Source organism: Steroidobacter gossypii (assembly GCF_016801985.1).
Lineage (GTDB): Bacteria > Pseudomonadota > Gammaproteobacteria > Steroidobacterales > Steroidobacteraceae > Steroidobacter > Steroidobacter gossypii.
In genome coordinates this window covers 288,358-403,700 of the sequence record NZ_JAEVLS010000002.1, presented here as the reverse complement: position 1 = coordinate 403,700, position 115,343 = coordinate 288,358, and the positions used below count along the sequence as shown (strand labels likewise).

The 115,343-nt window shown below is 62.0% G+C and carries 88 protein-coding genes (2 of these 88 only partly in view); 31 read left to right on the top strand and 57 right to left on the bottom strand.

Features of this window, described 5'->3' with window-relative positions:
* Both JM946_RS09070 and JM946_RS09065 read right to left on the bottom strand, forming a co-directional pair.
* Positions 1-7, bottom strand: the beginning of a protein-coding gene (locus JM946_RS09070; protein ID WP_203167873.1) for an alkene reductase. 1,094 nt of this gene lie to the left of the window's left edge; 7 of the gene's 1,101 nt are visible here — the first part of the coding sequence; its start codon is at positions 5-7; the stop codon falls past the left edge of the window.
* 22 nt (positions 8-29) lie between these two features.
* On the bottom strand, positions 30-1,208 hold the full coding sequence (locus JM946_RS09065; RefSeq protein WP_203166969.1) for an alkene reductase: 1,179 nt from the start codon (positions 1,206-1,208) through the stop codon (positions 30-32).
* A gap of 104 nt (positions 1,209-1,312) precedes the next feature.
* Between JM946_RS09065 and JM946_RS09060 the strand changes: the two genes are divergently transcribed.
* Positions 1,313-2,206, top strand: coding sequence for a LysR family transcriptional regulator (locus JM946_RS09060; protein ID WP_203166968.1), 894 nt, complete (start codon positions 1,313-1,315; stop codon positions 2,204-2,206).
* A 74-nt stretch (positions 2,207-2,280) separates the two neighbouring features.
* Here the strand turns inward: JM946_RS09060 and JM946_RS09055 are convergent, their stop codons facing one another.
* The 5 genes from JM946_RS09055 to JM946_RS09035 all read right to left on the bottom strand — a co-directional run bounded on the left by JM946_RS09055 (position 2,281) and on the right by JM946_RS09035 (position 7,055).
* Positions 2,281-3,873 (bottom strand): GMC family oxidoreductase, encoded by a 1,593-nt coding sequence (locus tag JM946_RS09055; RefSeq protein ID WP_203166967.1) that lies wholly within the window; start codon positions 3,871-3,873, stop codon positions 2,281-2,283.
* A gap of 117 nt (positions 3,874-3,990) precedes the next feature.
* Positions 3,991-4,785: an alpha/beta fold hydrolase gene (locus JM946_RS09050; protein ID WP_203166966.1), complete on the bottom strand. Its 795-nt coding sequence runs from the start codon at positions 4,783-4,785 to the stop codon at positions 3,991-3,993.
* A gap of 114 nt (positions 4,786-4,899) precedes the next feature.
* Entirely contained in the window at positions 4,900-5,838 is a 939-nt protein-coding gene (locus tag JM946_RS09045; RefSeq protein ID WP_203166965.1) for an AraC family transcriptional regulator, read from the bottom strand.
* A 108-nt stretch (positions 5,839-5,946) separates the two neighbouring features.
* Positions 5,947-6,729, bottom strand: coding sequence for an SDR family oxidoreductase (locus JM946_RS09040; RefSeq protein WP_203166964.1), 783 nt, complete (start codon positions 6,727-6,729; stop codon positions 5,947-5,949).
* On the bottom strand, positions 6,726-7,055 hold the full coding sequence (locus JM946_RS09035) for a nuclear transport factor 2-like protein (protein ID WP_203166963.1): 330 nt from the start codon (positions 7,053-7,055) through the stop codon (positions 6,726-6,728). Before JM946_RS09035 ends, JM946_RS09040 begins: the two co-directional genes overlap by 4 nt.
* 96 nt (positions 7,056-7,151) lie before the next feature.
* Between JM946_RS09035 and JM946_RS09030 the strand changes: the two genes are divergently transcribed.
* Positions 7,152-8,069, top strand: coding sequence for a LysR family transcriptional regulator (locus JM946_RS09030; protein WP_203166962.1), 918 nt, complete (start codon positions 7,152-7,154; stop codon positions 8,067-8,069).
* Positions 8,070-8,230: 161 nt separating this feature from the next.
* Here JM946_RS09030 and JM946_RS09025 read toward each other — a convergent pair whose 3' ends face one another.
* From JM946_RS09025 to JM946_RS09010, 4 genes are all read right to left on the bottom strand, one after another.
* Entirely contained in the window at positions 8,231-8,626 is a 396-nt protein-coding gene (locus tag JM946_RS09025; protein WP_218042707.1) for a hypothetical protein, read from the bottom strand.
* 310 nt (positions 8,627-8,936) lie between these two features.
* A complete protein-coding gene (locus tag JM946_RS09020) occupies positions 8,937-9,659 on the bottom strand; it encodes a response regulator transcription factor (protein ID WP_203166960.1) in 723 nt (240 codons plus the stop codon).
* Between the two features lie 90 nt (positions 9,660-9,749).
* Complete coding sequence (locus JM946_RS09015; RefSeq protein ID WP_203166959.1) at positions 9,750-10,790, bottom strand: FecR family protein; 1,041 nt, start codon at positions 10,788-10,790, stop codon at positions 9,750-9,752.
* Between the two features lies 1 nt (position 10,791).
* A complete protein-coding gene (locus JM946_RS09010; protein WP_230979576.1) occupies positions 10,792-11,283 on the bottom strand; it encodes an RNA polymerase sigma factor in 492 nt (163 codons plus the stop codon).
* Between the two features lie 144 nt (positions 11,284-11,427).
* Between JM946_RS09010 and JM946_RS09005 the strand changes: the two genes are divergently transcribed.
* Positions 11,428-13,806: a TonB-dependent siderophore receptor gene (locus JM946_RS09005; RefSeq protein ID WP_203166957.1), complete on the top strand. Its 2,379-nt coding sequence runs from the start codon at positions 11,428-11,430 to the stop codon at positions 13,804-13,806.
* A gap of 141 nt (positions 13,807-13,947) precedes the next feature.
* Here JM946_RS09005 and JM946_RS09000 read toward each other — a convergent pair whose 3' ends face one another.
* Both JM946_RS09000 and JM946_RS08995 read right to left on the bottom strand, forming a co-directional pair.
* The gene (locus JM946_RS09000) at positions 13,948-14,553 is read right to left on the bottom strand and encodes a hypothetical protein (RefSeq protein ID WP_203166956.1); all 606 of its coding nucleotides are present in this window, start codon (positions 14,551-14,553) and stop codon (positions 13,948-13,950) included.
* A 138-nt stretch (positions 14,554-14,691) separates the two neighbouring features.
* Positions 14,692-15,129: a MarR family winged helix-turn-helix transcriptional regulator gene (locus JM946_RS08995; protein ID WP_203166955.1), complete on the bottom strand. Its 438-nt coding sequence runs from the start codon at positions 15,127-15,129 to the stop codon at positions 14,692-14,694.
* Between the two features lie 286 nt (positions 15,130-15,415).
* Here JM946_RS08995 and JM946_RS08990 point away from each other — a divergent pair, with 286 nt between their 5' ends.
* The 3 genes from JM946_RS08990 (at position 15,416) to JM946_RS08980 (ending at position 18,690) form a co-directional block, all read left to right on the top strand.
* Positions 15,416-16,474, top strand: coding sequence for an SDR family NAD(P)-dependent oxidoreductase (locus tag JM946_RS08990; RefSeq protein ID WP_203166954.1), 1,059 nt, complete (start codon positions 15,416-15,418; stop codon positions 16,472-16,474).
* Between the two features lie 34 nt (positions 16,475-16,508).
* Positions 16,509-16,859 carry a nuclear transport factor 2 family protein gene (locus JM946_RS08985; protein WP_203166953.1) on the top strand — a complete coding sequence of 117 codons (351 nt, stop codon included), beginning with the start codon at positions 16,509-16,511 and terminating at the stop codon, positions 16,857-16,859.
* A gap of 202 nt (positions 16,860-17,061) precedes the next feature.
* Positions 17,062-18,690 (top strand): methyl-accepting chemotaxis protein, encoded by a 1,629-nt coding sequence (locus tag JM946_RS08980; RefSeq protein ID WP_203166952.1) that lies wholly within the window; start codon positions 17,062-17,064, stop codon positions 18,688-18,690.
* Positions 18,691-18,890: 200 nt separating this feature from the next.
* Here the strand turns inward: JM946_RS08980 and JM946_RS08975 are convergent, their stop codons facing one another.
* The 7 genes from JM946_RS08975 to JM946_RS08945 all read right to left on the bottom strand — a co-directional run bounded on the left by JM946_RS08975 (position 18,891) and on the right by JM946_RS08945 (position 27,723).
* Positions 18,891-21,566, bottom strand: coding sequence for a TonB-dependent receptor (locus tag JM946_RS08975; RefSeq protein ID WP_203166951.1), 2,676 nt, complete (start codon positions 21,564-21,566; stop codon positions 18,891-18,893).
* A gap of 282 nt (positions 21,567-21,848) precedes the next feature.
* Positions 21,849-22,193 carry a VOC family protein gene (locus JM946_RS31220; protein WP_203166950.1) on the bottom strand — a complete coding sequence of 115 codons (345 nt, stop codon included), beginning with the start codon at positions 22,191-22,193 and terminating at the stop codon, positions 21,849-21,851.
* Between the two features lie 148 nt (positions 22,194-22,341).
* Complete coding sequence (locus JM946_RS08965; protein ID WP_203166949.1) at positions 22,342-23,604, bottom strand: hypothetical protein; 1,263 nt, start codon at positions 23,602-23,604, stop codon at positions 22,342-22,344.
* Positions 23,605-23,615: 11 nt separating this feature from the next.
* Positions 23,616-24,971 (bottom strand): DUF1552 domain-containing protein, encoded by a 1,356-nt coding sequence (locus JM946_RS08960; RefSeq protein WP_203166948.1) that lies wholly within the window; start codon positions 24,969-24,971, stop codon positions 23,616-23,618.
* A 4-nt stretch (positions 24,972-24,975) separates the two neighbouring features.
* Positions 24,976-26,652, bottom strand: coding sequence for a DUF1592 domain-containing protein (locus JM946_RS08955; protein ID WP_203166947.1), 1,677 nt, complete (start codon positions 26,650-26,652; stop codon positions 24,976-24,978).
* Between the two features lie 250 nt (positions 26,653-26,902).
* On the bottom strand, positions 26,903-27,376 hold the full coding sequence (locus tag JM946_RS08950; protein WP_203166946.1) for a c-type cytochrome: 474 nt from the start codon (positions 27,374-27,376) through the stop codon (positions 26,903-26,905).
* 50 nt (positions 27,377-27,426) lie between these two features.
* Positions 27,427-27,723 carry a high-potential iron-sulfur protein gene (locus tag JM946_RS08945; RefSeq protein ID WP_203166945.1) on the bottom strand — a complete coding sequence of 99 codons (297 nt, stop codon included), beginning with the start codon at positions 27,721-27,723 and terminating at the stop codon, positions 27,427-27,429.
* Between the two features lie 272 nt (positions 27,724-27,995).
* On the opposite strand from JM946_RS08945, the gene JM946_RS30950 reads away from it, so the two are divergent.
* A complete protein-coding gene (locus tag JM946_RS30950) occupies positions 27,996-28,796 on the top strand; it encodes a TetR/AcrR family transcriptional regulator (RefSeq protein WP_203166944.1) in 801 nt (266 codons plus the stop codon).
* On the opposite strand, the gene JM946_RS08935 is transcribed toward JM946_RS30950, so the two are convergent.
* The 7 genes from JM946_RS08935 to JM946_RS08905 all read right to left on the bottom strand — a co-directional run bounded on the left by JM946_RS08935 (position 28,762) and on the right by JM946_RS08905 (position 48,192).
* On the bottom strand, positions 28,762-29,412 hold the full coding sequence (locus tag JM946_RS08935; protein WP_203166943.1) for a TetR/AcrR family transcriptional regulator: 651 nt from the start codon (positions 29,410-29,412) through the stop codon (positions 28,762-28,764). The two genes, JM946_RS30950 and JM946_RS08935, sit on opposite strands and share 35 nt — an antisense overlap.
* A 90-nt stretch (positions 29,413-29,502) precedes the next feature.
* Positions 29,503-30,936 (bottom strand): carboxylesterase/lipase family protein, encoded by a 1,434-nt coding sequence (locus JM946_RS08930; protein ID WP_218042706.1) that lies wholly within the window; start codon positions 30,934-30,936, stop codon positions 29,503-29,505.
* 309 nt (positions 30,937-31,245) lie between these two features.
* Complete coding sequence (locus tag JM946_RS08925) at positions 31,246-35,037, bottom strand: ATP-binding protein (protein ID WP_203166941.1); 3,792 nt, start codon at positions 35,035-35,037, stop codon at positions 31,246-31,248.
* A gap of 213 nt (positions 35,038-35,250) precedes the next feature.
* Positions 35,251-36,117: a DUF5953 family protein gene (locus JM946_RS08920; protein ID WP_203166940.1), complete on the bottom strand. Its 867-nt coding sequence runs from the start codon at positions 36,115-36,117 to the stop codon at positions 35,251-35,253.
* A 9-nt stretch (positions 36,118-36,126) separates the two neighbouring features.
* Positions 36,127-39,438 (bottom strand): transglutaminase-like domain-containing protein, encoded by a 3,312-nt coding sequence (locus tag JM946_RS08915; RefSeq protein ID WP_218042705.1) that lies wholly within the window; start codon positions 39,436-39,438, stop codon positions 36,127-36,129.
* Positions 39,439-39,463: 25 nt separating this feature from the next.
* Positions 39,464-47,092 carry a carboxypeptidase regulatory-like domain-containing protein gene (locus JM946_RS08910; protein ID WP_203166938.1) on the bottom strand — a complete coding sequence of 2,543 codons (7,629 nt, stop codon included), beginning with the start codon at positions 47,090-47,092 and terminating at the stop codon, positions 39,464-39,466.
* Between the two features lie 200 nt (positions 47,093-47,292).
* Entirely contained in the window at positions 47,293-48,192 is a 900-nt protein-coding gene (locus tag JM946_RS08905) for a LysR family transcriptional regulator (protein ID WP_203166937.1), read from the bottom strand.
* 94 nt (positions 48,193-48,286) lie between these two features.
* Here JM946_RS08905 and JM946_RS08900 point away from each other — a divergent pair, with 94 nt between their 5' ends.
* The gene (locus JM946_RS08900) at positions 48,287-49,162 is read left to right on the top strand and encodes an aldo/keto reductase family oxidoreductase (protein ID WP_203166936.1); all 876 of its coding nucleotides are present in this window, start codon (positions 48,287-48,289) and stop codon (positions 49,160-49,162) included.
* 961 nt (positions 49,163-50,123) lie between these two features.
* Here JM946_RS08900 and JM946_RS08895 read toward each other — a convergent pair.
* From JM946_RS08895 to JM946_RS08880, 4 genes are all read right to left on the bottom strand, one after another.
* A complete protein-coding gene (locus JM946_RS08895; protein ID WP_203166935.1) occupies positions 50,124-51,002 on the bottom strand; it encodes a nucleotidyl transferase AbiEii/AbiGii toxin family protein in 879 nt (292 codons plus the stop codon).
* Entirely contained in the window at positions 50,999-51,604 is a 606-nt protein-coding gene (locus JM946_RS08890; RefSeq protein ID WP_203166934.1) for a type IV toxin-antitoxin system AbiEi family antitoxin domain-containing protein, read from the bottom strand. Before JM946_RS08890 ends, JM946_RS08895 begins: the two co-directional genes overlap by 4 nt.
* Positions 51,605-51,816: 212 nt before the next feature.
* Positions 51,817-52,389 (bottom strand): hypothetical protein, encoded by a 573-nt coding sequence (locus JM946_RS08885; protein ID WP_203166933.1) that lies wholly within the window; start codon positions 52,387-52,389, stop codon positions 51,817-51,819.
* A 79-nt stretch (positions 52,390-52,468) separates the two neighbouring features.
* Positions 52,469-53,359: a LysR family transcriptional regulator gene (locus JM946_RS08880; protein ID WP_203166932.1), complete on the bottom strand. Its 891-nt coding sequence runs from the start codon at positions 53,357-53,359 to the stop codon at positions 52,469-52,471.
* Positions 53,360-53,491: 132 nt separating this feature from the next.
* Between JM946_RS08880 and JM946_RS08875 the strand changes: the two genes are divergently transcribed.
* Entirely contained in the window at positions 53,492-54,478 is a 987-nt protein-coding gene (locus JM946_RS08875; RefSeq protein WP_203166931.1) for a nuclear transport factor 2 family protein, read from the top strand.
* A gap of 105 nt (positions 54,479-54,583) precedes the next feature.
* On the opposite strand, the gene arsN2 is transcribed toward JM946_RS08875, so the two are convergent.
* A complete protein-coding gene (gene arsN2 / locus JM946_RS08870; protein ID WP_203166930.1) occupies positions 54,584-55,075 on the bottom strand; it encodes an arsenic resistance N-acetyltransferase ArsN2 in 492 nt (163 codons plus the stop codon).
* A 340-nt stretch (positions 55,076-55,415) separates the two neighbouring features.
* Here arsN2 and JM946_RS08865 point away from each other — a divergent pair, with 340 nt between their 5' ends.
* The 5 genes from JM946_RS08865 (at position 55,416) to JM946_RS08845 (ending at position 64,654) form a co-directional block, all read left to right on the top strand.
* Positions 55,416-56,000 (top strand): RNA polymerase sigma factor, encoded by a 585-nt coding sequence (locus JM946_RS08865; RefSeq protein WP_203166929.1) that lies wholly within the window; start codon positions 55,416-55,418, stop codon positions 55,998-56,000.
* On the top strand, positions 55,975-57,018 hold the full coding sequence (locus JM946_RS08860) for a FecR family protein (protein WP_203166928.1): 1,044 nt from the start codon (positions 55,975-55,977) through the stop codon (positions 57,016-57,018). Before JM946_RS08865 ends, JM946_RS08860 begins: the two co-directional genes overlap by 26 nt.
* An 83-nt stretch (positions 57,019-57,101) precedes the next feature.
* On the top strand, positions 57,102-59,591 hold the full coding sequence (locus JM946_RS08855) for a TonB-dependent receptor domain-containing protein (protein ID WP_203166927.1): 2,490 nt from the start codon (positions 57,102-57,104) through the stop codon (positions 59,589-59,591).
* Between the two features lie 65 nt (positions 59,592-59,656).
* Positions 59,657-61,564, top strand: a complete 1,908-nt coding sequence (locus JM946_RS08850; protein ID WP_203166926.1) for a rhamnogalacturonan lyase family protein — start codon at positions 59,657-59,659, stop codon at positions 61,562-61,564.
* Positions 61,565-61,579: 15 nt separating this feature from the next.
* Complete coding sequence (locus JM946_RS08845) at positions 61,580-64,654, top strand: glycoside hydrolase family 2 protein (protein ID WP_203166925.1); 3,075 nt, start codon at positions 61,580-61,582, stop codon at positions 64,652-64,654.
* A gap of 105 nt (positions 64,655-64,759) precedes the next feature.
* On the opposite strand, the gene JM946_RS08840 is transcribed toward JM946_RS08845, so the two are convergent.
* From JM946_RS08840 to JM946_RS08825, 4 genes are all read right to left on the bottom strand, one after another.
* On the bottom strand, positions 64,760-65,626 hold the full coding sequence (locus JM946_RS08840) for an alpha/beta fold hydrolase (RefSeq protein ID WP_203166924.1): 867 nt from the start codon (positions 65,624-65,626) through the stop codon (positions 64,760-64,762).
* A 164-nt stretch (positions 65,627-65,790) separates the two neighbouring features.
* Positions 65,791-66,261 carry an SET domain-containing protein gene (locus JM946_RS08835; RefSeq protein WP_203166923.1) on the bottom strand — a complete coding sequence of 157 codons (471 nt, stop codon included), beginning with the start codon at positions 66,259-66,261 and terminating at the stop codon, positions 65,791-65,793.
* A gap of 155 nt (positions 66,262-66,416) precedes the next feature.
* The gene (locus JM946_RS08830) at positions 66,417-66,890 is read right to left on the bottom strand and encodes a DUF2490 domain-containing protein (RefSeq protein WP_218042704.1); all 474 of its coding nucleotides are present in this window, start codon (positions 66,888-66,890) and stop codon (positions 66,417-66,419) included.
* Positions 66,891-67,185: 295 nt separating this feature from the next.
* Positions 67,186-67,806: a hypothetical protein gene (locus tag JM946_RS08825; protein ID WP_203166921.1), complete on the bottom strand. Its 621-nt coding sequence runs from the start codon at positions 67,804-67,806 to the stop codon at positions 67,186-67,188.
* Positions 67,807-68,121: 315 nt separating this feature from the next.
* Here JM946_RS08825 and JM946_RS08820 point away from each other — a divergent pair, with 315 nt between their 5' ends.
* On the top strand, positions 68,122-68,550 hold the full coding sequence (locus JM946_RS08820; protein WP_218042703.1) for a GNAT family N-acetyltransferase: 429 nt from the start codon (positions 68,122-68,124) through the stop codon (positions 68,548-68,550).
* Between the two features lie 77 nt (positions 68,551-68,627).
* On the opposite strand, the gene JM946_RS08815 is transcribed toward JM946_RS08820, so the two are convergent.
* Together JM946_RS08815 and JM946_RS08810 are read right to left on the bottom strand one after the other, a co-directional pair.
* Positions 68,628-69,080: an SRPBCC family protein gene (locus JM946_RS08815; protein WP_203166919.1), complete on the bottom strand. Its 453-nt coding sequence runs from the start codon at positions 69,078-69,080 to the stop codon at positions 68,628-68,630.
* A 538-nt stretch (positions 69,081-69,618) separates the two neighbouring features.
* Complete coding sequence (locus JM946_RS08810; protein ID WP_203166918.1) at positions 69,619-70,452, bottom strand: oxidoreductase; 834 nt, start codon at positions 70,450-70,452, stop codon at positions 69,619-69,621.
* A gap of 152 nt (positions 70,453-70,604) precedes the next feature.
* On the opposite strand from JM946_RS08810, the gene JM946_RS08805 reads away from it, so the two are divergent.
* Positions 70,605-71,516 carry an AraC family transcriptional regulator gene (locus JM946_RS08805; RefSeq protein WP_218042702.1) on the top strand — a complete coding sequence of 304 codons (912 nt, stop codon included), beginning with the start codon at positions 70,605-70,607 and terminating at the stop codon, positions 71,514-71,516.
* Positions 71,517-71,525: 9 nt separating this feature from the next.
* On the opposite strand, the gene JM946_RS08800 is transcribed toward JM946_RS08805, so the two are convergent.
* Positions 71,526-72,437: an AraC family transcriptional regulator gene (locus JM946_RS08800; protein WP_407700510.1), complete on the bottom strand. Its 912-nt coding sequence runs from the start codon at positions 72,435-72,437 to the stop codon at positions 71,526-71,528.
* A 76-nt stretch (positions 72,438-72,513) separates the two neighbouring features.
* On the opposite strand from JM946_RS08800, the gene JM946_RS08795 reads away from it, so the two are divergent.
* Positions 72,514-73,005 carry a hypothetical protein gene (locus tag JM946_RS08795; protein ID WP_203166915.1) on the top strand — a complete coding sequence of 164 codons (492 nt, stop codon included), beginning with the start codon at positions 72,514-72,516 and terminating at the stop codon, positions 73,003-73,005.
* A gap of 9 nt (positions 73,006-73,014) precedes the next feature.
* On the opposite strand, the gene JM946_RS29955 is transcribed toward JM946_RS08795, so the two are convergent.
* The 12 genes from JM946_RS29955 to JM946_RS08740 all read right to left on the bottom strand — a co-directional run bounded on the left by JM946_RS29955 (position 73,015) and on the right by JM946_RS08740 (position 87,873).
* A complete protein-coding gene (locus tag JM946_RS29955; protein WP_218042700.1) occupies positions 73,015-73,206 on the bottom strand; it encodes a hypothetical protein in 192 nt (63 codons plus the stop codon).
* Positions 73,207-73,220: 14 nt separating this feature from the next.
* Positions 73,221-76,166: a TonB-dependent receptor gene (locus JM946_RS08790; RefSeq protein WP_218042698.1), complete on the bottom strand. Its 2,946-nt coding sequence runs from the start codon at positions 76,164-76,166 to the stop codon at positions 73,221-73,223.
* 158 nt (positions 76,167-76,324) lie between these two features.
* Positions 76,325-77,509 carry an AGE family epimerase/isomerase gene (locus tag JM946_RS08785; RefSeq protein WP_203166913.1) on the bottom strand — a complete coding sequence of 395 codons (1,185 nt, stop codon included), beginning with the start codon at positions 77,507-77,509 and terminating at the stop codon, positions 76,325-76,327.
* Positions 77,494-78,396, bottom strand: a complete 903-nt coding sequence (locus JM946_RS08780; RefSeq protein ID WP_203166912.1) for an ROK family protein — start codon at positions 78,394-78,396, stop codon at positions 77,494-77,496. The genes JM946_RS08785 and JM946_RS08780 overlap by 16 nt, the downstream gene beginning before the upstream one ends.
* A 114-nt stretch (positions 78,397-78,510) precedes the next feature.
* Positions 78,511-79,737, bottom strand: coding sequence for an ROK family transcriptional regulator (locus JM946_RS08775; RefSeq protein ID WP_203166911.1), 1,227 nt, complete (start codon positions 79,735-79,737; stop codon positions 78,511-78,513).
* Between the two features lie 11 nt (positions 79,738-79,748).
* Positions 79,749-81,110: a Kelch repeat-containing protein gene (locus JM946_RS30250; protein ID WP_203166910.1), complete on the bottom strand. Its 1,362-nt coding sequence runs from the start codon at positions 81,108-81,110 to the stop codon at positions 79,749-79,751.
* Positions 81,111-81,270: 160 nt separating this feature from the next.
* On the bottom strand, positions 81,271-82,413 hold the full coding sequence (locus JM946_RS08765) for a PQQ-dependent sugar dehydrogenase (protein WP_203166909.1): 1,143 nt from the start codon (positions 82,411-82,413) through the stop codon (positions 81,271-81,273).
* A gap of 111 nt (positions 82,414-82,524) precedes the next feature.
* Positions 82,525-83,286: a 3-keto-disaccharide hydrolase gene (locus JM946_RS08760; protein ID WP_407700531.1), complete on the bottom strand. Its 762-nt coding sequence runs from the start codon at positions 83,284-83,286 to the stop codon at positions 82,525-82,527.
* A gap of 25 nt (positions 83,287-83,311) precedes the next feature.
* On the bottom strand, positions 83,312-83,617 hold the full coding sequence (locus JM946_RS08755; protein WP_203166907.1) for a hypothetical protein: 306 nt from the start codon (positions 83,615-83,617) through the stop codon (positions 83,312-83,314).
* Entirely contained in the window at positions 83,614-84,801 is a 1,188-nt protein-coding gene (locus tag JM946_RS08750) for a molybdopterin-dependent oxidoreductase (protein ID WP_203166906.1), read from the bottom strand. Before JM946_RS08750 ends, JM946_RS08755 begins: the two co-directional genes overlap by 4 nt.
* A gap of 17 nt (positions 84,802-84,818) precedes the next feature.
* Positions 84,819-86,822 (bottom strand): TPM domain-containing protein, encoded by a 2,004-nt coding sequence (locus JM946_RS08745; RefSeq protein ID WP_203166905.1) that lies wholly within the window; start codon positions 86,820-86,822, stop codon positions 84,819-84,821.
* A gap of 154 nt (positions 86,823-86,976) precedes the next feature.
* Complete coding sequence (locus JM946_RS08740; protein ID WP_218042696.1) at positions 86,977-87,873, bottom strand: YihY/virulence factor BrkB family protein; 897 nt, start codon at positions 87,871-87,873, stop codon at positions 86,977-86,979.
* A gap of 330 nt (positions 87,874-88,203) precedes the next feature.
* Here JM946_RS08740 and JM946_RS08735 point away from each other — a divergent pair, with 330 nt between their 5' ends.
* Both JM946_RS08735 and JM946_RS08730 read left to right on the top strand, forming a co-directional pair.
* The gene (locus JM946_RS08735; protein ID WP_203166903.1) at positions 88,204-88,812 is read left to right on the top strand and encodes a hypothetical protein; all 609 of its coding nucleotides are present in this window, start codon (positions 88,204-88,206) and stop codon (positions 88,810-88,812) included.
* A 10-nt stretch (positions 88,813-88,822) separates the two neighbouring features.
* The gene (locus tag JM946_RS08730) at positions 88,823-91,498 is read left to right on the top strand and encodes a hypothetical protein (RefSeq protein ID WP_203166902.1); all 2,676 of its coding nucleotides are present in this window, start codon (positions 88,823-88,825) and stop codon (positions 91,496-91,498) included.
* 37 nt (positions 91,499-91,535) lie between these two features.
* On the opposite strand, the gene JM946_RS08725 is transcribed toward JM946_RS08730, so the two are convergent.
* A complete protein-coding gene (locus JM946_RS08725) occupies positions 91,536-95,453 on the bottom strand; it encodes an ATP-binding protein (RefSeq protein ID WP_203166901.1) in 3,918 nt (1,305 codons plus the stop codon).
* A gap of 147 nt (positions 95,454-95,600) precedes the next feature.
* On the opposite strand from JM946_RS08725, the gene JM946_RS08720 reads away from it, so the two are divergent.
* The 5 genes from JM946_RS08720 to JM946_RS08700 are packed head-to-tail and all read left to right on the top strand — an operon-like array spanning position 95,601 to position 101,247.
* The gene (locus JM946_RS08720) at positions 95,601-96,284 is read left to right on the top strand and encodes a CerR family C-terminal domain-containing protein (RefSeq protein WP_203166900.1); all 684 of its coding nucleotides are present in this window, start codon (positions 95,601-95,603) and stop codon (positions 96,282-96,284) included.
* On the top strand, positions 96,281-97,282 hold the full coding sequence (hlyD, locus tag JM946_RS08715; RefSeq protein ID WP_203166899.1) for a secretion protein HlyD: 1,002 nt from the start codon (positions 96,281-96,283) through the stop codon (positions 97,280-97,282). The genes JM946_RS08720 and hlyD overlap by 4 nt, the downstream gene beginning before the upstream one ends.
* 1 nt (position 97,283) lies before the next feature.
* Complete coding sequence (locus JM946_RS08710) at positions 97,284-99,014, top strand: ATP-binding cassette domain-containing protein (protein ID WP_203166898.1); 1,731 nt, start codon at positions 97,284-97,286, stop codon at positions 99,012-99,014.
* Complete coding sequence (locus JM946_RS08705; RefSeq protein WP_203166897.1) at positions 99,011-100,144, top strand: ABC transporter permease; 1,134 nt, start codon at positions 99,011-99,013, stop codon at positions 100,142-100,144. The genes JM946_RS08710 and JM946_RS08705 overlap by 4 nt, the downstream gene beginning before the upstream one ends.
* Complete coding sequence (locus JM946_RS08700; RefSeq protein ID WP_203166896.1) at positions 100,144-101,247, top strand: ABC transporter permease; 1,104 nt, start codon at positions 100,144-100,146, stop codon at positions 101,245-101,247. The genes JM946_RS08705 and JM946_RS08700 overlap by 1 nt, the downstream gene beginning before the upstream one ends.
* 33 nt (positions 101,248-101,280) lie before the next feature.
* Here the strand turns inward: JM946_RS08700 and JM946_RS08695 are convergent, their stop codons facing one another.
* The gene (locus JM946_RS08695) at positions 101,281-101,823 is read right to left on the bottom strand and encodes a hypothetical protein (RefSeq protein WP_203166895.1); all 543 of its coding nucleotides are present in this window, start codon (positions 101,821-101,823) and stop codon (positions 101,281-101,283) included.
* 140 nt (positions 101,824-101,963) lie between these two features.
* On the opposite strand from JM946_RS08695, the gene JM946_RS08690 reads away from it, so the two are divergent.
* The 3 genes from JM946_RS08690 to JM946_RS08680 all read left to right on the top strand — a co-directional run bounded on the left by JM946_RS08690 (position 101,964) and on the right by JM946_RS08680 (position 107,290).
* Complete coding sequence (locus JM946_RS08690; RefSeq protein WP_203166894.1) at positions 101,964-103,577, top strand: pectate lyase; 1,614 nt, start codon at positions 101,964-101,966, stop codon at positions 103,575-103,577.
* Positions 103,578-103,781: 204 nt separating this feature from the next.
* Positions 103,782-104,297, top strand: a complete 516-nt coding sequence (locus tag JM946_RS08685) for a hypothetical protein (RefSeq protein WP_203166893.1) — start codon at positions 103,782-103,784, stop codon at positions 104,295-104,297.
* Between the two features lie 23 nt (positions 104,298-104,320).
* Entirely contained in the window at positions 104,321-107,290 is a 2,970-nt protein-coding gene (locus tag JM946_RS08680; RefSeq protein WP_203166892.1) for a TonB-dependent receptor domain-containing protein, read from the top strand.
* Between the two features lie 75 nt (positions 107,291-107,365).
* On the opposite strand, the gene JM946_RS08675 is transcribed toward JM946_RS08680, so the two are convergent.
* A complete protein-coding gene (locus JM946_RS08675; RefSeq protein ID WP_203166891.1) occupies positions 107,366-108,856 on the bottom strand; it encodes an amidohydrolase family protein in 1,491 nt (496 codons plus the stop codon).
* Between the two features lie 104 nt (positions 108,857-108,960).
* Here JM946_RS08675 and JM946_RS08670 point away from each other — a divergent pair, with 104 nt between their 5' ends.
* Together JM946_RS08670 and JM946_RS08665 are read left to right on the top strand one after the other, a co-directional pair.
* Positions 108,961-109,656, top strand: coding sequence for a LamG domain-containing protein (locus JM946_RS08670; protein WP_203166890.1), 696 nt, complete (start codon positions 108,961-108,963; stop codon positions 109,654-109,656).
* Between the two features lie 46 nt (positions 109,657-109,702).
* Complete coding sequence (locus tag JM946_RS08665; protein ID WP_203166889.1) at positions 109,703-111,157, top strand: serine/threonine protein kinase; 1,455 nt, start codon at positions 109,703-109,705, stop codon at positions 111,155-111,157.
* On the opposite strand, the gene JM946_RS08660 is transcribed toward JM946_RS08665, so the two are convergent.
* Positions 111,104-112,099, bottom strand: coding sequence for a DMT family transporter (locus JM946_RS08660; RefSeq protein WP_218042694.1), 996 nt, complete (start codon positions 112,097-112,099; stop codon positions 111,104-111,106). The two genes, JM946_RS08665 and JM946_RS08660, sit on opposite strands and share 54 nt — an antisense overlap.
* A gap of 55 nt (positions 112,100-112,154) precedes the next feature.
* Positions 112,155-112,898, bottom strand: coding sequence for an AraC family transcriptional regulator (locus JM946_RS08655; RefSeq protein ID WP_203166887.1), 744 nt, complete (start codon positions 112,896-112,898; stop codon positions 112,155-112,157).
* A gap of 320 nt (positions 112,899-113,218) precedes the next feature.
* Here JM946_RS08655 and JM946_RS08650 point away from each other — a divergent pair, with 320 nt between their 5' ends.
* Both JM946_RS08650 and JM946_RS08645 read left to right on the top strand, forming a co-directional pair.
* Complete coding sequence (locus JM946_RS08650; RefSeq protein WP_203166884.1) at positions 113,219-114,175, top strand: pectate lyase; 957 nt, start codon at positions 113,219-113,221, stop codon at positions 114,173-114,175.
* A gap of 146 nt (positions 114,176-114,321) precedes the next feature.
* Complete coding sequence (locus JM946_RS08645) at positions 114,322-115,059, top strand: DUF4197 domain-containing protein (RefSeq protein ID WP_203166882.1); 738 nt, start codon at positions 114,322-114,324, stop codon at positions 115,057-115,059.
* Here JM946_RS08645 and mltB read toward each other — a convergent pair.
* Positions 115,056-115,343 carry the 3' end of a lytic murein transglycosylase B gene (gene mltB / locus JM946_RS08640; protein ID WP_203166881.1) on the bottom strand. The gene runs 786 nt beyond the window's last position, so 288 of the gene's 1,074 nt are visible here — the last part of the coding sequence; its start codon lies beyond the right edge, outside the window; it ends in the stop codon at positions 115,056-115,058. The two genes, JM946_RS08645 and mltB, sit on opposite strands and share 4 nt — an antisense overlap.

Below are 115,343 nucleotides of genomic sequence, written 5' to 3'. Positions count from 1 at the left end.
TGCTCATGGCAATAAGATCTCCTGTGTGGTTACGTGGAAGGATCTGGTATCTCGCTCGAAAACAGTGCCGCTGACTCGGCGCCTGCCCGCTGAGACTTTTCCGAGGCCAGGAAGGGATAGTCGATGTAGCCGCGAGCGCCGCCACCATAGAACGTCGATCGGTCGTAGCTGTTGAACTCGGCACCGTGACGCAAGCGCTCGGGTAGATCGGGGTTGGCGATGAAGAGCCGGCCGAATGCCACTGCATCGGCGCCTCCGCTGGCAATGACCGCTCTGGCGGTGTCGCCGCGATAACCGCCGGCTGTGATGAGCTGCCCGCCGTAGCTCGACTTCAGCTTGGCCGTTAGCTCCGGCGCATTGGGATCGAACGCCTTGCTATTGCTGCTCCAGATCGCGCGAGGTTCGACCAGATGCAGATACGCGAGGCGACGCTGGCCGAGCTGGTCTGCGATGTGCTCCCAAAGTGCCCACCCGTCCGTATCGAAGATTCCGTAGGCACTGCCAAAGGGTGACAAGCGAACGCCGACTCGCCCGGGCCCCACCGCCGCAGACACCGCGTCGATGACTTCGAGCAGCAGTCGACTACGATTCTGGACGGAGCCTCCATAAGCGTCGCGACGCTGGTTGGCGCCGTTCTGCAGGAACTGATCCAGAAGATAGCCATTGGCCCCGTGCACCTCGACCGCGTCGAAACCGGCTGCGGTGGCATGGTTCGCTGCTCGGACGAAATCGGAAGCGATCTGTTGTATCTCTTCGAGAGTCAATTCTCGCGGAACCTCGGCCATCACCAAGTCGCCAGTGGCCGCGGTCACTTTGGCTGGCGCCGCAATCGCCGAGGGCGCAACTGGCAAGGCAGCTTTCGGCTGAAGTGAGGAATGCGAGACTCGCCCGGTGTGCCAGATCTGGTTCGCGATCAACCCTCCTTTGGCATGGACCGCGTCAGTAACCAAGCGCCATCCTGCGATCTGCTCGCACGAGTAGATTCCGGGCGCGCCACGATAACCGCGTGCTTGGGGTGAAATGTCGGTCGCTTCGGTGATGATCAGCCCGCCCTCGCTCGCACGCTGGCCGTAGTACTCCGCGTTGAGCGCCGTTGGCACGTCCCCGGGCTTTCGTGATCGAAGCCGCGTCAATGGAGCCATGACGACACGGTGCTTGAGGCTCAGGACACCGAGTTGCAGAGGCTGGAAAAGAGGATCGAGGTTCACGAGCTGGCGCACTAATTTCCGGGATGCGCTACTCTATGAATTAACGCTCCCTGTTATTAGCCGTCGCAAGCGTGAAAGTTTTTAACGAGTTTCGTTAGCAGCTCATGGATATTGGCGATCTCGAAATATTTGTAGCTGCCCTGGCCGCGGGCAGCCTGTCGGGCGCGGCTCGGCGTCTGAAACTCACCCCCATGTCTGTCACCCGACGCATCGGGGCCCTGGAGCAAGAAGTGGGTGCACGCCTGATCCACCGGTCCACGCGCTCCATCTCTCTGACTCCGGAGGGCGAAGCCTTATTGCCTTTCGCGATGGAGATCGTCGAGGCGCAGGAGGCCGCCAAGGCAGCGGTGATACCCTCTGCAAGCGGTGCTGCCGGCCTGCTCCGCATCAGCGCGCCGATCACACTCGGACGAAAGGTGATCGTACCGTTGCTCCCTCAACTCCTGGAGGAGAACCCTGCGTTGCGCATCGATCTGGGGCTCAGTGACGCCATGGTAGACATCATCTCCTCCGGAATCGATGTCGCCATTCGCATCGCGCCACTGAAGGACTCTGGACTGATCGCGCGTCATCTGATCGACAATCCCAAGCATCTATACGCCACCCCTGGCTACCTGGCCGTTCGTGGCACGCCGAGAACGATAGAAGATCTCGAATCCCACGAATGTCTTGCCTTTTCCGAAACGACGCACTGGCACTTCCAGGTCGACGGCGAGGAGCGCTCAGTCCGCATCGCAAGTCGATTTACGTCCAGCGGCGTAGATGGATTCTTGGGTGCGTGCGTGAGTGGGGTCGGAATCGCGCGCCTTTCGTGTTGGGACGTGCGCGACGAACTGCAATCCGGAGCTCTGGTACGCATCGATCTGGAACGCACCATTCCGCAGGATCTTTCAGTGTGGGCGGTGTATCCCACGCGACGGCAGATCTTGCCGAAGCTGCAGGTTTTTCTTGCCAAACTGCAGGCCAGCCTGAAGGAGTGGCGCGCTTCGGCGCCGTGACTCCAACAGCGACGCGTGTCGAGATGCTCGTAACAGAGGAGACGCCGAGTACCCCGTCGATACCGAGCATCCCATCAAATGCCGTGCGCCTGCTTGATGATCTCGGCGGCACGCTCGCCGATCACCACGCACGGCGCCATCGTGTTTCCACTCGGCACGTTCGGCATGATCGAAGCATCCGCGATCCGCAATCGGTCCACGCCATAGACCTGCAATCGACCGTTCACCACGGACATGGAGTCGTGCCCCATCTTCGCCGTACAGGCCTGGTGCCAGAACGTCACTGCCGAATCGCGAATATAGCTTTCCATCTCGGCCGCACTTAGATCGCCCGGCATGGCTTCGCGCTTCAGCAAGTGGCTGAATGCCGGTGCACGCGCCATCTCTCTGGCGATCTCGATCGTCGCCATCGCGCTTCGCACATCGTCAGGATGCGAAAGGGTGTTGGCTTCGATGCGAACGGGGTGGTGAGCGTCCGACCCGGTGAGATGTAGTGACCCTCGACTCTTTGGATGCGCGAGCCCCGCAAAGACCATCCAGCCGTGTTCCGGCACACCGCGATGCGCGGTTTCCGGCGTCGCCACCGGAAACTCGAGTTGGCAGTGGAATACATCGGGGGTGTCGAGGCTTGGATCGGTCTTCCAGTAGAGCGTCGCCTCGGATCCACCGTTGCCCACTGCGAGCGGTTGCTTCGACTCGAAAATACAACCGAAGGAGACGTGATCCTGATGATTGCGCCCAACACCAGGCAGGTGCTGGATGACGGGAATGCCGTGCGGACGCAGCTCCGTTTCCGGACCGATGCCGGATTGCATCAACACCTTGGGTGTATTGATCGCGCCCATCGACAGGATCACTTCGCGATCCGCCATGATCTGCGTGCGGTGAGAGCCTTGCATGACTTCCACGCCGACCACCGTAGTGCCGTTGAAGACCAGCCGGGTCACTTGCGTGTGCACTAGAACAGTGAGGTTCGGCTGGTCCATGCGCGGCAGGATGTAGGAACGGAACATCGATGAGCGCAGCCCGGCTTTGACGATCAGATCGTTGAGTGCGACACCGCCGCGGCCCTCCATCATCGAACCGTTGGGACTATCGAACGCAGGTATGCCGAGGGATTCGGCTGCTTGAACCATGGCCATTGCCACGGGTTGCGGGCTGCGAGCAGTGTCGACGTGCACTGGACCGCCGACGCCGCGACGAATGGCATCGGGTGCGCCCTGCCAATCCTCGATTCGGCGATAGATCTCGAGTACCGAACGATAACCCCATGCTTCGTCGTCAGCCTCTTGCGCGAAGTGGTCCCAATCGTTCTGGTGACCGCGCGCCCATACCATGACGTTGATGCTGGAACTGCCTCCAAGCACCTTGCCCATGTTGAGCGGGATGGCACGTTGATTCAGATGTGCATTCGGCTGTGCCACGAACTGCCAGTCGCGCTCGGATCCCAGATTGAGCGGCCACTGCCCTGGCGTGAGTACCTCGGGGACGTCGTCCGTGCCGCCGGCCTCGATCAGCAGGACGCTGACACTGGGATTCTCCGCTAGCCGGCCCGCCAGAGCGCAGCCCGCAGAGCCCGCGCCGCAGACGATGAAATCGTACCGGTCTGCCAACTGCGAGTTGCCCAGCGTGGGTCGAATACCTGAGATATTGGAAATCGTCGACATGGTGATTACCTGGAGTGCCGTTCTTCCATCGAGAGAAAGCATGCTGCCGTAGCCAAGCGCGATGGTCCTGAACGAGCGGGACGCCCGTTGAACCATCGAGCCGCCGACAGCGCCTCGTTACTTTTGCTTCGATTTCAGTGCGGACTCTTTCGCGGCACGATCGATCGTGCCGGCGACCACCTTTGGCTGCGTCATGAAGACTGCATGGCTGGCAGACACCTTGGTGATGTTCGCTCCGATGCGCTCTGCCATGTGGATCAGCATCGCTTGATCGAATGCCTTGTCCTCGGTTGCGATCACCGCCCAGCTGGGCTTGGTCCGCCACGCTGCGCTCTTGAGCTTGGTCTCGAAGACCGACATATTGATCGGGACCTGCGAATCCCGCAGGAACGCCGCATCCGCATCGCTCACGTCGTGGGCAAAGCCGGCTTTGAACTTCTCCAGGCTCAGATATCCGAAGCCGTTCTTGTGCGTTTCGATGACGAATTCGGGCGTCGGCGCGAATCCCTGGTACTGCTGCGCCGTGGACTCGCCGGCATCCGGCGCGAGCGCCGAAACGTAAACCAGGCCTACCACGTTCTGGTGCGTGCCCGCTTCGGTGATCACAGTTCCTCCCCATGAATGTCCGACCAGAATGGTCGGGCCGTTCTGACGATCGAGGGCGGCTTGCGTAGCGGCAACGTCATCCGCGAGCGAAGTCAGCGGGTTCTGCACGATCGTGACGCGATATCCGCGCTTGGTGAGCTCGTCATAGACGCCGCGCCAGCCGGAGCCATCCGCAAAAGCGCCGTGTACCAGGACGACGTTCTTTGCGGGATTCCCACCGGACGCAGCCGCGGGCGATTGCGCGTGAGCTGTGGTGTTGAGCGCAGCCGCTGCGACGACGGTCGCGAGGACCAGTGTGTTCTTCATGACGCTTCTCCGCCGGGAGGTTGTTACGGAGAAGCGATGGTCGCGAACTCGAGGCTCGCCTATCCTGAACGAACAGGCCGTCGGTTGAACGATCGGGCCGTGAGTCGAACCTTCCTAGCGCCGATGCATGCGTTGCCAGGCGCCGGGACTCAGGCCCGCGGCACGCTGAAATACACGGGTGAAGTGACTCTGGTCCGCGAAACCGCATTCGAGTGCGATGTCCGCCAACATACGGTGAGAGCTCTTCAGCAAGCGCTTCGCCTTTTCAATCCGCAACTGGAGCAACCACCCATGCGGCGACATGCCGGTGGATTCCCGGAATGCACGTGTGAAATGGCGAATCGACAACTCGCATGCCTTCGCTAAATCAGCAAGCGTGATGCCACCGGTGAGATTCGCAGCGAGCAGTTCCTTCGCGCGTCGCTCTTGCCAATGCGCCAGCGCGCCGCTCTTCGCGTCCGACCTGGCACGCATGCCGCCGTAGGTATGCGCTACGTGAGTTGCCAGGGCCATGGCGAGATGGTCGACGAACAGCTCGCTCGCTTGGACAGGCGCTGCCAATGCCGGCCGAATGGAGAGCAACAGGTGGCGCGCAATGGGATCTTGCAATGCCTTCCCCGGCTCATGGCGAAGTTCGTCGATCACGGGCGCGTTCGCATCTTCGGCAAGCGCGTCAAGCGACTTGCGCGGGATATACAGGTCCACCGCATGGAACGGATCCCGACGATCGATCGCGAGATTCGCTCTGAGGTCGAAGATGGCCACCGCGCCTGCGTCGAATTCGCGAGGACGGATCAAGCGACCATCCGCGTACAGATCGAAATCCGGGCAAGGCTGAAGTTGTAGAGCGATCAGGAAGGCATCGTCGCGAACCGGTTCGGTCGTACCGACATCCTCGTGGCCCGAAGCGAGTTCGAGAAACGCCAGGCCCGACTTGCAAGCGGTGCTGGTTTGCAAGACGGGCGCGCGCTTCAGATTCAGGGAGTCGGTGATTGCGCGCGGTCCAGTGGACTCACGTTGTTCGAATTGAACGCTGTGACTGTAACCGCGCATGACATGCTTCCCTTTGGACCCAACACGACCGCAGTGACCCCGCTCGACGGTGACATTCTGTACCGAAGCCGCACGGCGAACCAGCAACTTTTGGCGGTGCTCGGCCGCTCAGACAGTCGGCACGGTCCCGCCGTCGATGACGTATTCCACCCCCGATATGGAGGCCGCTCGAGGCGAGACCAGAAACGCAATGAGGTCTGCGACTTCGTGTGGCTGCGCAGGCCGTCCTAACGGGATGCCGCCCAATCCCTTCATGATGATCTGCTTGCCGCCTTCGTAGTCCGTACCCGCTTCGGCGGCGAGGCGCTCGGCCAGCGCAACTGCGGCTTCGGTCTCGATCCAGCCCGGGGAGACACGCACGACGCGGATGCCTTTGGGCGTGACTTCTTTCGAGAGCGCCTTGCTGTATGTCGACAAGGCGGCCTTGGCAGCCGCGTACGCGGTCGTCGCGTCCGGCAATGGCAACACCCGCTGGATCGAGGTGACATGGATGACCACCCCGGATCGCTGCGCGATCATCGAAGGCAGCAGAGCGCGGTCGAGACGGACAGCGGACATGAGGTTCTGGTCGAGCTCCTTCGACCACTCCGAATCATCGAGCGCTGCGAACCCACCCGCTGGCGCCGATGAACCGCCAACCACGTTGATGAGGATGTCGATGCCGCCGAGATGCTGACGCACTGAATCCGCAGCGACATGAGCGCCTTCCGCTGTCGAAAGATCCGCGGCGACATAGCGCACGTTCTCGACCGGGCGACTCGGCAGCGAGCGCGCGGCAGCTACGACTCGTACGTCCGCTTCCACCAGTGCCCGGACCACCGCCGCACCAACGCCGCGGGCCCCGCCAGTGACCAGGGCCCGCATGCCCGCGAGTTGCAAGTCAAAGCTCATGGCTTGATCTCCAACGACGAGATCTTGCCGCGCTCGAGCGTGAAGGCGTACTGGAGATCAACGGGACTGCCCGGGAAATCGCCCGTCACTCTGCTTGTCACAATGTACTTGCGATCCTTTTGCTCCAGCGCAAAGGGTTCGGCGAGGTACGAAAACTGTGCGGACGCTGCAGTCTTCCAGGCTTCGATGGCGGCAAGACCTGCGTGCGTCCGCCCCTCGTCGAAAACCGTCGCGTCGGCGGTGAAACAGCGCGCCACGGCCTGACCGTCGCGTCGGTCGGCTTCGAAATACGCCTCGATAGGCTCAGGAAGGCTCAAGTCTTTCATCGCGGTCTCCTCGAGTTGGAGGCGCCAAGATGGCTTACCTCGACCGCTAAGAAAATCGCCTATTATCTACCCAGGCTATGAAGAGATCAGTGCACAATGCGTGGATCCGAATTTGCCGAGCTGAAAGCATTCGTCGCGGTGGTCGACCGGGCGAGCTTCGCCCGCGCCGCCGATCATCTGGGTGTATCGCGCTCGGCGCTGAGCCAGATCATTCGTCAGCTCGAATCTCGTCTCGGGGTTCGCCTGCTCAATCGAACGACTCGCAGCGTCGCACCCACGGAGTCGGGACGGCGTCTTCATGCGCGCATTGCGCCGATGCTCCGCGAAATGGATGACGCCGTCGCGCAGGCGGTCGGTGCAACGAGCCGACCCGCTGGAACTCTGCGGATCAACACGCTGAGCATGGCGGCGAAGAAGATCATCGCGCCGCGGCTCGGGCGCTTTCATCAGATGCATCCTGACGTGGTGCTCGACATCGTGATCGACGATGGCCTGAGCGATATCGTGGCCGGCGGCTTCGACGCCGGCATTCGCGTGGGTGAGCGCCTGCAGAAAGACATGATCGCCGTCCGACTCACGGCAGATATCAAACTCCTTGCAGTGGCGTCGCCTGAGTACCTCGCCCGTGCTGGTGAGCCCAAAAGCCCGGCCGATTTGCACCGTCACGCGTGCATCAACTGGCGCTTTCCGGGCAGCGGCACCATTGCTCGATGGGCGTTTCGGAAGAAGAGCAAAAGCATCGAAGCGGTCGTTGCAGGCCCGGTGATCTCCAACCACCAGGACATTGTCGTGCCAGCCGCCCTGCAGGGACTGGGCATTCTCTACGCGTATAACGACGACGGCATCGCAGACGCGTTGGAAGACGGTCGGCTGAAGCGCGTCCTTACTGATTGGGCACTCACGATGCCGGGCCTGTATCTCTACTACTCGAACCGCCGTCACGTTCAGCCTGCCCTGCGCGCCTTCATCGACTGCCTTCTCGATCGGGATGGAGGCAAGGCTCGAAGTGTTTGATCTCCGGCGAAGCGGTGCTCGAGTCTGAGGCGTTTGCGACGGTGCCTAGTGGGGAGGCTGCGACGTACGGCCATCACGCGCTGGCCATTGGGGCTGCTGAATTCCTCTGAACTTCATTGCAGCATGGGAAACTCCCGGCGCTCCTGCGTCCCGGCTTCGATCTACGCAATGTCGAATGTATTGCCCGACCTGTTGTTTGCGCCACAATAGGGGCAGACGATCGCGGTATTGAGCAGGAAGCGCCCACAGTCGGGGCACTCGATCAGCTCCTTCGTCAGGTCCACTTTCCCATCGGCTTCACCGTCCAGAAGGTCCGTGCTTTCCACGTACTTCCTGAGATTCAATTCCGAGAGCTCAACCCGATCCTTCAGCAGTCGCCACAACGCCAGGGTGACGAGCTTCAATTGTTCGTGTCTCTTCTCCAATTCCAGAAGACGCGCCTCCACAGAGCCTACTTGACTGCGCAGCGAATCGGACTGCGCTTCGCGGCTCGCGACACCGGATCGCAGCCTCTTGATGTCATCGTCCTGAAACAGATTCCAGATCAGATCGAGCATGGCGCCTTCCCTTCGATAGTGCCGTGGTTCCGTGGTCGTCGGCAGCGACAGCGGCAGCACGATCTTCCTGCGCGCACATCGGCGCAAGTGAGGGATGGACTCTATTCAGCCATGCTCACCGGTCGCGGAGTTGTAGGCTAGGCTACCACCGTTGAGTCGAGTAGCAACAACATGCATTCTTCAGCCCGATTATTTTCTGTAAAATAAATAACTTACACCATTTAACCTGGGAAAAAACTCAGATAGAGGACAAATCGGGTCTCGTTGGCTGCAACGAAAGATGTCTTCGCACACTCGGCGGCTAAAGCATTCAACTCGAAGCTGATTCAGCGGCGTGAACTCGAGGGCTGCGAACCCCTCGGATATTTGCACCGTTGAGTACACCGTCACGTTGCCAATCGCGCTGCGCGTTTGCGGTCCACTCTCCGCTGATCCCCAGCGCATCTGCAAAGCGCACCAGTTCGGCAAACGTGCGTGCTTCCATCTTCTGCATGATTCGACCACGATGGATTTGAACTGTGATCAGGCTGATTCCCATCCTCGAAGCCACTTGTTTATTCAGCAAGCCGGCCGTGAGCAGCGGGAAGACCTCGCGTTCGCGCGCAGTGAGCAAACGATACCGGCGCACCAACTCGGCGAGGCGTGCCCGCTCGGCTCGACGAAAGCGATCCACCTCGATGGCATCGTGTACCGCGCGAGCCAGACCTGCGGGATCCACAGGTGTAGTGAGGTAGTCGACGGCGCCCGCTTTGATTGCCCGCACTGAGTGCCCGATGTCCACCCGGTCGGAGACGAAGATGATCGCAGGTCCAATGTTCGCGAGACGCTGCTGGAGGTCTGCTCCGCTCATATCGGGCAATTGCATCCCGAGGATCAGGCAGGCTGGCAAGCCCGATTCTGGCTTGCGGAGGTATTCCCCTGCCGATCCCAGCACAATGGGGCTGAGCCCGCCCCGGGTGGCCGCCGCTTCAATCATCTCCCGGATCGCGGGATCCCCGACCAGCACGTAGACGACGAAATTTTCCGAGCTCATGGCTGTCTTTTCTCACGAGATAGCATTGAAGCCCGCGTGCGGACCCCTCTCTGCTTTGACGATCGGTCAGCTGCAAACCAAACAGGCGCTTTATCTGTGCGGTGATGCGGAGTCGTCCGAAGTCACGACGTATCCGCCGGATCCATCGCCGACGACGCGTACGCCCGGCTTGCTCGCGAGCAGCGCGACGAACGAGCTCACATCGTCGGTGCGAAAAATTCCTGACACCTCCTGCTTGCGCAACGTGTCGCTTTGAATATGGACTTGCGCAGCGTTGTAGCGATTGAACTCCTCCGCGATCTCACCCAACGGACGACGCCTGAAGACGAGTTGCCGCCGCGTCCAGGCCGTGGCGTCGTCTAGCTTTATGCCCTTCTCGACAGCACCCAGTCCCGTGCTGTCGACGGTGATGCGCTCACCCGCAGACAAGAGGTGAGGCGCTGCGGCCGCGGCGGAAGTAACAGCGACGCGTCCCTCCACCACTGTCACGACCGTGCGGTTGTCTCGGCGGTCCACTTCGAACTGGGTGCCGACTGCACGCGCAACGGTGTCGTCGATGCGCACGTCGAACGGACGTTGCGCATCGTGTGCGACCTCGAAGAGCGCCTCACCTCTCACGAGATCGATGACGCGCCGATCCGGGCGCAGGCGAACTTCGATCCGTGACGCGGTGTTGAGGGTGATTCGCGATCCATCATCGAGCATCACCGAGCGCTGCTCACCGATCTTCGTTTCGAAGCTCTCGGCGCGGGACAGCGCGAACCAGCTCACGCAGACAGCCAGTAAAACAGTGGCGGCCAAGCCGAAAGCGGCGACGCGAACCGGCCGGCGAGTCGGTTCTGGTCGCGACGATCGAGGCGGCCATAGCGGCACGACGGTGTCCTCGCCGGCCGTCTTTGCGGCGCGAATCAGCGCCTCCGCGGCGTCCTCGGGCCAACGCACCTGCCCTCTCGAGAAGGCCCTGTGTATTTGAGCGAGGCGCAGCATCTCCTCGATGTGCTTTGGCGACTCCGCTACCCAAGCGGCGAATGCCCGCTTCTCGCCCGCGGAGGGCTCGTCATCCTGCATGACACGCCACCACCGTGCCGCTTGCTCCGGGACCGTCAACATCTCTTCGTTCACTTCCGTCATCTCAACCCTCGATGGCCATGCGCAGGCGCGCGTAGCCGTTCTCCAGGTGTCGCTGCACCGTTCTCATGCTGATGCCGAGGTCATTCGCGATCTCCTGGCAGGAGCGCTGGTCCCTCAACCGCAGCAACAGCACCGCTCGCATCGTGGGAGAGCACGCCGCCAGCGTTTGCTCGATGCGTTGCTGAGTCAGCCCGGCATCGAGCTCCAGCTCCGGTAACTGCTCATCGATGAGATCCTTCGCTTCGACAACGCCCAAAGCTGCGTTCCTCGCCTGCCGATTGCCCCATTCCAGTGCAACGTGGCTGGCCACCTGCAACAGATAGGCGAGCGGCTTGCGAACGTCGCTCAGATCGCGAGAACGCAACAAACGCAAGTACGTCTCCTGCGCCAGGTCTTGCACATCGACCGATGAGCGCACGCGCCGTTTCAGGAACTGGAACAGGCTGCGGTCCCACCGCCGCCGCCACTCTAGAAGAAGATGGGTGTTGGACATACACGCAGCAGGAGCATTCTGTAATGTGTCTCTGACAGAATAGAGCGAAGAGAAGACGACTTCCCCCCTCCCCCTCGACACCTTTTTGTCGATCCGGGGCTCCACGGGAAGTCGATACAACAGCTGCCAGGGATCATTGAGAACGTGAAGACGATTGTCGCCGCAATCGCTATCTCGCTTTCATATGCGTCGGCCACGTTGAGCGCCGAACGTGCCGATCCCAAGTGTCACCTGGATGTCAACAGCGCGCCGCTGGAAGAGATGCTGCTGGACGTGGGTCGCCAGTGCGGCGTCCAGATCCTCTATTACTCCGAACTTACCGCAGGACACACGGCCCCGCGCCTAACCGGTGAATACGCGGTCGCCGATGCGCTCCGTCGGCTGCTCCAGGGGACCGACCTCGCGTTCCGGCACGTCAACGCAACGACGCTCGAAATCAAGCGTTCCGATGCGATTGTCCGTTCTACCCATCGTGCGGGACGCAGTTCCGCAGCGAGCAAGCCGGACATCGAGGAGGTCGTCGTCATCGGCACCACCGAGGACCTGGTCGCTACGCGGACGGAGACGCCCCTTCGGGAGATCCCTCAATCGATCTCCATCATGTCAGGTGAGCAGATGCGCCAGCAGGGGGCTCTCAATATCTTCGACGCCATGCAGGACGCCGTGGGCGTCAGCACCGTGCGGTGGGATTCGTTCTTTCTGGAGCTGCACACACGCGGCTTCCAGATTTCCAGCTTCATGCTGGACGGCGGCGGAAACTTGCGTGGAGTACCGCAATGGGAGTTCATTGGAGCGATCCTGTTTACTCCGGACCTCGGCGAGTTCGACCGCATCGAGGTCCTCCGAGGTTCCAATGCACTCTTCGGTGCGGATGCAAATCCCGCCGGAACGATCAACCTGATCCGTAAGCGTCCACTGGCGGATACCAAGGTCCATTTCTCGGCAACCGCGGGCAGCTGGGAAAACTATCGGCAGGAAATCGACGTTACCGGTCCGATCACCGAGGACGGCGCCCTGCGCGGACGCATGGTTGCAAGCAACGCGAGCCGTGAATACTTCTATAAGAACGCCGATGACCGGCGCCAGAGCATCTACGGCGTCGTGGATTACGATCTCACGGACGATCTCGTTGTGACGCTCGGTGGCAGCTATCTGAAGAGCCGCGGTCGCCCATTCGTGTATGGCGGGCCGCCGAGCTACACCACTGCCTCGACGCCCGAAGACCCCAAATTGCCTCGCGATCTCGGCATCGCATTCGACTGGTCGCGCTGGGACACCAGGGTGGCGGAAGCCTTTTTTCGCCTGGACCACGCCTTCGGCGATGATTCTCGCCTGCGCCTGAGTGCAACCTATCTCGACAACAGCGCAAGTTATCGAATCGGCTATCTCGTTTTCATCGACGGCGCCACTCGACTGGCCTACGGAACTTCGCAATACACGCTCGAACCGGTCGAGCAACAACACTGGAGTGTGGAAGGCACATTCACAGGGGCCGGCGAGTGGTGGGGACATCGCGTCGAGTGGGCACTCGGGGCAGACCTGATGCGCAACTCGTCCAGCACAGATCTGGGCATTCACGATTTCCGCACGGACATCGATCCTTACAACTTCGATCCCACGATGCCGCCCTCTCCCGCTCGAAATTTCAGAACGATGAGCGACGACGTCGACGTTCGCATCGGTGGTGCTTTTGCGTCCCTGCGAGCACAGCTCACCAACCCGTGGTTCGTGACAGCAGGCCTGCGAGTGAGCAGCCAACGGCTCACGGACAGGAACGTTTATCGCATCCAGCATCCGACGGAGATGGATTTCGAACAGGAGTACACCAAGACGCCCTACTTCGGCACGCTCTATAAGCTGAACAGCACGTGGTCGCTCTATGCAAGCTACGCAGATATTTTTGCTCATAACGGCGGCGCCCGCCGACGCCGCGACCTGTCGCTCATCGACGCAATCCAAGGTGTCACCCTGGAAGCGGGCATCAAAGGCGCTTTGGGAGAGGGTGCGCTCAACAGCTCACTGGCGGTTTACAAGACCGTTCAACGCGGCATAGCTGTCTCGGACCGGCAACCAGCACCGGTGCCGCGCTGCTGCTATCGTGCCAGTGGCAGACTCGAGACAACTGGAGTCGATCTGGAACTGAGTGGACACATCGGACGAGACTGGCTCATTGGAGCCGGCTACACGTACAACGGGCGAGAGCGAGTCGTACTACAGACCCAACCGACACCCCGCCACCTGCTTAAAGCGTGGACAGACTACCCACTGCCTGGCGCGTGGCATCGCTGGACCATCGGTGGGTCGCTCCACGCGAAGAGCACGTTGACACCCAGGTCGCAATTCGCAGGCCAGAAATCCTATGCAGTGCTCAATCCCCGCGTGAGCTATCGGTTCGACGAACACTGGCAGGCTGCCCTGACCGTCAACAACGTTTTCGACGAGTACTATTACGAGGATTTCCTCGGTGCATTCTGGTACGGCGAGCCGCGCAACTATTTCCTGCGCATCGACGCGCGCTTCTGATCATGGATTAGCAGAGGTTTCATCACAGTGCTTCTCTGACGCGGCCATACCGCCCTTCCATGTAAAACCCATCATTGCTGAAGACTATCGTTAGGTCATGACCGGTGGTATTGGCGTAACCCTTCCTCGGCACGGCTCCGTCTAGCTTCCTTCGATCTGCCGCTTACACGCATCGGCGTCACCTTTGAAGCAGAACCCGCCTGAATCATACGAAGCACCGGGCTTGTTCCACACGCCGAGGAATCCAGCCCTGATGCAAAAGTTGTTTTTATGGCCCGCGGACCAGCCAAGCTGGCGGATGGGCACTATCTGATCGCACTTCGCAGCGCCAGATGCTGGCTGCGACATCGTATCGTTCGTGGCACATAGAGATTTGTCCTTCGCGCACAGCTTCGCACAGAGCACGTCCAATCCATCGATTAGCCTTGTGTACCGCGGCGCGACGGCTTCATCCACAATTCCCGTACCTAGAATCGTCTGCAAATATGCTGCCTCTGTTTGGGCTTGCGGGCGGCAAGGATCTTTAATAATCCGTTCCACCGGCCCGCTTACCAGCCTGAACTCCAGGTCGCTCTTGCGGACCGTCAAGTCTGACCGTCTAAGGTCGAACTCAAGGATGCCGAATATCAGAGCCCCGATCCCTCCCAAGAGACCAGTAAGCAAGGTGTTGGCTAAGAACGTCTGCCGGAGCTTTTTCTTCTCGATCGCGAGCTTTTCCCGTTCGATCTCAATTTGTGCCGGATCCATCGATGTTCCCTTGTGACTGAGAATCGCCCGATGATCTGTAGTGGAGCTCGAAACGATCTCATCATTGATCGAACTTCGGTCCGACATTCATGAATTGGCATCGAAGTGATCAGCTCATCCGGGGCTCCAGTGCCGCGGTCAAGGGTCGAGCTGGCTCAATCCGGCGACCAGGCTGCGCATTTGACCCGAGATCAGCGCAAGCTCACGCAAGCTGCCCGCTGCGAGCTTGCGCAGAGTCGTTTCTCCCTTGGGAGTGATACTCAGCATCACTTTGCGGCGATCCTCGTCGCACCGATCGCATTGAATCAGGCCCAAATCCCGAAGACGCTCCGCCAGCTCGAGGGCACTATGATTTTTGATGAGCAGATGGTCCGCGAGCTCCGTGACCGATATGACTTCCCGTCCGGGATAGCCGGCCCGGATGGATAGAAGCGCCTGGTGCTGCTGTGCTGTAAGCCCCGCGCTACGCGCATTGCGGCCCACGGCAGCCAAGTAGCGCCTGAGGGCGTACCTGAAGGACGCCAATGCCTGGTACTCCGCATCTGTTGGATCGCGTCCGGTCGCCCTCGATTTCATGTCCTGATGCCCTCTTTCGAGCAGTACCTGTCGCAACGTTCCGCTGGGAACAAACCTGACCGGAGCGCATTCGTGATTATATCGGGTCACGATGTGTTTCGCAGTCGAGGACCGGACGACGGGCGCCGCTCGGCTCGGGGCGGCCCATCGTCCTTTGGCGCAACCGGGAGATTGTCATGAGAACCAGGGCAGGAGTGGCCGGTCATCCCTTGCATCCCATGCTGGTCACCTTACCGCGAGGCGAACTGGTCGATCGGCAGGCCGTCCCGGTTGAGAAGGCGCCCGAATGAAGTCTCCATCACCCACCAGCGGGGATCGCAAGGCCCACACGTTCGTCGTCGTGATCGTCGGTGCGTCCAGTGGCATCGGACGGGCGACTGCTGTTGCCTTCGCGCGAAAGGGGGCGTGCGTCGTTGTGGCGGCCCGTCGTGCCTCGGCACTTGAGGATGTTGCACGAGAGTGCGCTTCGGAAGGCGGGCAAGCCATGGCGGTGCCGACAGATATCACTGAACCGGAGCAAGTGGATGAGTTGGTAAGAGCCGCCCTGGCGCGATTCGGCCACATCGATGTTTGGATCCATTGCGCCGCCGTGCTCGCAATGGGGCGGTTCGATGACGTACCCGCCGATGCCTTCCGACGCGTCGTGGAAACCAACTTCTTCGGCCGCGTCCAATGTACACGGGCTGTCCTCAAACATTTCAGGACGCGCGGCGAGGGCCTGATCATCGATGTGAACTCCGTCCTGGGCCGCGTAGCTCAGCCGTACGCCAGCGCCTATGTCGCGAGCAAGTTTGCTGGACGCGGGTGGGTCGAGTCCCTCCGCGAGGAGTTGCTCGACACTCCCAAAATTCGCATCTGCTCGATCTATCCAGCGCCAGTGGATACTCCGATCTACTCGAGCGCAGCAAACTTCACCGGTCGTGAGATCCGGCCCATCAGGCCCCTGCTGGATCCCGCTGCGGTCGCACGGCAGATCGTCGAGCTCGCCTTTGGTTCCAAACGGGAAGCCTACGCTGGGCGCATCGGGCCGACGATCAATCTCGCCCATGCGCTGGCACCCGGACTCACCGAACGGTTGGCGCGCCTCACCGTGGACGTGATGCAACTGAGTCGATCCGAAGAAACCGTTAGCTGGGGCAACCTCGTGGAGCCCTCATGGCGCCGTGCGGAGGTGAATGGAGGCTGGCGCTCCACAAGGAACAAGCCGCCGCGTTGGTTTGTGTTGGGTGCTCTGGTTGCATTCACGGCGGGTCTCGCGCTAGCGGCCCGATCGCAGAGAGTCCGGCCGTATGCGTTGAGCGCGGCACGCCCACTCACAAGCTCTCGCCCGGCAGCTCCGAGATGACACCTGACAACCGCGACCTGGAGAGCACGAAAGCATGAGCCGATCCACGAGCGAAGTCTTCTTCGATCATCTGAGGCTGCGAGCCGAGTCGAACCTGGAGGAAGACCTCAACCGAAACTATTCCGACGAGGTGATCCTGATACATCAGTTCGGCGTAAAGAGCGGGCGATCCGGAATCCGAGAGTCAGCGCAGCGATTGCGAGAGCAACTCCGCCGCGGGGGAAAATACGAGTATGTGGCGAGGCATGTCGAAAGCGAGTACGCGTTTCTAATTTGGCGCGCAAGCTCGGAGTGCGCACGGATCGAGCACGGCGTGGACTCATTCGTCATACGCGACGGTCGGATCGTGATGCAAACGGTCCACTACGAAGTGCTGTCGGTCTGAAGCGCGGAGACGCCATCGCATCCCGACCGAACGCGCTCCTGGCTCGTGCCCGAGATTCAGGGAACGACTGATAGGGCTGCAGGGAAATCCTCCTTCAAGTTTTGCGCACATGCGCCGCCAACCTCTGCATTGCTTCGCCGCACACCAGCGGTCGGCGCAGCGCCCGGACCGCGACCAGAAGATACAAACTGCGATGCCGACTATGAAGCTCAGTACCAAGTTGCCGCTCACGTTTGCAGCCGTGTTGCTACTGCTGGCCGCCGCCGCTTTCTTCGGCTTCTGGAAGATGAACGCTGCGCTCGACACCTTCCAGACCGAAGTCGCCGATGCCGTGCAGAGCGAGCGTGAAGCTCGCGAGATGCAAAGCAAGTTCAAGGAGCAGGTTCAAGAATGGAAGAACGTGCTGATCCGAGGCAAGGATCCGGAGCAGCTGGAGAAGTACTGGAGCGCTTTCCAGCATCGTGAGCAGGAGGTCTCACAGCTGGCGCAGCGTCTGCATGCTCGCGTCAGCGAGCCCCACGCGGCAGCGCTGATCGGTAAATTCGCCGCTGCTCATGCGACCATGGGCGCGAGTTATCGCAAAGGCTTCGAGGCCTTCAGAGCGAACGATTTCGCGGTCGACAAAGGCGACCAGGCAGTCAGGGGCATGGATCGCGAGCCCACGAAACTGCTGGAGGAAAGCGCCGCAGCCATCTCCGAACAGGCGGCAGCGGTCAGCAATGAAGCAGTGGCTGCCGCCAGGTCCGCCGAGCTTGCCAGCCTCATCGGGATGAGCCTGACGATCGTTGCCGGAATTTTCCTGGGCCTGCTGGCCAGCCGCTCGGTCGTCGCACTGCTCGGCGGCGAGCCTTCCGAAGCAGCTGCGGCGGCACACGCGATCGCGCGAGGCGACTTGACGACTTGCCTGGTGACCCGCCCTGGCGACACGACGAGTCTGATGGTGGCGCTCACTCGCATGCAGGGCAGCCTCGTGAAACTCATCGCCGAGGTTCGTCGGAACACCCAGGCGGTCGCGGCCGCCTCCTCGCAGATTGCCCAAGGCAACGACGATCTTTCCAGGCGCACTCAGGAACAGGCCGCCGCGCTGGAGCAAACTGCCGCCAGCATGGAAGAGATGTCCGCGACCGTGAAGGTGACCTCGGACAACATCCATCGCGCCAGCGATCTTGCCCGAGGGGTGCGCGGTCAGGGCGATGCAGGCGCCGGCGTCGTCAGCAAGGCCGTTGATGCGATGAGCGATATCAACTCCTCCAGCTCCAGGATCACCCAGATCATCGGCGTCATCGACGAAATTGCGTTCCAAACCAATCTGCTCGCGTTGAATGCTGCTGTAGAAGCGGCTCGCGCGGGCGAGCAAGGCCGAGGCTTTGCGGTCGTCGCCTCCGAGGTACGCAACCTCGCACAGCGCAGCGCGGGCGCGGCCAAAGAGATCAAGACGCTGATCAACGACTCGGTTCAAAAAGTGTCGACCGGTGCGGCGCTGGTCGATCAGCTCGGCTCCAACCTGGGCGAAATCCTGTGCAATGTGCGAAAGCTGACCGATGTGGTGACCGAAATCTCGGCCGCGAGCCGGGAACAGGCCGAAGGCATCGACCAGATGAACCACGCGCTCTCACAGATGGACCGCGCCACTCAACAAAACGCGGCGCTCGTCGAAGAGAGCGCTGCCGCGACCGAGAGTTTGAAGAATCAGGCCGACAGCCTCGTGGAGTCGGCCGCTGTCTTCAAGCTGAGCGGCGAGGCGGCGCCAGGCCTCGAAGGCATGGCTGCCGAAGGTGCGCAGGTCCAGGCGGATCCAATTTCCTACGGACGGCAGCGGATCGCCGCTTGATACGAAAACACCGATCATAACAGCAGGCAACATCGACAAGCGCGTCGCGACGACGTGGGTGATCGCGAGTGCTGCTAGGATGCGCCTGCGCGGGAGCGGCGAACGACTGCATGAACCAGCGCGAGTCACTTCGACCAGGTGCCCGCTGCACGATTGCAGCGGGACCCGGCACGAGAGCTTAGATGGCTCGCGGCGAAGGCCTACCAACGTTTGGTAATCGCCACACCGAACAAACGAGGCTCGAGCAGTTGCACGTTGCGCGTCAGGCCGAGCTGCTCGGACTGTACCTCCAGGCCGACGATCACGTCGTCATCGGCGAGATTCTTGCCATACACCTGCACGTCGAGATCCCAGGCGAGATTGCGGAATAGCAGACTCGCGTTGTAATTGTCCCAGCTGTTCAATTCGTAATCCGGGGTATTGAAATGCGACGCATAGGATTCAGCCTGACGATAGTAGTCGGCGCGCAGCGTCGCTTGCCAATCGTTGCCCAACGCGAGCGTGTACTGCGCCCCGAAGGACGCCGTCCACTCGGGCGCTCCGGGCAGCTGATTGCCTGCCAGATTGACCGGCACGCCCGCGCTTCGGTTGAGACCGAAGCCCGAATTCAAGGCTGCTGATCCGCACAGCCCCGCGTTTGGCAATGGGGCGAGCGCTGCGGCGGGCAACGCTCCTGCATTGACTGCGGCGATCACGCGTTCCAGTCCGGCCCGGTCGACGACACAGCCACCTTCGAGCGACTTCGCGTAGTGCAATGACGGATCGCCCTGCGTACGATCGAAAGGATCCACCGAGCTGCCCGCGGTGATTTCGCTATCCAGGTAGCCGATCTGCGCATTCAAACGCAACGCATCGATGGGCGACCATACAGCCTCGATCTCGATGCCGCGTACCTCCGCATCGAGATTGTCGACGAGACTTGCGAAGCCATCGAGCTTGCTGAACTGATAGTCCTGATAGTCGTACATGAAGCCGGTAACGTTGAGCGTCACGCGTCCATCGAACAACGAGTTCTTGGCCCCGATCTCCACCGCATCGACGGTCTCGGCGTCATACGGCGCAGCGGAGCCCATCGTTGTCGGCGTATTGAACCCACCAGCCTTGTAGCCGCGGCTCAAGGTGAGATACACCAGCGTATCGGCGGTCGCTGCCCAGTCCAATGTCACGCGACCCGTTGTCGCATTCGACTCGAGTTGTTCCGGAACCACGCGACTCTCGTTCCAGCCCGGCGCACCCACGACTCCGCCCTGCCCTGCCGGCGCCAGCAGATTGACGGGATAATAGATGCGGCTCTTCTCGTCTTCGGTGTAGCGTGCGCCGACGGTCAGTTTGACCGTGTCGGTCACGTTCCAATACAACTCGCCGAACGCGGCCTGCGATTCGAGCTGGTATGGCGTGTACACGAAAAAGTAATTGTGGCCCAGACCATTCACCGGGATGCCCGGGGTCGCATCGTAGAAGCTCGCGTTGCCGGAAGCCCGATGGAACGCGTTGGTGGCGTTGGTCGAGGTGAAGGTGGTGGTCGAGCGGTCGAGATTCAGGGCGAACACGCCGACGTTGAAATTGACCGCGCCATCGAAGCTCGATTGCAGGCGCAACTCGCCGGTGCGCTGAATGTCGTCGTTGGTGGAGTAGACGAGCGTGCGTACTCCGGCGCCAGGACCGCCCTGCGGGTCGTTGAACACACCACCCGGCGTCACTGCCGTATTGTTGAATCCGATCTCGGACTGTTGGCTGCCGCTGGCTGACAGCGCTTCATCGCTCGTGTACGAGGCCAGGAAGGAAAGCGTCAACCCATCGGCGATATCCCACTGCGTTTCCAGCTCCAGCAAATCGTTCGTGGCGTCATAGCTCGGATCGCGATACGCGGAGGAGCGCCGCAAATCAGGATCACCCATCTGACCGGCGAAAGTATCGCCGGTCGTTAAACCGAGCACGTTCGAGAACATGCCGCCGAACGTTGCAACGCTATTGACCGTGCCGAACGCCGAAGGCTGATAGATCGAGCCCTGCAGGCAGCCGCGACTCAAGTAATTGCGGGCCACCGCATTGTTGACTGGAGTCGACCCGACCATCTCGGGCCCTGGATCCTTGATGCACAAGGTCCTGCCACCGCCGTTACGCGAGTCGTCTTCTTCGAATCTCTCGTACAGCACATATGCCCTGAAATTGTCAGTCGGCTGAAACGCGAGCGTGGCGCGTGCGGACCACAAATCGCGCGAATCGATATCGTTGCCTGTTGCAACGTTCTCAGTGTAACCGTCGCGCTGCAGATAGTTGCCCGCGATTCGTAGACCGAAGATATCGCCGATCGGCACGTTGACGTGGCCCTTGGCTTTGCGAGTGTCGTAGTCGGCATACTCCAGCGTGGTCGATGCGTTGAATTCGGCCAGGTTTGGCCTTGCGGTGATGACATTCAACACGCCACCCGTGGCGTTGCGGCCGTACAAGGTGCCTTGCGGACCGCGCAGTACTTCGATGCGCTCTACGTCGTAGAAATCCGCGACGCCGATGCGGCTCACCGTCAACGGCACATTGTTGTGATGAGGCAGCACGCCGGAGTCACCGGTCGAGCCCGTGCCGTTGGCCGAGCCGACGCCGCGGATATTGAAGTTTGGCGTCGAGCCGGTGCCACCGGAGAAAACCAGGTTGGGAACCGCATTCTGCAGGTTGTATGCGCCATCGAGCCGCTGCTCTTCCAGCGCGTCCGCCGAGAACGCGGACACGGCGATCGGCACGTCCTGGATGCTTTCCGCACGCTTTTGCGCGGTGACGATGATCTCCTCGAGGCCCCTGGCTTCCTGAGCTTGCGTTGGAATGGCGAGTAATCCGGTGGTGACACTGATGAGCGTGCCGATCGCAATTCTTGATCTCATGTTTCCCCCATGGACTGACGACATGCGGGCGATCACATCGCTCCGCGTTCCGGTCGACTCTCACACCATTAGCGAACAGACCCCATCGCGATCCGTCCGCGATGCTCTCGCGCCGACTTCGTGCTATCTATGAGCTTCTTTTCTCAACACCGGCGCACTTTCGGCGCGGTCGACCCTACGTCTATTTAACCTCTTTATTGACGACCTCACCAGTACTGATTCGAGCCCGTGTGTACTGCTGCTTGCTTCGCCCGCGGAGCGAAACCGGGCCGTACGTCGGGATTACTTGGGTCGTGCGGCGGGCCGCTGATACAACTCGATGAGGTAGCCGTCAGGATCGCGTACGAAGTTGGTTCCATCGCCGATGGGACGTGCGGCCCGATAGCCCGCCGCGACGACACGCTCCGCCATCTTGCGCCCGTTCGGAACCACAATGGTGATCGAGCCGAACTCGGTGGCGCCTGGCTTCACCTCGCCCTTGCGAATCACGACCAATGTGTCCTCGCGGATGTTGCCGGTGAGGCCCAGCAGGTACTCGTAAGGCTCCCCTTCTGCTGGCACTTTCGCGCCGACTTTCAGGCCGAGCACCTCCGTATAGAACTTCTTCGAGCGTTCCAGATCGCTCACACGTATGCCCAGCCCGGACACACGGATTGGTTTGACTTCGTCACCCGCCGCCGCATCTTTGTCTCTGCGAGCACCGGTGCAGCGGCAATGGCTAGCGCGGCGATAAAAAAGCGCGACATTCTCACCTTGCTCATGAAGCGCATCGCGTCTACTCCTTCGCTGTGGCGAGGTTCGCGGGCGGCACAATCACGGCATCCGGTCCGGCCTGCTGTTGCGCCTTCGGATCGATGAACAACCCGTCGACGACTTGCGAGAACAGTCCCGCCGTGCGGCTGGTGTCCGGAGGCGCGATAGACTTGTAAGACTCCACGGCGGCGACCTGCTGAGCGGCGTCTGGCGTCATGACAAACGCCGGCAGCGCATCGACACGCAGCGCATATGAAATGTGAGTCTTTTCGCCCTTCGCCCCGCTCGGGCTGTAGTCGGCATTGCGACGTAGCGCGTAATAAACACCGGGCAGTTGCACCCACGTGAGCGCCTCGATCACCGGGCCTCGCGCGTTCACCCAGCCTTTGTAAACATGCTCCCATGGCCGATAGCCACCCACGTAACCGGTCAGCGAGCCATCAGGTTGCATCGTGAGCTTGATTTGCGCGCGTTCCAGCTCGAGATCGCGCCAGTACGCCGGCTCGCGCAGTACGCCCGAGACCGGCTTGGTGGAAGTGATCACGCCGTTGTTCACCCGAGCAGGAAAGATCGCCTCGTACCTGGCGTGCGGCTTGATACTGAAGGTGTAGTCACGGGCGATGTTGCTGTTACCGTCCTTCACCATCTTGTCGTCACTGGCATAGAACCCGACGGTGACGTTGCTGTCGTTCATCGGGTCGTCGCCCCGGCCCGCGACCACGATCAGCGTCGTCCAGGCGCCGTTGCGCATGGAATCGTTGAATTGCAGAGCGCCGCTCGATAGTCGCCGTGGACCGCGGTAGGTCTTCCAACAGCCGAGTGTCTTATAGAAATTGTTGTCGACGCCCTTCTCACCGTCCGGGCTGGTGAAGCCGGTGGCGTCATCGCCATCCAGATCGATGCCTTCGGCGATCGTCCCGCTCACGCCCACCAGACCGGGATCGGGCGTCGAAGTCGGGTTGACGTAAACGTTTGCACGGTCCTTGCCGCGAAACGCCAATTGATTCTGGCCATGCACGGGACTGCGCGTTGGATTGGCCGGATTACGCAGCCACTCCGCCTCCTCGCGCGTATAGCCGGCATCCATCATCACCTTGACCCAATCGATCTCAGGATTGGTGCCCGAAGGACAATCCGTGCCGGGATCGATGACGCCGCTCTTGCCGCCGTAGTACATCGCCGGCTCGTTCCACTCGACGACATACGTTTTGGTCCATGCCGCCATCGCAACGCAGGGCGCCGCGAATGCAGCCACCGCAAAGAAGGCTCGCTCGGTCCGCTTCATGGTGCTCGCCCTCACGCGATCACTTCGCCAATCGGGTTGGAGGTCTTCATCGACCCGACGCCGAACTCGCCGACCGGCGCCCCGGCAAGCTGCATTGCCGTGAGCGATACGCGGGTCACCGAATCGCCCTTGCCGGCGATGTGCTGTCCGGCCTTGTGCCGTCCACCGGCCCGGCCGGCGAGGAACATCGGAATGTTTTCGATCGCATGGATCTTCGCGTATCCCGTATCGCTGAACGCCAGCACGATGGAGTTGTCCAGCAGCGTGCCCTCGCCTTCCTTGATCGCGTCCAGCTCCCCCAGAAACACGCCAAGCCCCTTCATGACCTCGCTGGCGAGCTTGCTGGTTTCCGGCTGGTAGCCAAGTTGCGCATCGGTCGGCTCGTCGTGAGTGATCTGGTGATAGATCTTGCTCTGGCCGGGCAGATAGGTTTCCGAGGCGCCGGAGGTATGCACGAAAGTGAACACGCGGGATTGATTGCAGGCCAGGCCCATCGCCAGCAGCTTCGCCATGACTTTCGTATTTGAATTGACGATGTCGACCGATGAGACACGCGTCGGGTCCTGCGGCGCTTGCGGCAGCACGCACGCTTCGCGCTTCTCCGGCTTCTGCAGCTGAACCGCGAGCTGATTCTCCAGGTCGCGGACCGAGCTGAAATACTGATCCATCTTCATCTGATCTTCCTTGCCGAGCCCCATCATCAATGCCCGACGCTGCTCGGTCACGGCAGACAGGACGCTCTGGCGCAACATGATCGAGGGGTTCGGCTTCCAGTCATCGCTGTTCGGATCCTGGAAGTCCGGACCGAACAAACGTGTGTACAGCGCAAGCGGCGTCGCATCGGGAGATGCGAATGTCGAGCCGGTGCGTGTCGAGTAACTCACCGGCTGGCGCGACACCGAAGCGTCGATGTCGATGGACTTGAAGCGAGTGGACGTGCCGATCGCATCGGCGACCTTAGTGTCGAAGGACGCGGCGTCGAACCTGGTCGCCGTCGCGGGTGCGACCCCGGACAGGATCGCAGCATGCCCGGTCCAATGAACGAGGTTGGCGCGCCCGTCGCCGATGACCCGGAATCCGGAGAAGACGGAGACTTTGTCTTTGACCGCCTGGAGCGCCTCGAGCTCGGGCATGAGCTCGTACCCCGGTCCCACTTTCGTCGGCACCCAGCGGGTACCGCCGGTCGGCGTATCGGTCAGGCCCAATCCCCAGAAGTATGTGCCGAACCTGACCGGCAGCGGCGCACCGCCTGCGAACGCCGTGCCGTTGCTGTTGAGAAATGCATCCAGCACCGGCAGACCGACATAGACTGCCGAGCCGCCGAGCATGCCCTTGAGAACCGAGCGACGATCGAAACGCAGTTTCATCGAACTACTCCACCGTGGATTGCAGCTGCGTGACCGTTGCCTCGGCAACGGGCGCCTTGGGTTTCGACTTCGGTGCGATCACTTTGAAAAATTCGGGGCTCGAGGCGACCTGCCGGACCAGCGCGGGAAAGCGATAGCCGCTCGCGATGAAGGCCTTGGTCTGCTCTGCCAGGTACGCCTTGTCGCGGCCGTAGGTCTTCTCGCCTACGCCATACGAATACACATTGCGGACCAGACATGCCGGCACCTTCGGCTCGTTGCGCAAATATTCCCCGACGCCGCGAGCTCCCTCGATGGTTATGTTCTTGAGCTGCGCCGTCACATCGATGGGCACGCCGTTCTCCATCGTACGCAGCTGTCCGAGGCCGTCGAAATGCTCCAGCGCAAGTCCGAGCGGATCGGTGCGGCGATGGCACCCCGAGCAGCCTTCGTTTTCCATATGGTCGAGCAGGCGTCCGCGCACGGTGCCCTTGGTGCTGTCTTGCACGGTCGAGAAATCCACGTTCGCCGGTGGCTGCGGCGTCGCCTGGCACATGAAAATTTCCAGCACCTTGATGCCGCGCCTGGTCGGCGACGAGGTGCCCGGATGGGCATGCAGCGCCAGAAAGCCGATGTCCGTCAGAATCCCGGAGCGCTCCGAATCTTGCGGGAACACATACGTCATCCACTGCGCCCTGGACGCGTAAGGAACCTGATAAACGGCAGCGAGCGAGCGGTTCAGGAAGGCGTCGCGTGCAGTGAAGAGGTCACGGTAGTCGCCTTGCCTGCGCACCAGCAGATCGATCGTACGCAACAGCATCTGCTCGCGAGCGGCCTCCGCCACGGACTGATCGAACTTCGGATAAATGCTCGGATCCTTGACCAGATTGCCGAAGCCATCCAATTGGAACATGTCGGCGAAAAAGGCCCGGGCGCCGTCATTAAACTTCGGCGCAGCTAGCATGCGGTCGACCTGTCGCTCGAGCTCATCCTGCGAATGGAGCGCACCGCTGCGGGCGGCGGACAGCAGCTCGGCGTCCGGCGTGGTGTCCCACAGCAGGAAGGACAGGCGCGTCGCCTTGGAGAATGCATCGAGCCGGTACTGGTGGGGGGCTGCAGGGTCGGGCTCGGCCGACTCGATCCTGAAAAGGAACTCCGGTGCGACCAACAGGCTCGTCAATGCCAGCTCGAGGCCGGCGTAGAAATCTCCAGTCTGCTTCGCTCCGCGCGCCGAGATGTTCAAGCGGCTTTGAATCTCCGCGGGCGTCAGCGGGCGACGAAACAGCAACTCACCATAGCGCGCTACAAACTGGCGAGCGCATTCAGCGTCGGGTTTAGCGGCATCTGTGGGCTGGCAGGCAACGGCAGTCTCGCGCCCCTGCTCGCTCAGCACCTGCTCGGAGATCGATCTTGCGAGCGCGAAGTACTGTTCGAAGCCCGACGAGGTGAGCGACAGCATTGCGCTGCCCAGGGCAAGCAGCCCTTCTTCGCGGCGCTCGGGCTCGAAACGGGCCTCGACTTTGATCGCCGGGCCGAATACGTCGGCGATGGTATGTCGGTATTGCGTCTCGGTGATCCGGCGTACACCCACCGTCATGGCTGGCGCCTGCGCAGCGCCCTGCACTGGCGCGGCCTGAATGGCGAAGCCGCCGAGAATGTTTGCTCCGAGCAGCGCAAACACTGAAACCGTCTTCTTGACCAATGTCCGTCCCCCCGGCGGCGGCGCCACTGATCGAGCGCCGCATCGCACAGACCGACCGTAGTACATTACTGGAGCGACCGTCAATTACCGTTACGGCTCCGAAAAACATTCTTGACGTAACCAGGGTCGGTCCGGTCTTTTTGGTTCGACAGATTTCCTTTCCTGCGACGCAAAACCCAGATCTGCGTGCATTCTCGGTATGCGCTGATCCTCCTGGCAGAACAGGACAGCCAAGACGCGCGCGCTACGATCAATCGTCCTCGGCGCGGAACGACTCGTGACATTTCTTGCAGGTTTGTCCGAGCGCTCGCCACTGCGCTTTGATCGCCCCGATATCATCTCCCGCAGCGACCTTCGCAAGTTTTCCTGCTTGTTCGGCGAAGGCTGTCTGCGCGGCCTGGAACTGCGCGGGCTGTTGCCAGATTTCCGGCTTGGCCGCCGTTTCGATCTCCGACTCTGGTCCGGTGCCGGCCGGAAACCAGAATCTTTGCTGCCTGGTCAGATCGTCTATCTGCCGCGCATACTGACGAATCGTCGGCAACGAGGGCGCGGTCTTTTTCAGTTCATCGGTGATTCCTTTGAAGGCCGCGCCGATGTCGCGCAACGCTGATTGCCGACCTTCGATCACCGGTTGCGGATCGAACTCTTCGTCGGCGAGAAGACCACCGGCGCCGGAGCAGATACCGATAGCCAGGAGGATGCTGAGGCTGAGCTTGGAATTCATGTTTGTTTGTTGAGCCGAGCGGTGACCGAACAGGTGAGATCGAAGCAGCTTCAGCTGCGCTTGGTCCAGGACACGCAATGACCCGACGCGCTCACCGGACTGGTGAGAACCTCGCAAGGAGCGCAGCTGTCGCCGGTTTTGACGGGTTTGAAATAAGCACAGTCTCTGCAGGCCTGACTGGCGTCCGGCGCGCTGTCGGTGTATTCGAGAGACTCGCGCATGCTTTGCACGCTGCCACTCATTTCGTCTGGGTCGACGCACGCCGCGCGCGCCGATGCGCTTGCAAGGATGAGCGCCGAAGCACGCAATCCGTAAGTGATGAATCTGCGACGATCGCAACTGGCCATGAGTCCCCCGCCCGATGTGATTGTGGCAACCGACGGCGGGCATTTGAATCATTAATGGTTAGATAGTCAACTCTCCGGCGCGGCCTCGCTCCGGGTGCACGCACTCGAACCGTACTGCAGTCGACGCGTGATTTGACTGTGGCAGCCCGGACCGCTAGGGTCGCTGCATTCCACACCTCCGCCCGATGAATCGCACGATGAGCCGCAAAGCGCCGATCACTCTGACTCGCAAGGAGCTGTACCGGCGCGTCTGGTCGAAGCCGATCAGCGCGGTGGCCGACGAGTTCGGCTTGAGCGGCAATGCCTTGACGAAGATTTGCAATCGCCTGCTGGTGCCCTATCCGCCGCGGGGTTACTGGGCGAAGGCAGCCGCGCGCAAAAGCGTCACCAAGCCGCCGTTGCCCCTCGCCCCGGATATCAAAGCCACCCATATCATTATTCCTGGCGAACGGGCCGCGTCGCGTCGGGTACGCACCCGCCTGGATCCGCAAGCTCGGCGCGAGCAACTGATCGAGATCGCCCAGCAACTCGTCACTGAGGGGGGCGTGCATGCGGCGACGATGAAGCGCATCGCCGCCGTGGCCGGAATCAGCGAGACGCTTGCGTACAACTATTTTGGTAGTCGAGAGCAGTTGTTCGTGGAGCTTGCGCGGCGCGAGTTCAAGCGGATCCGCGAAGCGCGGCAAGCCGATGAGCAGCGCTCCAACGATCACTATGAGCGGATCACCCGCATGACCAGGACATATCTGCGCCACATCGGCCGACGGGGAGCGTTATTGCAAACGCTGATCAGCAATCCCGAGGTGCGCGCCTTGCTACGCAGCGAGCGGCGCAAGGAACAGGACGATAGCTTCCATGCACATGCGGAGGAACTCGTCTCGCTTTACGGCATTCCCAAGCCACTCGCCCTCGGCACGACTGTCGTGCTGACGACCTTGTGCCTGCGTGCTGGCAAGATCGTCGCCGACGGCCGCATCCCGGTGGAATCCGCGGAGCGGCTCTGCCTGAGCATGATGCTGCAAGGTTCTCGCGACCTGGTCAGTCGGGAATCTTCACCTTCTCGGGCGCCCTGAGCGCCTTCAAGCAACTCAGAATGAGGCTGTGACAGATCTGACGCGCGGTGGTTTGATCGAGCTCGCGATGGAATACCAGCCGGCCGGCCTCATCTGGAATGGCGGTCATCATCTCGATCGCCGCATGGATCTCTTCCCGGCTGCACGGTAGCTGGCTGGCGGCAAGGCGCGTCAGGCGCTCCGCAATCTGCTCGCAGGAGCGACGCACCTGCGGACTCAAGTGCCCCGCCATATAAAGGTCCGTCATCAGAATGTTCAACAACGGACCGCTGCGCGCCACGTGCTCGAAATAGAGCATTGCGCACAAGACGGCGGCTTGTTCGAGATCTTGTACCTGGGAGGCCGTGTCCAGGCCACCGAGCGACAGGCTGTGAATCTCGCGCTCCAGCAACGCGTTGAACAGGTCGTACTGCGACGGGAAGTAAGCGTAGATCAGTCCCTTGCTTGCGCCCACCTGGCGCGCGAGTTCCTCGACCGGCAGCGGCAGATAGCCCTGTTCCACGATCATTTTCGCTGCCGCATCGAGCATCTGGGCGCGCCGCACTTCAGGAGCGAGGCGCTTGGCCTTGGTGGTTTCGGCCTTTTTCTCGGTTGTCGTGGGCGAGCGCGTTTTCATGCGCAGCCCTTATAGCCCGCGCATGCTGAGTTGTTCAACTTCTACAGCGTGGCGCCCGCCCCGGGGGGCCGAGGGGCTGTAAATCGCACATCAGCTACGGGCGTTCGCCGTCGACGGTCCGTCGGGAATCGTCTTCGACTTCACGATCCGCGCCGTTTCCTTGAATTGCAGCGTCGCATCCGTCGCCTCGGTATGAGCCGGCCACGTCACATCGCCGGCGCAGCGCAGGGCCTTGGCCTTGGGGTCCATCTTGTAGAAGGCGATCCAGCACGACTGCACCCGTTCTGCGACCGCGCGATCCGCGGCATCAGCTTTGCCCGAGGCGCTCGCGGCCCAACTGGATGTATCGATCGAGTCGAATGTGAACATGAGCTCTGCGGAATGGATGGCGCCTTGTTGCCACTCATCGCGCCGGAACCCGGGCACGTAAGCAAAATGATAAAGCCATGCGCTCGCGCCTGTATCGCCGGTGAGACGCGCAAGAGCGCGCGCAGCATCGAATCCGGCTTCCCCGCTGTTCGATCCCACCATGACCGGCACATCGATTTCGGTCCCTGCGTTGAGCGCCTCGCCGGTCGTAGTCGTTCGGAATCGGTGGTCGATCGGGGTTGCCACGCCTCTGCGCGTCGCCTCGGACGAAACAAACGTTTGCGCCGACACGGCGCGCAGTTGTTCTACGGTGACATCGGCGGGCAAGCCGAGCGCTTTCACAGCTTCCACGCCCCGACTTTCCGCATCGGCCATGCTTTGCCCCGGCCGAAGCAACGCGCCAGATTGGATTATCGCTTTGTGATACAAACCCCTGGCAGAAGGAATCGACAGCAGGTTCACGACCATCGCACCCCCTGCGGACTGGCCGGCGATGGTGACGTTGTTGGGATCGCCGCCGAACGCAGTGACGTTGTGCTTGACCCACTGGAGCGCCGCGACGGCGTCGGTCAAAGCGAAATTGCCGAGCGCGTCCTGAGCTCCGGCCGTCCGACTGAGCGCCGGATGAGAAAAGTTCGCTAGTGCACCGAGCCGATAATTGATCGAGACAGTGATCACGCCGCGCCTGGCATTGGACGTGCCGTCATAGGACCCAAGCTGACCCGAGCCAAGGAATGCTCCGCCGCCATGGAGCCACAGAACCACGGGCGCGCGGTTCGCCTTTGCTGGCGCATAGATGCTCAGATATAGACAATCCTCGGACTGTGGCCCGACGACACCGCCCGCGTTGGCGGACTTGCCGTCGATGTTCACGGGCTGAGGACATGGCGGTTCATGCGCAATCGCCGCGCGCTCACCGGGCCAACTGTCGGGCTGTTGTGGCTGCTTCCAACGCAAAACTCCGATCGGAGGCTTCGCGTACGGCACGCCTCTGAACACATTGACGCCATCACGGCTTTCACCCCTGAGAACGCCAGAGTCGATCTTCACGATGACGGGCGCCGGCGCACCTTCCTGCGTTGCCTGCGATTGCGCGAGTATCGGCGCCGAGGTCGTCGCCGCGATTACCACGGCGGTCATCCACATTCGCATCATAGGTCCCCCCTGATCGGAGAAAAGGATCTCTGCAACCGAGCAGGTGCAGAGATCCGCTCCAGCCGTGCACGCGCACGACCTCTAGTGGGACTTTGGAGCCGTGCTACGCGCCTGCGCCGGAAAAGCACTCGACCGGCAATGGGCCATTAATATTCTTTACTGGTGCTTTCGTCAATTACCCTTTGCAGGGCGGCCAGCTCGTTCCACGATGCGAGCATCAGCGTCGTTCACGGCTGCACAGAGACAATGATTTTGTGAGAATCCGGCCGGCCCTGGATTGTCACCAGCACTGTGTACACGAGACAGCCATCAATCGCGCTTCGCCGCGCTCGCATGCTCACTGATCAGCCTGACGATCTGTTGCAGCTGGACTGGCTTGGTGAGATGCGCATCGAACCCCGCTTCGAGCGCGGCTTGCTTATCGTGCGTCTGTCCCCAGCCGGTGACTGCAATCAACAGCCTGCGCGCGCCCGAGGGTGTCGCTCTCATTTGTCGTGCGACTTCATAGCCGTTGAGCTCGGGCATGCCGATGTCCAGCAAGGCAACATCGGGCTGGAATTCAGCGCCAACCTTCACGGCGTCCGAGCCGGTATGGACTGCACGGGTATCGAAACCTTCGAGCTGTAACATCGCAGACCAACTTTGCGCGCTGTCGACATTGTCATCGGCGATCAGTACTTTCAGCGTACCCAGCCGCCCTCCTGCATCGACCGTGCTGCTTGCCTGCCTAGCCGTCGCTCCAGGCGGCGGGCCAACGAGCGGCAGTGTGACGATGAATTCGCTGCCATGGCCGATGCCCGCGCTCCTTGCCTCGACCGAGCCGTCGTGCAGTTCGATCAGCCCTTTGACGAGGGCAAGGCCGATTCCCAGACCGCCTTCGGAGCGCTCCAGCGCGGGCTTCAGTTGCGAGAACATCTCGAACACGCGCGACAAGGCTTCCGACGAAAGTCCGATCCCGCTGTCCTCGACCGTCACGACTGCCCGATCGCCCTCTGCGTGCAAGCTCACTCGTATCGATCCTCCCGCGTCCGTGTATTTCGCGGCATTGGTCAATAGATTCGAGAAGACTTGCGCAAGGCGCACGGGGTCCGCATCGACCCACAACTTCTCAGGCGAACGTTGGACGGTCAACGAGTGCCGCTTCGCATCGATCATCGGCCGACATGTTTCGAGCGCCGCGTCGATCGTCTCCTGCACCGAAACGACGGATCGACGAAGCTGCAGCCGTCCATGCGTGATGCGAGCAAGCTCGAGCAGATCGTCCAGCAATCTGGCCATGAGGTCGACCTGCCGAGTCAACGCGTCGCGCGCGATCGCCGCCACCGCCGGCTTTTGCTCCGCTCGAATCAGCAGTTGCGCAGCCGAGTACAACGCAGCGAGCGGATTGCGCAACTCGTGTGCGAGCGTGGCCAGGAACTCGTCCTTGCGCTTGCTTTCGTCCTGGAGCTGAAGCTGCGCACGCACACGGTCGGTGACGTCGTAGCCTTCCGCAAGCACCGCAGGTTCTCCACCCCCGTGTGTCATCGGGACGTAGACGAAATCGACATAGCGCTGCTCGGGCGGCAGACCTGGCATCGTCTGCAGCAAGACCGGCATCTCGCGACCGACAAACGGCGTGCCGGTTACCATCACCTGCCGCAACAGCTGCGGATAGGGCTGATCGGCGAGCTCCGGCATTGCATCCTCGAGACGCTTGCCGATCAGCTCCCGATATCCGATGAGCCTCTCGTACGCGGGATTCGCCAGCTCGAACACCAGATCCTCGCCGCGCATGACCGCCATGAACGAAGGCGTGTTCTGGAAAATGCGCTGGAGCTCATCGCGCTGCAGACGCATCTGCTCATGCGCCGCTCGCCAGCGCAGGCTCTCCGCTTCCTTCAGAACTCGCTGCGCCTGTCGGCGCAATTCGGCCAATCGAGTGTGAGCCACGATGCGCGCCCGCAGCTCACGCGCGCTGAACGGCTTGACGAGATAATCGTCCGCACCGACATTGAGTCCTTCGACTCTGGCTTCCTCTCCGGCGCGCGCCGACAGCAGGATCACAGGGATATCGACGGTCGCGGAGTCTTGTCGCAACGCCTGCAGCAGCGCGATGCCGTCCATCCTCGGCATCATGACGTCTGAAAGCACCAGGTGCGGCGGTCGCGCGCGAATCAGCTCGAGCGCTTCAACTCCATCGTAAGCCGTCACGACATCGAATTGCGGGCGAAGCAGACGACTGACATATTCGCGCATATCCGCATTGTCGTCGGCCACGAGGATCCGCTGACGATCCATGCTCGCATCGACCGGAGCAACCTCCGGAGCTTCGCGCCGCTGTGCCGCTTGCACCGATGGCGGCAGCTCGTTCCGCTCGTCCTCGCGCCATGCGCCGATCTCTTCGAGAAAAGCACTGACCGTAGTCGACGGTTCGCGCAGCTCGGGGTGCGTGCGCACCTGCTGACTCGGCAAATGGTTCGAGCCGAATGGTATTTCGATGGTGAACGTCGTGCCGGCGCCTTCGGTGCTTCGAACGCAGATCGAACCGCCATGCAATTTGACGAGTTCGCTCACCAGCGCAAGACCGATGCCGGTACCTTCGTTCGATCGCCCTTGCGCCTTGGGCACTCGGTAGAAGCGCTCGAACAGGTGCGGCAGCTCGGACTCGGCAACGCCCGTCCCCGAATCTCGCACTTCCAGTCGAGCGCCGCTCGCGGTCTCGCGCAGGGACAGAGCGATCGTGCCGCGCCAGGTGAATTTGAAGGCGTTCGACAGCAGGTTGAAGACGATCTTCTCCCACATGTCCCGGTCGACGTACACGGCGCGACTCGAGGGCTCGCATTGCACCTCGAAGCGCAGCCCGGCTTTTTCTATCGCCGAACGGAAGCTGCTCGCCAGCTCGCGCGTCAGCTGCGCCAGGTCGGTTGGCTCGTAGTTCGCCTGTATGCGGCCGGCCTCCAGCCGCGCGAAATCCAGCAACGTGTTCACCAGCTTGAGCAATCGCATTGAATTGCGCTGGACGTACGTGAGCAGCTGACGTTCTTGAGGGTCGAGGTCGGCGCGCTGCAGGATTTCTTCGAGGGGCGCGAGCATCAACGTAAGCGGCGTGCGTAGTTCGTGGCTCACATTGGAAAAGAACGTGGTCTTGGCGCGATCCAGCTCGGCGAGCATTTCGGCGCGTTTGTGCTCGTCCTCCACTTTGCGCGCGCTCGCGATCGCGCCGGAGATATTCCCGGCTACGAGCCGAATGAAGTCCAGATAGTGTTCGTCCAATGCGCGACGCGGACTGATCCCTGCGATCAGGTAGCCTGGCGACGTATTGCCCGCAGCCGCGAACGGCAGCACGACTGCCTGCCTGATCGGCTCGGGCCACGACCCGGCATGCAGCGGCCCGAAGCGCTCGAGATCGACGCTCGACAGCACGATCGCTTCCGCATCCAGTTTCCACCCCGACTGCGCGCCTGATTCGATCTCGAGCGGCGCTGCCGGCGACTCCTGCGGCAATCCGACCCGCGCGGCAAGCGTCAGGCGCGATCCGTCGCAGGGCGCGTACAGTAATGCGAAGGGCAGATCGGTCGAGTAATTCGCGAGCACCTCTGCGGCCGCGGGATAGACATCCGCTACCCGACGAGCGTTGCCCCCGATCTGACCCAGATCGCGCAGCGCGCGCAGACGGCGCTCCCCGATCACGCGTCCGGTTGTCTCGTTGACGATGCAAAACACGCCGCCGACGCGGCCAGTCTCATCGCGCACCGGATCGTATGAAACGCCGAAATAGGTCTCCTCCAGATAGCCGTAGCGCTCCATGAAGAACGGCCGATCTTCGGCCCAGAACGCTTCGCCCGTCGTCAGCACGCCATCGAAGATCTCCTTCAAGCCGGCGCGCCAGAGCTCGTCCCAGGAGTCGCGGATCGGTTTGCCCAGCGCATCGGGATGCTTCGCGCCGAATACCGGACGATAGGCATCGTTGTAGAGCGTGATCAGCTCTTCGCCCCAGAACAACGCGATCTGCGCCTTCGAGGGCAACAGGATGCTGAGCGCGCTGCGCAGGCTCTGTGGCCAGCCCTCGATCGGTCCCAACGGGGTTTTGGACCAATCCAGGGCGCGAATGAGCTCGCCCATTTCGCCCCCGCCGACCACGACGTCTGCGGCACGCAGCGCCGTTGCGTCGGATCGCCCGCGGGAGCTTCCGACCTTGTTGTCTGGCTCCATTACCCTTTTTCATTCGGTAACTACGCTGGGCCAATATCATAGCCAATCAGCGCGGCATCTCGCAGGGGAAGGTCGAACCGAATCCAGATCAGGTCACTTCTCGCAGTGGAGGGACCGGCGCCGTCACCCGCTGTGATGAAAGCGAATCCCGAGGCGCGGGAATCGTTCATAGAGCTCAGCTACACAACGAACGTGCTCGGCGCGCGTGAGATCGAGTGGCTCGTGTGTGGTCCTGACGAGCCATGCACCGCCTGCTGTTCGCTGCGAGCGCTGCAGCAGCTCGCGATCCCGATCCGGATCGGGAAAGCCGAGCCAGCGAGCCGTGGCCTCCGACCAGTAGTTCGACCATCCAAGCCGCTCCGGCTGCAGGTCCGACTCGCGAACGCCGCCGACAGCGGCAGCCTTGATCGCCGGTATGCGCACATCGAGCTGCTGCATGAGCTCGTGCAGCGGCCGAAGGCTGATCTCGGTTCGCTGCCGTCCCGGCGCTTGCGCCGGCCAGTCGGCAAGACGGAACAAATCCATGAAGGTGAGCTCGGCTCGTCGGGGCGTGAGCTCGCCGCTGTGTGCCTGCAGCGTGTCGCCAAGCTCGGCGAGCAGCTGTTCGCGCACGCTCCAGGCAACGGCGGGAAAATAGATCGACAGATCGAACGACGACTGGTTGGGCGTCATGAAATTGCCCTTCACAAGCACTCGGCCAGAATCGATCGGCGCGCCTGCCCGGGTGTAGCGAATGCCCCTGCCGTTGGAAAGAATCACCTGCCGGAAGGGATCGCGCAGCGTGTCCTGAAGGAACGCCAGCCGGTTCTCGACGATCTCCTCGCGATCGGTAGAGGCGATATAACCAGTGCGAATCGCCACCTGAGGCAGCTCCGCCCTGCGCTCGAGAAGGCTGCATGCCTCCTCGAAGCGCGCGGCCCACGAATCGGCCGTCGCCGGTATCCACAGGCGAAGCATCGTGGGCTGGTCGGCATCTTCCATCGACAACATGACTCGCGCTCAGCAACCGTTGGGGAACACTCGCGCCGCGTCCAGCGGATTGCCAGCATCGTTGATAAAGAAGTTCTGCATGTCCAGCATCAGAACGGGATCGCTGACGCCAAAGCCGAACTCGATGCCGCACAGCCCGGAAGGCACCCGCTCGCGATAGAAATCATAGATGGCTTTGCCGAGCAGCACATCCAGGAATCTCCTCGCCGAGGGGCGATTGCCGGCAAGCGCCCAGATCACCGAGTAGAACGTACCGGTCTTGATCTCGTAGAGCTTGTCCTCTGCGACGATCCAGCCGTCGAACGCAATATCGCGCAACTCGACATCGACGCCGGGGAAGTCCGTGTACCGGTCCGCACACGCATTGTGTCGCAAGGTGAACGGCGATGTGCCGCCCTTGCGCCGGTTCATCGGCTGCGGCTGGCAACTGCAATCGTCTTCCACCTCAGCGAACGCGAGCCCCGAGAATGCCGCCGCGACTGCGGTGAACGTCGCCCTGGCCAACGGCGCCACGGCACGCGCACCCGCCACGAGAGCCGCTCCGGCCACGGGCGCAACGATTGCGAGCAACGCTCCGACCAGGATCACTTCCACCACCACGGTGGCAAGACCGACGCCGTTGAAGTTGTAATCTTCGTCGACCAGGTAACCAAACAGCAGCCACCAGATGAAGGAGATATCCGGCACGGTCACGCGCACGGGCTGCGTCTGGCGTCCGCAGGCTTCGTCGTCGAAGTTGCCGCTCAACCCGCCACTGACCCGATAGTCTGCGGAGCCGGTGTGCGGATCCATCATGATGTAACCGCTGCCGGTCCATGTTCCGTTGGTCTGCGTGAACTGCGGGATCACGACTTCCAGACCGGCGGACACGGCATTGTTGATATCGGCCATCACGTCCGGGGAGTGCTGCAGCCTGGGCCTGACGCTCGCCAGGTTGGCAGCCGTGATGTGGAAGATTGGCACGTTGTTGCTGTTCGCCAGTTCGAGCAGCCGCATCGTGTTGGAGCCGTGGCCGATGCGCTTGCCGAAGACCTGCTCGATCACGGCGCCTTCGATCGAAGACAGCGTCATGCCCGTATGCATGACGAGTCTGCGTGTCTTCTCGGCATCCCCGTCGAGCGAGGAGGCGCTCATCTGTGCGAGCTTCACATCAACCTGACGCGAGTGATAGCTCGCGCGGCGAGGTATACCGAAGCTGTAGACGATGCTGATCGGCGCGGCAAAGATGCCGACGGACGGCAGCCGCGCGACGGCAGCATTGCTCAACTGCGCCAGCAGGCGTTGCTGGAAATCGGCCTGCGTCCAGAACACTTTGTTCGCGACATACAAATTGCCTTCCGCGGAGTCCAGACCGGTGCGGTTGCGCAGCTCGAGGCCCTGATCCGGCGTGAGCCCGCCGCCGTTGACGCCGATCTGCACTTCGTCGCCCGCGACGATGGAGAACTGTGCCGACCTCACAGGACCGCCGAACGGTCCCTGGAAGCTCACCCGCAGGACCAAATCTTCGCCGAGGCCGATGGAACCCGACTCCGCCAACAGATTGCCGTTGAGTGTCAGCCGCGAGCGGGCGCGTATCAAATAAGCAGGAAACTCCGTCGCACCCGCTGACGTGTAGCTATCCCACGTTGCCGCGTCATCCGGCGTGGCAGGAACATGCGTCAGGTGGAGCGATCCGTAACCGAGCGTCGGCAGGGGCAGACTGGCAGCGAACAACTGCGCGCCATCGTCGCCGTGCAAGCCCGCGTTCAGCAATTCGACTCTGGCGATCACTCGTTGAGATTCCGGCAACGCCGCCCAGGTCGGTCCGCGCGCGACGACGCGATAGGGAAGCGATGCGCTCAGGACCGGAGCCGACGTGGCGATGATCTCTCTTCCGCCGACGAACTCCTCCAGCATGAACTTTTCGCTGGTCCCACCGACCAGCGCGGCGACCTGCTCCTGAAACGCGGCCAGCGGTTGCTCGAGCGCAGCGGTATCGAAGCCGGTCAAGGCTCCATCGGACCCCTGTGCGGCTTGCAGATACTGGTTGGCTACAGCTTGCAACTCGGCGGTGAGCTCAGGCGTGATCAATGCCGGAATCGCACGGTACTGCTTGAAGCTCGCATCCATCGGCACCCACGTGTCGGGCGTGCGATTGCGAGCGCCGCGGCTCGGCACGAAATCCACGAATGCCTCGACCCAGACGTGTTCCATGCGTGCGGCACGAATGACGCCTCCCTGCGCGAGGCCGAGCACCGGAACGCCGCCCTGAGCGAGATGATCGAGTGCGGCATTCGGCGATGTCATGCCTCCCACCCAGTTCATCACTTGAGCGATCGGCACTTCGATCGTTCCATACGCATACCGCGCCGGAATGCCGGCAGCGCGCAACAGTGCGATGAGCAGCGACGCGATGTCGAACGCGTTACCCTGCCTCATCTCCAGGGTCATCGCGCTACCCTGGATGCTTCCTTGCGTGGGCACGTACTGCACGTTGTTGCGCACCCATTGATAGATCTCGACCGGATTGTTGTTCAGCTGTTGCGCGAGCTCGCTAATGGCAGGCGTCAGCTGAACATCCACGGTGGCTGCAAGATGTTCGGGTCCGGGAACTGTGCCGCTCGCTTGCGCAGCTATGAACACCGACGCAGGATGCAGGGACGCAAGCTTCACGCCGGCGACGGGCTCGGCAAACATCGCAGCGAATTCATCCGCGGCAGTCTTGGGTTGGCGCGTCTGTTTTGCAGGAGTACGGAACGGCAGACTGGACGGGTCCAGCCGCTGGTGGCGACGCTTCGTCTGTGTGCGCTCGAGCCGCGTGCGCAGCGTGGTCGCCGTCTCGCCGAGCGCGGGCGAATTCTCGGCGGCCCCATCGATCTCAGCCAGTTCGGCTTGCGTCTGCTCCGCCTGGGCTTTGAAGCGCGCCACGGTTTCGCGATGGCGCTCCAGGATCGATTCGGGCAGCTTTCTGGCTTTGATCTCCTGCTCGTCTGCTTCGAGCTGCGCCAACTCCTGTGCCTGCAGGGCCGTGAGCTCCGCCGCAAGCTGCCGCAGCTCCCGCTTCTCTTCCTGCAGAGACTGCTTGTCGACGTGCTGCTGTGTAAGCGACTGCAACCTTGAACGCAGTCGGTCGAGATTGTCGGCATGCGGATCCGCGAGCGGCTGCACGACGGTAGGCAACGCAGGCGGAGGCGCAGGCATCGACTCCGTCGCTTGCGCCGCAGGCGATAGCGTCACGGTGCAATAGGCGAGCAAGGTGACGCACGAAACGATCCGTGTGAAGAGACAGCTCTCGGCGCTGACGATCGTGTCGGACTTCGACGGTTCCTTGTGTTTTGCCATTGCCATTACGCATCCTGGTTTGATGTCAAAGCTGCTTGCCTACCACCCAGATCGCATCGTCGATCTGCCAGCGCAGCTGTTGCGATTGGGCGTGCGAGACCTTGATGACCTCGCTGCTCGCTTGCACGAGGCTCGCCAAGGCGAACTCCGGGCGGCCGCGATCCAGCCAGAACTGCGCTTTGTCGAGCCAGAATTTCACCAGCAGAAAGCGGATGCTCGTCTGCGCCGTCGCGCGGGCGTCCGCGACGGAGTCACGCTCGACTGCGTTCAGCGTCAGCCGCGGCTGCGCCTGATCGACGAAGTTCGGCTCAGCGCCCGATTGCACTCCAGCGTCGAAGGTCACCGCGCCGGCACGATTTGGCAGGCGGACCCAGGCGCTGAACGTCAGCTGCTCGTTCTCTCTCAGCTCGAAGCTCCACGACAGCACGCCATTCGTGACCTGCGCATCGCCCGCGTCGACCAAGCTGACACCCGCTGGCAGGGGCAGCAGCGCCCGACCTAACGTCGCCGTTGCGCGGTTCTGGATGGTCAACCGCAGCGGAACCACGCCATCGGCGTGGGCGGTTGTAACTTCCGGCGCCACGTGAGCGAGCGCGTCGACTAACAACTGCGCATGCAGGCTGTCCTTGCCAGCGTGAGTGGCTTCGGCCAGCAGGTCATAACCAACGTACACGCTCTTGCCGCGACCGTAGGTGTACGAAGTAGCAGCGGCATCTTCGGTCTGCCCGTGGCCGCCACGATCGTGCTCGCGTCCACGGTCACGCTCGAAGCGAGCGATCTGCTGCGCGCCCTCCAGCCGGATACGCAGCGCCTTGTTTTCGGTCGCCAGTGCTACCGTGCCCATCGTGCTCCACGGCGACGTGATCGTCACCGACTTTGCGTGCGAGTGATGGCCCACAGGTTTGATGCCCAGCGCCGCATCGAAGCTGTGATGACGATGATCGTGCTGACCCGCATCGAGCAACCCTTCGCCGCGATACACCGCTTCTCGCAACTCCTTCTGCACTTGTTCATCGAGTTTCTCGTGTTCGGAGAACAATGCGTACTGCGCATACTGACCCGAGCGCAGCTCTCGCTCGAACGCCTCATCGTCCGTCACGATCTTGTACGACCAGCCCTGCTCATCGAGCCGTTCCTCCAGGAAGGCGCGTTGTTGAGCCAGCGTCGGCGATGTCGAGAGCGGCGCCGGCAATCCGGCGCCGGAGCGCGTACGCCCACCGGAGCAATGGAAGTCGCCGAAGCGCGCCCCGATGCCCGCATGCCAGCCGCAGCTCGAGCCCATCACATTGCTCTCGATCACGACCGGCGGCAGCGAATCTGCGCTCGCCGTGGCCACGATGCGATAACCTGCACCCAGGCCAGCCCCGCTCGCCACCTGCAACGTCAGTACATCCGAAGACACACCGACGATGCTCAAGTCAGCGGCCGACCCGCGCCGCTGATTGACCGTGCCGCGATAGTGCCGCAGTGCTACCGATTCGAAGTCCACGCGGCGGCCTTCGTCATCGAGTAACTCAACATCGACGCGCGCATCCGCAGGCAAGCGCGTGCGGAACGGTGTCCACAGTTCCACCTCTCGCAGCGGCGTGCACGGCCAACCACCCTTCTCATCCATCAACACCAGCAAGCGACCGCGACCTTCGCTGGTCAACGTCGCATCGATCCGGATCGCAGGTTGGACGACCTCGAAACCGACCGAACCGAGCTGCTGAGTACGGCCGTTATACGTTGCCGTCAGCACGCAGGCATAACCGCCCTCTTCCAGCGCACCGGTCGCAATACTGCGAGTCAGCAGATGCTGTTGCCTGCCGCCGAAATCGCGCGTGACCAGAGCGGACTGCAAGAGCTCTCCACTGTCCAGATCCACCAGGTTCTGAGCCAACACGACCCCAGGCAACGCACTTGCCGCCATGTTGGTGACCGAGTCGGTGCAAACATTCGAAGCACCTCGCTCGACCTGAGTTCTCTGCACGGTCACAGCGCCCCGCAGCGCCTGCAATTCATCGCGCTGCACTTCGAACTGCGTGGTCGCGGTCGCAAGCAGCGCCCGTGAGAACGCATCGCGAACGAATAGCTCCACGCCATACGCGCCAGTAGCAGCATCGGCGAGCCCGACATGATCGAGGACATCGCGCAGTGTGAGCGGCGGCATCGAGCTCACCGGGTAGCTGCCGGTGAATATCACTTCGCCGGCCGGGCTGCGCACGGTGAGCTCGGCGATGCTGTCCGCCAGGATGACGTTCGCGCTCGCGTTTCGAACCCGTCCCGTCAGCTGCACGGAATCCCACGCCTGATACACAGGCTTGTCGGCAGCAACGACAGCGGACACGACCGGACCTTGATGCACGACCTGGAACGAAGCCACTGCCTCGCTCGTCATCACGGACGCGCTGTTGAACAACTGACCATACACTTGATAGCCGCCCGCCAGCAGCGCGCCGGTGTTCCACGTCGCAGGCACAGCGACAGATTCGCCCGTCGTCAGCGCTCCCACCGAGAGCGGCGGCAGCTCAGCAACGATCGAGCCGTCAGGCGCACGAATCAGCAGTCGCAACTGCGCAGATGCGGAAGCCGGTCCCGCGTTAGTGACAACGCTGCTGATCGCAACCTCCGAATGCGCGCCATAGGCGCTCTGCCCGGTGCTCAGCGAAAGCACCAGGTCGCTCTCGGCGCGAACCGTCGGAATCTCCAGATCCGAGCGCAACGTTTCGCCAGTGAACGAATTGCTGAACTGCAGATAGGCCGCAGCCGCGACCGGTCGCGTTTCCCGATAGCCCATGTTCGACAACGTCGCGTCGAAGCTCACGGTCCGCGCGTTCGCGGTCACGCCTTGCATCGACCACCGATACTCCGTGCCTGCCGCGACCGGCGTCTGCGATGCCGGCGCCTGGCTCGGATTGGAGAGTTGAATGTCAGGCGGCATCACCACCGTCAGATCGGTGTCGATGCCACCGAGGCGCTCCAGCGCCAGCGGCAGATACGCCATGACGAAGCTGGTCGGTCCCAGCCGCGTCTGGAATACGTTGTTCTGAACTGGCCAGCTGAAATCGGCGCTCTGTTGATTGAGCAGATATGCGATCGAGTTACGGATCACCGGATCGTTGACCGACGGATGCGTGTACTCGAGCGCGAGCCCGACGAATGCGGTCGTGTATGGATCGCTGACAGTCCCGCCGTTCGCATAAGCCCAGCCGCCATCCGGACGCTGACGCTGCCTCAGCAAGTTGTCGATATAAGCGATCGCCGCGTCGATCTGCGCCACCAGCGCCGGATCGGCGACATGTGGCCGCGCTTCCGCGAGGGTGATCAGACGCATCGCATGGATGTCGCTCGCACTGTTGGTCTGGTGACGAGCGATCGTGAAGCGCGCGATGCGCGCCAGCGCAGGAGGAATTTGCGCGAGCTGCGGCGTAGCCAACGGCTGCGTCGCCACTCGATAGAGACGGCGGCTGGATTCATGACTCAAATACAGCTCGTCGTCGATGAAATTCAGCGCGCTGTAACCGAACCGATTGGTGGAATCCATCGTGACCAGGCGCTCAACCACGCCGTCCGCATCGATTCGCCACAGCCCGGACGGCGAGAAGCCTTGATTGTTGAGATGTTCCGAGTTGGCGTAGAACGCGCCGTCTGGACTGCGTCGGATCCACACCGGCCGATACGGCAGGCCCGGTGCGAACAACGCCACCTGCCCCGCCGGCGAAATGCGCAGGATGTTGAAGCGGCCGTAGTTCGCCACATACAGGTTGTTCTGCTCGTCGAACACCAGGCCCACCGGCTGAGCCATCAGCCCGCCCGAGGCGAACACTGTGAACGCTCCCGCCTGAGATACTTTCAGAATGCGGTGATTGTTGAAGTCGGCGACATACAGGAAACCGTCAGCAGCGAGGACGATGTCGAGCAGGTTGGCGTTGCCTCCGACATTCACCAGATCGCTGCGCGTGCCATCCGGGTTGATGCGCACGATGCGCGAGCCACTTGTCACGAACGCGGTGTTGTCGGCGAGCATCGCCAGGCCATAGGCGTTGGTGATTCCAGTGGCAACGGTGCGCCGTTCGCCGGTCTGCAGATTGCGGGCATACAGCGTACCGGCGTACTCGACGTACCATACGGTGCCGTCCGCGGTTTGCTCGAAATCCATCAGGTTGGCGCTGCCCAGCTCGTGCGCAGGCTGCAACGTGTAGTCCGTCACGGTCTGCGAGCCGAGCTCGGTCGACATGCGCAGCAGGCCGGTCAAGCCCTTGGTGGAGGCCATCGTCGGACCTTCGTTGTTGCACCACCAGCCCATGCAGTGATTCGAGGTCCAGTAAGACTGGTCGCCCGACGTTGTCATCGTGCTCAGCTGGAAGCTGGCCGCTCGATACATGGTGCGGAACACTTGAGGCGCATCGCGCCACCCGCTCAGGGACCAGACGCCGAGGGAGTTGGTGACGGAACTGAATTCCGGATGGCTGGCGATCAAAGCGCCATTACCGTGCGCCGCGCCGGCGATATCGTTGTAGAGATATTTAAGAGCGGCGGGATCGATGTCGGCCTTATCGACGCTGGCCGCCAATCCCATGATGCTTTGGGTTTGGATGTGACATCCCAGGCAGCGATTCAACTCGTTCCACGCAGGCGCCTGCTGAGCCACGTACACGCCTCCTTTGCGGACGGCTTCACGTACGGCGAGGAAGAGCGGATCGGTGCTCGTACCGGTGCGCACATCGACGCCCCGCATCTGGATGCTTGCGCGGACTGTCTGCGTGCCCATCGGCACGACGCTGCGATCGACGGTGAACGTACCGGTCGCCTTGTCGCCGACGTACAGCACGCCGTTGATCACACCTGTAACGTCGGCGGTCTGCGCCGTAATGGTCACGGGCAGATCGCCCGTTTGCGTCGGCACCCAAGTGCCGAAATCGAGCGACGTGCTGTTGCCAACGTCCAGCATCGCAGCGACGGCCTGCACGGTATGCAGCGTCGCTCCGCTGGCCGGATCGAGAACGCTCATCGAGAATGCCTGGCCGGTCAGCGGCACGTTGCCTTGATTCATCAGGACCGCTGACAAACGCACAGGCTGCGTGGAGCCGGCCTGAGCGAGCGGCGGATCGAAAGTCATGCCGCCGCCAATCCTGCTCGTCGCATTGACCGTTCCGGTGGTTTCGCCCTGCGCAAGCACAACACCGCCGGGCAATGCCATCGTGTTGGTGCCGGGCTCGACCACACGCACGCGAACTCGGTACGAGCCAGGCGCGAACTGGGCGGTGTTCCACGGGATGGTCAACTCGAGCGTCTCGCCCGCCGCGAAGTTGAACATCGTCGCAGGCGTTTCAGTACCGACGGCGAAGGGCGTCGAGGTCGCGACTGACTCATCCGACGCATCGAACACCTCCGCAATCACCAGCGCAGCTCTCGCTTCGTCGCTCAGGTTGGCGATGCGAGCAACGAAACGTTGCTGAGTGTGGGCGCCGGTGTTGGTGTGCGTCGGCACGACGGACACGACATCGAACAAATCGGTGACCGCGCCAGGCTCACGCGTCAGAGTCACATCGACCGAGTAGACACCGTGCTGGCTCAACTTGACGTCGTATCTGCGCTCGCTGTAGCCACTGAGTGCTGCACTGACCGTGAACTCTCGCTCCACGATGCCCGTCAGCTCGAATGAACCGTCTGTGCCCGACGAACCGGACACAGTAGTGCCGGCAACTCGAACGCTCGCGTTTGCAAGCGGTTCGCTCGTCACGGAATCCCGCACCACACCACGCAGCGTCGAAACAGTTGCCTCAGGATCGCCGCCGAGCGGAGGCAACGCAAATGTGCCGGCGACTTCGCCGAAGCCGGAAGCGGAGAGCGCGAACGTGCGCGTTTCATGACCCGGCGCCGACACGAGCAGATCGAACTGCAGAAGCGTCAAACCCTCGAGCTCGAAGCGGCCTTGGTCGCTGGTTTGCGTTGTCGACCCTGTCTGCACGACCTGCGCAGTGGCGCCCCCAAGCGGTCGGTTGTCGAGACCGTTCACGACCGTACCGACCAACGTAAGCGTGGAAGCCGCAGAATCGGGTGTTGCTGCGAAGATCGGCAGGTCGCCGAGCGCACCAGCGGCGCCCGGCGCAAGCAAGAACGAGTAGGTTGCACCTGTGTAACCCGAAGCGCTGATCTCGATGCGATGATTGCCTCGTTCCACTGCGGACAGTTGGAACGCGCCATCCGCTTGCGATGAGCCGGCAGGCGCGCCATCGAGCGTAAGTTGCGCGTTAACGACAGGCAGACGCGTGACGCCGTCGACCACGCGGCCCACGAGCGTGACCGGACTTTCGTCCAGGTACGCACCTTCACGCGTCATGCCTTGCTGAATCGATGCGATCGAACCGGACGGCGCGTCGAGCGTGCCTGTGCCGCTGTAATACCCCGAGCGTTGGAAATTTACGGCGTAAGTACCAGCGGCAATGCCGCCGATCTCGAACTCACCTTGGGCATTGCTCGTTACTGTCGCGCTCGCGGGGCCCGTGAGGGTGATCGTCACACCGGCCAGCGCGCTCAAGTCATGCGCGTCGTAGATGCGTCCGCGCACGAGCGCGTCTTGCACCGACTGGCCAAGAAGAATAGTGCCTGCGTTGCTGAACTGGCCGCTTATCGCCGTGACTGCACGAGTCGCTGCGTTGTAACCGCTCTTTTGGATCGAGAGCGTGTGCTCACCCGCCGGCACACCGGACAGGACGAAATGTCCCTCGGAGTTCGTGAGCACCTGAGCGCCGGCGGCCGAGACCGTCGCGCCTTCGATTGCTGCCGATGATCCCGCGCGCAAAACGTAACCTGTGATCGCGCCGCCTGTGGTCGGAACACCCGACCCGCCCGACCTTGCATCGAAGATATGCGACGCGCGTAGCGCGAGCGCGGTCGCATACACGTCATTCGACCAACTCGTGTTTACGAGACGCCGCGCGCTCAATGCCGCTTCGCTCTGATGCAGCTGGGAAACGTCGCTGAGCGTCATCGACAGTGTCAGCAACGCCTGCGCACTGGCGAAATCTTCGCCCCACAGCGCATCCGCGCCACGGCGCGAAAGCAAGAAGTTATTGCCGCTGGCGATCACCGCCTGAACACCGGCAAACCGCGCGCGATACGGATGCAACGAGCGCACGGCGAGCGCCGTCGTATATAGATCCGAGCTCACATCGCCAAGCTGCCAGCCGCCATCGCTTCTCTGCGTCTGAAGCAAATATGCCAGTGCGTTGCTGGCGGCGGCATGGTTCTGATATGCGGTGGAGGCCAGTGCTTCGAGCGCGAATGCAGTGTCCAGCGCCGTGCTGTGATATCCCACCTGCTCACCGAAGCCACCATCGGCGTTCTGGCGCGTGAGCAGTTCGGCGGCCAGAGCATCGACCGGCATGGATGCTTCGGCAGCCGCGAGCATCTTGCGGCTCAAATATTCCGTGCCCTGGTAGGCCTGAGCAGCGAGATGGGCCTGCGGAGCATCGACGTTCGCTGCTTGCGCCAATAAGCGAAGGGAGCGGACTGCTTCGGCGGTGCTTTGAAAAGGAGTCGCGGTGTCCGCGTTGCTAGCGATCGAGCCGTCCGCCTGCATTTGCGCAAGCAACCACTCCGGGCTCGCCAGCACGTCGGTAAACAGCGCGCACAGCATGACCACGGCCAAAGCGCGGTACTTACTCACAATCCCGCTCCTCCCGATCCACGCAATCGCGTGCAGGGAGGTTTGTATGACGACCGTCCCTGGCGCCGCGTGGCTTGTTCTATTTGCGATCAGTCCGCTGATCTAACGGCGCTACGATGAAGCAACCTGAAGGAACCCGTCAACGACAATGCACCATAACGCGAACCGGGCTGGGGGCAATGCCAGGCGAGCCAACTGCGTCAGCTGCTAGAGCGGATGAAGTCGACAAACGCACGCAGGGGCCCCGGCAGGTAGCGACCGCTCGGGTAGTACAGAAAAGGGCCGGAGAAGCGCAACCACCATGGCTCCAGTACTGGCTCGAGCGCACCGCTATCCAGATGCGGGCGCAACCAGTCCTCGAACAGATAAATGATGCCGACACCCGCGACAGCAGCCTCGACGGCAAGGTCGGTGGCGGCGCCCACGCGCACGATCAGCGGTCCCTTGGGCTCCACTTTCACGATCTCACCGTCGCGTTCGAACTCGAATTCGGTCAGCGCGCCGCTCGCAAAGCGACCACGCAGACAGGCATGACTCATGAGGTCGCGCGGATGCTCGGGACGACCTTTGCGATCGAGATACGAGGGCGCCGCCGCCGCCGCGAAGCGCTGCTGGCGCGGGCCTATGGGGATCGCGACCATGTCCTGTTCGAGTCGCTCTTCGTAACGAATCCCGGCATCGCAGCCTGCGGCCAGCATGTCGACGAAGCTGTCGTCGGCGATGATTTCGAGATTGATGTCCGGGTAAGCCGCGAGGAACGGCGGCACGATCCGGGGAAGGACCAGCCGTGCAGCACTGATCGGCACATTCAATCTCAGCGTGCCTGCCGGCCGATCGCGAAAGCCATTCACCACATCCAGCGCCGTCTCGATTTCCCCCAGCGCTGGGCCGAGCTTCTCCAGCAGGTGCGCGCCCGCTTCCGTCGGAACAACGCTGCGCGTGGTTCGATTGAGCAGCCGGACGCCCAGTTTTGTCTCCAGCCGGCGTACCGCTTCGCTGAGACTGGATGCGCTGCTGCCTACAGTGCGCGCCGCGTCCCGGAAGCCGCCGGCGCGCGCCACCGCGACGAACGCGGCCAGGTCGCTCAGGTCGGCCATCATCGTTCGAATTCCCGAACAGGTTGTGCAGGTTGAGCCAGATTATCGCACTCGGGACTCCTGTGTACGCTTCCTCCCATCGGCAAGGAGACACGATATGACTCACCTCGACTCGACCTTCAAGCTCGGCGACCGCACCGTGAAGCGGATGGGCTACGGCGCCATGCAACTCGCCGGCCCCGGCGTGTTCGGCCCGCCGAAAGATCGGCAGGCAGCGGTCGAAGTGCTCCGTGTGGCCATTGCCGCCGGGGTCAATCACATCGACACGAGCGACTTCTACGGGCCGCACATCACGAACCAGATCATTCGCGAAGCGCTGAGCCCGTACCCCGACGACCTGGTCATTGTCACCAAGTTCGGCGCGAAGCGCGGCCCGGACGGATCCTGGAATGTCGCATCGTCGGCCGACGAAATCGCGAGCGCCGTGCATGACAACCTTCGCAACCTGGGGCTGGAAGCGCTCGACGTCGTCAACCTTCGCATCATGTTCGATGTGCACGGGCCGGCCGAAGGCTCCATCGAGGCGCCGCTGGCGGCGCTCGAGAAACTGCAGCGTCAGGGACTGGTCCGTCACATCGGTCTGAGCAATGTGACGCGCAGGCAGGTGGATGAAGGGCGGGCGATCGCGAATATCGTCTGCGTGCAGAACTATTACAACCTGGCACATCGCGACGACGATGCTTTGATCGACTATCTTGCGGCGGAAGGCATCGCCTATGTGCCCTTCTTCCCGCTCGGCGGCTTCTCGCCGCTGCAGTCGGGCGTGCTGTCCGATGTTGCAAACAGACTGGCCGCCACGACCATGCAAGTCGCTCTCGCGTGGCTGCTGCAGCGTTCGCCGAACATCCTGCTCATCCCCGGCACCAAGTCGGTGTCCCATCTGCGTGAGAATCTCGCCGCCGCTAACCTGCAATTGCCGACCGACGCACTGGACGTGCTGAACCGGATCGGATCCCCCGAGCCGGCGCCATGAGATCCATCGATGTCAACGGCCCGCATCGGGCAGCGCCCACATCACCCCACGTCGATGGCACGTTGACGTATGCAGTTCCCGCCAGCCCCTCGGCAACGGCACGATCGCGTATTAGGTCTGGCAACGCATTCATCCGTGCGGGCGTCCCGAGATGAATATCGTCCTGCAGGCGACCATCGATCACCCGTTTGACAATCCACCGGCATGCGCTCTTAATCGAGGCTCGGAACCTGGTCTATTGCGACAGGAGGCACCATGCGGATCGAGCTACAGTCATTTGTTGCAGCAACGCTCGCGGTCACACTCCTTGCGGCATGTGGCGAGCGCGCCGAAGAAAGCACCGCTGCCACGCCCGCAGCCGAGCAACAACCTGCGCCCTCCCCCGACACTGCACCGGGAACGACGACCACGTTCGGGGAGTCGACCCCCGAACCGCAGCAACCCCCGGCCCAGTAACGCCTGCGGCGCCAGGCACCAGGCCATGGACGGCCCAGGCCTCGCTTGTGCCATCTGCCATCTGCTCGCGACGGCTCCGACGATGTTGTAACAAGTGTAGGTCACGGCCGCGAAGGCCCACGTCCGTTGGTGCATCGAGCGCGAAGTTCGCCGCGATCCGATCGCCGAACTTCCCGGGGTCAACACCAGGAACAGCCCAAAGACGCCATACAGGAAGAACGAGACCCACTTGAAGAGCTGCTCGACCGACGCGTTCCCCCCGCACGATCAACAAACGACAGAAGATCTCGAAGGCGATCCAACCGCGGCCGAGCAGATGACGGAAGAAGGTCCGATAGTCCTCGCTCTGCGCCGCCCGGGCGAAATTCTCTACTCAGGACAGTCCGGATTGGTCCGACCCACCTCCTGAATCTCCGTGAGGTTCTCGATCGCTTGATCGCAGTACAAATCACGGTGCGGGAGCCTTTGAAGGCGAGAGAAATAGCCCGGCAGCTGCCTCATGACACTACGATGACAGGGAAGAATTCTGCGCGAGTTTGAGTGGTTCGGAAAGCAAATGTCGGATCGCGTCAATTGACTCTGCCAGCGTAGGAGCGCTGACGCGGCTTTTCTCCAGGAACGCAATCCATTGTCGCCGCTTCACCGCATCGTCCGCGAATTTCGACGTGAGTCCTACGGGCCAACTATCCGGCAAGACCGTGTTCCGTTGTTGAAACGTAGCCTCGAGCGCCTTGGCAATGGCGGTCGGCCTCGCATCGCATCCCTGCGAAAGCGACCAGAGGTCGTAGTAGTCCTTCAGGCGACTGTTGAGCATTCCGAGGACCGTGATCGCATGGAACTTCTCGGCAATCACGGTCGCAGGTGTATAGGCCTTCAATCTAGGCTTCGGCAGATTCAAAAGGCTCGGATATTCGATCCACTGCGGCGCCGGCACGACAGCGTCGCCGACGCCGATGTCTATCTGCACTCGCAGGCGGGCAGCACCCATGCGAGCCATCAGCGTCACGCGATGACCGCCGTAATCGTCATCGATGCGGATGGGCTCCAGCCGCATCGTATCGGCGAGATAGGTCATCGCGTCGGGTTCCACCGGCACTGTACAGATCTCTGCGAATATCCCAGCCAGGGACTCAGGTGATACGTCTCCGAAGCCAAGCATGTCCGCATCGCGCGTTGCACGGAACGAGTCTCCCATCCAAGCGAGCATCAAGAGCGCGCCCTTCAAAACGAACTTCTCGGAATGGGCAGAGCGCGACAGTCGATAGAGATAGCGCTCAACAGCGTAGCGGGTAAGCACGAGGTTGGGGTCCGCGCTGATGCGCTTCGCGTGCTGCGCCAGCTTGACCTGCAGCGACCGTGCGAGCCCATCGCGCGCCGAAGTCATCCGACCAAAGCTTCGATGTAGGGCCGCATCACGAGCTGGACGCGGCAAACGCGTGCATAAAGATCCAACTCGTCCAGGGTGAAACGGCGTGCCCGCCACCCTTCGCGCAGAGCTTCCAACGCCACTTCAATCCCAATCTTGTTCCGATACTTGAAACAATCGGCGATCGTTTTCGCTGCACTGTAGATTCGCACTGGCTGCCCTTCAACCCGGTGTGTTTCGATCCCTTCGGTCAGCGCGGCGCCACTGTACCGAACGATACGTATGGGCGGATATTTCAGAGCAGGTCGTCGCGCTCGACGGTCGAGAGCAATCCATATCTGAGATGGAAGCTGCGTGCCAATCTCATGGAATTGCAGCGCGCTCAACAAGGTGATGGTGCTCTGAGGTACTGCGGCAGCAACGACAGCTAAGCCCTCGTGCTCGGTGATTGACCGGTCGGGTAGACGATATACGCCCCGAGAAACGCGCTCCAGATGCCCGGATGCCACCAATCGGGTAAGGACCTGGCGATGGATCCCCGCCTCAGCGTAATCGCGGGCGGTCGCGCCTCCCCGCCGGCCTGCGAGACGCAGCACCCTGCGCTTGATCGAGCTTGCCATGTGGCTGAGTGTAAGCAGATGTCTACAACTGTCAACACTTTGCCACAGCCCGATCCCGGGCTAATGCGCGCACCGAGGGTCAGACCGCCATGACGCGCCATCGAAGTCGCGGGTCGCCCATTTGGTGGATTTGTTTCTCGAAGGCATCAACGTACGTTGAGCCTGTCACCGCAACGCGCCCGGCTTCACCTAACTCTGCCCGGCGTGAGTCACTACTTCAGGCATACGGATTTTTCAAGGCGCAAAGGCTTTCTCAAGTCAAGGCCAGGATGGAATCCCTTGTCCGCGGTGAGCCTCCATCCTTGCTCCAGCTTTTGCATGGCGCCGGGCATGACCTGGCGATTAGACACCCGCTTCGATCGCTTCACGATGACTTTCTTGAACAGAGCATATGTCGCGCGCGCCCGCTCGGTATCGCCGTGAGTATCCAGGATGCTACCGATCAAGATCCGCGCTCCCAGCTCACCGCCCAAGGCGATGTGAACCGAGTCGGGGTTCGAGCTCTGATCGAGTGTCCGCTTGAAGCCGGATCCGTCCAACATCTCGATCCGGCGCGTGGTGATCGTCACCGACCTCTCCGTAATCATATAGCCGGCGCCCCGATCGGGAGTATCGGGAGTAACTATGCCGACCTCCATGAGCGACAAAGGATCGCGGTACTCGGCAAGCTCGGCATTGACAGCGCCTGAAAGCGCGGTGTAACGAAATTCGCCGAGCTTCCTGAAAGCTTCGAGGGTGAGCTTCAAATCCTCCAGGTCAGCGAAGAACTCGGTTCGAAGCGCCACGTTCACTCGTCCCTTTGCAGATGGACAACACTGACATAGATATTCGCCGTTGCTACTCGGCTTGCATAGCCCTTGTAGCTCATGCTTTCGCCCGGATATGGTCGATCAGTGCGCGGAGCTTCGGTGTGACCGTGCGGCGACTTGGGAAGAAAAGCGAGAAGCCGGCGAACGGCGGCAGCCAGTCCTGGAGGATTGACACCAGTTCACCGCGTGCCAGATAGGGCCGGAATGTTTCTTCGATGCCGAAGGTGATGCCGCCATTGGCCAGAGCGGTGCGGATCATGAGGAGCATGTCGTTGGTCGTGACCTGCGGTTCTACGTCCAGCGCGAACGATTCTCCGTCGCGCGAAAACTCCCAGCGGTGCGGCTGTGAATCGAAGCTCGGCCGCCAGCCGATGCAGCGATGTTTCACCAGGTCACGCGGATGTTCCGGCACACCGTGGCGCGCGAGATAGGCTGGAGTCGCGACCGCCACCTCCTTCTGCTCGCCGGTCAAAGGCACAGCGATCATGTCGTGCTCGATGGCCTCCGCGAGCCGCACGCCGGCATCGAAGCCTGCGGCGACGATGTCGAACTCATCATCGGTCACGGTCACATCGAGCGTGATCTCGGGATAGGCATCGCAGAAGGAAGCGATCAACGGCCCCGACAGAAAGCGCTCGGCGATGGAAGTTGCCGCCACGCGCAGCAGTCCCCGAGGCGCTTCGGCCGATCCCGATACTTCCTCCACCGCGGCGTGAATGTCGCGCAAAGCATTTGAAACACGGCCGCGAATCGCCTCGCCCCGCTCGGTCAAGCGAACGCTGCGAGTGGTGCGCAGAAACAGCGGCTGGCCGATCTCCGCTTCCAGCCGGCGGATGCCCTGGCTCACCGCCGAGCGGGTCAACCCCAGCCGGTCAGCCGCGGCACTGAAGTTACCCGCTTCAGCCACCGCGGAAAAAATCGCCAGCAGATTCAGGTCGATCACCATGATTGCACCATTGTTCAATCACACGCGACACCGTGTCGCCCGTGAGTGCCTGTATTCTACGGCCGTCTGCCTGCACCCTTGCAGCACCCGGGCATCGACGCCCGCGAACAGTTTGATCCAATCGGAGGGTGCATGGGCAATCCGTTGTTTGTATCTCTTGCGATGGCCGCTCTGAGCGGCGGCGCCCCGGCGTGCCCGGTTGAAGGTTCGGGCTCCGTGGCAGATCTACACGCCGCCTGGATTCTAGAAGGTTGGGAGCGCCGCGAGGGCGACCCACGCTTCGTGTTCGAGGAAAAATTGGGCCGCTTCTATGACTTCGACGGCAAGGGCGTCGTGATCCACGATTCCTGGGATCCGCAGAAGCGCGTCGCACGCAGCGCGCGTCAATATGGATCGTTCTTCGAAGCGACCTTCGACAGCTTCAAGTCCGCACGTCATGCCGTCACCGACGGCCCTCATGTGATCCATGGCCGCGACCTTGCCACCAGCTCGCTGGAGTTCATTGCACGACTGGAAGGTCGGGATGGAAAGGTGAACGCCGCGCGTGCGCAATCGCAAACGGTGTGGCGCTGTACTGATAAAGGCTGGCGGATCGTGCGCGAGCAAAACGCGGTAGACGACCTCGACGTTGCGCGGGCAGATGCCATCCTGCAAAGCCAACCTCGGTTGACGCCTACGATCATCATCGAGCCCGGCGCACGAACCGACGAGCGACGGGCGGTCGCGGTACTGCGCATGGCTTTTGACGATTGGGCGGCCGGCGGCAACTCGTTCTTCAACAACGTGCTCCGCGACGACACTGTGTGGACGATCGAAGGCTCGGGCCGTTACGCGAAGACCTACTCATCGCGCGAGGCATTCTTGGCTGAGGCCGTTGCTCCCTTCGCCAAGCGCTTGAAACAGCCGATGCGACCCACCGTGCGCCAGATCCTGTCCGGGGGCAATCACGTCGCGGTCGTTTGGGATGGCTCAGGCGTGGCCATTGATGGACAGCCCTACGCCAACAGCTACGTGTGGTTGTTCGAAATGGACGGCGACAAGGCGTCGCGCGTCACGGCCTTTCTCGACCTGCAGGCCTACGAGGCTGTGCTCCAAAGAATCAAGCTGGGAGAGACATGATGTCCACCAGCAATGACGGCAAGCGCGCGCCGAGGCCAATCAGCAATCCCGAACCCGGAGGCATGCCTCAAGCGGCTCTTGTGGGATCATGATCGACACCTCGGATCAAAGACGTTTCGCAAGGAAGGCCGAACTCGCTGGGCACAAACCGGAGAACTCGGGCGTGGATCGAATGGCAGAAGGCGCGCTGTCTCGGGTTGCGACGAGATAGCCACGCGCTCGAAAGAAAGACTCGGCAGTGGTTGTCAGCAGATAGATAGTCCTCGCGCCTTGCTGACGTGCATGCTGCTCGGCGTGCTCAACCAGTCGTTGACCCAGCCCATGCGCTCGATGCCCGGGACTCACCACGAGGGATCGCAGCAATGCGTCAACACCGTAGAGCTGCACGCCAACGATGGCCAAGGGCGCCATCGCTGGTCCCACATAGAAGAAATCCTTCATGGCGTCGTCCGTGAGGTCGCACGTCGGAAGTGCTGCACTTTCCAGCAGCGGGACGATGTGCGCGCGTTGCGGCCTGGGGTGAATTGCCCATTCATTCGACATGGCTACCCAACCTTCTTCCGCTTGCTGCTTTTTGACAACGCAGTGGGCTTGCATGCAGTGGCACACGCATTCTCGGCGCTAATGGCGCAACAGTCCTCCGTCAGATAGCCGACCAGGCTGTTCATTGCGCCGAAATGGGCCAGAGCCCCCAGAGCTTCGACTGCACGCTGGGTTTCCATATCTCTACGATATTACGAGAATCATCGTAATGCCAAGGAACTGTCCCACCCGCCGGACCTTGGGCGCTTGGCAGCCCCGGAGTTTCGCGACGCCAATCTGATAGAGACGAGAGGCGAGCTGAAATCCCCCCTTGCGAGTCACATCGCGGCGGTCGCGCCTATAAACGTGAGCTAGCTGCGTGGATTTCCGCAACGATTGGCGGTATGAAGGGCGAATGGCCGAATCGCTGGATGCCTGGTTTGCGCGTGAGATCCTGCCGCTCGAAGCGGCATTGCTGAGGTATCTTGCGCGCACCTGGCTGCGTCGCGACGAGATCCACGATCTGCGCCAGGAAATCTATGTTCGCGTGTATGAGGCGGCGGCGAAGTCACGTCCGTTGTCTCCGAAGTCCTTCGTATTCACCACCGCTCGCAACCTCATGACCGATCGCATCCGTCGCGGGCGCGTGGTCTCGATCGAGGCGACTGCGGATTTGGAGGCTTTGAACGTCCTGGTAGATGAGATATCGCCCGAACACCGAGCCAGCGCGCGACAGGAGTTGAGCCGGCTCGCTCACGCGATGGATCGGTTGCCTCCGCAATGTCGCAACGTGGTCTGGCTGCGCAAGGTCGAGGGCATGCCGCAGCGGCAGGTCGCCGAGCGCCTCGGGATCAGCGAAGGCGCCGTTGAAAAACAAATCACCAAGGGGGTCAGACTTCTGGCGCGAGCGCTGTTTGGCGACAAGGCGTCGGAGCGTGGCGCCGACGCGCCGTTGCAGGTACAGGATGACGAGTATGAACAGCAGCAGCGCTCAGATTGAAGCGCAGGCCGCTCAATGGCTGGCTCGACGCGACTCGGGGCAACTCACCGCCACAGAAACCGCGGAGCTGGCTGCCTGGCTCGACGCGTCCACCGCGAATCGCGTTGCTTTCATTCGCCTGGAAAGCGCCTGGCGGCAGGCCGACCGACTCAAAGTGCTCGGCGCCGGACTCAAACCAGGCGAGCTTCCATCGCCGGGTGAGTGGCGTCACTCGCCGTATTTCGCGACCCGGCAGGATGAGCTTCCCGCCACAACGACGCCACCCGCCCAGCAAGCAAGTCGGCGCCCTTCCCTGCGAGCAATCACGGCGGTCGCGGCAAGCCTGGTGCTGGCGATCGTCGGCGTCATGGCAATGCTTCACTGGTCGCGCGGCTCGACTTATGAAACTGACATCGGCGTCGCCTCATCCATACCGATGCCCGACGGTTCCAAGGTGACGTTGAACACGGACAGCAAAATTCGCGTGGCCGTGACCGACACCGAACGGCGCGTCGAACTCGAGCAGGGCGAGGCATTCTTCGAGGTGTTCAAAGATGAGCAGCGGCCTTTCGTCGTGGTCTCCGGATCCCTGCGAGTGGTCGCGGTGGGAACCAAGTTCGCCGTGCGTCTGGACGCCGATCAGGTGCGCGTGCTCGTCAGCGAAGGCCGCGTGCGAATCGAAAAGCAGGAAGGCGATCAGAAGGTCCCATTGGCGCAGATTGCTTCCGGCGGCATCGGCTACACCCGAGGAGGCGAAGGCGTGCTCACGCAGACGCAACCCGTCGAGCGCGTGGAGGAAGCGCTGAGCTGGCGCACCGGTTTCGTGGTGTTTCATGAAACGCCGTTGATAGAGGCCGTCCAGGAGCTCAACCGCTACAACACCCGCCGGATCGTGATCGAAGATCCGAGCATCGCCGACACACGCATCAGCGGTAACTTCCGGGCTGCCAACGGCGACGCGTTTGCCCGCCTGCTCGAGGATGGATTCGACATTCGGGCTGAATTCAGCGACGCACGCATCGTGTTGAGAGCGAAGTAGCGTCCCCGAGCTGCGGATTTGTCCGAGTCGTTCGTCCCGGTATCCAAGGCCGCAGACACCCAGTCGGCCGCAGGGGGACGAGAATGACCAGAACACGATCCTTGAAGGCCGCCATTCTGCTGTGCTTGATGATACGGGCCGAGGCCTACGCGCAAGCGCAAGCCGTCGATATTCCGCCCGGCGACCTGGCGGCGACATTGGAGTCCTTCGCGAAGCAAACCGGGATGGAACTGATCTTCTCGGCGGATCAGCTCGAAGGCTTGCGTACGCAAGGCGCCAAGGGCGCGCTGACTCCGGAACAGGCGATTTCGAAGCTCATCGAAGGCACGTCGCTCACGATGCGCATCGATCCCTCCGGAGCGATCCTCATCGCGAAGCCACAATCCCCGGCAGCGGTGGCGCCCGCGGCGGATCCCAGACAGACCGCGAGTGACGCCCACCCTGGAAGCTCGCTCGAAGAAATCATCGTCACCGCGCAGAAGCGCGCGGAAAACATCCAGGATGTTCCGCTCGCCGTCACGGCGGTGACCGGTGAGCAGCTCGAGATAGCCAACGTACGCGAGTTCGGCGAGCTGATGAAAGTTTCGCCCTCGCTTTCGATTCGCCCCGCCGACTCCGCCCAGAACGCATCCATCAACATTCGTGGCATCGGCACGTTCGCGTTCAGTATCGGCGTCGAATCCGCCGTCGCCATTCAGATCGACGACGTGCCGCTCGCCTTTCAGGCACGGGCGTTCTCCGATTTGACGGACATCGAGCGCATCGATGTGCTGCGCGGTCCGCAAAGCACGCTGTACGGCAAGAACGCTTCGGCGGGACTCATCAACATCGTGACCAAGGCGCCGGGCGACAGCTTCGCAGGTCGCGCCTCGATCAGCGCCACTTCGGACGACGAATATGCCGGAAACATTTCTCTCTCGGGTCCCGTGACGGAGGAGCTTTCCATCGGATTTGGCGCAGCCTACCGCGAGTTCGACGGCAATGTCTCGAACCTGACGACCGGCGAGACGGTCAACGGTTCGGAGAACTCCAGTGCGCGCTTGCGTGCGGTGTGGGAACCCTCGGCTGGAATGTCATTCGATCTCAACCTCAACTATGCCGAGGTCGATTCCGATCCTGTTTATACCTACCGGGTGCTGTCACCCGATGTGCGCCTGCGGGGCAATGCGACCCAGACGCGCGACATCATCATGCCGGGCATCACGCCGGGATCGGACAACCTGCAGGTGACGCTCGACGATCAGCCGTTGTTCCGCTCGGAAGCTTTTGGCCAATCGTTGCGGGCGAGCTTCGATCTGCCGCAGGGTTTCACCCTGCTGTCGATCACAGCCTACGATGAATATGAGTCTTTCGATCGCATCGATTCGGATCGCACCCAGACGACCGTGCTGCGCAACTTCGCCGACGGCAGATTCGACGCCGATTCTTTGACGCAGGAGATTCGGCTGCTCTCGCCATCGAGCGGAGCCGTGCGCACTACCGCGGGCCTCTTCTACGCAAACTCGGAGCAACGCCGCGAGTACAAGCGTGGCCCTGCCTTCTCATTGGCGGAATGGAACGCTACCGCGGGCTCAGAGCAGATTGCACTCTTCGGCCAGGCGGACTGGGAATTCGTGCCTCGCACGACGTTGACCCTTGGGCTGCGCGGCCAGCGCGAGAAGGTCGACTACACCTTCAATGATTTGCGCACGACGCCCGTCGCGCACTTTGCGGGAGACTCCACCGACGAGGTGACCACCTATCGCGTCGGCGTGAAACACGATCTGAGCGACGATCTGATGATGTTTGTTTCATACGCCCGGGGCCACAAGGGCGAGGCTTACGACCTGACCACCGGCTTCAATCAGACACGCGCGAATCTCGGCCCGATTCTGGCGGAAAAATCGGACGCCTATGAAGCGGGCTTCCGCGCCCAGATGTTCGATCGTCGTTTCACCCTGAACGGCACGATTTTTCATACCGATTATCGCAATCTGCAGATCCAGTCGATCGAAGACATCCAGGGCGTTCCCACCTTCAGGCTGACGAACGCGGGCGAGTCGCGGACGCGCGGCGTCGAGGTCGACTTCATGGCGCGCCTGTTCAACAGGTTCAATCTGTTCGGCGGCCTCGCCTATCTGGACGCCGAGTTCATCGACCATCCCACGGCAACCTGCTACCCCGGGCAGACCGCCGCGCAAGGCTGCACCGGCACGCCTCCTCGTCAGGATCTATCGGGCACGCGGCTCGGCGTGCCGCAATGGCGTGCAAACACCGGCTTCGATGTCACTGTGCCGATCGCCGGCGACCTCGAGGGTTTGCTCAGCGGCGCATTGAGCTGGCAGAGCCGCACCCCCAGCGTCGATCCGTCCACACCGATCGACGCCTACACCATCGTGAATCTCAGCGCGGGCGTGCGCATGGTCGATCGCGGATGGACGCTGCGTCTGTTCGTTAACAATGTTTTCGACGAGGGCTACGTGGTGGCGATCGGCAATCAGTCTGGCACCTTCGGTGGGCAGCCGGCCGTCGACTTCCTGCCACCGCGCGACTTCGAACGCCATGCCGGAGTGCGCTTGACCAAAGAGTTCTAAAGCTGCCTCTGCAAAACCCGGCCTGCCAGGAAAAGTGTCCCACATCTGAACCAAGGAGAAGGAAGATGGGCAACGTGCGCCTGCGCGTGGGTGTCACCACGCTACTCGCTCTAGGCTTTTCGGTTGCTGCTGCGGATGATGCTCGCGGCAGCGGCGGCCCTCGTGCGCGACCGCTTGAGAATCTCGACCGCGGCATCGTCGCTGTGCGCGCCAGCGATACGCAGGTGCTGGTGAGCTGGCGCCTGCTCGGGCTGGATCCGAAGTTCCTCACCTTCGATGTCGAGCGTTCAACGCATGGTGGCCCGTTCCGCAAACTCAACAAGAAGCAGCTGAGCGGCGGCACCAATTTCCTCGACACCACCGCCGACTTGAGCAAGATGAACGCCTATCGCGTGCGCCCCACGCTCGGTCCGCTGAAACTACCAGCCAGCGCTGCGTTCAATCTGCCGGCCAATCGCGCGATCGAGCCGATCGTTCGTGTTCCGTTACGTGCCGGTCCTCCCATCAAGTTTGTATGGGTGGGTGACCTCGACGGCGACGGCGCCTATGACTACGTACTGGACCGTCAGGCCGTCCCGCAGCGTATCGAGGCGTATCGCAGTGACGGAACCTTTCTATGGGAAGTGAACCTCGGACCCAACAGCACCAATCAAAATAACATCGAGGGTGGTTCGTCCACCGTCAACGTCGGCCATAACGACGGCGTCACAGTGTTCGATCTCGACCTCGATGGCCGGGCCGAAGTGGCCATCCGCGTCGCCAATGGCGTTGTCTTCGGCGACGGCAGCACGCATACGGAAGTCGACGACCTGCATCAGTCCATCGCCATTCTCGATGGCCGCACTGGCGCGGCCAAAGCGACGGCGCCGGTGCCGGACGATCACATCGTGGACGGGCCGATGTATGCTCGCTTCGGCGTAGGTTACCTCGACGGTCTGCGCCCAAGTCTGATCGCCTACATGAAGAACCGCGTCGGCAATGGCGGCTTCAATCTTCAGTACACCGCCTGGAGCTACAACGGAAGCTCACTGACCCAGCGTTGGAAATTCGATCGAGGCGCAAGCGGATTGGATCTTCCCGACGGACACAACACGCGCATCGCCGACGTGGACGGCGACGGCAAGGACGAAGTTGGCGAGATCGGGTTTCTGCTCAACGGCGATGGCTCTCTGCGCTACACGCTCGCCCCGCAGGGAATCATTCACGGAGATCGTTGGTTCCTCGCCGATATCGATCCCGCGCGGCCTGGACTGGAAGGCTATGGCATCCAGCAGGACCACCCGAGTGGGATGCTCGATTATTACTACGACGCCAACACCGGCAGCATGATCTGGCAGCACTTCGCAACCGCACCGGGTGCGGATGCCGGTCGCGGAATGGTGGCTGACATCGACCCGCGCTTCCCCGGAATGGAAACGTGGTCCATCAACGGCGAGGTCAATTACACCAGTACGCCCAATGGCGTGTACAACGCGGCAACCAATCAGCTGGTCGAGCCCGATACATCCAAACAGCCGTGGCCGCACATGGGCGTGTGGTGGGATGGCGACCTGCTGCGGGAACAATTCGCCACCGATCCCACCCCGGCCAACCGAGACGCCAGGATCGTCAAATGGGATCCCGCGAACCCGGCCGATCCGTGGGCCCTGCCCCGTCTGGTGACTACCTCGGACTACGGCGCCGCCACTGCTCTGGGCAACTCCGTCTACCCGCTCATGATTGCCGACATCCATGGCGACTGGCGCGAAGAGGTGCTGCTGACCAACGCGGCGTTCGATGAGTTGCTCATCTTTACAACGGATCAGCCCACTGACATTCGGCTCTACACGCTGGCCCACAACCCTCAGTACCGCAATGACATGACCCTCAAGGGCTACTTGCAGTCCAGTAACGTCAACTATTTCCTGGGCCACGGCATGACGACTCCGCGCATGCCGAATATCAGGTACACGGCGCGGCACCACTCACGTTGAGAGGATCCCAGCGGGATGCAAGAGAAGACCATTGGGGCGCTAGCCGCCGCTTGTGTAGCGGCGGCGCTGTGGGGCACTCCCGCACGCTCACATGACGCGTCGAAGGTTGTTCCCTCGGAACGTGCGACCTACAACTTGAATCACGGCTGGCGCACTTCAACCGGCGACGTCGTCGGTGCTCAGCACGAGCAGTTCGAGGACTCGGGTTGGAGCGTCGTTACGCTGCCGCATGCCTTCAACGAGAAGGAGGCCTTTGCGCGCGATATCAAGAAGTTGTCGACCGGCGTCGTCTGGTATCGAAAGCGCTTCAGCCCCCCCGCGCGCTGGACAGGAAAAGCAGTCCTCGAGTTCGAAGGCGTTCGGCAGGCCGCCGAGGTGTGGGTCAACGGCCGATCGATCGCTGTTTCGGAGAACGGTGCGATGGCGTTCGGCGCCGACATCACCGAGGTGCTGAACCCCGGGACGAATGTCATCGCCGTGCGCGTAGACAACGACTGGAAATATCGCGAGCGCGCGAGCGGCAGCGGCTTTCAATGGAACAACGACAACTTCAACGTCAACTACGGTGGCATCACCAAGAATGTCAAACTGCACCTGACGCCATCGATTCATCAAACCCTGCCCCTGTTCGCCGGCCTGGGCACGACGGGCCAGTACGTCTGGGCCGACCAGTTCGATCTCGAGAACCAGGCAGCCACCATTCATGCCCAGTCCGAGGTTCGCAATGACGACGCCGTGCGCCGCGAGGTCTCCTATACCGTCGAGGTGCGTGACCGCGCCGGGAAACGCGTCGGCAAGTTCGATGGCGATCGCGCCGTGCTGGAGCCTGGCGAAATGCGCACATTCGCGGCCGCTGGACGGCTGCAGCATCTGCATTTCTGGAGCTGGGGTTACGGTTATCTCTATACGGTGACCACCAGCCTGATCGAGAACGGTCGGGTGATCGATAGTGTGGACACCGTCACCGGCTTTCGGCATGCGCGTTTCCAGAACGGCATGGTCGAGCTCAATGGCCGAGCGATTCAGATGCATGGCTACGCTCAGCGCACTTCGAATGAATGGCCCGCGGTCGGCGTGTCAGTGCCACCCTGGATCAGCGACTTCTCCAACGCGCTCATGGTCGAGAGCGGAGGGAATCTGGTGCGCTGGATGCATATCGCTCCCTCCAAGCAGGACGTGCGCTCCGCGGATCGTGTCGGATTGCTCCAGGCAATGCCGGCCGGCGACGCAGAAAGCGACGCAGAGGGCCGGCAGTGGGAGCAGCGCCTGGAGCTGATGCGTGACGCCATCATCTACAACCGCAACAGCCCCTCGATCCTCTTCTACGAAGCGGGGAACGAGAGTATCAGCGAGACGCACATGAGCGAGATGAAGGCGCTGCGTGATCGCTACGATCCTCACGGCGGTCGCGCGATCGGATCGCGCGAGATGCTCGACAGCCAGACTGCCGAGTACGGCGGCGAGATGCTCTACGTGAACAAGAGCGGCGATATCCCGATGTGGGCGATGGAATATTCCCGGGATGAGGGCGCACGGTTGTACCAGGACAACTTCACCCCTCCGTATCATCAGGACTCTCCGGACTACAATCGCAATCAGGACAGTCATGCGATCGAGAGCGTCCGACGCTGGTACGACTTCTATCGCATCCGCCCGGGCACCGGAGATCGGGTCAGCTCAGGCGGGGTCAACATCATCTTCTCCGATTCCAACACCCATTTTCGCGGCGTCAACAACTACCGTCGCTCGGGTGAGGTGGATGCCATGCGAATTCCCAAGCAGGGCTTCTACGCTCACCAGGTGATGTGGAGCGATTGGGTGGACAGCATCACCCCGGCGACTCACATCATCGGTCATTGGAACTATGTGCCGGGGACCCGCAAGGACATCAATGTCGTCTCGAACGGCGAGTTCGTCGAGCTGTTCGTCAATGGCCGCTCACTCGGACGCGGCGCCAGGAGCGCTGGTTTCCTGCACACATGGAAGGCTATCGAGTGGTCCGCGGGAGAACTCCGCGCGCTGGCAACGCACGCCGATGGCAGGCAATCGGAACATCGAGTGGAAACTGTCGGCGCGCCGGCAGCATTGAGGCTGACGCCTCGCACTTCTCCTCGCGGCTTCGTCGCCGATGGTGCGGATATCGCGCTTGTCGATGTCGAGGTGGTCGATGCCAAAGGCCGGCGCGTGGTCACCGCTAACAACATGATTAAATTCGAGCTGGATGGACCCGCCGAATGGCGCGGAGGGATCGCGCAAGGCGATTCGTCGGGGAAGGGTCGCCTCGATCGTCCCGCCCAGGAACCCGGCGCAGTGAATCCGCAGACGCCCCACAAAGACGCTGTCACTCACTTTCCAGGAACGGCGCGTCACCAGGACAACTACGTCCTCGCAACGAAACTGCCGGTCGAAGCGGGGATCAACCGAGTGCTCCTGCGGGCCGGGACGCAACGCGGCGTCGTTCGCCTCTCCGCGACTGCCGATGGTTTGAAGGCAGCCACGGTGCGCATTCCCACCGTCCGCCCGAAACCTGTGGTGAATGGCTTGTCGCTGGATTTTCCCGAGAATCATCAGCCGGGCCTGCTGACACGCGGACCGACTCCCGATCTCCCCACCTTCCGCGTCAGCCGAACCACGTTGAAGCCCGCCGCAATCGTTGCTGGCGCGAACCAGTCCGCCGCGGAAAAGACCACGGACGATAACGAACTGAGTCGCTGGACCAGTGATGGACATCCAGGGTCGGCGTGGATCGAGTACCGCTTCGATCAGCGGGTGTCGCTGAGCGAGATCGAACTGAAGCTGGTCGGCTGGCGTTCACGTTCCTATTCACTCGAGATCACAGTGGACGGGAAGACTGTTTGGGAAGGCGAAACCGAGCGATCGCTCGGATACGTGCATCTGCCCTTCGCTCCGATTCGTGGCTCCGTCGTGCGCGTGACACAAACAGCCCCGGTCCAGGACCGGGATGCCTTTGGAAACGTCGTCGAACTGAACAATCCTCGCGCCGCCGGCGACACGGGCGCCGACGCCGTTCCACCCGGCTGGACGCTGGGCATCGTCGAAGCCGACTTTCACGGTCCAGTCGAGCGCTGATACCGGAGTGTGGGGTCATCTGACAGGGGAACTTCAGGAGCAAGTGTGCCTGCCGTCTCGGTGGGGACCATGCCATCGTGGCCCGATGATTTGCCACGTGGTTGACTAGTCATGATGCACCCGACCCAAAAAAGCGCGCATCAGCGCCGCTGCTTCCTCGAGGTGAGTCTCCAGTAGCCAGTGGCCCGCATCTTCTAAGAGATGCAGCTGCGCGTCGGGTAGATCGCGAAGATATGCCTTCGCGGCGCCGGCCGGCATGTATCCGTCGCGCGGACCCCATACGATGAGTGTCGGCGGTTTGTATTCGCGCAGATACGCCTGGTAACGTGGAAACCAGGCGGCGTTATCCCACCAGCTCGCAATGACATCGATATGAATCTCGCGACGTCGAGGCGTCGTGAGCGCCCAATGCAATGTCCATAGGTCCGGCGCGATGCGTTTCGCCACCTCACCTTCCGAGCCATTCAAGAACTCCTCGCGATACCCCTCCTCGCTCACAGCCGCGGCGAGGCTGGCTTTCGCTTCGGGCGACGGATCACGCCGGAACTCCTTGAGCGATTCGTACTTCGGCCCGAGCTCGTCTTCATAGATATCTCCGTTCTGAATGATCAGCGCGGCGATTTGCTGGGGCTCGCGCATTGCCAGGCGCAATCCGATCCAGGTCCCGAAATCGTGCAGGTATAGCGCGAATCGCTCAGCACGCACCGCCTGCGCAAATGCCGACAAGAAGGCGGAGTAACCATCGAAGTCGTAGGCGAAATCCGCGGGCGTGGCGCTATACCCGCATCCGGGAAAATCCGGCGCGATCACGCGCCACCGATCGGCAAGCAATGGGATCAGGTTGCGAAATTCGTACGACGAGCATGGATAGCCATGCGGCAGCAGCAGGACCGGCGCATCCTTACGCCCGGCTTCCCTGTAAAACACGTCGATTCCGTTCACATCGGTCCGCAGATGCTCCACATGCGTCATGGCCTGACCTCGCGGAAGAAAGACCAACAACGCACGATTCGGAAACGAAGTTCTGCCGGTCGCGGCTCACAGATGTCGATTTTCGCCCAAGGCTTCGTATAAAGGGGCGGAACACCACCTTCGACGAGGAACGCCCATGAACAGGCGAGCGCTCCTGTAGCGTCCTAGCTGGCTTCCGAGAGGGGGACTACGTCGAGCATGGTTCCCCGGCACGACCGAGCCCCGCATCTGCACAGATAAACCTTCAGATCTTCGGGATCGTCGCCGCTGTCCCAGGTGAGCCGATAGTCGAATACCAGCTCCTCGCCCACCTCGATGTCGCGCAGCGCCTCGAGGAAGATCCGACCCTCATCGTCGACAGCTTCGCAATTCGGCTCGCAGCTATGGTTGATGAATCGGGACACGTTGCCATTGGTGCCACAGTCGATCACGGTGTCCTCGTCCACATAGAACATGAACGTGTGACCGGCCTCGGTCTGCTTCTCGTCGAAGCGGCGATCCGACTCTTCACTGGAGATGCGCTCGCCCACGATCTCCACGATGGTCTCGCCGGCGCGAATGCGCTCGACTACGTAAACCCCGAGACCGTGAATGCTGGACCGACGCGCTTCGATCTTAAGTGTCTGCTCGCTCATCTCGTCTCGACGCCAAGGCGGGACCCTGCCCGAACAAAGCGGCGGATGATATCGAGAAGCGGTGCTCAAGATCCATCACCCTGCGTGCGGCGGGAGATCCCGGGCAGGGTATTGACAGTCGCTCGTAGCGGTGATCGTGCGGCCGTGGGTGCGCGCTACAGCAGATGGGCTGTCAACATCAGTATCAGCAAGGAGGTCGGCCGCGCGTCGTCATCATCCTGACGCAGCCAGTAAGCGTCGACGGAAACGGAGCGCCCAAAGTCGAAGCCTAGTCCAGCCCCGAACAAGTTACGAAACCACCCCCGACCGCCGTTCTCATAGAAAGCCTCGTCGAGCAGCTGCACGCGCATGACATGCCCATCCAGGCTCACCGGATGCGTCAATCGAATCCGGTTTCGGTATCGGGTGGCGCCGGCATCGCTGAACACCCAAAGGTTCCGATCGTCAATGCGAATCGCGCCCAGATCCAGAAGCAGCGTGGCGGCCGTCCGAAGTTGCTGCTCGGTCTCGCCTCCCTCGATCGCCACAATCGTCGGCGCGGCGGTCAACTGCAGATGCGAGGACACCATGGCTCGCGCTTCGACAATCCCGAGGCCGGCATCGGTACGACCGTGCACGCCGATGCTCATCGCGTTGAGGGAAAATCTCGGCGGCTCATCCGCGAGCGCGGCGCCACTCGTAACCGACAGTCCGGCTGCGATACCTACTGAGCAGAGCAACTCGCGCATCGAGCGTTACATCGTGAAGCCGTCGATGCGCTCGATTGTGACCGCGAATCCCTGATCGCTGAATCATATGTTCCTATCACGTAGCTCGGCCGCTATGCCTCCCCGCGGAGCAGTTTCAGCCTCTAGCGGGGCGCAGCCGGCTTGGTGCGGCTTGCGAGAGGAGAATCGCAGAGAGCCGGGGCGTCGCCGCCGGCGTCTACAACTTCTCCAGCGCGTCGGTCAGCACCAGCGTATTGATCTTGCGCAGCTGCTCGCTCAGAAACTTCGTATCGTTGAAGAACTCCTCGATCGGGCGGGCGTCCAGATTGCGCCACACGTGCTTCTTCAGTTGAGACAGGGTGAGCTTGCGGTAGACACGCTTACCCTCACGATTCTCGAGCATGACGTTGGCGTCCAGAATGGGAACCTTCTTGTCGAAGTCGTCTGGAAACGGCACCAGGCCGTAGTTCTGGATGCGCACCGTCAGTGTGGCGTCCGCCTGCTCCTCGCTGCCGACCACTTCGTAGCCTTTGGCAGTGAGCAATTCCATCGCCTCGAAAGCGACATTCGCGGCCACGTCGATGTTGTTATCGGCCAGCAGTTTCGCATACGCCGCTTCGATATCGGTGGTCTTGCTCTCGGCCAGGAACGCTCCCAGTGGGCCGCCGAGCAACGCGGCAGCAACCCCGCCTCCGCCGACGATGTCTGGCTTGGGCGGCAGCTCGACGGCGCCGACGTAAATCCGTTTGATCTCGGCCTTGCCAGCGGCTGCCGCGGCCGGGTTCCATGGCAGCAGCACGATCGAGAGCAGCAGCGAGAACAGGCGCATGCCTTTCATATATCTTCCTTGTGCAAACAGCCCCGAGCGGCCAGGGCGGCCACGCCACCTTCTGGCCCGAATCAGAAGATCATATACAACCCGATCTTACGGAGGCCACTTTCAGACGTTAGATCCGTGACGCACTCGGCAGGCGTATCGCTTCATGATCGAAAGCCGGTTCAGGCCAGTGCGGCAGCGGCGCACGTTGAAGCTGTCGCCAGCAGGTTCGATATCTGTTCGGAAGATCGACGTATGCGAGTCAATTCGATGTCCAACTTCAATCTGATACGTGTTCCCACGGGAGCTGCGCGTGAGCGCTTGTTACCGCTGCTCTTGCTGGCGGATGAGTCAGTGGAGCAAGTCCGCTCTTATATGCAGTCGGGTGAGCTTTACGCCTATTCCGCGAGCGCCGATACAGACCAAGTTGCGGGAGTTGTTCTTGCGATTCCTGTCGAACAGGACACGGTCGAGCTCAAAGCAGTGGCGGTCGACCGACAACTGCAAGGGCGAGGCATCGGAAAGCTGATGTTGCAGAGGGTCCTCGAGGATATCCGAGCAAGCGGCGTCAAACGAGTTCTCGTCGGTACCGCCAACGCGGGCATCGGTCAGCTCGCCTTTTATCAGAAGGCGGGCTTCCGATTGCTGCGTATCGAGCGAGATTTCTTTTCGCCCGAGCGAGGTTACCCGGAAAACATGGAAGACAATGGCATTCGCCTGCGCGACATGGTGTGGATGGATCTCGTCTACCCAACGGCCACATGAGTCGGCTCCGGACTGAGGCGAGGCGGGTTCGCGCAACTGTCAAAGCTGCCGTCCCCGCCACCGCCCTCATGGAAGCCTCAAATCGTCTTCGCCAGCGCCTCCAGTTGCCGCGCCGTCTGGGTCCAGCCCGGCTCGAAGCCCATCTCCTGATGCTGCTTCTTGGTTTCCTCGTTCCAGTGACGAGCGACGGCTCGGTAGCGCGTCTTGCCGTTGCCGAGGTCCTCGAAGGTGATTTCAGCGATCATGAACGGGCCCGACGGCCGGAAGTCCGGCGTCACCGCATCGGTAGTCACGATCTTTTTGTTTGGCACGACTTCCAGATAGATGCCGCCATTGGGGAACTCCTGGCCTTCCGGCGAGGCCATGACAAAGCTGAAACGCCCGCCGGCGCGAGGCTCGATGTCGACGCTCTTGATGGTCCACGGCTCGGGCGCGAACCACTTTTTCAGCAGGCTCGGGTCGGTGTAGCAGCGAAACAGCTTGTCGGCCGGTGCGTCGAGAGTGAGATCGATGGCAAGTTCGTGAGTCATGACAGTTCCTTGGCTTGATGTCAGAAGAAAATTCGTGTAGCCGACCTGGCCCGAGAGCCATTCTTGGCAGCTGACACTAGGACGTCGGACCTGGCCGGATTCCGACATCGCTGGATCACTTCGTTCGCTCTCTCAGTTTAACAGAGCCGGCCGTCAAACCTTTTCAATGGCACGCGTACCTTGCGGCCGGCGCGACCACCGGCAGAGAGTGTTCCCATCGGGCGAAGACAGCAACGCTGGAATCCAGATTGACGGGATCGTGCTATATGAGGGCATCGCGCCCGAGCTGAACCTCAGCTCGGCTTCAAGCTCGAATGTCGACAACTCCCGGCATTCGCCAGCCTCTCGTTCGGAACGTTCACCTTGCTGCCGAGCGGACCGGGAGCTTCCGGATCTCACCCCCTGCCGAACGGTGAGTTGCAAGAACCGGGCGGATGGAATTGACTGGTTCGATCGTGAACTGCCAGTGGACGGCATGATCGTCGACTTTTGCTCCAACGCACCCCGACAGTTAGCGGCACCGAACTGCGGACAACGGTCATTCGCCGTCGGTCGACACCGTGACCGCCTCCCATGCACGAATCTCATCCTCAAGCGCCGACAGCTTGGTTCGCACGAGACCGAGCGCATCGCTGCCGAGTAAAAGATGTGCAGGCGGGCTATCGGCATCGATCGCAGCGAGCATGGCGCGCGCAGCTTTGCGAGGATCGCCCAATTGCTTGCCGCTCTTCTCCTGACGAGCTTTGCGAACCGGCTCGAAGATCGGATCGTAGTCCGCTATCGAACGAGGCGTTCGCACCATCGAGCGGCCGGCCCAGTCGGTGCGGAACGACCCGGGCGCCACGGCGGTCACCGAAATATTGAACGGCTGCACTTCCTTGCCGAGAGCTTCGGAGATGCCTTCGAGCGCGAACTTGCTCCCACAGTAATAGGCGATCCCCGGCATCGTGATGTAGCCGCCCATCGACGTGATGTTCAGAATGTGACCACGGCGGCGTGCTCGCATGAACGGCAAAACAGCCTTCATCATGGCCACCGCGCCGAAAACGTTCACATCGAATTGCCGACGCAATTCCGATAGAGGCGATTCTTCCAGGATGCCTTCGTGGCCGTAGCCGGCGTTGTTGACCAGGACATCGATGGGCGCCACGCTCGCCTCGATCTCTGCCACCACGCCGCCGATGGCGTCGAAGTCGGTCACATCGAGTACTCGTCCGAAAGCCGCCGCGGACAGCGATTCGAATTCCCGCTTCGCCTCCGCTTTTCTCACCGTGCCGACCACCCGATGACCGACCGCAAGCGCCTGTTCCGCGAGCGCCCGACCAAAGCCGCTGCTGACGCCGGTGATGAGCAGAGTTTTACTTGAAGCCATCGTTGCACTCTCCCGATTGTTGCCCGGTGGGTGCATACTCCTCTGACGAGCGGGGCCAAGAAAGCGCCGATTCGCTGATTCTCTTGCACAAAGCTATGACCCCGAAGCAGGCTTCCCAGCACCCCGAACTCTCCGCGGCCAGTCGCAAACGCATGATCTCCCTGCTGCGTCAGTTGGCTCCCAACGAGGGTTACAACCTGACACCGATATCGAGCGTCCGCATCCTGCGTTCGAATCGAGCGCTGTCTCGCACGCCGGTTCTATACGATCCCGGCATAGTCATCGTTTGTCAGGGGCGCAAGCGAGGTTACTTCGGCGGCCAGCTGTACCTATATGACGAGCATCATTACCTGGCCGTGTCCGTGCCTGTGCCCTTCAGCATGGAAACGGACGCAACGCCGGAGCGCCCCCTGCTCGCGCTATATCTACATCTTGATTTCACAATGGCCGCTGAACTGGCGGCCCAGATCGACCGTCAAGAGGCCGCCGAGCCCGTGCATGCGCCTCGAAGCATGACCTCTTCGCCAATGGATGAAGCGATGCAAACATCCGTGTTGCGCTTCCTCGAAGCGATGCACCGACCGCTCGAAGCCGCCATCCTCGGGCCAAGTCTGTTGCGAGAGCTGTACTTCCGTGTGCTCACCGGCGGCCAAGGGCGCTCGATGCGAGAAGCCTTGGCCATGCGCGGGCAGTTCGGGAAGATCGGCAGATCGTTGCGCCTTATTCATGCAAGCTACGCGCAGCCGCTGGATGTGACGCAGCTCGCCGAGGAAGCGGGCATGAGCGTCCCGAGCTTCCACAGCCACTTCAAGGTGATCACGCAGGTATCGCCGATGCAGTACGTGAAATCGACTCGGCTGCATCAGGCTCGCTTGTTGATGGTGCGCCAGGACCTGACCGCGGAAGCCGCGGGTCACGCGGTCGGTTACACCAGCCCGTCCCAGTTCACCCGAGAGTTCAAGCGGCTTTTTGGCTTGCCGCCAGCCGCCGAGGCGAAGCGTATGCGCGAGAGCTTCGCCATTCCAGCGGCGTTCGCCGACGCGACGTATGTATCGTCGCATTGAGCCCACACGCTACTCTCGCGCCGCCCGGCCGCTGCGGAACGATCTCTTGTGATCAGCGCGCGGTGAGCAACCAAAGAAGGCTTTGTAGGCACGACTGAACGCCGCTTCGGACTCGTAACCGATGGCAATGCCCACCTCACCTACCCGAGCGCTGCGCTTCACCAGCATGTCTCTGGCCAACGTCAGGCGCCACTCGTTCTGATATCGCAATGGCGAGCGCCCCACCAGCGCAGTAAATCGTGCGCTGAAACTCGATCTCGACATCCCTGCGACTGATGCAAGCGCCTCGATGCCCAAGCGTTGCAATGGCTGCTCATGAATTTTTCTTAATGCGCGAGCGACCCGGGCGTCGGCGAGCCCACCGAGCCATCCGGCCGCGTGGCCCTCATGCACCCAGGTGCGCAAGGTGCGGATGACGATGAGATCGATCAGCCGCGAGATCATCAAAGCGCCTCCCGGTTGCCCATCGTCGACTTCGCGCAGCATGTAGTGGACCAGGCCCTCCAGCCACGCGGCGGCTTCCTCTCGCCTGATTCGAATGAGCCAGGGCAGAGCGAACAGCATCGCCCGCAGACTCTGAGCATCGAACCAGAATCGGCAAACGACCAACGCAGCCGGGCCCTTGACCGCTGCGATACGCAGATCTTCAACATCGTGCGGGAGCAAAAACAGATCGCCGGAATCAATCGTCGCTGGAGACTCCACGCCGCGCGACACCTGCAAACATCCTTTCTGGAGCACACACACGTGCGCCGCCCGCGCCTCCAGTTTCATGCGGCCCTTGGCCGGCAGTCGGCACGAATAAACTCGATCCCCCGTCAGCCGGATCTGCGACAACACCTGCGACAACAGGTCTCCGGTGGCGATTCCTTGCAGCTGCAGCTCCGGACGAACGATCAAGTCTTGCAGCGATTTCATCATGTCAATGCCGGCGGTCTGCCACTAACTTATCGCCTGCAGTATAGCGACTACCACGCTGTCACATAGGACCCCTACGATGTTTGGCATTTCTCCTCTGGGCTGGGTGCATACGCTCGGCAGCTTGCCCGCCATTCCTTTGGCCATTTACATGTTCGCCCGCCACGGTCGCATCGTTCCCAGATCCCGACCGGGTGCGATCTATTTCGTCTCGATGTCGATCGGCGCCGCCTCGGTGTTCCTGGTGGCGCATCAGCCGGTAAGCAACGCGATCGGCCTGGTCACGCTCATAGTGCTGTTGGCGGGTTACGGCGTCGGCCTGACGAAGCGGCTCGGGCGTGCAGGTGTGTATATCGAAACGATTTTGCTGACTCTCTCAGCGTTCCTGCTGATGGTTCCCACCGTCAGCGAGACACTGCGCCGCGTGCCTGATGGGCATCCTTTGGTCACCGATCTGAACTCGCCGCTACTCCTCGGAGCGCAAGCAAGTCTGCTGGTCGCGCTCCTCGTTGGCGTCACGGCGCAGGTGATCTACTTGCGGAAGCGGCGAATGAGCGGCGTCGGCTTCTGAGTGCCCTGGTCAGAAGCGTGCACGCACACCGGCGGTGATGTGCCGCCCGCTATCCTCCAGGTGCAGCAAGCGCTCTTTGAATGCGGAGTAGCTGCGAGTACGTTCGTCGGTCAGGTTCACGCCCACACCGACCCAGCCGAGGGACAGTGAGCTCGCGCCAACAGCACTGGCCGGATCACTTGCACATGGCGCATCGCTCAAAGCTTGGCCATTCGTCAGAACCTGCCTCGGAAGCCGGCGATGAAGCGTCGCTCATAGCCGAACTGATAGGCCTTTTGACTTTCCCATTGGAAATAGTAGTTCTCGTACTCGTTGGTCAGATTGAGGCCTTGCAAATACGCCGTGAAACTCGGCGTGATGTCGTAGCTCACCGAAGCGTCGATATAGCTGGTGGAGGATTGATAGACCGTGAGCCCCTCGGTTCCCCAGACTTGGTTGAAGGCCTCGGCTCGCTTGCTGCGATAGTTCTGGGCGATGCGCGCTTGCAGGCGGTCGCTTTCGAACCACAGCACGAAGTTGGTCTGATGCTTGGAGTTGCTCGGGAACGGCAAGTCCTCGCCCACGATATCCGTGCGCCCGGAATCGCTCGGCGAGTACGTGTAGTTGGCGTCGACACCGAAGTTGCTCCAGATACCCGGCAGTTCCGAGAACGCGTGTTTCGCCGAGAGCTCGACACCTTCCAGCGTGCCGCCCTCGCTCTGCACATTCGTCAGCACGTTCACGGTGCGGCGAACGACGCCGTCCTGATCGGGCAGCTCCATGGGCACCGTGCCGCGTTCAATGAAGCTGTCGACCTCGATGTGGAACAACGCCGCGGCGAGCATCGTCTGGTTGTTCACATACCATTCGATCGAGCCGTCAAAGTTCTTGGAGCGCCACGGATCGAGCTGCGGATTGCCGTTCGAGTTGGCGCCCACGATGATGAATCGTCCGCCCTCGGCGTTGGAGATCGCATACGACGGCGTCAGCGCGCCGCCCCATTGCTCCAGATCCAGCAGCGTCATGGTCTTCGAATAGCCCATGCGCAACTTGACGGAGTCGCTCAGATCGAACGTGAAATTGAGCGACGGCAGATAATCGTTGAATTCTCGATCGGTCATCACGTCGCCGGCATCCCTATTGGCTGCGCCATAGGGCTGAGGCGCACCGACGCTGTTCTGGACCACGTTCAATTTGGTCTTGATCAGGCGCAGCCCGAGGTTCGCCGAGTACAGCACATCCTCGCCGCCGTTCAGTCTACCTTGCAGGTACGCGGTCGTTTGATCGACGTCCACGCCGAACGAATTGCCCGGGTTCATGACTTTCACATTGCCGGGGAACAGGTTGTTGTGGAACGCGAGCGGGTTGTCCATCGCTTCGGGATTCAGGACGTACATGGGTGGCACGCCCTGCGCATTCCCGTAGTCGGTAATCCGGATCACGTCATTGCCAAACGAGGACAGTGGCATGCGGCCGAGCGCAGTGTAGAAGCCGCCCGCATCGCCCGCCGTACACGCGCCGTCGATGCCGCCGCCGCTCAACACGACGTCGGTCGCTTTCCACTTCACCAGACATCCGGTGCCGTTCGAGGCGGCGCCGGCGTAGAAAGGCGCGAGATAGTCGTAGCCCAACTGCTGGGTTTCGCGTTCGCTGTAGCGGATGCCGGCATCGAGCGCGAACTTCTCGGTGAACTCGTAGCTGCCATCCAGGCGAAACGCAGCCAGCTCTGCTTCGCGGTCGAAATTGTTCTCCGAGGACAGAGCGCCGATCGAGTACGCGTCGAGATTGTTCACGATGTCGGGGATCCCCGAGAAGCGCACGTGCTCGCCGCGATAGTCGGCCGTGATCTGCGGAAAGCCCTCGTAACCGTTCGGATAGGGATTCTGCACGCCGCCCGGATAGTAGTTGTTCTGAATACCCCACTGGCTGCCGTTGGCAAGATCGATGTCGGCGAAGCTATTGACGATGTTCTGCTCGGCGTCGGCCAGGATGGCGCGAGCGCTGCCTTTGAACTTGCCGCCGTTGTCGAAACTCAGCTCGAGGTTGAAGTTTTTCGAGTTGGCGTCGGTTCGCGCCACTTGCGAGAAGGACTTGAAGCGCCGTGTGTCGAGCAGGAATCGATCGACCAGGATGAGCTCGCGCAGATCCTCGACGGCCGGATCGCTGTCCACGTCGATCATGGCGCCACTGCCCCGCGACGATAGCGGCGTGAACCATTCCCATCGCTGCCACTTATCCTCGGCGGACATGCCGGCGGTACGAACATACTGTTCCTGATCGGTGTAGAACGCATCGGCCGTCAGCTGCACGGCGTCCGTGATGCGCACCTGGAAGGATGTGTTCAAACCGATGCGATCGCGCTCGGTGAACCGATTGAACGCGGTGTGACCTTGATAAGAAATCACCACGTCGTTCGTATCGCCGTCGCCGTTCACATCGCCATTCACGTCGCCCGGCCAGGCGCTGCCCTCGTTGGGACGGCCGCTCCAGCCATGGTCGCCTTGCATGCCGCTGTAGTAATTGGCCAGATTCACATTGGAATAGGCGACCGATACCAGCGCGCCGAAGCGATCGTTGTTCCAGGCAACCATCAGATTGCCCTGCGGATCCAGCTCTTCAGCGCCATCGCCATAGGTACCCTCGATCGCGGCCGAGGCGGTCAGGCCTTGAGGCAGATCGAAGGGCCGACGGGTTCGCAGATCGACGGTGCCGGTCAAGCCGCTGCTGAGCAGGCTCGCCGTGGCGGTCTTATAAACATTCGCGCCCGCGAACAGCTGTGAGGGCACGTCGGTGAAGTTGGGTTGTACGGTGGTGATCGAGTTAGCGCCGAGAAACTGCTCGCCATTGAGCAGCGTAGAGACTTGCGGCAAGCCGCGCACCGCGACCTGACTGCCTTCGCCGGCATCGCGGCGAATCTGGATGCCGGGTATTCGTTGCAAAGAATCGGAGATGGTTACGTCGGGCAGCTTGCCGATGTCTTCAGCGGAGATCGCGTCGACGATCTGCTGCGAATCGCGCTTGATGTCGATGGCGGCCTGTTGAGCAGCGCGCACGCCGGTGACCACCACTTCCTCCAACCCGCCCGCGCTTTGATCCTGCGCCAACCCGACATTGGCGAACAGCGCTACGCTCGTGGCCGCCATCCATGGACCACGCCGCCACCGCACACTCCGTGCTTGCATCTTCAGCCCCCCTGTTCGATCGATCCGTTGTTTGCCGGCCTTCGCACGAGGCCCGTTGAAGGCGATTCTGCTGCCGCGCTTTTGGCCTTGTCAATAGATTCTTATATTTGTTTTATTTAAATATCCGAATGTCGCCGAGGCAAATCTACAGGGTGGGCTCAGGAATGTTTGCTGGCGAGCGCCGATTCTTCAGCCGGACGCAATGACGTGGCGCTGAACTCCGCGATCGCAGCCACCAGGTGATACAAAGAGCTGGCTGGCGCAGGCTCCTCGACGAAATCCGCTCGCTCGTTCATCCGATCGCGCCACAGCCCAGCCGTCTCGGTGCGCAGATAGCTTTCGATGGCCGCTGCAGAACGTTGCGCGTTATTCAGATAGCGTGGCGAACGCGTCAACGCCCAAGCGGCACAGTTCGCTTTCAACCTTTCGGTCTGTGGCCATAGCCTGGCCTGCACATCTCGCACTCTCCCGTCGAGCCAGATGGAGTTGATCGCCACGTCTCTCGTCCGATCCACGCCGCGGCTTTCTGCGCCATCGATAAGCGACGTAGCGAGCTTTGCAACTCGCTCCTCCTCTGTTCCTGAGCACCACCGTAGCAGCAGCCAGGCCCATTCGAACTGGTGCCCCGGCTCCACGATCGAACCGGTCTCGTCATTCGCGGGATGCCAGTCGTCGGTGTAGAACTCCCGGATCTGCGAAGTCCGCGCGTCTATGAGTTTGGTGCACGCGAGTTCCACGACGTTCGCGGCGAGGCGGCGCCATCGCTCGTCGTGATCTATCGCCCGCCACGCGAGCGCCGCTTCCAACAAATGCATGTGAGAGTTGCTCGTGGCTGCGAGCCTGCGATCGGGAGCTTCGAAGAATCCACCCGCTGGATTGGCGAGACGACCGTGTAACGTTTCCAGCAATGTATGGGCACGCTGACGAAGCGATAGGTCGTGGAATACGCCGTAGGCGCTCGCATAGCCCAGTAGCGCAAACGCTTGGTCGTAGAGCAACACGGAGTCATCGACGCAGCTGCCGTCGGGCGCGACACAGGTGCGAATCAGCTGATCGGCCCGCACGTAATGCGACAAGAAGAAATCCAGAGCGTGCGCGACCGCCGGTTTCGACATTCCATTCACGCCGAACTCATCAGCGAGACTGAATGCGAACATCTGCCGCGGATGCAGTCGCGCACGGCGCGGGCTGGTGACAGGTTGGCCGTTCTGCTCGAGACGTTCGTGAAATCCGCCGTGCTGCCGATCTGCGCCGCGAGACCACCAAAGTGGATAGGCGTCTTCAACGAGCCAGCGCACCAGACGCGCCCTGCTCGCATCGAGTACTGTCAGTTCAGCGGCCATAGCCTGGCCGCGCCCCTGACACCCGAGGAATCTCCCCAGCGTGCCTGCACGATACGCGGCTCCCAGGCATCGGTGAACACATACGAGCGCACCACCGGCGGCAGCTTTTCGTACAGCTCGCGAACATTCGACATGCCGCCGCCGATCACAATCGTGTCCGGGTCGACGATGTTGCAAATGACCGCGATCCCTCTACCCAACCGATGGATGTAACGGCGCACAGCGCTCAGCGCAGCATCCTCGCCGCTGCGTGCCAGCTCGATGATGTTTTCCGCGGACCTCTGAATATTCGTTTGCATGGCGTAGTCCCGCTGCAATCCGCTGCCGGACACCCATGTTTCCAGGCAACCTCGCTGGCCGCACCAACAGCTCGGTCCTTCGACTTCTTCATGCGACGGCCACGGCAACGAGATATGTCCCCATTCACCGCCGACGCCGTGCGCACCTTCGACGAGTTGCCCATTCACGATGAGTCCACCACCGCAGCCTGTTCCCAGGATCACGGCGAAGGCAATCTTCGAGCCTGCCGCCGCTCCGTCGGTCACCTCGGAGAGCGCCAGGCAGTTGGCGTCATTCGCGATCCGCACCGGTCGTCCCAATGCAGAACTCAGATCCTCATGGAATCTGCGTCCATTCAACCAGACCGCATTGGCGTTGCGCATCGCGCCGGTGCGCGGCGAGATAGACCCGGGTGTACCGATCCCGATGGTGCAATTGCTTGTTCCGGCTTGCCGCTCGGCGCCTTGCACCAGCTCGCAAACCATCTTTAGGGCAGCATCGTAGTTCGCCGGCGTCGCACTACGGATGCGCGCACGGAATTCGCCGTCGCCATCGATGGCAGCGGCTTCGATTTTGGTCCCTCCGAAGTCGACGCCGATTCGTATCAACGCTCGCCCCCGCCGCCGGCGCGTTCCCCCATGAATGCGCTGAGCCTACTTCGGCGAATTACAAAAGTAAATTTATTTAATGAGGCCGGACATCGGAAAGACAGGCCGATGGAACTAGTCGGCGGAGACTTTCATCAGCGCCGAGCGGGACGGCAGCAGTCGTTCCTGAAAAGGCAGAATGGCTGCGCCGATGGCGGGAGCGTCCGTAGCCATGGCGGCTCGCATGACCGGTGCGATCTTGGGAACATCGCCTGCCCTGCTGCGCAGTCGCTGGTTCAGGCGTTGCGCCAGCTCATCCACGAGCTCGCCCGGCAGTCGACCGCCGATAAACACCGCCTTGGGATTGACGAGGCAGCTCACTGCCAGCAATGGATCCGTCAAGAAGTCCGCTGAGTCGGCGATCCACTGTGCGACGACTGCCTTGCCCTTCGCATCGAGAGACAACAGATCTTCCGGCCGGGAGGTTGTTCGCTTCTTCTCGGCCAACAATTCATACAACGCGGACAACGACACCGCCGCCTGCAACGAATGGGCCTTGGTACGACGCGAGCGCAGCGGCAGGAAACCGATCTCGCCGCTACGACCGTCCGCGCCACGGAAATAATTGCCGTCGATGACCAGACCACCGCCCAGGGAAGCGCTGATCAGCAGGTAGAAAAACGTCGGGCTGCGCAGGCCGTGTCCAAACTGCAGCTCGCCGATGGCGGCGGCCGCGGCGTCGTTCTCGACCAGGATGGGTTCCGGCAGGACGTTAGCCAGCATCTTGTTCACATCCACGGTGTTCCAGACGCCGTAGCTGGCAGGACGATGCGGCAGGTCGATCTGGCCAAGATCGTCGGGCAATGCCACGCCCGTTCCGATGATTTTGCTCCTCGCGAACTGGCGCGTTCGTAGCATTTCTTCCATCGCGGTTCGAGCGAAGCTCACCACGGCGTTGGGCAGCGCGAAGTCGATCTCGTCGGTGATGCGCGCCCGGACGTTGCCCGTCACATCCATCGCCACGACGGTGACGTGGTCGCGATCGATGTTCAAGCCGATGGAAAAGGCGCCATCCGGGTTGATGGCCAGGCGCTTGGCGGGTTGACCGCGTTTGCCACGCAGCCGCCCCATTTCGACGATCAAATCCTCTTGCAGCAGACGATTGGTGATGTTGGCGATCGAGGGCGGAGTCAACCCGGTGATACGCGCCAGATCCTGCCGGGTGATCTCGCCATTCACGCGAATCGCCTGCAACGTCACCCGCTGGTTGTAATCCGCCGCGCGCTCGAGGTTGGTGCCTGCAAGACTGCTGTGTTTGGGAGGTCGCTGAGCGGCCCGGCGCACACGGTGGTTGATTTGCATGGCGCTTGACTCTACTCAAACACCTCCGCCGTGGCCAGCGCCGTGCGTGACTGGTCCAGCCCGCCCACCACCAGCACCTTCCCATTGTGAAGCGGCGTGACCGAATGCAAGAACCTAGCGGTGGATAAAACCGGGCCATCGCGCCGGACTCCATCGACGCTCACGATCTCGGTTGTATCCGTGGCGCGGCCCACCATTCCGTGAAGCCCACCCACGAGCAGCAGTCGCGAGTCGACCAATCTGCCCACGTCGAAAGAGACGCGGGCGGTTGCCATCGAAGCGAACGGCGCAAAGGTACTTGCGGCGGGATCGAAGCGAAGGATGGAGCCGGTCGGCTCATCGTCCGCATTCACTCCGCCCAGGATGAGAACGCCGCCATCGACCATCGTATGTGCTACGTGTCGCGCTCTCATATCTGGCTCGGCCATGGGCAGCAACGTCGAAGTAGCAGCCACTGGATCGTACAGCTCCGGCGGCGCGGGCTGGCCATCGACGGTGTACCCGCCATAGATGAGCACAGCGCGTTCGTTGATGCGGACTGAAGTGTGTTCTGCCCGCCCCACGTGCAGCGGTCCCGCCAGCAGCGTGAACGTGCCCGTCGCAGGATCGTAGATCTCGACGGTGTTATCCGCGAGCCCGCCATTTCTCAGACCGCCGGAAATGAGCACCGTGCCATTCATCAGCAGACTCGCGGCCGCATACACCCGATCCGTCGACGGAGCATTGGCCAGCGGGCTGACCGCCCCTGTTTCGCCGTCGATCAGTTCAGCGCGTGGCGAGCCGGTTAGCGCTCGAAGACCGCCGGCGAGGAGCACGTCACCGTCGTACAACTTCACAGCGATAAAGCCGACGCGCCCGGTGGCAAGTTCGCTGATTTGGGTGAAGCGCTCTGTAGCAGGATCGAATGCCCAGACGGCGTGAGGGAACACGGAGCCGTTGTCGTCGCCACCGAATATGATGACGCGCCCATCCTGCAAGGTCGCTGTCGCGTGTTCGGCTCGATTGAAAGGCATATCGAGGGCACGCATGCGCTCGCGATAGCTCACATTCAGATCGAGATCGCGCGACACCGACTGCGCGCCGCTGGTAACGATCAACCTGTAACGAATGGTCCGAGTCAGATTGCTGATCGTGATCGGCTGGCCGCTCTGCACCGGGATCTCATCCGGCTGCAGAACGCCGGTTCCATTCGCAAAGACTGCCGTGAGTTGCGCACTGTCGCCCACGTTGTACGCCGAACGATCCGATGTGAACTGAGTGATCGTCGGGCCAGCGGGCGGTGGCGGCGTGCCTCCACTTCCTCCACCACCACAGCCGCCGAGAAAGAAAGCCGTGAAGACGAACGCCGCCGTCCTCTGAAAGAATGCAGTCACACGCCGATCCGTTAAGTGTATGTCGGCGCGCAGAGTGGCAAAAACCAGGCCGCGTCGCATCAGCCGAACGGGCTATTGAACCGAGGGTTCGGGCGCAAAAAGCACCCGCTGCATCGGTATCTGAACCCCACCGTTGGTGGGGTTCAGTGGGCGCCTCGGATCAGCGGGGCGTCAGTCGCAGCAGCCGTCCTCCGGAGCTGCCTTGTTGATCTTCCAGAACCCATATCGCTCCGTCCGGGCCTTGCTCCACTTCCCGAATTCGCTGGTTCAAATTGATACGCTCGACCTCACGCGCCGTGGCGCCACTGATTGCCACGCGGATGAGCCCTCGCGCGGAAAGACCGCCGATGAGCGCGTTGCCGCGCCATTGCGAGAACAGATTGGCGTCATAAAAGATCAGACCCGCAGGTGAAATGACTGGATTCCACCAGACTTCGGGAGCATTGAACTCGGGCCGGGTGTGGTGATCGGGGATCACCCTGCCATCGTAGTGATCGCCGTTGGAGACGATCGGCCAGCCGTAGTTGGAGCCGCGCTCGATGATGTTCAATTCGTCGCCGCCGCGAGGCCCCATCTCATGGGACCAGAGCCGGCCCTGTGAATCGAACGCGAGTCCGTAGACGTTCCGATGTCCCAATGACCAGATCTGCCGGGCGACGCCGCCCTGACTCACGAACGGGTTGTCGGCCGGGATGGAGCCGTCATCGTTCAGCCGCAGGATCTTGCCCAGGGTCGTGTTCATCTGCTGCGCCGGTTCGAATTGATTGCGCTCGCTGGAGCTGATCCACAGACGGCCGTCCGAGCCGAACGCGATACGACCGCCGAAATGGTTCGGTCCCGTGACCTTCGGCGACTGGCGCCAGATGACTTGCACGTTGGACAACGAACCGCCGCTTTGCGGACTCAAGCTAAGCCTCGCACGCGCCACTGCTGTGCCACGCGTGTTGTTCGCACCGGCTTCAGCGAAACTGAAGTAAACGAGATTGTTCGCCGCGAATGCCGGATGCAACACCACATCCAACAATCCACCCTGTCCTCCATAGGACACGGCGGGCACACCCGTAATCGTGGCTGTCGAACCGTCCACCGTGTACACCTTCAGCTGACCTCTCTTTTCGGTCACGAGCAGTCGGCCATCGGGTAGAAACGTCATTGCCCAAGGCTCGTTGAACTGCGCCATGGGCGTCGCTACAACTGCCTGCGCGGCTATCAAAGGAGCGGCTGTGGCTTTACTGCTGACGGTGCCGTAGACGGCGAGAAGCACAACGGTGGCTGCGAACCCTGTAACTTTCCTCAGGTTCATGCTTGACTCCTCCGTGAGATTTGAATGGGGCCGGAGCGGAATGATCGGCCCCGCGCGCAAGTTCCCGCTGCGAGTCGGAGCCGGAGCGTGGCGCGCTTCCGATGCTCGTCTCTAGAGCTTGCGCAGCCAGATATTACGGAAGCGGACTTCGTGCGAATGATCCTGCAGGCGTATGGGCATATCGCCGTGAGCTTTGTAACTCGGCGCGCCGATGTAAACTGTGGCGCCTTTGAGCGACACATTGTTCTGGATCAACACGCCGTTGTGGAGCACGGTCATGCGCGCCGGCGATTTCAAGGAACCGTCGGAAGCAAAACGCGGCGCTGTGAAGATGATGTCGTAGGTCTGCCATTGCCCCGCCGGCAAGCTCGCATTCACCAGCGGAGGATATTGCTTGTAAATGGCGCCGGCCTGGCCATTCACGTAGGTTTTATTCTCGAAGCTGTCGAGCACCTGCACTTCGTACACGTCCTGCAGGAACACGCCGCTGTTGGCCCGATCCTGATCGACTTTGTCGGCCGGCAAGCGCGGCGCGAACCATTCCACATGCAGTTGCACGTCGCCGAAGCTGTCGCGCGTTTGAATGTCGCCCGCGCCAGGCGCGACCACGAGCTCGCCCTTCTCCACCCGCCACTGCGCCGGTCCGCCGTCCTTTTCGCTTTTCCAGGCATTCAGATGTTTGCCATCGAACAAAACGATGGCGTCGGCGGGCGGCGCGCCGGCAGTCGTTCCCGGGGTTACTTTCGCCGGCACCGGCGACCATACCTCGGTGGCTTTCGGATCCCCAGCAGGCGCATTCGCGGCGTGCGCGACCGATGTCAGCAGCGTCGCTAGCAATGCCATGCTTGTCAATCGAAGCAGAGTCTTGTGCATCAAGCGTGATCCTCAGTATGGAATTTCAGCGCGGCGTTGGCGCCCCAGAGTAATGTTGCCCGAGATATTCGATGATCGAGCTCGCTTCCTGATCGGTCACGGGCGCACCGAAGACATCGATCATCTTTCGAACACTCTGCTGCCACGCCGAGCGATTCATTACCGGCGCGACCATGGTGATGTAATCGAGGCTATGACAAACGGCGCAACGTGATGTCGTCACATCGTGGCCGGGCGCCTCCTTCAGTCGTATGTCCTGCTCGCCCGCGAGCGATGAACTTGCAACCAAGGCGCAGACCGTGAAGGCGAATGCCAGCGCATGCTTCCTCATACAACCTCCAGCTGCAGCGTCTGGATGAGGTTGTGGTGATACCCCGAAGGATTCGGCGTGAGCTTGTCGGTTTGCCGAGTGCCGTCGCGACTGGTTGCGCGCACCGAGATGTTGATTGGACCCATCTGCGTGGTATCCAGCGGCAAGCTGAAGCCTCGCCACGCGAAACGCCCGAGATCCCGCCCCAGCGTCGTGTCTCGCCACGAGCGACCACCATCCAAAGAGAACTCGACCTTGGCAATGCCCGCGCCGTTGTCCCATGCCCAGCCGCTGATCTCGACGCCGCGACCGCGTCTCAGACGAGCGCCGGACTCATGACTCGTAACCAGCGAGTTCACGACCATCTCCGTGATCGGAGTCGTATCCGACCGCTCCTGACTTTGAAACCGCGCGCCGGGAAACACGTTGGTGGGCACTCGATACGCCTTCTGCATCCAGAAGCCGTCGTACGGCTTCGGCACGATGCGGATCTCGGTGAGATGCTTGACCCAGTAAGTGGCTGTCCAGCCCGGCACGACCAGACGCGCCGGCGCGCCATTCCAGTGTGGCAGCGGCTGGCCGTTCATCTCGAAAGCGAGCAACGTGTTCTCATCGAGCGCGCGCTCGACCGGCAAGCTTTTCACGAAGTCCGGCGTCTTGGGCAGCAGACCCGCATCCGCGCCGTCGAACACGACTTCGACTGAATCGGCGGCCACGCCGACCTTGCGCAGCACATCGCGCAAGCGCACGCCAGTCCAGAGCGCGTTACCTATCGCGCCGTAACTCCATTGCACTCCGGGGACACGCGGGCTGAACAGTCCGCGCCGATTCCCCGAGCACTGGTTGATGGCGGCAATGCTCACGCTCTCGAAGCCGCGCTTGAGATCGTCGAGCGACCATTCTTGCGTACGCCCCGCGCCAACCACTCGCAGCCGCCACTTCCGCACATCTACCTCCGGGACTTGCGCGAGATGGTATCGAACGAAGAAGGCGTCGTTGGCTGTGAACTCCGAGCGCAGATCCGCGAGCGGCGTTTCGAAGTTCGGCGGTCGGAAGGTGCGCTTGATCAGCGGCTTTTTCTGCGACAGGGCGACCAGCTCGGGTGGCGCAGTCTCGGCCGCCGCCGCATGGCCAGCAAACAATCCGGCTTCGCCGAGCAGCAGCGATCCGCTCAGGCCGGCGATCATTCGACGGCGTGTCATCATGGGTGATTCCCAACCGGTCATTTCGGGTTCGGTATGTAAGGTAACGTATCCACCCACTGCGTGCGACATTGACGCATTTCCGAGCCCACGCCGCGCCAGCACGTCCGAAATACGTAGCGCACGTGCCGATGTCCCGTGTCGACGGTGAAGCCCCATTGCTTTTCGAAGTGCACGTGCTCGCGGGGGCCGAGGCGATGGCCGCCCTTGGGGTAGCGCCAGTAGTTCTTGATATCTCCCAATCCGCTCGGAGCGGCGTTGCCGACGCTCGTCAGCATCACGCTCTCGATCTCGACTTCGCGCTGGCTGGTGTTCTGCAGCGTGACGCCGAACTTGCTGTGGTCGAAGACTTTCACGCCATCGACCTGCAGTGTCGTATCCGGCTCGTATCGCGGCGTGTTCGGATGGAACCAGAGCATCACCGGCCAGTCGGGGCGTTCCTGGCTTCGCGTGAGCGATGCGATGAGCTCCTGAGTTCGACGCGCCAGCTCGCCGTTGCCCATTTTGTCGGCGAGATATTTGCGCCATTCCAGGGCGCGCAGGTCGTAAGGATTCTCTTCGAGCGCCTTGTCGATCCAGCGGACCGCGCCCGCGCGATCGCCGGCTTCGTTGTAAGCCTCGGCCAGCGAGAATTCCAAGCCTCGTCCGATCGATTCCAGCGCCGGAATCGCCAGTTCCGGGAAGCCAAGATAACTGGCGCGCTCGGCGATTGTTTCAAGCACCAACGGATCGCGTGGCGCCAGTCGACGCGCCTTCTCGTACTCCGTCAGCGCCTGAGGAAACACGAAAGCGTTTCGCAGCCACAGCTCCGCTCGCCAGAATGCAGCCATCACGTCGTCGTCGCGATCGAGCGCATCCAGCCATCGCTGCAGCGGCACGTCCCGCAGCGGCACTGCCGCCATGTCGAAGGAGCGGCCTGAACCGAACTGCTTCAGACCGAAGGCGTACGGGGTATTGGAGTTGCGAAGAAAATAGTTGCCGTCTTCATCGAAGAACAGGTTCTTCCAGGTCTCCACCTGATCGATGCGCCACAGCCCTTGCTCGCGATGGAGCAGGACCGGCACGAAGCCGTGCGCCGGGCGCTCGCTGGTCGCCACCGCGTAGTCGCCTTCCACGATGTACCGCAATGGTTTCGATGCCTCGATGCGCTCGAATCTGCGCAGCTCCTCGAAAGGCGCCAATGGATAGTGTTCGCGCATGAGGCGCGAGCCTGCCGTGAACAGCTCCAGGGTCGGGTCGCCGGCGAAGTCGGCGGTGGCGCGTAAGAAAGCCTCGACGGATTCCTTCACATCGCCCGATGGTGCATAACGCGCTCGCAGCTCAGGCGGAATGGTGATCTTCAGATCGGCGTCCATCGGCACGTTCGATAGCGCCGTTCGGGCGCCCGCGCCGCCGGATACATATCGCTCATATTCGAGATACGCTTTGGCGGTGCGCATGTCTTCGGGCAGAGAGATGCGCCCGAGCGCCGCTGACAAATAGACGTGGTCGCGCAGATAGTGGAGCACGTCCATGACGGCCATTCCGGCGGCGCCGTAGGAGACATACGGCGCCAGTTGATCGCGTGCAATGCGCCCCATGTGCATGTCGGTCAAGGCGCCCTCGAGCGTGTATCCCACCTCGATGCGCGCACTCGACAGTCGTGGATTCAAGATGATCAGCAGGCCGCCGACCGCCGCGTCCCGGCCGATCTGCTGTTGTTCGAAAATCTCGTTGGCCTGCACCTCGATCGAGGTCGCAGCCTGATCGGTCGTGATCACTCGGACATCGATGCCGAGATCGGCGAGAAAGGCATCCGCCATTCTGCTCAGCCTTGGGACGAACGGCGCCAAGAGTGCAGCCTCGTCCTGGATGCTCGACTGCTCCGATTGAGCTTCCGACGCGGGCGCGCGGGCCGGTTGCGGCTGGCTCGCGGGCGCAACCGAGCTGGGCGCCGCCTCCGTGACGGTGGTTCGTTGGAAATGCCAGGCTCCGGCAGCGACGATCACGAGCAGAGCAAGCAGAAAGACAGTTCTACCGGGCATCGCGCTTCCACTGCGAATTCAAGAAGCGCGCACTCTAATGGACAGCCGCTCCGGTCCGCCAGGGGGCGGCCTTTTTTGGTGCGCTGAGACTTCGATCTTCTAGTTCAATCCGTTTGACTCTGCCGTCCGCACACTCGCGTGGGGTCTTTCGCGCTCAGGATTCGTTCTTCATTTCTTTTGCACTCGGGCCGACGGTGTCCGCCGAGTACGCGCCGCGTGCGCCCTGTGGCTTGGGTGCGCCGGTCGTGGTATCTCGCCTGGTTTGCCGCTCCAGTTCGGAGTTGATCTCGGCGCCCAGGATGACGATGAAGCCGCTCAGATAAAACCACATCAGCAGCACGATGACGCCGCCGATGGCACCGTAGGTCTCGCCGTAACTGTCCGAGTTCCTCACATATAGGGCAAACAGTGCACTGCCGATGAGCCACAACGTCGACGCGATCAGCGAGCCGGGTGTGACCCAACGCCAGCGAGCCTCGTGGCGATCGGGCGCGAACCGGTAAACGATCGCCAGCCCAAGCACCGCCACACCGAATAACAATGCCCAGCGCGCCAGCAGCAACACGATCTCAGCCGCCGGGCCGAGCGGCAGCATCGACAGTACCAGGGGCACCGCCACCCCGAGCAACAGCACTGCGAGAAAACCGATGACGGCGCCGATCGTGAAGGCCAGCGAGACCAGCAGTTGTTTGAAGAACCCGCGCTTCTCTTCTTCGTCGTAGGCGACATTGGTGGCCGTGATCAAGGCCACCATTCCTTTGCGCGCGCTCCAGAGCGCCAGTGCGATACCGACGATGATGCCGATGCTCAATCGATCTTGCGGATGTTGCGACAGCTGCGTCAGTTGCTGCTGCAGGATGCCCGCCGCATCCTGGGGCAGGACGGCCGAGACCTGCTGCATCTGATTGGCGATATCGGCCGGCGATGCGAACAACCCGTAGATCGAGACGGCGGCCGCGAGCGCCGGAAACACCGCGAGCAGTGCATACAATGCCAGCCCGCCGGCAATGATATCCACGTTGTCCGCGGTCATCTCTTTCTTGACACGCAAAACGATGTCCCACCAACCCCGTGCAGGGATGTCTTGGGGCCGCTCGGCGGATCGTCCACGATGCTCGACGCCGGCGCCGCCTGGAGATGCGTGACGTGCCATGTGCTTTCTGTATGCAAGCGCTAGAACCGCAACCGCTCAGCGAGCACAAGGTTCCTCGCGCCCGGCACTTTCGGCAGCAGCCCCCATCCTGCAGCTGGCGGCGAGTTGCGTTGGCAACGAAAACAGCTTTGAAAATATTCTTGGCAAATATTGTCGAATGGGCTTAAACAAGGGCCTTCCCGGGGAGCTAACAAACCACAAATCGTCCCATCACGCCACGGAGGGTTCATGATGCGATTCAAAGCGCTGTCCTGGATGGCGGCCGCCACGCTTGCGGTCCTTACCGCGCCTGCCGGCGCCGCGATGATATTGAAAATGAATCTAGGCCAGCTCACCGACCGGGCCGACGCCATCTTTCGGGGCGAGGTCCTGTCGGTCGAGCCGGGCAAGATAGCGATCGGCGGCGGCACGCTGCCCACGGTGACCTACCGCCTGCGAGTCGACGAGGCCTTCAAAGGCCAGTTCGAGTCCAAGCAGAACGGCTCCCCCGAGGTGCAGATCACCATGCTCGGCACGTTCAAGGCAACCGCCCGCAGCGGCAGTCAGACGCGCCTCAGCTCTTCGTTGCCCGAAGTGCCGAAACTTCGCGTGGGCGAAAGTTACGTGCTGTTCACGACCGCGCCTGGCGCGAGCGGGCTGCGCTCGCCCGTGGGAATGGGCCAGGGCAGCTTTCGTATCTTTGCGGGCGCCAACAAAACGGAGCTTGCAGTGAACGAGCTCAACAATCGCGGCCTGTTCGAAGGCACAGGGCCGGCGCGGCGCGCCGCGCAGGCGTCTGAAGGACCGGTGAGCTATACCCAGCTCGCCACCGCCATCCTCGCCGAACTCAACCAGTAAGGGGACTGCCATGAACAAGAGCAAACGTTCCCTCGCGCTGGCGGGGGTTGCCGCCCTGCTGCTGTCTGCTCCGCTCGCGCATGCGGGCGGCCCGATTGCCCTTTGCGCCAACGGAGAGCCCTATCTGTGGGCCAACGGCGGTGCAAACATTCCATTCAATCCGGACCTCGGCGACCTGGGCCCGCTCACCAACGCGCAGGCCGTCGCCGCCGTGCAGGCCGCCTTCGACGTCTGGGCCGCGGTTGGCACTTCAACCGTCAGCTACACCAATGCCGGCTCGCTGCCCGTGGACGTCGATATCACCAATTTCGTGCCCTATTACGATGCGCCGGCGCCCGACGGTGTGTCCGCCATCGTGTTCGACGACACCGGCGGAATCTTCGATCTGCTGTACGGACCGGGCTCCGGCGTGCTCGGCTTCGCCGGTCCCGAATGGGGCGACGGCGCCACTTGCACCATCACCGAAGGTCTGTCGTTCCTGAACGGCCCGTCGTTCGACGATCTGACTGCGGCCATGGACGTGATGGTGCACGAGTTCGGGCACTACACGAACCTGGCGCACACCGTGGTCAACGGTCAGATCTATCTCGGCTCGGTGGGCGGCGACGATACCGGCCCGACCCCGTTCTCGCCGTATCCGGCGCCGGCGGATCCGCTGGCTGAAGAAGTGGTCGAGACGATGTACCCGTTTTACTATGGGCCGGGTATCGGCACGCAGACGCTGCATCGGGACGACATCGCCACGGTCTCCGCGTTGTATCCAACCCCGGATTTTCCGACCACCACGGGCACGATCTCCGGCGCCATACTCGCGGCGAACGGAGTGACGAAGCTGACGGGCGTGAACGTGATCGCGCGCAACGAAGCCGATCCGTTCCAAGACGCGGTATCGGCCATCTCCAGCGACTACACCGAAGACTTCGCGCAGAGCAATCCGCTCGCCGGAACCTACACGCTGTTCGGCCTGACGCCCGGCGCAAGTTATCGCGTCTATGTCGATTACTTGCTGGCCGGCGGCTTCTCCACACCGCCCGCCTCTCTGCCTGGACCGGAGGAGTACGCGAGCGGCAGCGCCGAGTCCAACAATCAAACAACCGCGGATCCGCCGGCACAGTTCGCGTTGATCTCACCGGGCGCCGCGGATGTGAATGTCATCTTCAATTCGCCACGACCGGGTGATCCGCTCCCGGTCGGCGAGGACGGCTCGTTCGAATTGCCGCTGCCCTTCCCGTTCACCCTGTGTGAGCAGACTTTCAACTCGGTGTTCGTCAACGCCAACGGCAATCTCACATTCGGCGCGGCGAGCACCGATTACACCGAGTCGGCAAGTGAGCTATTGAACGGTCCGCCACGCATTGCCGCCTGGTGGGACGACCTGAGTCCGTTCAATCTCGCCACCGGCGCGGCGCAGGGTGTCGTCACATTTGCAGAAACGAGCGATGACTTCACGGTGTTCTTCCGGGATGTGCCTGAGTACCCGAACGCGGGCGCCAACAGCTTCTCGATCAAGCTTTCACGCGACGGACGCGCCAGCAAAGGCGCAAACATTCACGTGACCTACGAAGGCATGACCGCCGTGGACGGCGTCGCCGGTGTGTCTTGCGGAAACAAGGTCACCGCCGGCAACGAGGCGCCGACCGACCTGAGCACGCAGCTGTCCACCATTCTCGAACTGGCCAGGTCGCCCGGGATCTACGAGGCGTTCACCGCGAGCAATCCAAACGATCTGGCGGGCGCGTTAGTGAGATACAACAGCAAGGCCAGCTACAGCGATCGCTGGGCTGGGTCCAACAATACGCAGCACACGGCGACGGTCATCTCCCTGCCCTTCAGCTCGGCGAACCCGAAGCTGTATACCGAGATCGATCCGGCCGGCGCCGACGTGGACTTCTATCGCATCCAGGCCTCGGCCGGTGACGCGGTAGTCGCGGAGATCGTGTCGAGCTCGCTCGATACCGTCATGGTGCTCCTCGACGTTTACGGCAACATCATTGCGCAGGATGACGACGGCGGCGCTGGAGCACTGTCGAGAATTGCGACGTTCGTACCGAGCACGGGCAAGTACTACCTCGGCGTCAGCACCTATCCGGACACTGACTTCACGGGCGACGGCGAAGGCTCCGGCCGATATGTGCTGAATGTGACAACGGCAGACCGCATCACGCTCACGCTCAGCGACGATGGAAGTCAGGAGGTCGGCATTCCGTTCGACTTCCCGTACCAGGGACAGAACTGGTCGACGGTGTTCGTGAACGCCAACGGCAATCTGAGCTTCGGCCTCGGCAACACCGATTTCAGCGAATCGGTCGCCGAGTTGCTGAGCGGCCCACCGCGCATCGCCGCGCTGTGGGACGATCTGTCGCCGCAGGAGGGTGAGGTCTACGTCGAGGCGGACGCCACGTCATTGACCGTCCACTATGTGGATGTTCCGCAGTATCTCACGGGCGATAGCAATTCGTTCTCGATCACGCTGTCGTCCGACGGGGGCGTCGCCATCGACTATGGCGACGTGGCCGCACTCGACGGTGTCGTAGCTGTGACGGAGGGCGACGGAGCAACGAATGGCGGTGAGACCGATCTGTCGGCCGGTGCTCCGCTAGCCGCGGAGGGCACCACTCACGAACTGTTCACCGGGGCGGCCGATCCTTTCGATCTCGCCAACAGCACGCTGAACTTCGTGCCCTGAGTTCGAGACCACTACAGTGGCGGGCTTCGGCCCGCCACTACCTTCCCCGATCCAGAACGTCGCGCACGCGAGTGGCCAACTGCTCGAACGTGAATGGCTTGCTGATCAGCTGCACGCCCGGATCGAGACGACCGTGATGAACGATCGCGTTCCTCGAGTAGCCGGTCGTATACAGCACTTTGAGACCGGGATGAATTCGAGCGGCGCGTTCGGCGAGCGCGCGGCCGTTCATCCCCGGCAGGATCACATCGGTGAACAGCAGATCCAGTCGTTCGGCCCCTTCCAGGAGCTGTAACGCGGTTTCTGCCTGCGCCGCTTCCAGCACCCGATAGCCCAACTCCGTCAGGATCATCGTGCTGTAGCCACGCACTTCATCGTTGTCTTCGACCACCAGGATGGTCTCGCCGCGCGATGCGCCAGGTGCGATCTTCCTGACCGGCGGCTCGGGCTCGTTCTCCGCGCCGATGAATCTGGGAAAGTAGAGCTTGACGCTGGTGCCCTGCCCCGGCTCGCTGTAGATCGTGACGTGGCCGCCGGACTGCTTGACGAAGCCATACACCATGCTCAGCCCCAACCCGGTGCCGCGCCCCGGCGCCTTGGTCGTAAAGAAAGGCTCGAAGACTCGCGCCAATGTTTCCTTGGACATGCCGAAGCCGGTGTCGCTGACGGACAGCATCACGTACTGGCCGGGAATGACTTCGACGTCGGTTGCCGAATAAGATTCGTCCAGCGCCGCATTGGCCGTCTCGATGGTCAGCTTGCCTCCCAGCGGCATGGCGTCCCGTGCGTTCACGGCGAGGTTCAGGATCGCCGCTTCCAACTGGTTCTGATCGGTCTCGATGCGCCACAAGCGCGGCGCCAGCACGCCTTCGAGCTCGATGTTTTCGCCGATCGTTCGATGCAACAGATCGGTCATGTCCCGGACCAGCACATTCACATCGATGGGCAGAGGCTGGAGTGGCTGACGACGCGAGAACGCCAACAGACGCGAGGTGAGATTGGCCGCGCGTTGCGCGCCTTGCAGGGCCATGTTCGCTGCCCGTTGAATGCGCGCGGTATCCTCGGGACGCGCACGCTTGATGGTGTCGAGACCGCCGATGATCGCGGTCAGCAGATTGTTGAAATCATGCGCGACGCCGCCGGTGAGTTGGCCGATGGCTTCCATCTTCTGTGCCTGACGCAAGGCTTCTTCTGTCTTGAGGCGCTGTTCGACTTCGCTCGCGACCCGCTCCTCGAGAGAAGCGTTGAGTCGCTGCATCTCCACTTCCACCTGCTTCTGTTCGGTCACGTCGATCAGCACGCCGGAGAAGAATCTTTGTCCCGAGGGCTTGATCTCCATGCGGCCGCGCGAGAGCACGACTCGTTCCCGGCCCAGACCGAGCGTGCGGTATTCGGCTTCGAACGGCGCGCCCGTGCGCACGGTGTGTTCGACGAGTTGCGCCGCGCGCTCGCGATCATCCGGATGGATGCCGTTCAAAAAGCTCTGCAAAGGCAAGCCTTGCAGCGCGTCCTCCACCGCCACGCCAAAGATCTCGGCCATCGGGCCCTGCACGCTCAGCCGGTCCGTATCCACATCCCAGTCGTACAGCGCGACGCGGCCAGTGGAGAGCGCAAGCTCCAGGCGTTCCCGAGTCATCAGAAAACGCTGTTCGCTTTGCATCACCGCGCGAGCCGCCTCACGACGCACCATGGCCATCTGGATGTTGCTGTTGACGCGAGCAAGCAGTTCGCGGGCGGCGAAAGGCTTCACCATATAATCGTCCGCGCCCGCATCCAGTCCTTCGATCTTTGCCTCTTCGCCCGCTCGCGCCGAGAGCAGCACGACCGGCACCCCGGCCAGCATCGGATCCTGCCGGATCGCTCGCAACAGCCCGAAGCCGTCGAGCTGCGGCATCATCACATCCGTCAGCACCAGATCGGGCTTGGCGACGTGCGCTGCATCCAGCGCCTTCTGACCGTTCTCGACGGCTTCCACCACATAGCCGTTGGCTTGCAGCAGGCGCCGCACATACTCCCGCATATCGGGATTGTCGTCCGCAAGCAGCACTCGCTTGCCGGCGCCCGACAGAGCCGCACGACTCTCATCGGTATCGTTGCTGAGCAACGGAATCTCCGCAGGCATTTCCACCGACGAAGGCGGCAGCCAGCGCAGCGCTTCCTCCACGTAAGGTTGCGCTTTGATCGGGGCGGACACCGAACTGGCCGATTGCACCTGTGCGCTGGGCAGATGCGCTCGACCGAAAGGAATCTGAATGGTGAATGCAGTGCCTTTGCCAGGCGTGCTCTGCGCGGTGATGGTGCCACCATGTAGCCGCACCAGCTCGTTGACGAGCGACAGCCCGATGCCGCTGCCTTCGAAACTGCGGCCACGCGCTCCGGCAACGCGATGGAAACGATCGAACATCTTCGGCAATTCCTCGGCGGCGACGCCGATGCCGGTATCCGCAACGGTGACGCGCGCCGCGTTGCCGTCTTCCGAGCGAGCGATCGATACCGCGATCTCGCCTTCGAACGTGAACTTGAACGCGTTCGACAACAGGTTGAGCAGGATCTTCTCCCACATGTCACGATCGACGTACACCGGCTGCCCGAGCGGCTCGGCCTCGATCCGCAGGCGCATGCCTGCCTGTTCGATGGCCGAACGGAAGCTCGAGGCGATCTCGGCGCTGAAGGTCTCCAGATCGGTCGGCTCGTAGCTTGCGTCGATACGTCCGGCTTCGATACGCGAGAACTCCAGGAGCGTGTTGACCAGGCGCAGCAGGCGTATGCCATTTCGGTGCGCGAGCTCGAGCTTGCCGCGGATCTCGTGCTCGGCGGTCCTGCCGGTCGCGAGCAGATCCTCGATCGGTCCGAGCAGCAACGTCAGAGGAGTGCGGAACTCGTGGCTGACGTTGGAGAAGAAGTTGGTCTTGGCTCGATCCAGCTCGGCGAGCGCCTCGGCGCGTCGGCGCTCCTCTTCATAGGCGCGAACGTTCGCCAGCGCCGAACCGATCTGGCCCGCGAGCAATTCGATGAAGCCGCGGTAATGCTGATCGAACTGACGATAGGGATTCACGCCGGCAATGAAAAAGCCGGCGATCGAGACCTCGTGTCCGCGCTGGGGGATGGGCACGATCAGCGCTTGATGGGGGGAACGATCCCAGGCTCCCTTCGGCAACGATTCGAAACGCGTCGCCAGGTCGTGCAACAACAGCGAGGAAGACGCCGCATCGAGCTCATGCAAAGGCCACGGCGCCTGATCCACAGCGAATTCCGGCGCAGCCGCCGGATGTGAAGCGTCGATCCCGGTCGCGGCCACCAACCGGGCGCCACCGTCTTTCCACACATAGCAGAGGCTGAAAGGCAAATCGTGCAGATTGGCGCCGAGCTGCAGCCCGACCTGGCGAAACAGCGCCGCCTCGGTATTGACTGTGGCGAGCGCCGACGACAGGTTGCGCAGCGTCGCCAGCCGCCGATCGTTGATGACGCGCTCGCTCTCCTCCACCACGACGCAGAGCATGCCCGCGATGTCGCCGCTGTCGTCGAATAGCGGGCTGTACGAGAACGTGTGGTAGGTCTCTTCGGGAAAGCCGCTGCGTTCCAGCAGCAGCAGCATGGCTTCGTGATAGCTGGCCTGGCCGGTGCGCATCACTTGTTCGATCAGCGGACCGATGTCGTGCCAGATCTCCTTCCACACGATCGACGCCGGACGCGCCAGCCCCCACGGATGCTTCACGCCCATGGTCGGCCGGTACGCGTCGTTGTAAAGGAAGGCGAGCTCCGGGCCCCACCCCAGCCACATCTGGAAGCGCGAGGTGAGCATCATCCGAATGATGGAGCGCAGGCTCTGGGGCCATCTCTGCGGCGGCCCGAGCGGCGTGGCTTGCCAATCCATCCCCTGCATCAGCTCGCCGAGCTCGCCGCCTCCCCGGAACAGCGAAGCTCTGGCCGCTTCCAGCTCACTATTGACGTTCAACCGCGCCTCTGACCTGTTCTGTGATTCGGGCTGTCGTTCCGCCGAGAAGCCTCAGCAACGATCGGCCGGGAGGCTTTGTTCCGCCGCCCGAAGACGTCCCGCGGTTGATCACTTGACTTAGGCAAATGATTAACTACGATAGCCCCCATGACTGCCAAATCAAGAGCGCGTGGAGATTCGACGCGCGATGCCCTGGTTCGGACCGCCGTAGAAGTGTTCGGTCGCGACGGCTATCACGCCACGCGCACTCGAACCATTGCTGCGGAGGCTGACGTCAATCAGGCATTGATCGGGTTTCACTTCGGCGGCAAGGAAGGGCTGTACAAGGCCGCCCTGGCGCTGGTGTCGAGCGGCATCTCCGAAAACATGGCGCCGCTGATGGAAGCGATCCGCGCCGAGCTCAGCGATGGACGCGATACGTTTCCCAGCCAGGCGGCGCGCCTGCGCTATCACCTGCCCCTGGTGCACCGTGTGACGGACGCCTTCGTCGCGATCTTCACTTCGGAGGAATCGCGCTCCTGGGCACGCCTGATCCTGCGGGAACAGCAGGACCCGAGCGACGCCTTCGACGAGTTCTTCGAGCAATCGATCGGCAAGGTGCTGACGATGTTTGCAGAGCTGATCGGGCGCGCCCAGGGCAGCTCCAGCACCGATCGACAGGTGCGCCTGACTGCGCTCACCATCGTGGGCCAGGCGCTGATCTTCCGGGCCGCATCCGCCGGCGCGCGGAAGTTTCTCGGCCATCCATTCGGCAGCAAGGATGTCGCGGCGATCCAGGCGGTGATCCGCCGCAATGTGGAAGCAATGCTCAAGGCCGGAGTCGCAGCATGAATAAGAAAGCCCGAATTGCCGTGGTTGCCGCGCTCCTCCTGGCGGGTGTGGCGAGCTATGCCGGCTACAACGCGTGGCGGGCGGATCGTGACGCGAACGCCCTCACCCTCTATGGCAACGTCGACATCCGCGAAGTCGAACTGAGCTTCCGCGTTCCCGGTCGACTCATGTCGATGCAACTCGACGAAGGCGATCGGGTCAAGGCGGCGCAACCGCTCGCGACACTGGATGCGCAACCGTATCGGGACGCGCTCGCTGTGGCCGAAGCTCGCGTCACACAGGCCGAAGCGAACCTCGAGAAGTTCAAGAGCGGCAACCGCCCGCAGGAAGTCCAACAGGCGCGCGCCGCCGTTCGCGAAGCTGAAGCGGCATTCTCAAATGCTGAACGCGATTTCCGACGCCAGACCGATCTGCTCAAGTCCGGCGCGAGCAGCCAAAAGTCGCTGGATGCCGCGCGTGCCCGTCATGATGAAACGGCTGCGCGATTGGTCAGCGCCCGCGAAGCGCTCGCATTGGCTCGAGAGGGCTTTCGTCGCGAAGAGATCGCGGCGGCAGAAGCGGAACTCAGCGCCGCTATCGCGCAGCGAGATCAGGCACAAACGCAGCTGGCCGATACCCAGCTGCTCGCGCCCAGCAACGGAACGATCCTGGCTCGCGTGCGCGAGCCGGGCGCGATGCTGCAGCAAGGTGCTCCTGTCTATACGTTGTCGCTCGACCATCCGGTGTATGTGCGCGCTTACATCAGCGAGCCCAACCTGGGCAAGATCGCACCGGGCGCGACCGCTTTCGTGATGACCGATTCGAGCGACAAACGCTATCGCGGCCAGGTCGGATTCATTTCACCGCGCGCCGAGTTCACTCCCAAGTCCGTCGAAACCACCGACCTGCGCACCGACCTCGTCTATCGACTGCGAATCGTGGTGGAGGACGCCGACCAGGCATTGCGTCAAGGCATGCCGGTCACGGTGCAACTGCCGCTCGAGCGCGAGGCCAACTGACATGTCGGCCGCGATCGAACTTCGTGGCGTAATCAAAGAGTTCGATGGCGCACGCGCGCTGCACGGGCTCGATGGGGACATTCAAGCCGGACAGCTCACCGGCCTGGTCGGGCCCGATGGCGCCGGCAAGACGACGTTGATGCGCATCATGGCCGCGCTCATGTCGCCGACCTCCGGCTCGGTTCGGGTGGCCGGTCACGATGTGGCAACCGAAGCCAGTGGCATCCATGCCGTCGTCGGCTACATGCCTCAGCGCTTCGGTCTCTACGAAGACCTGTCCGTGATGGAAAATCTGCGGCTCTATGCACAGCTGCGCGGCGTTGAGCGCAACTCCGCGGAGAGCAAGTTTGCAGAGCTGCTGCGATTCACGGGGCTGGCGCCCTTCACCGCCCGGCTGGCCGGCAAACTCTCCGGCGGCATGAAACAAAAGCTCGGGCTGGCCTGCGCGCTGATGAGTGGCCCCAAGATTCTGCTGCTCGACGAGCCGAGTGTCGGCGTCGATCCGGTGAGTCGTCGCGATCTGTGGGCGATGGTGCATGAGCTCTCCGGCGAAGGGATGGCGGTGGTCTGGTCCACCGCGTACCTCGATGAAGCCGAGCGTTGCCAGGCCGTACTGCTGCTCAACCAAGGCAAGCTGGAATTCAGTGGCGAGCCGCACGATCTCACCCGCCGCATTTCGGGCCGCAGTTTTCGCATCGTGGACGTCGATCGAGATCGGCGCGGACTGCTTGCGGAAGCGCTCGAATTGCCTTCGGTTCGCGATGGCGTGATCCAGGGCGCCAGCGTTCGAGTGGTGCTCGCGCAGGATGCGTCGCGTGACCAGGTCGAACAGGTCGCGACCCGGCGAAGCGGCCGCATCGAACCAGTGGCGCCGCGTTTCGAGGATGCATTCGTCGATCTGCTCGGCGGCGGCCCCGGTGGGCACTCGGTGCTCGCCGACAAGATGCCGATGGCCCACCTCGATACGGAGGTCTCGGTGACGTGCCGCAATCTCACCAAGCGCTTCGGCGATTTCGTGGCCACGGACAACGTCAGCTTCGAAGTTCGCAAGGGCGAAGTCTTCGGGCTGCTGGGCCCCAACGGCGCCGGCAAGTCGACCACGTTCAAGATGCTGTGTGGCCTGCTCAAGCCGACCGCGGGAGAAGCGAAGGTCGCAGGTCTCGACCTGCGTCACGCGCCGGGCGAAGCCAAACTGCGCCTCGGCTACATGGCCCAGAAGTTCTCGTTATACGGCTTGCTGTCGGTGCAACAGAATCTCGAGTTCTTCTCCGGCGTTTATGGCCTGTCCGGCGCCCAGCGCCGCGAGCGCATCGAGGAGATGATCGAAACATTCGATCTGAAGCGTTATCTCTCCACCTCGCCCGACATGTTGCCGTTCGGCTTCAAGCAGCGCCTGGCGCTCGCCTGCGCGCTGATGCATCGACCGCCGGTGTTGTTTCTGGACGAGCCGACTTCGGGTGTCGATCCGATCACACGGCGCGAGTTCTGGAGTCACATCAACGGACTGGTGCGCAAAGGAGTGACCGTCATGGTGACCACGCACTTCATGGATGAAGCGGAGTATTGCGATCGCGTGGCTTTGATGTATCGCTCCAGGTTGATCGCACTCGATTCCCCAGATGCGCTCAAAGCCAGCGTCGCAAGCGCCGAGCTGCCGGATCCCACCATGGAAGATGCCTTCATTCGACTCATCGAGAGCGCGGACGCCGCCGAATCGCGGAAGATCGCATGAGCACATCACCTGCTCGAACGTCGTTGAGCCCACGACGGGTGTTTGCACTCGCGCGCAAGGAAGCGCTGCAGATCATTCGCGACCCATCCGCGGTGCTCATTGCGTTCGTGCTGCCGGTCATTCTGCTGTTCTTGTTTGCATATGCCGTCTCACTCGATGTGCGCGCTGTGCGCATCGGCTTGGTGGTCGAGAGCGACGCCGCTGGCGCGCGCGAGTTGGCTGCTGCCTTCTCCGGCACGCGCTACTTCGAGATCACGCCGGCGCGCGACCGGCGGGAAGTGGCGACACGGTTGGTTGCTGGAGAGCTGCGTGGCTTCGTCGTGATCCCACAGGATTTCGACAAACGACTCCTCGCGCGCTCCGGCGGATCGCTGATTCAAGTCATCACCGATGGCTCGCAACCCAACACCGCGAACTTCGTCAGCAATTACGCCCAGGGCGTGATCCAAACCTGGCTCGGCTCGCGCGCTGGCGCCGTTCAGCCGCAGGTCGCTGTGGAGCAGCGCTTCTGGTTCAATCCGGAGCTCGAAAGCCGACGATTCCTGGTGCCAGGCGCCATCGCCATCGTCATGACCATGATCGGCACGCTGCTGACGGCGCTGGTGATCGCTCGCGAATGGGAACGCGGCACGATGGAAGCCGTCATGTCCACGCCGGCGCTCGCAATCGAGATTCTGCTGGCGAAGCTGTTGCCGTACTTCGTTCTCGGTTTGGTCACCACCCTCGGTTGCGCGCTCCTGTCGATTGGCGTGTTTGGTCTGCCGCTGGAGGGTTCCTGGTTCGCGCTGCTGGCCATTAGCTGCGCATTCCTTGTGCCCGCGCTCGGCCAGGGGTTGTTGATCTCGGCCGTGACCCGGAATCAGTTCATCGCCGCGCAAGCCGCCTTGTTGTCCGGATTCCTGCCCGCGTTTCTGTTGTCGGGATTTCTGTTCGAGATCGACAGCATGCCGCTGCCCATCCAGTGGCTCACCTCGATCGTACCGGCGCGCTACTTCGTCGCCTCGCTGCAGACGGTGTTTCTGGCCGGCGACGTGTGGCCGCAGTTCATGGTCAACATGCTGGCCATGCTCGCGATCGGCACGGTGTTTTTCGTCGTGGCTTCCAAGAAGACTCGCAAGACGCTCGACTGATGAACACGCGACTCAAAGCGCAGATCGTCAAGGAGTTGCTCAGCTTCCTGCGCGACCCGAAAAGCCGCTTCATGCTGATCGGTCCGCCGCTGATGCAATTGCTGATCTTTTCCTTTGCCGCCACCCTCGAGGTGCAGAACGTCGACGTGGCCGTGTTCAACGAAGACAACGGTCGCGGTTCGTACGAATTGCTGTCGCAGGTCGGAGCCGCCAGCTTCGTCGACGAAATCATTCCGGTGACCAGCACTGCGCACCTGGCAGAGCTGGTAAATCGGCGCAAGGTGCTGGTTGCACTTCATATACCGGCCGACTTCTCCAGAAACATCGCGGCCGGTCGGCCGGCGCGCGCGCAAGTGCTTGCCGACGGCCGCAGAGGCAATTCCGGCCAGATCGCCCTCTCCTATCTGAGCTCCGTGATCACTCGAGTCGGCGGTGAGGCGAGCGGCACCGGATCCGACCCGGCGCCGCTCGCGGCGGTTCGCAACTGGTTCAATCCGAACCTGACTTACATGTGGTTCATCGTGCCCGCGCTGGGCGCGATTCTCACCATGCTGATCGCGTTACTGGTCACCGCGCTATCCATCGCACGCGAGCGCGAGCTCGGAACGTTCGATCAGTTGCTGGTCTCGCCGGCGACACCGCTGGAAATCGTGATCGGCAAGATGGTGCCGGCATTGATCATCGGTGTGGTGCTGGCGACCGTCATGGCCGCGGCCGGCATTCTGCTGTTCCGCGTGCCGTTCAGCGGCTCCTATCCGCTTCTGTTCCTGTCGTTGATCGTGTTTATTCTGTCGGTGGTCGGCGTGGGCCTGGTGATCTCCTCGATCTGCCAGACCCAGCAGCAGGCGATTCTGGGTGTGTTCGCCGTGGCCGTGCCGACCATTCTGATTTCCGGATTCGCCACGCCGGTGGAAAACATGCCGCTGGCGTTGCAGTACCTCGCGCAGGCCAGCCCGCTGAAACATTATCTGATCATCGTGCATGGCAGCTTCCTCAAAGCGCTGCCCGCAAGCGAAGTGTTCGCGAACCTCTGGCCGCTAGCCGTGATCGCCGCGGTCACCCTGTCGGCCGCGGTCGTCATCGTCCGGCGTCGCCTGCAGTAAGCTTCCCCTCCGCCCGGTCCGACCCAGTCCGGTTTAGTGCGGCCATTCCTCTTCGAGGATTTCCGCTTTGCCCTCCATGAAACGAACTTCGAGCGCGGGCTTCTCGGGCGCTCCGTCCGTGAACAGCTCGTAGATCACGCTGCCATCAGTCTGTTTGCTCTCGATCACGCGCACCGGCTCGAACTTGTTCTGCGCGCCCGCAGCCGCGTCTCGTGCGGCCTGTGGAGCCTCGCTCCATGCGATGTCACGCTGAATCTCGACGATCTTGAAGGCGCCGCCCTCCTGCAGGATGTCGAGCTCCACTTCGGAGCCGTCGGCGCGCCGACCTTCCACGTCGTAGTAAATGCGATCCTCTCGCTCCTTGCGCTCGGCGCCCTCGATCTGCATGTCGGGGACCTCGCTCTTGACCAGGCTCACCAGCTCGGGCGGCAAATCAGATGCGGCGATGTCGGTCACCGTCGTGGGAATGCCCGAGCTTTTCGCCGGCGCCGCGCTGTCGGCGCTCTGACGGTTGCCGTCGCAACCGGCGAGCCCTGCGAGCACCACGCACAGCATCGAGAGGTGATGTCGTCTCATAACTGGATACTCCTGCTTTGTTGTCCCGAGTCAACGCTTCGATTGTCCCGAAGACAAAGATCGGGCGCCGCGTTCGAGCGGCATGCTAACCGAAAAAATCGTTGAACTGATCCCGGTCCCGCACACAAAATGCGCACCCTATGAAGACCGCCGCCAGCCTCCTGCTTTCGCTGCTCGCCTTCCTGGCGAGCCCGTTCCATGCTGCCGCCGCCGACGCTGCACCTCCCGCCATAGCGGATCGCGAGAAAGTGCTCGACGCCATGAAGCGCGCCACCACCTTCATGACCGACAAGGTCGCGTACAAGGGCGGTTATGTCTGGACCTATCTGCCGGATATGTCGCGTCGCTGGGGCGAGATGGAAGCGCGCGAGACCATGATCTGGCTGCAACCGCCGGGCACGTCGAGCATGGGTCACGTGTTCCTAGACGCCTATCACGCCACCGGCGATGAGTTCTATTACCGTGCGGCCGAGCAAGTCGGCGCGGCTCTGATCTGGGGCCAGCACCCGAGCGGCGGCTGGAACTACGTGGTGGATTTCGGCGGCGATCGCTCGCTGCGCGACTGGTATGCGACCATCGGCCGCAATGCCTGGCGACTCGAGGAGTTCCAGCATTACTACGGCAATGCCACTTTCGATGACGAAGTCACCGCCGATGCGGCCAAGTTCCTGCTGCGCCTGTATGTGGAGAAGCACGATCCGCGTTACAAGCCGGCGCTCGACAAGGCGATTCAGTTCGTGCTCGACAGCCAGTATCCGATCGGCGGCTGGCCGCAGCGTTATCCCTTGAGCGAGGAGTTCTCGAAGCATGGACGTCCGGACTACACCTCGTTCCTCACCTTCAACGACGACGTGTCGGCACAGAATGTTTATTTCCTGATCTTCTGTTACGAAGCGCTCGGCGATGAGCGGCTGCTCGATCCGATCACGCGCGGCATGAATTTCTTTTTGAGCGCGCAGCAGGGTCCGCCGCAACCGGGCTGGGGCCTGCAATACACGTTGGACGTTCGCCCCGCTGGCGCGCGCAGCTACGAACCGAACTCGCTGGCGACGCATACCACCGCGAGCAACATCGCGCACATGATCCGGTTCTACGAGCTCACGGGCGATTCGAAATTCCTGGCTCGCGTGCCGGAAGCGCTCGACTGGCTGCAGTCATTGCGCCTGTCGAACGCGGGCGGCGACGGTCAAGCGATCACGGTACCTACGTTCATCGAGCTGGGCACCAACAAGCCCTTGTATGTGCATCGACGCGGCTCGAATGTCTTGAACGGCGAGTACTACGTCGACAACGATCCTCGCCGCACACTGGGACACTATTCGCCCACGCGGCGTATCGATATCGCAGGTCTTCGCCAGCGCTATGAAGCCGCCAAGGCGAAATCGGCGCAGGAACTGGCGAAAGAATCTCCCCTGTTCCCCGGCCCCGACGCCACCGAGCTGCCGCGCCTGTTTGCGACGATGTACGAGCCGGTGCCGAGCGGCGACATCCGCACGCTTGCGGCGTCATCGCTCGGCTCGCTCAATGCCGAGGGGTACTGGCCCGCGCCGCTGAGAATGACCAGCCATCCCTACAAGGGCGACGGCTCGAAGCAAGTGGCCAAGGGCGACTTCGCCAGCACGCAGGTGGGGGACGAGCACGACACCTCGCCCTTCCCCCATCCCAACCCGCCGATGGGCATCTCGACCGCCGAGTACATGAAACACATGAATGTGTTGATTCAATGGTTGGATACGGTCCCCAGCGCCCGATGACCCGTTGAGGGCGGGCGCCCTCGAACAAGTCGAACAAAAGTAGCGCCGCCGCGCGGATCGCTGCGATGGGCGCCGTCGAGCGCCCTGGGCCCTGCACATCATTTCTATCCGACTGCGCTGCTCCTCAGCCGAACATGCGCGCGCGCCAGGCTGCGATGTTGAACCATCTGCGCCACTGCATTTACACGCATGTGAGCACAGGCGATGTCGCACGGGAGAGTTCTGGAACAAACGTCGCTGGATGCGTCTGACATAGCCGGTTCTTTGATCAGCCCGGTGCTGCTAGGCACCGCCGTGGCGGGGACCGCGGATATCCTGGCCGCCATTACCGTCTGGACACTGCGCGATGTTCCAGCGATACGCGTCCTGCAGAGCATCTCCAGCGGTCTGCTCGGCAGGGACGCCTTCTCTCACGGCGCATCGACCGCCTGGCTCGGTCTGCTGCTTCACTACGCGATCATGGCCGTGATCGCCTTGGTATTCGTGCTCGCCAGCCGACGCCTCGATATTCTGATTCGCCATCCCCTCGTGGCCGGCGCTGCATACGGCCTGCTCGTTTTCACGGTCATGACGTACGTCGTCGTGCCGTTGTCCGCCAGCCCCCTCAAGCTTCCACCGCCACTGCAGGTGCTGGAGCAAATGTTCATTCACATGGTCTGCGTGGGCTTGCCGATTTCGCTGGCGGCGCATCGCTTCGGTCGCCAGCTGCTCGCCAACTAGAAAACATCTGGGAGGGATTGATCATGAGTAACACTGCAATCGGAAGGGCAGTGCGCGGAGTGCTGTCGGCCAGCGTGGCGGCACTCGCCGCGCCAACGGTGATGGCTGCGGACGCGCCCATTCAAGAAGTGGTCGTGACTGGCTCGCGCATCTCATCGCCGAACATGACCAGCATCAGTCCAGTGACAGCCATCAGCTCCGAAGACATCCAGGTCACGGGCAAGGTGCGCGTTGAAGACATCATCAATCAGCTGCCGCAGGCCATGGCGGCACAAGGCTCGACCATCTCCAACGGCTCGACCGGAACGGCCACGGTGGACCTGCGCGGCCTCAACGCCAAACGCACGCTGGTGCTGATCAACGGCAGGCGCCTCATGCCCGGCAATCCGGACAGCGCGCCCGGTGTGAATTCCGGCGCGCCCGATCTCAACCAGATTCCGCGCGCGCTGATAGAGCGCGTCGAAGTGCTGACGGGCGGCGCCTCGTCCGTGTACGGCGCGGACGCGGTGGCAGGCGTCGTGAACTTCATCATGAACACCCGTTTCGAGGGCGTGATGGTGGAAGCCAATTACAGCTTCAATCAGCACGAGAACGACAACGCAGTGGCGGATATCGTGCGCGACAAGGGGTACGCATTGCCGAAGAGCAACGTGAGCAACGGCTATACCCGCGACTTCTCGTTCGTCATGGGATCGAACTTCGCCGACGCGCGCGGCAACGCCACCTTCTACGCCACCTATCGCGACGTTGAAGCAGTGCTGCAGAAAGATTTCGATTACAGCGCGTGCAGTTTCAATTCGGGTGACGTGTTCAGCTGCGGCGGCTCGTCCACCACCGACCCGACGCGCATGCAGGTTCGCAACCCGATCACCGGCAACCTGGCGAACAACGTGATTCTGGATGCCGACGGCGGCTTGCGGCCGTATGCGGGCGCCACCGACGCCTACAACTTCGGCCCGCTGAATTTCTATCAGCGCCCGGATGAGCGCTACACCGCCGGCTTGTTCATGGACCTGGACGTGGGCGAGTCGCAGACCGTGTACAGCGAATTCATGTTCATGAAAGACCGCTCGGTGGCGCAGATCGCGCCCAGCGGTATCTTCAACCAGGAATTCACCGTGCCGTGCAATCACCCCTACTTCACCGCCGACGAACAGCAGGTGTTCTGCCAGCAGTTCGGCCTGTCCGCAGCGCCAGACTCCACCGACACCGTCAACATTCGGATCGGCAAGCGCAACGTGGAAGGCGGGCCGCGGAAAAGTGACATCACACACGAGGCCTTCCGCGCTGTCGTAGGCTTGCGCGGTCAGCTGACCGATGCATGGTCGTACGATGCGTACGGCCAGTTCGGTCAGACAGAGTTGTCGTCGCTGGCCACTGGCGATTTCTCCATCACTCGCATCGGTCGCGCGCTCGACGTGGTGCGCGATGCGAACGGCAACCCGGTGTGTCGATCCGTCATTACCGGCGTCGATCCAGCGTGTGTTCCCTACAATCCCTTCCAGCTGAATGGCATCACGCCGGAGCAGATCAATTATCTGCAGATCCCGCTGGTCCAACGCGGCACGAATACCGAGCGCATTCTGAACGCGTCCGTGACCGGCGATTTCACCGGTTACGGCTGGAAACTGCCCTCGGCCGAGTCGGGCTTGATGATGAATTTCGGCGTGGAATGGCGTCATGAAGAATCGGAGCTGACGCCGGATCTGGCGCTACAGTCCGGCGACGGCGCCGGCACGGGTGGCGCCACCACTCCTGTGGAGGGCAGCTACACGTCTCGTGACTTTTTCATGGAGGCGCGACTGCCGCTGGTCGAAGGCAAGTCGTTCGCGCAGAGTCTGTCCGCCGAAGCCGGTTATCGCTACTCCGATTACGATCTGGACTTCAGCACCGACACCTACAAGCTCGGTCTGGAGTGGTCGCCGATCAGCGATATCCGCGCTCGCGCCAGCTATCAGCGCTCGGTACGCGTGCCGAATATCACAGAGCTTTACGGCATTCAGGCGGTGGGCCTGGACGGAACGATCGACATTTGCGCCAGTGACGTCGCGGGCGGCGAGTTGCCGGGGGCATCGCTCGAAGAGTGCGTTCGCACCGGTGTCGCGCCCGAGGACTACGGCACGATCCAAAACAATTCCGCGGCTCAGTACAACGGCCTGATTGGCGGCAATCCCGATCTGAAGCCGGAGACGGCCGACACGCTCTCCTTCGGTCTCGCCTTCCAGCCGCGGGCGTTGCCCGGGCTGCGCATCAACATCGACTACTTCGATATCAAGATCGAGGATGCGATTCAGAATCCGAATGCGGATTTCACATTGCTGATGTGCGCGCGCACCGGCGATCCGCAGACCTGCAGTCGCATCCAGCGCGACGCCGACGGCTCGCTGTGGCAGTCCGTCAACGGTTATGTCGTCGACACGTTCGAGAACATCGGCGAGATCAGCACTTCGGGCATCGATTTCGATGTTTCCTATGCATTCGATCTCGGTGGCGGCGGCCGGCTCGGCCTGGATTTCGTCGCCACCCTGCTCGACTCGCTGGAGTTCACGCCGCAACAAGGCGTCACTTACGACTGCGCCGGACTGTACGGCTCGGTGTGTCTGGTGCCCGCGCCCGAATGGCGTCACAAATTCGATGCGACCTGGCGCACCCCGTGGGCCGGCATCGACTTGACGCTCAGCTGGCGTTACTTCGACGAGGTGAAACGCGACGCCGAGGACAGCAACCAGTTCCTGTCGTTCCTTGGTCAGGTGGAGGGCGTGCTGCCCACCGACTCGCGCCTCGGCAGCCGCAGCTACCTCGATCTCACCAGCGCCATGACGCTGGCGGAGCGCTACACGGTGCGTGTGGGTGTGAACAACCTGTTGGACAAAGATCCTCCGCTAAACGGCTCCAGCAGCTGCCCGACCGGTCCATGCAACGGCAATACCTGGCCGCAGGTGTACGACGCCATGGGTCGTCAGATCTTCGGGCTCCTCACCATCGACTTTTAAAGTCGAGTTCGGGCGGCGAGCTGCGAATCGTCGTCCCTCACCAGCCCTCCTTCGCCAACGAAGGAGGGCTGATTCTCAGGGTGCTGAGCCCTGCCACTGCCGCAAATTCAGAAACTCGCGTCGCGTGCGCGGACCGTGAGTCGCGAACGAAGGATTGGGCGCTTCCGAGTACGCCAGGCGACTACGCGCCACAGCGTCGCCTTTCGTCTGTTCGAGGATGTCCGCCGGCGAGAGATTGTACGGCTTGGCTGCATTCAAGCCGAAGACCTTCGCTCGTAGCTCCGGTGTCATGGTCGGATAGCCGTGCGCCTCGCGCAGCTGCTCGGCAATCTGAAATGTGCGGAACGCCTGGATCTGATCCTGCGGCGAGCCATACCAGATCGAATCCGTTCCCCACAGCACGTTGTCTTCGCCAACGTACTTGAACAATTTGCCGAGCGCGTGAGCTGCGCTGGTCGGATCGCGCATGGATAGAAAGCGCCACGTCGAGCCCAACTCGGCGTACACGTTGCTGTTGGGCTTGACCCCAGCCGAGAGCAGCGATGTGACCAGCGCGTCGATGCCGTCGGTGCGCTTCGGATCGTACACGCCCTCCTCCTGACCGACGACATAGCCCGAGTGATAGATCAGAAAGTTCACATCCGGGAAGCGCTTGGCGATCGGTCCGATGTCGCGGCAGGTCGAATGCTCGTAGCTGCGTTGGCCGAACGGCAGCCCCTTGTGGATGCAGATGTTTCGTACGCCGACTTGCCGCGCCTTCTCCACGAAGCGGATGCCCGCGTCGTCGGTCATCCAAAAGCCTTTGCCGTCCGGACCCCACTGCGTATAGGTCTTGAACGCGACGACACCCAGCTTGGCCAGTCGCTCCATGTCCTCCACGTCTCCCGGTTGATTCGGATTGACGCGACCGTGGATCATGAGCCGCTTCGTGCCTTGCATCTTTTCCACGATGTCACGCGTTGCGAATGCCTCCTCGATCGTCAGCGGCTCGCCCTCGCGCGTCGACGGCACGAAGCTCAACACCATGATGTCGGTATCCGAATCCAGGAAGACATCTTTGATGAACTCATCGGCGCCGAGGCATTTGAGATAGCTGCGCTCGCCCGCGGCCTGGGAGAGCTCGCACGACGCTTTCGGAAAATCTGACAGCGGCTTCGCGCCTTCCGGCACGGTGCGCAGCCACGCGCCGTCGGGGTTCACGAAATGCCCCTGCACGTCGAAGATGAATTCTTGCTTGCCCAGTTCGGCCGCGGCGAGCTGCGGCTCGAGCGGCGCCTCCTTGGATATTTCAAAGAACCCGCCGGGCCGACGGTCGCGTGCATGAGCGGCATTGAACGCCAACAACGTGGACGCCGCGCCACATGTTGAAACCAGAAATGAGCGACGGCTGCGATTGACCTTCCGTGCAAACGACTCCGCCCATTGCGAGGCCAGCGCATTTGCCGCGCGCAGCGAGTCGCTCAGCGGCACCGGGAGGAATTCACCGTTCGACGTGGAATCGAGCTTGATGGGCAGGCGCTGTCCGTGCGGATCTGCATCTCGGCCGGAGCTACGTCGATCTTGCATGGCTGCCTTCCCCGCGCGATGGTCGGTCTGCGCAGGGTGCACTGTCCGGCAAGATGGTTCAAGACGGGAGTTTTTCCAGACGTCCTCAGCCATAATAGGGACGCATGAAACTTCTCGATCGACGAACCTTCCTCGGCGCCAGCGCAGCCGCCGCCCTGGTCTTGCATCGACCGACCGCGCTCGCCGGTCCATCCCAGACAGTGTGGACCTTCGATAACCTGCAACGGATCGGCGGACACGCCGCGCGGCTCGAAGGCCAGCCGCGACTGGTGGCCAGTCCGTGGGGCAAGGCGGTGGCGTTCGACGGTCGGGAGGACGCGATCTTTATCGACAATCATCCGCTCGCCGGCGCAGACACTTTCACCTTCGAGGCGGTGTTTCGTCCCGATGGCGGCGCGTTCGAGCAGCGCTGGTTTCATCTCGAATCGGCCGAACAGCCGCCGGTCGACCCGGGCAAAGGCAACACACGGATCCTGTTCGAAATCCGCGTGGTGCGCGACGAGTGGTATCTGGACGCGTTCGTCAAAGGCCCCGGCTACAGCCAGGTTCTGATCGTGCCCGAGAAACTGTTCCCCACTAAGAAGTGGTACCACGTCGCTCAGACCTATGACGGCACAACCTACCGCGCCTATGTGGATGGGCAGCTGCAAGCGGAAGCGGCGATTGCCTTCAAGGCGCAGGGCGCCGGGCGCGCGTCGATCGGGACTCGAATGAACCGGGTGAATTACTTCAATGGGGCGGTTCGCGAAGCGCGCTTCACGCACGCCGCCTTGCAGCCTGCGGAATTCTCGCGGCCTTAGACGGACGTCTAGAATCCAATCGGCACCCGCGCCGAATAAATCATGGATGAACGCGGAACTGAATCGAGCGGAAACCGAGGACTGGACGCAATGGGAACGCCAGATCGTGAATGGCGTCTTTCCCTTGCGCCGTCTGCTCGGCCATTCGGCTCACGGCGCCGTGTTCCTGACCGAACATAAGTCAAAAGGCCTCGCCGACGCCGCGATCAAACTGGTGCGAGCCCATGGTTCGCAAGCACAGGTGTTGCAGTCGCAGTGGCAAGCGGCCGCCGCTCTCTCCCACCCTCATCTGATTCGTTTGTTCGACGTGGGGCGGTGCCAGTTGGCAGGTCACGAGTTCGTGTTCGCCGTGATGGAACATGCCGATCAGACCCTCGCCGGCATCCTTCGCCACCGCCCGCTGGCTGCCGAGGAAGTTCAGGAGCTGCTGGTCCCCACGCTCGAAGCGCTCACCTACCTGCATCGACGCGACCTCGCGCACGGTCAATTGAAGCCGTCGAATCTTCTGGCTGCAGGCGATCAGCTGAAGCTGGCGAGCGACACGGTTCGTGCCGTGAGTCATGATGTTTCCACGGCGGACGATATGTTGAGTCTCGGCATGACCTTGGTCGAGGCGCTCACTCAGCGCAGGCCGGCGCTGCAGGGATCGGCGCCGAACTTACCAGACGCTTTGCCGAGCGAGTTGGTGGATACCGTGCGCCGCTGCTTGAACAAGAATGCAGCGGAACGTCCCACCGTCATCGAGCTCAGGACGCAATATAAACTTCCGTCGCCGCCAGAATCGATTCCGAAGCCGCCTCCGGGCGCATTGACCTCGCGCGAATCCATCTCAGAATCGACCGCGCCCGTGAAGGCCGCGCGCGAATCCATTCCAGAATCCACCGCGCCTGTGAAGGTTGCGACTGCGCACGAATCAGATCCAGCGCCACAGCCTCATGCGCCGAAAGCTGCGCAAGAAGCCACCCCGCCGCAGAGATTCGGCGAGCGCTCGCTGACCTTGCCGGATCGACCCGCAGCCATCGCAGGTGTATTCGCAGGGGCACTTCTAATCGCGCTCGCGGTATGGATCGGTTCGCGCGCCACGCCGACTCCGCAAGCCGACCTGCAACCAGGAGCCGTTCCTGCTCCCTCGACCTCAACTCCTTCCGTCGCAGTCGTACCCACGGATCCGAAGCCATCGAGCGAGCTCGCTGTTCCGCCAACTCCATCGGCTCTGCCGCCGGAGGTCTTGCATCAAGTGCTGCCCGACGTTTCGCAGAACGCGCTGAGCAAAATCCAAGGCCGCATCTTCGTCATGGTGCGAGTGCTGGTGGATCCTTCCGGCAATGTGGTCGGCGCACTCATGGAAGACCCCGGCCGCAGCAAACATTTCGCCCGCGCCGCGGAGAACGCCGCTCGAGAATGGCGTTTCGTTCCTTCCGACAAGCAGCGCCCTCGAGTGTGGATCCTAAGATTTGCCTTCACTCGCGACGGCGTCACCACCCGAGTGATCGAGCAGTGACGATTGCGCCTTCCGGTGCACGCCGAGGCATGACACCACGCTGAGGAACACCAGCGTGAACGCAACGGTTTCCAAGGGAGTGGGCAAACGTTGCTCCCAGACGAAGCCGTAGATCAATGCAAACAAGGTCTCGAAAAGAATCATCTGCCCCACCAGTGTCAGCGGCAGAAGCCGGCTCATGCGATTCCACAGAGCATTGCCTGTGATGGAGGCCAACACAGCCACGCCCGCCGACACACCGGCGAGTTGCGTCCACGCGGCGGCCGAGTGAGATCCGTCGGAGAAAGCAAGAGCAAACGGAAGCAGCAACAGCGCCTGCGCACAGGTCATCACGCCAGTGAGCAGATTCCACTCATGACCAGACACTTGCCGAAGCTTGGTCAGCCAGCGACTGTTCCAGACGGCGTAGCACGTCCACGACACCAGTGCGCCAATCGCGCACAGCAGGCCTGCGGATTGCTCGACGATGGACGCGGACGTCGCGCCTGAGAGCGCTTCCGCTCCGATGCATAAAGCACCGAGCACGCACAGAGCAAGCGATGGCGCGAGCTGACGAAGCGGCACTGCGCCTTGATCTCGGCTGCCCACGATAGTGACGGCGACAGGTAAGAAACCGATGACCAGCGACGTCATCGCAATGCCGCCCAGTCGAACCGCGCTCGAAAGCAGCACGTAGTAAAAGATATTGCCCGCGAAGGCGAGCCAACCCAACGCAATCCACTCGCGTCGGCTCAGCTTCGGCATCACCCTCCGCCACAGCGGTGCGATCAGCAGCACCGAGAACACACCGTAGAACAGATAGCGGCCGACCGTCAGGTGCAACGGGCCGAATTCCGGGACCAGCTCCGGCGCCAGAAAAACCAGCCCCCACAGCGCGCCCGCGCCGATGCCGCAAGCGACACCTTCGAGAACTTTGTTGTTGGACACGCGTACCTCCGCCATGGCGCGCAGGGTATGCGTCACATGGCCACTGCATCTTGATCGGAAATCGCGTGTCTTAGGCTTGGGCTCTTGCCTGACGCCGATAGGCCGCGGGAGTAAGCCCCATCGCGTTGCGCATGGCGCGGGTCAGCGCGCTTTGGTCCGCGTAGCCGCAGCGATAGGCGAGCTCCGCAATGGGCAGCTCAGTGTCGACCAACAAACGACAGACCAGATTCAAGCGGAACTCGGCGAGCCAGGCGCGCGGCGACTTGCCCAACTCTTCCTGAAAGATGGCATGCAGCCTGCTGGCGCTCACCCCCACCTTCCCCGCCATGACTTCGACGGTCCAGTCCAGCGCAGGATTTGCCTCGATGGCTGCAAGCAATCGGGCCAGCCGCGAAGCGATGCGAGGCGCATCGCCCAGCAATGCATCCACCAACAGCGGCACCCAAAGCTTCAACCTGTGTGGAAGCATGCGCTCGCTCGCGACCATCGCGCCCATGTAGTCAATCAGGTGAGTCGCTTCTGGCGTCACTGGCAGGTACGGACGCAGAGCCAGCCGGTCGGCGGCGCGTGTATCGAGGTCGTTTGGATAAAAGTCGAGAATCAGCGATCGATTCACTCCATGGCTGACCTGGTCGTGCCTGGAACCGGGCTCGACATAGGCGGCCCTGGAGCGATCTAGCACCGACTCACGCCCCGCGATGTCCATGGACAACTCACCCTCGAGCGGCAACGCGATCTGCGCGAACGCGTGACTGTCGGCGGTGCTCGCCGATCCATAGGAGCGGATAGCGATGGAACAGCTGGGGGTGAACATCTGGGACAACGGCCGAGGCTCGAGAGAACTGTCGCGGATTCTACCGGCCAGCAGCTGTGATCGCTCTCAGGCGAACCCCGGCGCCGAGCGCTGCACTTTATACGTATATCTCCCGATGAGGTCCCCTTGTACGGTCCCTGACACCGGTGTCAGGGGGGCGACACCCGGTATCCAAACCAGGTCGGAGAGGCAATGTGTGCCGAAGGATCAGCACGCAATTCGGGTTCTTGCGCCCGTGTTTTTCCGCTGTTTCAGGCCCGCACTGTCGCTCGGCTTAGGACTCGCTTTGTTCCAAACATCCAACGGACAGGAGATGGACAATGATTCGCAAGTTGTTTTTCGGGGGACTGCTGCTGGCGACCGCCGGCACGGCCTTTGGCGCGATCAACCTGACGGCGTCGGCCGGTAACGGCCAGGTCTCGCTCAACTGGTCGTACTCCGGCAGCACCGCCACCACTCAGGAGATCTATCGCGATCTGGACTCGAATCCGAACGGACGCGTGCGCATCGCAAGTGTGAGCGCGAGCACACGCAGTTACGTCGATACCGGCGTGAGCGGAGGCACGACCTACTACTACTGGATCAAGAACACCGTCAACGGCGTGGCTGAGAACTCCAACACCGCTTCGGCCACGCCCTCTGGCGGTGGCGGCGGCGGTTCGATCACCGGTTCTTCATGCGGGACTGGCGGTGCGCAGACCACTGTGAACGCGACCATTCGCGTGACCAGCGGCACTTATGACGGTGGTTGCCAACGCTTCAACGCAGGCTCGGCCTTGGGCGACGGCAGCCAATCGGAAGGCCAGCAGCCGGTGTTCCGGGTCGAGAACGGCGCTACCCTTCGTAACATCGTCATCGGCAACAATGGCGCGGACGGCATCCACACCTACAACGGCGCCGTGCTCGACAACATCTACTGGATGAACGTCGGCGAAGACGCCATGACCATCAAGTCCTCGGGCACCACCACCGTGCGCAATATCGAGGGCTACGACGCCGACGACAAGTTCTTCCAGGTGAATGCGGCGTCCACGCTGAACGTGAGTAACTGCATCATCCATCGCGCCGGCAAGGCGCTGCGACAGAATGGCGGTACGACCTTCCGTGTCGACGTGACGTTCGATCGCTGCGATATCAATAGCATGAACGAAGGGGTGTTCCGCACCGACAGCTCCAGCAGCACGGCGCGTCTGACCAACAGCCGCCTGCGCAACGCCGGCACCATCTGCATCGGCCCGTGGGCGAGTTGCGCGCAGTCGGGCAACACCAACTACTGATCGCCAGCATCGAGCTGGGAAACCTCCGCGCCGGGAGCCCGTGTCCCGGCGCACTCTTTCCCCACTGCGACAGGCCGCAAGGCCCCTCCGGCGCGCACGCGCTACACTTCGCCCCTTTCGGCTCACGACTGACAGGAAGGCTGTAGATGGGTGGAGTGCAAATTCCTCGGCGCGCTCGCGCGACATTGGCTGCGGGCGTTGCCCTAGCGGTGACTTTGGGCTTGGGCGCATGCGCCGAGATGTCGCAGATTCTGGAGGCCAGCGCGGGAACCGCCGGCACTTCCAATCAATCTGCCTTGGCTCGCGCGGTGAAAGAATCGCTCGAACTGGGCAGCACGCGGGCCGCGGACATGCTGTCCAAGACCGGCGGCTACCAGAACAGCTCGATCTACCGCATCCGCTTACCTGAACCCGTGCAGCCCATCGCCTCGCGGCTGCGCCAGTTCGGGCTGGGCGGGCAAATCGATCAGATCGAGAAGCTGATGAATCAAGGCGCCGAGCGCGCCGCGCTCGAGGCCAAGGGAATCTTCATTGACGCCGTGCGTAACATGACGGTTGCCGATGCGATGGGCATCGTGCGCGGGAACGATACCGCGGCGACCGCCTACTTTCGCCAGAACACTGAATCACAGCTGCGCCAGAAGTATCTGCCCATCATTCAAAACAATCTGCGGCAGATCGGCTTCTACAACCAGTATCAGCAATTGCTGACGGCTTACAAACAATTGCCGCTGACCAACAAGCCCGATCTGGACCTGGAGCAGCACGTGCTCACGCAAAGTCTGAACGCCCTGTTCACCCAGGTCGGTGAAGAGGAGAAGGCCATTCGCAAAGACCCGCTCGGCCGTGGCAGCAGCGCCATCGCGGCCGTGTTCGGTCGTTAGCCGGTCGGCGACTCTGTGTCGGCCCGTACGGTCATCTGCTGCGTACGGGCCGCACGGATCGCTTCAGCGAGCTCCAGCACGGCGGTGGCATAAAACGTCGAACGGTTGTAGCGCGTCACCGCTTCGAAGTTGCCGAAGCCGGCGATGTATTTCGACGGCTTGCCCGGCGTGGGCAGCTCGACCACCGAGCACAAGCCCTCGGGCAGCTTCGCAGCGGCGAACTTCACGCCTCGCTCCCGCAGCTCGGCCGCGTCGTGCGCACGTTCCAAGCCTGTCACCAACTC

Excerpts from the sequence above, each read along its gene's own strand:
- JM946_RS09060 (WP_203166968.1), top strand. The coding sequence starts at position 1,313 with ATGGATATTGGCGATCTCGAAATATTTGTAGCTGCCCTGGCCGCGGGC.
- JM946_RS09055 (WP_203166967.1), bottom strand. The coding sequence starts at position 3,873 with ATGTCGACGATTTCCAATATCTCAGGTATTCGACCCACGCTGGGCAAC.
- JM946_RS09050 (WP_203166966.1), bottom strand. The coding sequence starts at position 4,785 with ATGAAGAACACACTGGTCCTCGCGACCGTCGTCGCAGCGGCTGCGCTC.
- JM946_RS09045 (WP_203166965.1), bottom strand. The coding sequence starts at position 5,838 with ATGCGCGGTTACAGTCACAGCGTTCAATTCGAACAACGTGAGTCCACT.
- JM946_RS09040 (WP_203166964.1), bottom strand. The coding sequence starts at position 6,729 with ATGAGCTTTGACTTGCAACTCGCGGGCATGCGGGCCCTGGTCACTGGC.
- JM946_RS09035 (WP_203166963.1), bottom strand. The coding sequence starts at position 7,055 with ATGAAAGACTTGAGCCTTCCTGAGCCTATCGAGGCGTATTTCGAAGCC.
- JM946_RS09030 (WP_203166962.1), top strand. The coding sequence starts at position 7,152 with ATGCGTGGATCCGAATTTGCCGAGCTGAAAGCATTCGTCGCGGTGGTC.
- JM946_RS09025 (WP_218042707.1), bottom strand. The coding sequence starts at position 8,626 with ATGCTCGATCTGATCTGGAATCTGTTTCAGGACGATGACATCAAGAGG.
- JM946_RS09020 (WP_203166960.1), bottom strand. The coding sequence starts at position 9,659 with ATGAGCTCGGAAAATTTCGTCGTCTACGTGCTGGTCGGGGATCCCGCG.
- JM946_RS09015 (WP_203166959.1), bottom strand. The coding sequence starts at position 10,790 with ATGACGGAAGTGAACGAAGAGATGTTGACGGTCCCGGAGCAAGCGGCA.
- JM946_RS09010 (WP_230979576.1), bottom strand. The coding sequence starts at position 11,283 with ATGTCCAACACCCATCTTCTTCTAGAGTGGCGGCGGCGGTGGGACCGC.
- JM946_RS09000 (WP_203166956.1), bottom strand. The coding sequence starts at position 14,553 with ATGGATCCGGCACAAATTGAGATCGAACGGGAAAAGCTCGCGATCGAG.
- JM946_RS08995 (WP_203166955.1), bottom strand. The coding sequence starts at position 15,129 with ATGAAATCGAGGGCGACCGGACGCGATCCAACAGATGCGGAGTACCAG.
- JM946_RS08990 (WP_203166954.1), top strand. The coding sequence starts at position 15,416 with ATGAAGTCTCCATCACCCACCAGCGGGGATCGCAAGGCCCACACGTTC.
- JM946_RS08985 (WP_203166953.1), top strand. The coding sequence starts at position 16,509 with ATGAGCCGATCCACGAGCGAAGTCTTCTTCGATCATCTGAGGCTGCGA.
- JM946_RS08980 (WP_203166952.1), top strand. The coding sequence starts at position 17,062 with ATGAAGCTCAGTACCAAGTTGCCGCTCACGTTTGCAGCCGTGTTGCTA.
- JM946_RS08975 (WP_203166951.1), bottom strand. The coding sequence starts at position 21,566 with ATGAGATCAAGAATTGCGATCGGCACGCTCATCAGTGTCACCACCGGA.
- JM946_RS08965 (WP_203166949.1), bottom strand. The coding sequence starts at position 23,604 with ATGAAGCGGACCGAGCGAGCCTTCTTTGCGGTGGCTGCATTCGCGGCG.
- JM946_RS08960 (WP_203166948.1), bottom strand. The coding sequence starts at position 24,971 with ATGAAACTGCGTTTCGATCGTCGCTCGGTTCTCAAGGGCATGCTCGGC.
- JM946_RS08950 (WP_203166946.1), bottom strand. The coding sequence starts at position 27,376 with ATGAATTCCAAGCTCAGCCTCAGCATCCTCCTGGCTATCGGTATCTGC.
- JM946_RS08945 (WP_203166945.1), bottom strand. The coding sequence starts at position 27,723 with ATGGCCAGTTGCGATCGTCGCAGATTCATCACTTACGGATTGCGTGCT.
- JM946_RS08935 (WP_203166943.1), bottom strand. The coding sequence starts at position 29,412 with ATGAAAACGCGCTCGCCCACGACAACCGAGAAAAAGGCCGAAACCACC.
- JM946_RS08930 (WP_218042706.1), bottom strand. The coding sequence starts at position 30,936 with ATGATGCGAATGTGGATGACCGCCGTGGTAATCGCGGCGACGACCTCG.
- JM946_RS08925 (WP_203166941.1), bottom strand. The coding sequence starts at position 35,037 with ATGGGCGAGCTCATTCGCGCCCTGGATTGGTCCAAAACCCCGTTGGGA.
- JM946_RS08920 (WP_203166940.1), bottom strand. The coding sequence starts at position 36,117 with ATGTTGTCGATGGAAGATGCCGACCAGCCCACGATGCTTCGCCTGTGG.
- JM946_RS08915 (WP_218042705.1), bottom strand. The coding sequence starts at position 39,438 with ATGGCAAAACACAAGGAACCGTCGAAGTCCGACACGATCGTCAGCGCC.
- JM946_RS08905 (WP_203166937.1), bottom strand. The coding sequence starts at position 48,192 with ATGATGGCCGACCTGAGCGACCTGGCCGCGTTCGTCGCGGTGGCGCGC.
- JM946_RS08900 (WP_203166936.1), top strand. The coding sequence starts at position 48,287 with ATGACTCACCTCGACTCGACCTTCAAGCTCGGCGACCGCACCGTGAAG.
- JM946_RS08895 (WP_203166935.1), bottom strand. The coding sequence starts at position 51,002 with ATGACTTCGGCGCGCGATGGGCTCGCACGGTCGCTGCAGGTCAAGCTG.
- JM946_RS08890 (WP_203166934.1), bottom strand. The coding sequence starts at position 51,604 with ATGGCAAGCTCGATCAAGCGCAGGGTGCTGCGTCTCGCAGGCCGGCGG.
- JM946_RS08880 (WP_203166932.1), bottom strand. The coding sequence starts at position 53,359 with ATGGTGATCGACCTGAATCTGCTGGCGATTTTTTCCGCGGTGGCTGAA.
- JM946_RS08875 (WP_203166931.1), top strand. The coding sequence starts at position 53,492 with ATGGGCAATCCGTTGTTTGTATCTCTTGCGATGGCCGCTCTGAGCGGC.
- arsN2 (WP_203166930.1), bottom strand. The coding sequence starts at position 55,075 with ATGCAAGCCCACTGCGTTGTCAAAAAGCAGCAAGCGGAAGAAGGTTGG.
- JM946_RS08865 (WP_203166929.1), top strand. The coding sequence starts at position 55,416 with ATGGCCGAATCGCTGGATGCCTGGTTTGCGCGTGAGATCCTGCCGCTC.
- JM946_RS08860 (WP_203166928.1), top strand. The coding sequence starts at position 55,975 with ATGAACAGCAGCAGCGCTCAGATTGAAGCGCAGGCCGCTCAATGGCTG.
- JM946_RS08855 (WP_203166927.1), top strand. The coding sequence starts at position 57,102 with ATGACCAGAACACGATCCTTGAAGGCCGCCATTCTGCTGTGCTTGATG.
- JM946_RS08850 (WP_203166926.1), top strand. The coding sequence starts at position 59,657 with ATGGGCAACGTGCGCCTGCGCGTGGGTGTCACCACGCTACTCGCTCTA.
- JM946_RS08845 (WP_203166925.1), top strand. The coding sequence starts at position 61,580 with ATGCAAGAGAAGACCATTGGGGCGCTAGCCGCCGCTTGTGTAGCGGCG.
- JM946_RS08840 (WP_203166924.1), bottom strand. The coding sequence starts at position 65,626 with ATGACGCATGTGGAGCATCTGCGGACCGATGTGAACGGAATCGACGTG.
- JM946_RS08835 (WP_203166923.1), bottom strand. The coding sequence starts at position 66,261 with ATGAGCGAGCAGACACTTAAGATCGAAGCGCGTCGGTCCAGCATTCAC.
- JM946_RS08830 (WP_218042704.1), bottom strand. The coding sequence starts at position 66,890 with ATGAGCATCGGCGTGCACGGTCGTACCGATGCCGGCCTCGGGATTGTC.
- JM946_RS08825 (WP_203166921.1), bottom strand. The coding sequence starts at position 67,806 with ATGAAAGGCATGCGCCTGTTCTCGCTGCTGCTCTCGATCGTGCTGCTG.
- JM946_RS08815 (WP_203166919.1), bottom strand. The coding sequence starts at position 69,080 with ATGACTCACGAACTTGCCATCGATCTCACTCTCGACGCACCGGCCGAC.
- JM946_RS08810 (WP_203166918.1), bottom strand. The coding sequence starts at position 70,452 with ATGGCTTCAAGTAAAACTCTGCTCATCACCGGCGTCAGCAGCGGCTTT.
- JM946_RS08805 (WP_218042702.1), top strand. The coding sequence starts at position 70,605 with ATGATCTCCCTGCTGCGTCAGTTGGCTCCCAACGAGGGTTACAACCTG.
- JM946_RS08800 (WP_407700510.1), bottom strand. The coding sequence starts at position 72,437 with ATGATGAAATCGCTGCAAGACTTGATCGTTCGTCCGGAGCTGCAGCTG.
- JM946_RS08795 (WP_203166915.1), top strand. The coding sequence starts at position 72,514 with ATGTTTGGCATTTCTCCTCTGGGCTGGGTGCATACGCTCGGCAGCTTG.
- JM946_RS08790 (WP_218042698.1), bottom strand. The coding sequence starts at position 76,166 with ATGCAAGCACGGAGTGTGCGGTGGCGGCGTGGTCCATGGATGGCGGCC.
- JM946_RS08785 (WP_203166913.1), bottom strand. The coding sequence starts at position 77,509 with ATGGCCGCTGAACTGACAGTACTCGATGCGAGCAGGGCGCGTCTGGTG.
- JM946_RS08775 (WP_203166911.1), bottom strand. The coding sequence starts at position 79,737 with ATGCAAATCAACCACCGTGTGCGCCGGGCCGCTCAGCGACCTCCCAAA.
- JM946_RS08765 (WP_203166909.1), bottom strand. The coding sequence starts at position 82,413 with ATGAACCTGAGGAAAGTTACAGGGTTCGCAGCCACCGTTGTGCTTCTC.
- JM946_RS08760 (WP_407700531.1), bottom strand. The coding sequence starts at position 83,286 with ATGCACAAGACTCTGCTTCGATTGACAAGCATGGCATTGCTAGCGACG.
- JM946_RS08755 (WP_203166907.1), bottom strand. The coding sequence starts at position 83,617 with ATGAGGAAGCATGCGCTGGCATTCGCCTTCACGGTCTGCGCCTTGGTT.
- JM946_RS08750 (WP_203166906.1), bottom strand. The coding sequence starts at position 84,801 with ATGATGACACGCCGTCGAATGATCGCCGGCCTGAGCGGATCGCTGCTG.
- JM946_RS08745 (WP_203166905.1), bottom strand. The coding sequence starts at position 86,822 with ATGCCCGGTAGAACTGTCTTTCTGCTTGCTCTGCTCGTGATCGTCGCT.
- JM946_RS08735 (WP_203166903.1), top strand. The coding sequence starts at position 88,204 with ATGATGCGATTCAAAGCGCTGTCCTGGATGGCGGCCGCCACGCTTGCG.
- JM946_RS08730 (WP_203166902.1), top strand. The coding sequence starts at position 88,823 with ATGAACAAGAGCAAACGTTCCCTCGCGCTGGCGGGGGTTGCCGCCCTG.
- JM946_RS08720 (WP_203166900.1), top strand. The coding sequence starts at position 95,601 with ATGACTGCCAAATCAAGAGCGCGTGGAGATTCGACGCGCGATGCCCTG.
- hlyD (WP_203166899.1), top strand. The coding sequence starts at position 96,281 with ATGAATAAGAAAGCCCGAATTGCCGTGGTTGCCGCGCTCCTCCTGGCG.
- JM946_RS08710 (WP_203166898.1), top strand. The coding sequence starts at position 97,284 with ATGTCGGCCGCGATCGAACTTCGTGGCGTAATCAAAGAGTTCGATGGC.
- JM946_RS08705 (WP_203166897.1), top strand. The coding sequence starts at position 99,011 with ATGAGCACATCACCTGCTCGAACGTCGTTGAGCCCACGACGGGTGTTT.
- JM946_RS08700 (WP_203166896.1), top strand. The coding sequence starts at position 100,144 with ATGAACACGCGACTCAAAGCGCAGATCGTCAAGGAGTTGCTCAGCTTC.
- JM946_RS08695 (WP_203166895.1), bottom strand. The coding sequence starts at position 101,823 with ATGAGACGACATCACCTCTCGATGCTGTGCGTGGTGCTCGCAGGGCTC.
- JM946_RS08690 (WP_203166894.1), top strand. The coding sequence starts at position 101,964 with ATGAAGACCGCCGCCAGCCTCCTGCTTTCGCTGCTCGCCTTCCTGGCG.
- JM946_RS08685 (WP_203166893.1), top strand. The coding sequence starts at position 103,782 with ATGTCGCACGGGAGAGTTCTGGAACAAACGTCGCTGGATGCGTCTGAC.
- JM946_RS08680 (WP_203166892.1), top strand. The coding sequence starts at position 104,321 with ATGAGTAACACTGCAATCGGAAGGGCAGTGCGCGGAGTGCTGTCGGCC.
- JM946_RS08675 (WP_203166891.1), bottom strand. The coding sequence starts at position 108,856 with ATGCAAGATCGACGTAGCTCCGGCCGAGATGCAGATCCGCACGGACAG.
- JM946_RS08670 (WP_203166890.1), top strand. The coding sequence starts at position 108,961 with ATGAAACTTCTCGATCGACGAACCTTCCTCGGCGCCAGCGCAGCCGCC.
- JM946_RS08665 (WP_203166889.1), top strand. The coding sequence starts at position 109,703 with ATGAACGCGGAACTGAATCGAGCGGAAACCGAGGACTGGACGCAATGG.
- JM946_RS08660 (WP_218042694.1), bottom strand. The coding sequence starts at position 112,099 with ATGGCGGAGGTACGCGTGTCCAACAACAAAGTTCTCGAAGGTGTCGCT.
- JM946_RS08655 (WP_203166887.1), bottom strand. The coding sequence starts at position 112,898 with ATGTTCACCCCCAGCTGTTCCATCGCTATCCGCTCCTATGGATCGGCG.
- JM946_RS08650 (WP_203166884.1), top strand. The coding sequence starts at position 113,219 with ATGATTCGCAAGTTGTTTTTCGGGGGACTGCTGCTGGCGACCGCCGGC.
- JM946_RS08645 (WP_203166882.1), top strand. The coding sequence starts at position 114,322 with ATGGGTGGAGTGCAAATTCCTCGGCGCGCTCGCGCGACATTGGCTGCG.